This window comes from Bacteroides reticulotermitis JCM 10512 (assembly GCF_000517545.1).
Classification (GTDB): Bacteria; Bacteroidota; Bacteroidia; order Bacteroidales; family Bacteroidaceae; genus Bacteroides; species Bacteroides reticulotermitis.
In genome coordinates this window covers 1-115,343 of the sequence record NZ_BAIV01000007.1, presented here as the reverse complement: position 1 = coordinate 115,343, position 115,343 = coordinate 1, and the positions used below count along the sequence as shown (strand labels likewise).

At 44.9% G+C, this 115,343-nt stretch carries 64 protein-coding genes and 20 pseudogenes (1 of these 84 running past the window's edge); 49 read left to right on the top strand and 35 right to left on the bottom strand.

The window, feature by feature from the left end; all coding sequences use genetic code 11:
* Positions 1 to 694: the start of a two-component regulator propeller domain-containing protein gene (locus tag JCM10512_RS05890; RefSeq protein WP_244436953.1), read on the bottom strand. It extends 3,392 nt beyond the left edge of the window; only the first 694 of its 4,086 coding nucleotides appear in the window; its start codon is at positions 692 to 694; its stop codon lies off the left edge, out of view.
* 271 nt (positions 695 to 965) lie between these two features.
* Here JCM10512_RS05890 and JCM10512_RS05885 point away from each other — a divergent pair, with 271 nt between their 5' ends.
* The 5 genes and pseudogenes from JCM10512_RS05885 to JCM10512_RS05865 all read left to right on the top strand — a co-directional run bounded on the left by JCM10512_RS05885 (position 966) and on the right by JCM10512_RS05865 (position 8,311).
* On the top strand, positions 966 to 1,745 hold the full coding sequence (locus tag JCM10512_RS05885) for a M15 family metallopeptidase (RefSeq protein WP_044161408.1): 780 nt from the start codon (positions 966 to 968) through the stop codon (positions 1,743 to 1,745).
* A gap of 47 nt (positions 1,746 to 1,792) precedes the next feature.
* Entirely contained in the window at positions 1,793 to 2,974 is a 1,182-nt protein-coding gene (locus tag JCM10512_RS05880; RefSeq protein ID WP_044161342.1) for a THUMP-like domain-containing protein, read from the top strand.
* 110 nt (positions 2,975 to 3,084) lie between these two features.
* A pseudogene (locus JCM10512_RS05875) lies at positions 3,085 to 5,890 on the top strand (TonB-dependent receptor).
* Between the two features lie 35 nt (positions 5,891 to 5,925).
* Positions 5,926 to 6,861 (top strand): metallophosphoesterase, encoded by a 936-nt coding sequence (locus JCM10512_RS05870; protein WP_044161340.1) that lies wholly within the window; start codon positions 5,926 to 5,928, stop codon positions 6,859 to 6,861.
* A gap of 892 nt (positions 6,862 to 7,753) precedes the next feature.
* Positions 7,754 to 8,311 (top strand): hypothetical protein, encoded by a 558-nt coding sequence (locus JCM10512_RS05865; RefSeq protein WP_052517115.1) that lies wholly within the window; start codon positions 7,754 to 7,756, stop codon positions 8,309 to 8,311.
* Between the two features lie 301 nt (positions 8,312 to 8,612).
* Here the strand turns inward: JCM10512_RS05865 and JCM10512_RS05860 are convergent.
* Positions 8,613 to 10,483 (bottom strand): annotated as a pseudogene (locus JCM10512_RS05860) (mechanosensitive ion channel family protein).
* A gap of 280 nt (positions 10,484 to 10,763) precedes the next feature.
* Here JCM10512_RS05860 and JCM10512_RS05855 point away from each other — a divergent pair.
* From JCM10512_RS05855 to JCM10512_RS05830, 7 genes and pseudogenes are all read left to right on the top strand, one after another.
* On the top strand, positions 10,764 to 11,660 hold the full coding sequence (locus tag JCM10512_RS05855; protein WP_394354195.1) for an alkaline phosphatase family protein: 897 nt from the start codon (positions 10,764 to 10,766) through the stop codon (positions 11,658 to 11,660).
* A 153-nt stretch (positions 11,661 to 11,813) separates the two neighbouring features.
* The gene (locus tag JCM10512_RS05850) at positions 11,814 to 12,950 is read left to right on the top strand and encodes a GNAT family N-acetyltransferase (RefSeq protein WP_044161336.1); all 1,137 of its coding nucleotides are present in this window, start codon (positions 11,814 to 11,816) and stop codon (positions 12,948 to 12,950) included.
* Between the two features lie 8 nt (positions 12,951 to 12,958).
* Positions 12,959 to 14,832, top strand: a pseudogene (locus JCM10512_RS05845) (DNA topoisomerase IV subunit B).
* The gene (coaD, locus tag JCM10512_RS05840) at positions 14,829 to 15,287 is read left to right on the top strand and encodes a pantetheine-phosphate adenylyltransferase (protein ID WP_044161334.1); all 459 of its coding nucleotides are present in this window, start codon (positions 14,829 to 14,831) and stop codon (positions 15,285 to 15,287) included. Before JCM10512_RS05845 ends, coaD begins: the two are co-directional and overlap by 4 nt.
* Complete coding sequence (locus tag JCM10512_RS25220) at positions 15,280 to 15,525, top strand: hypothetical protein (protein WP_500778522.1); 246 nt, start codon at positions 15,280 to 15,282, stop codon at positions 15,523 to 15,525. The genes coaD and JCM10512_RS25220 overlap by 8 nt, the downstream gene beginning before the upstream one ends.
* Positions 15,526 to 15,530: 5 nt before the next feature.
* Positions 15,531 to 16,879, top strand: a pseudogene (locus tag JCM10512_RS05835) (S41 family peptidase).
* A gap of 782 nt (positions 16,880 to 17,661) precedes the next feature.
* Positions 17,662 to 18,286: pseudogene (locus JCM10512_RS05830) on the top strand (HU family DNA-binding protein).
* A gap of 164 nt (positions 18,287 to 18,450) precedes the next feature.
* Here JCM10512_RS05830 and JCM10512_RS05825 read toward each other — a convergent pair.
* The 6 genes and pseudogenes from JCM10512_RS05825 to JCM10512_RS05800 all read right to left on the bottom strand — a co-directional run bounded on the left by JCM10512_RS05825 (position 18,451) and on the right by JCM10512_RS05800 (position 30,711).
* Positions 18,451 to 20,401: pseudogene (locus JCM10512_RS05825) on the bottom strand (glycoside hydrolase family 97 protein).
* Positions 20,402 to 20,424: 23 nt separating this feature from the next.
* A pseudogene (locus JCM10512_RS05820) lies at positions 20,425 to 22,312 on the bottom strand (glycoside hydrolase family 43 protein).
* 62 nt (positions 22,313 to 22,374) lie between these two features.
* Positions 22,375 to 23,956, bottom strand: a pseudogene (locus tag JCM10512_RS05815) (glycoside hydrolase).
* 206 nt (positions 23,957 to 24,162) lie between these two features.
* Positions 24,163 to 25,428, bottom strand: a complete 1,266-nt coding sequence (locus JCM10512_RS05810) for a BT_3987 domain-containing protein (RefSeq protein WP_244436951.1) — start codon at positions 25,426 to 25,428, stop codon at positions 24,163 to 24,165.
* Positions 25,429 to 25,522: 94 nt separating this feature from the next.
* Positions 25,523 to 27,538 (bottom strand): RagB/SusD family nutrient uptake outer membrane protein, encoded by a 2,016-nt coding sequence (locus JCM10512_RS05805; protein ID WP_044161330.1) that lies wholly within the window; start codon positions 27,536 to 27,538, stop codon positions 25,523 to 25,525.
* A 33-nt stretch (positions 27,539 to 27,571) separates the two neighbouring features.
* A pseudogene (locus JCM10512_RS05800) lies at positions 27,572 to 30,711 on the bottom strand (SusC/RagA family TonB-linked outer membrane protein).
* Between the two features lie 209 nt (positions 30,712 to 30,920).
* Between JCM10512_RS05800 and JCM10512_RS05795 the strand changes: the two are divergent.
* From JCM10512_RS05795 to JCM10512_RS05775, 5 genes and pseudogenes are all read left to right on the top strand, one after another.
* Positions 30,921 to 35,032 (top strand): annotated as a pseudogene (locus tag JCM10512_RS05795) (hybrid sensor histidine kinase/response regulator transcription factor).
* A 387-nt stretch (positions 35,033 to 35,419) separates the two neighbouring features.
* Positions 35,420 to 36,292 carry a helix-turn-helix transcriptional regulator gene (locus JCM10512_RS05790; protein ID WP_044161328.1) on the top strand — a complete coding sequence of 291 codons (873 nt, stop codon included), beginning with the start codon at positions 35,420 to 35,422 and terminating at the stop codon, positions 36,290 to 36,292.
* Positions 36,293 to 36,411: 119 nt separating this feature from the next.
* Positions 36,412 to 37,119 (top strand): fumarate reductase, encoded by a 708-nt coding sequence (locus JCM10512_RS05785; protein WP_044161327.1) that lies wholly within the window; start codon positions 36,412 to 36,414, stop codon positions 37,117 to 37,119.
* Positions 37,120 to 37,156: 37 nt separating this feature from the next.
* Positions 37,157 to 39,136 carry a fumarate reductase/succinate dehydrogenase flavoprotein subunit gene (locus JCM10512_RS05780; RefSeq protein WP_044161325.1) on the top strand — a complete coding sequence of 660 codons (1,980 nt, stop codon included), beginning with the start codon at positions 37,157 to 37,159 and terminating at the stop codon, positions 39,134 to 39,136.
* Positions 39,137 to 39,178: 42 nt separating this feature from the next.
* On the top strand, positions 39,179 to 39,934 hold the full coding sequence (locus JCM10512_RS05775; RefSeq protein WP_044161323.1) for a succinate dehydrogenase/fumarate reductase iron-sulfur subunit: 756 nt from the start codon (positions 39,179 to 39,181) through the stop codon (positions 39,932 to 39,934).
* A 63-nt stretch (positions 39,935 to 39,997) separates the two neighbouring features.
* Here JCM10512_RS05775 and JCM10512_RS05770 read toward each other — a convergent pair whose 3' ends face one another.
* The 4 genes from JCM10512_RS05770 to JCM10512_RS05760 form a co-directional block, all read right to left on the bottom strand.
* Positions 39,998 to 41,221 (bottom strand): TlpA family protein disulfide reductase, encoded by a 1,224-nt coding sequence (locus JCM10512_RS05770; protein ID WP_081741235.1) that lies wholly within the window; start codon positions 41,219 to 41,221, stop codon positions 39,998 to 40,000.
* A 169-nt stretch (positions 41,222 to 41,390) separates the two neighbouring features.
* Positions 41,391 to 41,867 carry an HU family DNA-binding protein gene (locus JCM10512_RS05765; RefSeq protein WP_044161319.1) on the bottom strand — a complete coding sequence of 159 codons (477 nt, stop codon included), beginning with the start codon at positions 41,865 to 41,867 and terminating at the stop codon, positions 41,391 to 41,393.
* A gap of 602 nt (positions 41,868 to 42,469) precedes the next feature.
* Complete coding sequence (locus JCM10512_RS21915) at positions 42,470 to 42,691, bottom strand: DUF4248 domain-containing protein (protein ID WP_081741234.1); 222 nt, start codon at positions 42,689 to 42,691, stop codon at positions 42,470 to 42,472.
* A 77-nt stretch (positions 42,692 to 42,768) separates the two neighbouring features.
* Positions 42,769 to 45,375, bottom strand: coding sequence for a Kelch repeat-containing protein (locus JCM10512_RS05760; protein WP_148298285.1), 2,607 nt, complete (start codon positions 45,373 to 45,375; stop codon positions 42,769 to 42,771).
* Positions 45,376 to 45,560: 185 nt separating this feature from the next.
* On the opposite strand from JCM10512_RS05760, the pseudogene JCM10512_RS24795 reads away from it, so the two are divergent.
* The 14 genes and pseudogenes from JCM10512_RS24795 (at position 45,561) to JCM10512_RS24545 (ending at position 64,703) form a co-directional block, all read left to right on the top strand.
* A pseudogene (locus tag JCM10512_RS24795) lies at positions 45,561 to 47,707 on the top strand (GH92 family glycosyl hydrolase).
* Positions 47,708 to 47,809: 102 nt separating this feature from the next.
* Positions 47,810 to 49,474, top strand: coding sequence for a GxGYxYP domain-containing protein (locus JCM10512_RS05750; RefSeq protein WP_081741233.1), 1,665 nt, complete (start codon positions 47,810 to 47,812; stop codon positions 49,472 to 49,474).
* A 365-nt stretch (positions 49,475 to 49,839) separates the two neighbouring features.
* A complete protein-coding gene (locus tag JCM10512_RS21230) occupies positions 49,840 to 50,391 on the top strand; it encodes an IPT/TIG domain-containing protein (RefSeq protein ID WP_052517113.1) in 552 nt (183 codons plus the stop codon).
* Positions 50,385 to 51,221, top strand: coding sequence for an NHL repeat-containing protein (locus tag JCM10512_RS21225; protein WP_052517112.1), 837 nt, complete (start codon positions 50,385 to 50,387; stop codon positions 51,219 to 51,221). The genes JCM10512_RS21230 and JCM10512_RS21225 overlap by 7 nt, the downstream gene beginning before the upstream one ends.
* Before the next feature lie 23 nt (positions 51,222 to 51,244).
* Positions 51,245 to 54,082, top strand: coding sequence for a SusC/RagA family TonB-linked outer membrane protein (locus JCM10512_RS05740; RefSeq protein ID WP_244436948.1), 2,838 nt, complete (start codon positions 51,245 to 51,247; stop codon positions 54,080 to 54,082).
* A 297-nt stretch (positions 54,083 to 54,379) separates the two neighbouring features.
* Positions 54,380 to 56,359, top strand: coding sequence for a RagB/SusD family nutrient uptake outer membrane protein (locus tag JCM10512_RS05735; protein WP_044161404.1), 1,980 nt, complete (start codon positions 54,380 to 54,382; stop codon positions 56,357 to 56,359).
* Between the two features lie 17 nt (positions 56,360 to 56,376).
* The gene (locus JCM10512_RS05730) at positions 56,377 to 57,330 is read left to right on the top strand and encodes a BT_3987 domain-containing protein (protein WP_044161401.1); all 954 of its coding nucleotides are present in this window, start codon (positions 56,377 to 56,379) and stop codon (positions 57,328 to 57,330) included.
* A 37-nt stretch (positions 57,331 to 57,367) separates the two neighbouring features.
* On the top strand, positions 57,368 to 59,737 hold the full coding sequence (locus tag JCM10512_RS05725) for a glycoside hydrolase family 3 N-terminal domain-containing protein (RefSeq protein WP_081741232.1): 2,370 nt from the start codon (positions 57,368 to 57,370) through the stop codon (positions 59,735 to 59,737).
* Positions 59,738 to 59,765: 28 nt separating this feature from the next.
* Positions 59,766 to 59,996, top strand: a complete 231-nt coding sequence (locus tag JCM10512_RS23470) for a hypothetical protein (RefSeq protein ID WP_244436946.1) — start codon at positions 59,766 to 59,768, stop codon at positions 59,994 to 59,996.
* Positions 59,915 to 61,333, top strand: a complete 1,419-nt coding sequence (locus tag JCM10512_RS23465; protein ID WP_500778523.1) for a glycoside hydrolase family 38 N-terminal domain-containing protein — start codon at positions 59,915 to 59,917, stop codon at positions 61,331 to 61,333. Before JCM10512_RS23470 ends, JCM10512_RS23465 begins: the two co-directional genes overlap by 82 nt.
* Positions 61,303 to 61,833 (top strand): glycoside hydrolase family 38 C-terminal domain-containing protein, encoded by a 531-nt coding sequence (locus JCM10512_RS23460; RefSeq protein WP_244436979.1) that lies wholly within the window; start codon positions 61,303 to 61,305, stop codon positions 61,831 to 61,833. Before JCM10512_RS23465 ends, JCM10512_RS23460 begins: the two co-directional genes overlap by 31 nt.
* Entirely contained in the window at positions 61,734 to 62,930 is a 1,197-nt protein-coding gene (locus JCM10512_RS23455) for a beta-sandwich domain-containing protein (RefSeq protein ID WP_244436942.1), read from the top strand. Before JCM10512_RS23460 ends, JCM10512_RS23455 begins: the two co-directional genes overlap by 100 nt.
* Before the next feature lie 76 nt (positions 62,931 to 63,006).
* Positions 63,007 to 64,047, top strand: coding sequence for a GxGYxYP domain-containing protein (locus tag JCM10512_RS24550; protein ID WP_081741231.1), 1,041 nt, complete (start codon positions 63,007 to 63,009; stop codon positions 64,045 to 64,047).
* Between the two features lie 29 nt (positions 64,048 to 64,076).
* Positions 64,077 to 64,703: a hypothetical protein gene (locus JCM10512_RS24545; RefSeq protein WP_052517109.1), complete on the top strand. Its 627-nt coding sequence runs from the start codon at positions 64,077 to 64,079 to the stop codon at positions 64,701 to 64,703.
* Positions 64,704 to 65,232: 529 nt separating this feature from the next.
* On the opposite strand, the pseudogene JCM10512_RS05710 reads toward JCM10512_RS24545, so the two are convergent.
* The 12 genes and pseudogenes from JCM10512_RS05710 to JCM10512_RS05655 all read right to left on the bottom strand — a co-directional run bounded on the left by JCM10512_RS05710 (position 65,233) and on the right by JCM10512_RS05655 (position 81,243).
* Positions 65,233 to 67,457: pseudogene (locus tag JCM10512_RS05710) on the bottom strand (glycoside hydrolase family 3 N-terminal domain-containing protein).
* Positions 67,458 to 67,769: 312 nt separating this feature from the next.
* The gene (locus tag JCM10512_RS05705; RefSeq protein WP_044161315.1) at positions 67,770 to 68,978 is read right to left on the bottom strand and encodes a DUF1735 and LamG domain-containing protein; all 1,209 of its coding nucleotides are present in this window, start codon (positions 68,976 to 68,978) and stop codon (positions 67,770 to 67,772) included.
* Positions 68,979 to 68,990: 12 nt separating this feature from the next.
* Positions 68,991 to 69,992, bottom strand: a complete 1,002-nt coding sequence (locus JCM10512_RS05700; protein WP_044161313.1) for a BT_3987 domain-containing protein — start codon at positions 69,990 to 69,992, stop codon at positions 68,991 to 68,993.
* A gap of 27 nt (positions 69,993 to 70,019) precedes the next feature.
* Positions 70,020 to 71,015: a glycoside hydrolase family 18 gene (locus JCM10512_RS05695; protein ID WP_044161310.1), complete on the bottom strand. Its 996-nt coding sequence runs from the start codon at positions 71,013 to 71,015 to the stop codon at positions 70,020 to 70,022.
* A 31-nt stretch (positions 71,016 to 71,046) separates the two neighbouring features.
* Positions 71,047 to 72,533: pseudogene (locus JCM10512_RS05690) on the bottom strand (SusD/RagB family nutrient-binding outer membrane lipoprotein).
* 141 nt (positions 72,534 to 72,674) lie between these two features.
* Positions 72,675 to 76,016: pseudogene (locus JCM10512_RS05685) on the bottom strand (SusC/RagA family TonB-linked outer membrane protein).
* A 163-nt stretch (positions 76,017 to 76,179) separates the two neighbouring features.
* On the bottom strand, positions 76,180 to 77,082 hold the full coding sequence (locus JCM10512_RS05680; protein WP_044161308.1) for a FecR family protein: 903 nt from the start codon (positions 77,080 to 77,082) through the stop codon (positions 76,180 to 76,182).
* 78 nt (positions 77,083 to 77,160) lie between these two features.
* Entirely contained in the window at positions 77,161 to 77,733 is a 573-nt protein-coding gene (locus tag JCM10512_RS05675) for an RNA polymerase sigma-70 factor (RefSeq protein ID WP_244436938.1), read from the bottom strand.
* A 198-nt stretch (positions 77,734 to 77,931) separates the two neighbouring features.
* Positions 77,932 to 79,053, bottom strand: coding sequence for a DNA-processing protein DprA (dprA, locus tag JCM10512_RS05670; protein ID WP_081741230.1), 1,122 nt, complete (start codon positions 79,051 to 79,053; stop codon positions 77,932 to 77,934).
* A complete protein-coding gene (locus JCM10512_RS05665) occupies positions 79,050 to 79,454 on the bottom strand; it encodes an acyl-CoA thioesterase (protein WP_044161305.1) in 405 nt (134 codons plus the stop codon). Before JCM10512_RS05665 ends, dprA begins: the two co-directional genes overlap by 4 nt.
* A gap of 5 nt (positions 79,455 to 79,459) precedes the next feature.
* A complete protein-coding gene (locus tag JCM10512_RS05660; RefSeq protein ID WP_044161303.1) occupies positions 79,460 to 80,749 on the bottom strand; it encodes a peptidase U32 family protein in 1,290 nt (429 codons plus the stop codon).
* Positions 80,750 to 80,781: 32 nt separating this feature from the next.
* Positions 80,782 to 81,243, bottom strand: coding sequence for a DUF2059 domain-containing protein (locus JCM10512_RS05655; RefSeq protein ID WP_044161301.1), 462 nt, complete (start codon positions 81,241 to 81,243; stop codon positions 80,782 to 80,784).
* Positions 81,244 to 81,356: 113 nt separating this feature from the next.
* On the opposite strand from JCM10512_RS05655, the pseudogene dusB reads away from it, so the two are divergent.
* Positions 81,357 to 82,333, top strand: a pseudogene (gene dusB, locus JCM10512_RS05650) (tRNA dihydrouridine synthase DusB).
* Positions 82,334 to 82,364: 31 nt separating this feature from the next.
* Here dusB and JCM10512_RS05645 read toward each other — a convergent pair.
* Both JCM10512_RS05645 and JCM10512_RS05640 read right to left on the bottom strand, forming a co-directional pair.
* Positions 82,365 to 83,330 carry a phosphatase PAP2 family protein gene (locus tag JCM10512_RS05645; RefSeq protein ID WP_044161298.1) on the bottom strand — a complete coding sequence of 322 codons (966 nt, stop codon included), beginning with the start codon at positions 83,328 to 83,330 and terminating at the stop codon, positions 82,365 to 82,367.
* Positions 83,321 to 84,328, bottom strand: coding sequence for an NAD-dependent epimerase/dehydratase family protein (locus tag JCM10512_RS05640; RefSeq protein WP_044161296.1), 1,008 nt, complete (start codon positions 84,326 to 84,328; stop codon positions 83,321 to 83,323). The genes JCM10512_RS05645 and JCM10512_RS05640 overlap by 10 nt, the downstream gene beginning before the upstream one ends.
* Positions 84,329 to 84,639: 311 nt before the next feature.
* Here JCM10512_RS05640 and rnr point away from each other — a divergent pair.
* Together rnr and JCM10512_RS05630 are read left to right on the top strand one after the other, a co-directional pair.
* A pseudogene (gene rnr, locus JCM10512_RS24540) lies at positions 84,640 to 86,750 on the top strand (ribonuclease R).
* A gap of 2 nt (positions 86,751 to 86,752) precedes the next feature.
* Positions 86,753 to 87,232, top strand: coding sequence for a pyridoxamine 5'-phosphate oxidase family protein (locus JCM10512_RS05630; protein ID WP_044161293.1), 480 nt, complete (start codon positions 86,753 to 86,755; stop codon positions 87,230 to 87,232).
* 123 nt (positions 87,233 to 87,355) lie between these two features.
* Here the strand turns inward: JCM10512_RS05630 and JCM10512_RS23430 are convergent, their stop codons facing one another.
* The 6 genes from JCM10512_RS23430 to JCM10512_RS05600 all read right to left on the bottom strand — a co-directional run bounded on the left by JCM10512_RS23430 (position 87,356) and on the right by JCM10512_RS05600 (position 93,379).
* The gene (locus tag JCM10512_RS23430) at positions 87,356 to 88,105 is read right to left on the bottom strand and encodes a VOC family protein (RefSeq protein WP_244436935.1); all 750 of its coding nucleotides are present in this window, start codon (positions 88,103 to 88,105) and stop codon (positions 87,356 to 87,358) included.
* 141 nt (positions 88,106 to 88,246) lie between these two features.
* Positions 88,247 to 89,002, bottom strand: coding sequence for a DUF6597 domain-containing transcriptional factor (locus JCM10512_RS05620; protein WP_044161291.1), 756 nt, complete (start codon positions 89,000 to 89,002; stop codon positions 88,247 to 88,249).
* Between the two features lie 231 nt (positions 89,003 to 89,233).
* Entirely contained in the window at positions 89,234 to 90,181 is a 948-nt protein-coding gene (cysK, locus tag JCM10512_RS05615; RefSeq protein WP_044161289.1) for a cysteine synthase A, read from the bottom strand.
* Positions 90,182 to 90,299: 118 nt separating this feature from the next.
* Positions 90,300 to 92,066, bottom strand: a complete 1,767-nt coding sequence (locus JCM10512_RS05610; RefSeq protein WP_044161287.1) for a CotH kinase family protein — start codon at positions 92,064 to 92,066, stop codon at positions 90,300 to 90,302.
* 36 nt (positions 92,067 to 92,102) lie between these two features.
* Positions 92,103 to 92,447, bottom strand: coding sequence for a cupin domain-containing protein (locus JCM10512_RS05605; RefSeq protein ID WP_044161285.1), 345 nt, complete (start codon positions 92,445 to 92,447; stop codon positions 92,103 to 92,105).
* Between the two features lie 71 nt (positions 92,448 to 92,518).
* Positions 92,519 to 93,379, bottom strand: coding sequence for an AraC family transcriptional regulator (locus tag JCM10512_RS05600; RefSeq protein WP_044161282.1), 861 nt, complete (start codon positions 93,377 to 93,379; stop codon positions 92,519 to 92,521).
* Between the two features lie 94 nt (positions 93,380 to 93,473).
* On the opposite strand from JCM10512_RS05600, the gene JCM10512_RS05595 reads away from it, so the two are divergent.
* Complete coding sequence (locus tag JCM10512_RS05595; protein ID WP_044161280.1) at positions 93,474 to 94,094, top strand: 4Fe-4S binding protein; 621 nt, start codon at positions 93,474 to 93,476, stop codon at positions 94,092 to 94,094.
* 32 nt (positions 94,095 to 94,126) lie between these two features.
* Here the strand turns inward: JCM10512_RS05595 and JCM10512_RS05590 are convergent, their stop codons facing one another.
* Positions 94,127 to 94,930 (bottom strand): alpha/beta hydrolase, encoded by an 804-nt coding sequence (locus JCM10512_RS05590; RefSeq protein WP_044161279.1) that lies wholly within the window; start codon positions 94,928 to 94,930, stop codon positions 94,127 to 94,129.
* Positions 94,931 to 95,196: 266 nt separating this feature from the next.
* On the opposite strand from JCM10512_RS05590, the pseudogene JCM10512_RS05585 reads away from it, so the two are divergent.
* From JCM10512_RS05585 to lgt, 14 genes and pseudogenes are all read left to right on the top strand, one after another.
* A pseudogene (locus JCM10512_RS05585) lies at positions 95,197 to 96,553 on the top strand (alpha/beta hydrolase family protein).
* 295 nt (positions 96,554 to 96,848) lie between these two features.
* On the top strand, positions 96,849 to 98,003 hold the full coding sequence (gene araJ, locus JCM10512_RS05580) for an MFS transporter AraJ (RefSeq protein ID WP_044161277.1): 1,155 nt from the start codon (positions 96,849 to 96,851) through the stop codon (positions 98,001 to 98,003).
* A 137-nt stretch (positions 98,004 to 98,140) separates the two neighbouring features.
* The gene (locus tag JCM10512_RS05575; RefSeq protein WP_044161390.1) at positions 98,141 to 98,842 is read left to right on the top strand and encodes a response regulator transcription factor; all 702 of its coding nucleotides are present in this window, start codon (positions 98,141 to 98,143) and stop codon (positions 98,840 to 98,842) included.
* Positions 98,826 to 100,244 carry a sensor histidine kinase gene (locus tag JCM10512_RS05570; RefSeq protein WP_052517108.1) on the top strand — a complete coding sequence of 473 codons (1,419 nt, stop codon included), beginning with the start codon at positions 98,826 to 98,828 and terminating at the stop codon, positions 100,242 to 100,244. Before JCM10512_RS05575 ends, JCM10512_RS05570 begins: the two co-directional genes overlap by 17 nt.
* A gap of 194 nt (positions 100,245 to 100,438) precedes the next feature.
* Complete coding sequence (locus JCM10512_RS05565) at positions 100,439 to 100,660, top strand: hypothetical protein (RefSeq protein ID WP_148298284.1); 222 nt, start codon at positions 100,439 to 100,441, stop codon at positions 100,658 to 100,660.
* Between the two features lie 1,139 nt (positions 100,661 to 101,799).
* Complete coding sequence (nifH, locus tag JCM10512_RS05560) at positions 101,800 to 102,675, top strand: nitrogenase iron protein (protein ID WP_044161274.1); 876 nt, start codon at positions 101,800 to 101,802, stop codon at positions 102,673 to 102,675.
* Positions 102,676 to 104,194: pseudogene (locus JCM10512_RS05555) on the top strand (nitrogenase component 1).
* 10 nt (positions 104,195 to 104,204) lie between these two features.
* Complete coding sequence (locus JCM10512_RS05550) at positions 104,205 to 105,563, top strand: nitrogenase component 1 (RefSeq protein WP_044161272.1); 1,359 nt, start codon at positions 104,205 to 104,207, stop codon at positions 105,561 to 105,563.
* Positions 105,564 to 105,592: 29 nt separating this feature from the next.
* Complete coding sequence (locus JCM10512_RS05545; RefSeq protein ID WP_081741229.1) at positions 105,593 to 106,867, top strand: radical SAM protein; 1,275 nt, start codon at positions 105,593 to 105,595, stop codon at positions 106,865 to 106,867.
* A gap of 36 nt (positions 106,868 to 106,903) precedes the next feature.
* The gene (locus tag JCM10512_RS05540; RefSeq protein WP_044161268.1) at positions 106,904 to 107,251 is read left to right on the top strand and encodes a NifB/NifX family molybdenum-iron cluster-binding protein; all 348 of its coding nucleotides are present in this window, start codon (positions 106,904 to 106,906) and stop codon (positions 107,249 to 107,251) included.
* A 189-nt stretch (positions 107,252 to 107,440) separates the two neighbouring features.
* Positions 107,441 to 107,653 (top strand): hypothetical protein, encoded by a 213-nt coding sequence (locus JCM10512_RS22385; protein ID WP_148298283.1) that lies wholly within the window; start codon positions 107,441 to 107,443, stop codon positions 107,651 to 107,653.
* Positions 107,654 to 107,937: 284 nt separating this feature from the next.
* Positions 107,938 to 109,040, top strand: a pseudogene (gene ychF / locus JCM10512_RS05535) (redox-regulated ATPase YchF).
* Positions 109,041 to 109,114: 74 nt separating this feature from the next.
* Positions 109,115 to 110,095, top strand: a complete 981-nt coding sequence (locus tag JCM10512_RS05530; RefSeq protein ID WP_081741228.1) for a ketopantoate reductase family protein — start codon at positions 109,115 to 109,117, stop codon at positions 110,093 to 110,095.
* Between the two features lie 16 nt (positions 110,096 to 110,111).
* Positions 110,112 to 110,958 (top strand): annotated as a pseudogene (gene lgt / locus JCM10512_RS05525) (prolipoprotein diacylglyceryl transferase).
* A gap of 125 nt (positions 110,959 to 111,083) precedes the next feature.
* Here lgt and mutS read toward each other — a convergent pair.
* Both mutS and JCM10512_RS05515 read right to left on the bottom strand, forming a co-directional pair.
* On the bottom strand, positions 111,084 to 113,699 hold the full coding sequence (mutS, locus tag JCM10512_RS05520; protein ID WP_044161386.1) for a DNA mismatch repair protein MutS: 2,616 nt from the start codon (positions 113,697 to 113,699) through the stop codon (positions 111,084 to 111,086).
* Between the two features lie 321 nt (positions 113,700 to 114,020).
* Positions 114,021 to 114,509, bottom strand: coding sequence for a hypothetical protein (locus JCM10512_RS05515; protein WP_148298282.1), 489 nt, complete (start codon positions 114,507 to 114,509; stop codon positions 114,021 to 114,023).
* Positions 114,510 to 115,343: the final 834 nt, after the last annotated feature.

The following is a 115,343-nucleotide window of genomic DNA, read 5'->3' as shown; positions in this document are numbered from 1 at the left end:
TTCGTCCGTTATCGGATGTAAAAAACAAGCCGGACTCTGTTTCGAGCATATCATAGAATCGATGTTTGCTACTCGCCTTAATCAAAAGCCCTTTATTCGACGTATAGTGGTAAATTCCGGTATCAGTCAAGATCCACTCATCTCCTTCGCGATCAAGTTTAACCGCATTTATTCTTTCGCTGGCGGGGATATTGAGTTCCTTCGATACATCCCGTAGATGCAGGCTCAAATCCTGAGCATTGGTTTGCGCAAGTAGTAAACCCTTATTTTCCGTAACGAGCCACACATGCCCATTGGCTTGAACAAAAAAATCATTGACAAGCAAATCTTCATTCGACACAACGGTTATCTGCTCAGTTAGCGGATTGAGGCGTGAGATGCGTTTATTGTAATCGAGCAACCAGATACAACCGTATTTATCTTCTTTGATCGTATTGATCCGGTTACCAATGAATAAAGGGAATTGATCGGCTTTGTGGTTTTTATAATTCCGAAAAGTCTGCCCATCAAACCGATAGAGCCCATCCCAGGTAGCAAGCCATAGAAAACCTTTACTGTCCTGCATGATTCGTCGAATCATTCGCTGTTCGAGCCCGTCCTCCGCTGTGTATTGTGTGAATACATGGGGAGGTTGCGCAAAAACCGCGATCGCATAGATATGAAGTAACACAAAAACGATTCCTTTGATTCTCATAGCTTATTTATCTACCTTTTTGCACGAGAAAAGAAAGCGGATTTCCTTTCCCGTGCCTTTAGAGAGCTCAAAGTTACAAAACTTACTTATCTACTGTATGTTATCCGACTAACAAAATTACAAAACTCTCCTGAGAACGATTCTTTCCCTCTTTCCTTCCTAAGCAGATAGTTACTTGGTAGGAAAGCAGGCAACCAAACCGATCGGAGAAGTGTTTTGTTGGAGCTAAAACGAAAAAGGAGTATCTTTGTACACGAATCCGAAAGATAGACTGATGATTTTCAAATCGATTATAACCGCTGTTTGTTTGCTCATTGCCTGCGCTTCTTGCACGGGACATAAGGGAAAAACCGAACAAGAGAGCGTTGATACGTTGTGCGCAGATAGTGCGGTGGCAAAGTACCACCTCCAAGCTCCTTGCGGTATGAAACCGCTGCCCACCAAAAGCCCGTTGGCTCTTTGCATGGACTCTCTGGGATTGGTAGATATAGCGGAGATAGATAGCAACATTCACATCCGGCTGATGTATGCGCAAGCGGATAACTTCACCGGCGAGGTGTTGTATGACGACCTGACCGAAGCCTACCTCCATCCCGATGCGGCACACGCACTTATCAAAGCGCAGCAAGCATTGAAAGCGTTGCACCCGGCGTACAGCCTCATCGTGTATGATGCCGCACGCCCGATGTCGGTACAGAAGAAGATGTGGGACGTGGTGAAAGGAACCTCTAAATCTAAATATGTGTCCAATCCCTCACGCGGAGGCGGACTCCACAACTACGGATTGGCGGTCGACATCAGTATTCTCGATTCGTTAGGAATCCCTTTACCGATGGGGACCAAGGTCGATCACCTCGGTGTAGAAGCACATATCACGCAGGAAGGCGAACTGGTACGTAGCGGAAAGCTAACCGAAGCAGAGCGCCGGAACCGGGTCTTACTCAGAAAGGTGATGAAGGAGGGCGGCTTCCGTACCTTACCCAGTGAATGGTGGCACTTCAACTATTGCAGCCGGGACGTAGCGCGACAGCGATACAAGGTAATTCCCTAGCCGAACGAACTCCTGAAACTGTCTATTTATCTCCAAACCCACTGCCTATGACACCGCTCTCTCCCGAAACATTGCAATTTATCCGTGAACACCGAACCGATGATGTGCGCAAGCTCGCCCTGCAAGCCGGAAAGTTTCCGCAAGTAGATATGCCGACTGCCATCACACAGCTAGCGGGACGACAGACCGCTACCGAAAAGATTCCGGCATGGGCAGCAATCGAAGCGATTCGTTACCCCAAACATTTGTCACTCGAGCAATGCTCTTCGGAGATTACCGCCCGTTACAAGGCCCGACTGCTGAAAGGCGAGTCGCTGGCCGACCTGACCGGTGGTTTCGGTATCGATTGCGCATTCCTCGCGGAGGGCTTTCAGGCAGTTGCCTATGTTGAACGTCAAGAGGAACTTTGCCGGATAGCGGCACACAACTTCCCCTTGCTCGGGCTCAACCAAATCCAGGTATACAACGAAGACGGGGTCGAATACCTCCGGAAGATGGCTCCGGTAGCTTGTCTTTTCCTCGATCCGGCACGTCGCAACGAGCAGGGCGGGAAAACAGTAGCCATATCCGACTGCGAACCGAATGTAGCCGAGTTGGAAGAACTCTTATTGAGCAAAGCCCGGCGCGTGATGATCAAACTATCACCCATGCTCGACCTGACGCTGGCACTCAAAGAACTACCCCACGCACAGGAGGTACACATCATTTCCGTACACAACGAATGCAAGGAGCTGTTGATACTGCTTGGTTCCACGCCGACGGCGGAGATCCCCGTGCATTGCGTCAACTTCACCACCCAAGGGGAACAAACATTTGTCTTTTCCCGCGAAGAGGAACGGGACTCCTCCTGCCCCTGCACCGATCGCATCGGTCAATACCTGTTCGAGCCGAATGCCTCTCTGCTGAAAGCAGGAGCCTATCGCCTGCTCACCTCCCGCTACCCCATACAGAAACTGCATCCCAACAGCCATCTGTACACTTCGGACAAACCGGTGGAAGCGTTTCCGGGAAGAACCTTTCGCGTCACCGGGCAAGGCACATTCAATAAGAAAGAGATGAAGGCGATCTTGGGCGGCCTCACGCAGGCCAATCTTTCCGTCCGTAACTTCCCGGCTTCCGTAGCCGAACTCCGCAAACGCATCAAGCTGGGCGAAGGCGGTTCCACATACCTGTTTGCCACCACCTTAAACAACGATCAAAAGATACTGATACGCTGCGAGAAGGCATAAAGCGTCATGCGAATGTAACCGATTTGTGACGCGTTATTCAATTAGCTGCAAAGGGAACGAAATGTGCTCCTCCTACTTTTGCGGCAGATTATTAACGCACACTAACATTTATGAAAAAAAGTTTCAGACTGGCTGCATTCGTTCTTCTATTCATGGGTACAGGCAACCATGCCTCTGCCGAGGAGAAAGTTAATGTAGCAAAGCAAGGCACGATCTGCGGACGCATCGTAGACACTTCCAAACAAACCCTACCCGGAGCAACGATCTACATCGAGAAGCTACACACCGGAGTAACCAGCGACATGAACGGCTATTATACATTCGCCAACCTGACACCGGGCACATACACGGTCAAGGTGAGTTATGTAGGCTATACACCGGTAGAGATGAGCATAACCATTCCTGCCGGAAAGACATTAGAGAAGAATGTAATCCTGAACGAAGGTTTGGAGTTGCAGGAGATTGTGGTGGGTGGAGCCTTCCAAGGACAACGCCGGGCAATCAGCGCACAGAAAAGCAGCATGGGGATTACCAATGTAGTTTCCGCCGATCAGGTAGGCAAGTTTCCCGATTCAAACATCGGCGACGCATTGAAGCGCATCAACGGTATCAACGTACAGTATGACCAGGGAGAAGCCCGCTTCGGACAAGTACGTGGTACATCGGCCGATCTCAGTTCGGTAACTATCAACGGCAACCGCCTCCCTTCTGCCGAAGGCGATACACGCAACGTACAGCTCGACCTGATTCCCGCCGACATGGTACAGACCATCGAAGTAAACAAGGTGGTGACTGCCGATATGGATGGAGACGCCATCGGTGGATCGATCAACCTGATAACCAAAAGTACCCCTTACAAACGACTGCTCAGTGCTACGGCAGGAAGCGGTTATAACTGGATCAGCCGGAAAGCGCAGCTAAACCTGGGATTCACATACGGCGACCGTTTCTTCAACGATAAACTCGGCATGATGGCGGCTGTCTCTTACCAGAACTCCCCGTCGGGTTCGGACAACGTAGAGTTCGAGTATGATACCGACAAGCAAGGGAACGTGGTACTGGTAGAGGCGCAGAAACGCCAATATTATGTTACCCGTGAACGCCAAAGCTACTCATTAGCGCTCGATTACGATATCAATCCCAACCACCGAATCACCCTGAAAGGTATCTACAACCGTCGTCACGACTGGGAGAACCGCTACCGGGTTACGTACAAGGACTTGGATAAAACCGGATTGGACAAAGACGGAGATATGCAGCAAGCAGCCCAGATAGAAACCAAAGGGGGCACACCCGACAACCGGAATGCTCGCTTGGAGTTGCAGCAGACGATGGACTTTAGCTTGGGTGGCGAACATCAGTTCGGTAGACTTTCTATGGACTGGGGCGCTTCTTATGCGCGTGCTACCGAAGACCGTCCGAATGAACGCTACTTCAGCCTGAAACAGGATTTCTTGGGATTCAACGTAGTAGATGCCGGAAATCGTTTCCCGTACATAGCGACCGATGTAAGCCTACACAACGGGGAAGCCGACGACCGGGGTAAGTGGAAAGTGAAGGAATTGTCCGAAAGCAATCAGAACATTTACGAGAACGACTGGAAGTTTAAAGTTGACTTCGAGTTGCCGCTGACCAACGGCTTCTATGGTAACAAACTGAAGTTCGGAGCTAAGTACGCATCGAAGACGAAAGACAAGGAAGTGACAGCGTATGATTACACCAAATCATACAGCAAAGTGTCCGGTACAGCTTATATGGATAACTTGGCGAGCCAGATCCGCGACGGATTCATGCCGGGCGAACCGTACAAAGCCACCGACTTTGTTTCCAAAGAGTACCTAGGGTCTCTCGATCTGAGCACATTGGAAGGCAAACAAGTACTCGAAGAGTCTTCGGGCAACTACCACGCCACCGAAAACATTGCATCCACCTTCTTCCGTTTCGATCAGAACCTGGGTAAGAAGATGAAGCTCATGGTGGGACTACGCATGGAAGCGACTCACATCAAATACAACGGTTGGAACTGGAACGTAGATGAGGCGGAAAATGAAACGCTTGATAACACCGGTGACAGCAAGCACAACTATGTCAACTGGCTACCAAGCGTGCTGTTTAAATACGATGTCAACGATGATTTCAAGGTGCGGGCATCTTTTACGGAGACCTTGAGCCGTCCCAAGTACTCAGCACTGATTCCTTGCGTGAACGTGAACCGCAAAGACAATGAGTTGGTGATGGGTAACGCGGATCTAACACCAACCATCTCGTACAACTTCGACCTGAGCGCCGATTATTACTTCAAGAGCATCGGATTGGTTAGCGCAGGTGTATTCTACAAGAAGATCAACGACTTCATCGTCGATCAGGTACTCGGTAATTATATGTACCAGAACTATGAATATAAGAAATTCACTCAACCCAAGAATGCCGGTGATGCCGACCTGTTGGGCGTAGAACTGGCTTATCAGCGTGACTTCGGCTTCATCGCCCCTGCCTGAAATGTCTGGGATTCTACGGAACGTACACCTACACACATACCCGGGTGAACGACTTCAACTTTGAAGGGCGCGAGAACGAGAAAGATCTTTCCTACCGGGATCGCCCAAGCACACGGCTAACGCTTCGCTCTACTTCGAGAAGAAAGGATTCAGCGCACGCCTGTCGTACAACTTCGCTTCGAGCTTCATCGACGAGATGGGCAAGGTTGCCGATCTGGACCGCTACTACGACGCTGTCAACTACATGGACTTGAACGCCAGCTATACTTTCGGCAAAAAGATAAAGACTACTTTCTACGCCGACGCCACCAACCTCCTGAACCAACCGTTGCGTTACTATCAGGGAACAAAGGACCGCACCATGCAGGCCGAGTACTATGGGGTGAAGGTAAACGCCGGAGTAAAAGTAAACTTCTAACAAACGAATAATCATTCCCTCAAACTCCATCCCATATGAAGATAAAAAACTTATTCCTCCTGCTCCTTCTCTCAGTCGCATCCACATTCGTTCAGGCACAACTGACCGACTATTCGGTATTCGACCGGAAATTCAACTTCTACATTGCCAACGATTTGGGACGTAACGGCTACTACGACCAGAAGCCGATTGCCGAACTGATGGGCACAATGGCGGAAGAGATCGGGCCGGAATTTGTACTTGCCGCCGGAGATATCCATCACTTCGAAGGTGTACGCAGCGTCAACGATCCGCTCTGGACAACCAATTATGAACTGATCTACTCGCACCCGGAATTGATGATCGACTGGTTCCCCATCTTGGGCAACCACGAATATCGTGGCAACACGCAAGCCGTACTCGATTACACGCAGGTAAGCCGCCGTTGGACCATGCCCGCCAGATACTATACCAAAACATTTAATGAGGCGGGGACTTCTGTTCGGGTGGTATGGATCGATACGGCTCCACTGATCGAGAAATACCGCAAGGAGCGTGACAAATATCCGGATGCCTGCCAACAGGATGCCGACAAACAATTGGCTTGGTTGGATTCGGTGCTGACAAGTACCCGCGAAGATTGGGTTATCGTAGCCGGACATCATCCGATTTACGCCTACACACCTAAAGACGAAAGCGAACGTCAGGACTTACAAAAGCGTTTGGACCCTATCCTACGCAAACATAAGGTGGACGTATATGTATGCGGACATATCCACAACTTCCAGCACATCCGCATACCCGGCAGTCGGATCGACTACGTAGTCAACTCAGCCGGTTCACTGGCACGCAAAGTAGAACCCATTGAGGGAACACAGTTTTGCAGCTCCGAGCCCGGTTTCTCGGTTTGCTCCATCGATAAAAAGGAACTAAACCTGCGCATGATAGACAAAAAGGGGAATGTACTCTACACAGTCACCCGCAAGAAATAAACTCTACTCTTATTGAAAAAGCACACTAACAAGGGGGGCTTCTCTTTCATCCTGAAGGAGGGGCCCTCGTCTTATCTATATAAATGGTATGCCATCGCTAACCCGTTCAACGATCACTTTTCGCTCGCTATTGTTTTTGAAGGTCTTCGCCCATGGAAGTGCAAGCCCGGTTTCTCAAAGCGATAATTCTCCCAGGCTATTCCGCTGATTCGACCGCTCGTTTGAAGTCAATAGAGTTCTTGTGTTGAGTAACCTAAGTACTTGCATAAGGCCAACCAAGTATCCGGTTGAGGTAACCTGAATACTGGATTAAGGTAACGCTACTACTTGATCCGGGTAACCGAAGTTCTTGATTCAAGTTAGTTGAGTTTCAAACTATTAATTCCTGACCGATAAAGTATTAACACTCCAAGCCCAAGCTATTAACAGCTGAGAACCTGCCTGCCATAAGCCGACAGCTAATGATATCAAACAAAGGAACTGATAAAAAAGAGCCTGATCTTTAGGGGGAAGAAGTTCAAATAGAGTCCGCCTTTTCCGTCATTTAAACCTTACTTCTCCCTCCCCCTACATACAAGAAAAAATATTTCATCTCTCATGCTCTCATCATTTCTCAATTAACAACCAGCAAATCAGCACATTAAAGAATGAGAGATACTTTTTAAAAGCGGTATCTCTCATCATTTTCTCGCATTTTTCCCTCTTTTTGAGCCTATCTCTCATCAATTTTGCGGGATCTCTCATTCTTTTTAGCTGTATTTCGTTGAGATAAGGCTACATCTTTCGGCATAAACGAATTGAATAATATGCTATATTTGCACAAATAACGATTCCGTCATTCTTTATGTAGCACATAGATAATTCTGTTTTTATAACTAATAAATAAACAGCTATGCATATCCTATTTATTCTATCGGCTTCTTTTCTTGTAATGACAAGCCAACAGTCTGAGTTGAAAAACACAGATTTACTTCAATCCTGGATCTTCCCTGAAGAGATAGGAAGTGTCAAAGAGACGGAAAAGACATTTCATGCTTTACAAAATGAGATACAACTATCAGAGGCTGAAAAACAAACCGTCCACAAAGAAGCGGCAGCTGTGAACCGGTCGATCAGAAAGAAATATGATGCTTTTTTAAATGACTGGACTGAAGTGATAACTAAAAACCCAAAAATGGTTCTTAGTTCCAATACGCAGGATTACACAAAGTTGCACGAGTTCGATAAATTGAAAGACATGGGCCCCAAAATCATTCCCCTAATTATGGAAGGACTCTTGGATGAACGTAAATTCTACTTATTGCAATTATATGATGCGATACAAGAAAACCCTCAATTGAAAGTTAAATATAACAGTGACAATGCCAGCTTTTTAGAAGGAGAACAGCATAGAGGACAAAGAACGATTCGTTTGTGGCTAACCAGCTTGCAGCAAAAACAGGATAGTTGATACTAATACTTCAGTAGCAAAGAGACCGATCCCGCAACCGATACTCGCTTTCCGTATTAAAGAACGAATGTGGAAAAGGCTTCTTCTAGCCTAACAGGATCGAGATGTTTAGTAGTCCTCATCTGTTTCCAAAATGAAAAAACATTGTCCGGGGATTAACTCTTCTGTTTGGGAATTGATCCAAGTAACGCCCGGAGCAAAACGTCACCGATCCGAGCGCAGATCAAAATTTGCCCTCGGATCGGTAAAGCTTCCCCGGGAGAGTAGCAACTCATTCCCTGAACATAGCCTAAAGCAGATATTACTTTTCGGAAGTAGGCCCGGCTTCTTTCGGTCGATCCTCTCGACCTAACTTCTCAGCCGGTTTCAAATTCCCTTCTTCCCCTCTTGGAGCAACCTTTTCGTTGCCATCCCGAACCGCCATATAGTGCGGAGAAAGAATTTCAATGCCCGCTTCATTCAAGATATCCTGTATGTTTTCGTATAACTCCGAATAGATACGAGCCATCTCGTCCGCATTCTTGATATACGCATTGATCTGATAAATCGGATACCAGTCGCTCAGCGAAGTTTCCAAAACAAACGGACGTGGTTCACTTTCCACCCCGCGGGTATTCAACGCCGCTTCGATCAGCATCTTATTCACCTGACGCCACGGGACATCATAACCGATCGAAATCTCAGTATGAATAATCAACCCGTATTCACGAGCCGAAGTCGTATAGTTCACTGTGTGAGAAGACATGATGAAAGAGTTAGGAACCGTAACCACCTCGTTTTTCGGTGTACGAATACGAGTTACAAGCGGTGTTTTCTCGATAATGTTTCCCACCGTATCATTGAGCTTGATCCGGTCACCCGGTTTGAACGGACGCATATAGGTGATAACTAACCCGGCGATAATGTTCCCAATCACTGTACTCGAACCGAGCGACACAATCAAACCCACAAAGACCGATATCCCCTGGAATACACCAGAACTCGAACCCGGTAGATACGGATAGATCATCGCAATCATAAACGCATACAACAGGAAGCGGATAATGTTGTATGTAGGCATCGCCCAATCCGGATAGAAACCATTGATTTTGAGTCGTCCCGATTCGATTTCACGCGAGAGATAAAGCACAAAACGTATCAGATAGCGCACTGAATACCAGATAACAATAATCGTAAACAGCTTAGGGATGTAATTAACCACACCCATACAAATCGTTCGGATCGGATTCCATATATATCCCAATATCTGATAAGCCAGCCCTTCTGTCTGTGGAAAGATGACAAAAATAAGTGGAATCGAGATCAGAAGTTGCAGCCCCATGAATAAATACCGCCCGATATTTGCCAGAAAAGTAAGCAGATTGACCTGCCGCTGCGTATCCAGCAATTCATATCCCTGAATCGAGAAAGCCTTTAGGCGCGTATCTTTCATGCGCGAGATACGAAGTTTCAACTTACGGTACAGCCAGTTGGTCAGGCGGAACAGCGCGAACTGGGCAACGAGCACCAATACAAAATAAAGAATACGTTTAGCCGTCCGCCAGAGACCATGCTCCGCTTTCATCTCTTTCAGCTTCGCGATAACGACCTGCTGCCTTACCTTCGCCAGCGAATCGCGCGACACACCCTCCACATGGCATCCTGATGGGTAACAGAGAGCAACACTTTATTGTCATACATCAAATCGGCAACCATTTCCGAATAGTCGATATACACGGAGTCGGGATTCAGGTTGAAACGCTTGCCAACCTCCTCGATTGCCGCACCGGTAGTCTTGGCCCGTTGCTGTGGCGTATGTCCGCCCCGCTTGGTATAAAACTGAAACAGCGTATCGCCTTCTACTATTACAGGCACTCCTTTGGTGATATGACGCAAGGAATCAATACGTTGCCGTTGCATTGCCAACTTCACAGAGTCCGCAGCAACCGTCTCGAGTTTCATCTGCTCCATCTCCATACGCATATTCGCCTCATTCAGCCGCGCCTCTTCCAACGTTCTTTGTAAAACAGCCAAACGAATAGAGTCCGAATCATGTTTCAAAGGTTTTTGAATAGCGATTGTGTCGCCCGCAAAAATATTCTTGATCGCTTGATCGAGTTGCGCTTGTACATTTACTGCAAATAATATTAAAACCAGCAGCAGAACCGGTCGTTTCGATTTTTTCATTTCCATATCCTTACTATTGCCAAATTATTAAAACATAGTCTGTCCGACACATCCCTTCCATAGAGCACCCTATACAGGCGTTAATGCTAAAAAAGAAGGTTCTTTTCTCTCTAGACCGGACAAAAAAAGGCCAATAAGTAGCATATTTTCATTCCGATTGAGAAAAACTTGTCCGCACAAATATAAAAAGTTATATTTGTGCAACATACAACTAGACCAAAATAATTTAAGAAAAACACATCTAAAACCTATTATTTACAAAAACATGAACAAACATTCTATTCTCATGCTGCTTGCAGCAATCTCATTTCTGTGTTACCCTTCCATCTCTTGCGACGCGAAAGGTAAGGTTAAAGCTAAGCACGTTATTCTCATCGGTTTGGACGGATGGGGATCGTACAGTTTTTCACAAGCGGACATGCCCAACGTGAAAAAGCTGATGAACGAAGGGGCTTATACTCTCAAAAAACGCTCCGTTCTTCCCTCTTCGAGTGCCGTCAACTGGGCTTCCATGTTTATGGGTGCCGGACCGGAAATTCACGGATATACCGAATGGGGATCTAAAACGCCCGAACTACCCTCCCGAGTGCTAAACCAGCATGGCATTTTCCCCACCATCTTCCAATTGCTGAGAGATGATCAGCCAAAAGCAGAGATCGGCTGTATCTACGAATGGGGAGGAATCAAATATGTGATAGACACCCTTTCGGTTAACTATCACGAACAAGCCCCCGACTACCAAAAGTTCCCGAAGGCGTTAACCGAAATGGCTACTACGTATATCAAGGAGAAGCAGCCCACGCTGTTCGCCATCTGTTACGACAACCCCGATCATGTGGGTCATGGAGCAGGGCACGACACACCTGAGTACTATACGAAGCTCAAGGAGTTGGACGTGTATATCGGGCAGATCATTCAAGCCGCAAAAGACGCCGGCATGGAGAAAGAGACCATCTTCATTGTAACAGCCGACCACGGAGGAATCAAGAAGGGACATGGCGGGAAAACAATGCAAGAGATGGAGACGCCTTTCATTATCTCCGGGAAAAATATCAAAAGCGGGATCTGTTTTGACGATATAAGCATGATGCAATACGATATTGCTTCGACGATTGCTACGATTTTCAGCCTCGATCAACCCCAAGCGTGGATTGGCAGATCGATGAAGTCAGTATTCAAATAAGCGAGGTATCCGATGCACATTAACTGTATCAAAAGGATGTCTTTAGTCCTCTAAACGACGTGATTTTGATACAGTTATTCTGTTTTTCCCTCCTGAATAACGAAGTTTGAAGATTATCAATTATCTTTGCCTACTCATTCATAAATACAATATATGGCTATTACAATTAAGAAAGTTTCGACGAAGAGAGAACTTAAAAGATTCATTCGCTTCAATTACAAACTTTACAAAGAAAATCCTTATTCAGTACCCGACTTATACGACGATATGCTCAATACATTCAATAAAAAGAAGAATGCAGCATTCGAATTTTGTGAAGCCGATTACTTCTTAGCATATAAAGATGATAAAATAGTAGGTAGGGCAGCAGCCATAATCAATCACAGAGCCAATGAAAAGTGGGATCAAAAGAACGTCCGCTTCGGCTGGATTGACTTTCTCGATGATCCGGAGATCTCATCTGCTCTCCTCCAGACGGTAGAGGATTGGGGGAAAGAGCGGGGAATGACACACATCACAGGCCCGTTGGGCTTTACAGACTTTGATGCGGAGGGAATGCTGGTCGAAGGCTTCGACCAACTCAGCACGATGGCTACCACCTACAACCATCCGTACTACCCCGAACATATGGAACAGCTCGGCTACCGCAAGGACGCCGATTGGTTGGAATTTAAGATCTTCATACCCGAAGCGATTCCCGATAAGCATAAACGTATTTCCGAACTGATCCAAAAGAAGTATAACCTCAAGATAAAGAAATATACCTCTGCCAAAAAGATAGCCAAAGACTATGGGCAAGCCATTTTTGAATTGATGAACGAAGCCTACAGTCCGCTTTACGGCTATTCACCCTTGACACAAAGGCAGATCAATCAGTACGTGCGGATGTATCTCCCCATTGTTGATTTGCGCATGGTAACCCTAATCACCGACGCGAACGATCAACTGGTTTCAGTGGGAATCTCCATGCCGTCACTATCCAGAGCCTTGCAGAAATCACACGGACGCCTGCTACCTCTCGGATGGTTCTATCTGTTGAAGGCGCTGTTCATGAAACATCGGTCTACCGTGCTCGATCTATTGCTGATTGCCGTTAAACCGGAGTACCAAAACAAAGGTGTTAACGCTTTGATATTTTCCGATTTAATTCCGGTTTATCAAAAATTAGGTTTTATATTTGCGGAAAGCAACCCCGAACTGGAAATGAACGGAAAGGTTCAGGCACAGTGGGATTACTTCAAAACTGAACAACATAAACGCCGCCGTGCGTTTATCAAAGAGATAAAATAAAAATAACTATGGATACGAACGAATTGATACTTACAGAAAACAACCCCGTAGAGTACACGGACGACAACATTCGCCACTTAAGTGACATGGAGCACGTGCGCACACGCCCCGGTATGTATATCGGTAGGCTAGGCGACGGAGCACATGCCGAAGACGGCATCTATGTCCTCCTCAAAGAAGTACTCGACAACAGTATCGACGAGTTCAAAATGCAAGCAGGCAAAAGGATCGAGATAACCGTTGAAGAGAATCTTCGCGTCAGCGTACGCGACTACGGACGCGGAATCCCACAAGGGAAACTGGTCGAAGCGGTCAGCGTCCTGAACACCGGAGGTAAATACGACAGTAAAGCGTTTAAGAAAAGCGTCGGTTTGAACGGAGTCGGTGTAAAAGCCGTCAACGCATTGAGCTCTCGATTTGAAGTACGTAGCTACCGTGACGGCAAAGTGCGAACAGCTACTTTCTCCAAAGGAGACTTACAGACTGACCAAACAAGCAAAAGTGAAGAAGAAAACGGAACCTTTATATTCTTCGAACCGGACGCAACCCTGTTCCAGAACTATACGTTCAATCCGGAATTCATCGAAACGATGCTGCGTAACTACACGTATCTCAATACGGGACTTACCATTATCTATAACGGACACCGCATTCTGTCGCGCAACGGGTTGGTAGACTTGCTGAACGACAATATGACGGCAACCTCTCTCTACCCCATCATTCACCTGAAAGGGGAAGATATTGAAATAGCCTTTACGCATACCGCACAGTATGGCGAGGAGTATTACTCCTTTGTCAATGGACAACATACAACTCAGGGTGGTACACACCAGAGCGCATTCAAGGAACATATAGCCCGCACCATCAAGGAGTTCTTCAACAAGAACATGGACTATACCGATATCCGCAACGGGTTGGTTGCTGCCATTGCCATCAATGTGGAAGAGCCGATCTTCGAAAGCCAGACCAAAACGAAGCTGGGTTCGACGAATATATCGCCGGGAGGAATCACCGTCAATAAGCACGTAGCGACTTTGCCAAGCTTGAGGTGGACAATTTCTTGCATAAGCATGCCGACATCGCCGAAGTGATGCAGCAAAAGATTCAGGAATCGGAAAAGGAACGTAAAGCCATTGCGGGCGTTACTAAACTGGCTCGCGAACGGGCTAAGAAAGCGAACCTGCACAACCGCAAGCTGCGCGATTGCCGCATCCACTTGAACGATCCGAAGGGAAAAGGATTGGAAGAGGACTCCTGCATCTTTATCACCGAGGGTGACTCGGCAAGTGGTTCGATTACCAAAAGCCGCGACGTGGCAACACAAGCGGTATTCAGTCTGCGTGGTAAACCGCTGAACACCTACGGGCTGACTAAAAAGGTGGTTTACGAAAACGAAGAATTCAATCTGCTCCAGGCCGCACTCAACATCGAGGACGGCTTAGAGGGACTGCGATACAATAAAGTGATTGTCGCTACCGATGCCGACGTGGACGGTATGCACATTCGCCTGCTTCTGATAACCTTCTTCCTCCAGTTCTTCCCCGAACTGATTAAGAAAGGACACGTATACATTTTGCAAACCCCGTTGTTCCGCGTACGTAACAAGAAGAAAACAATCTATTGCTACAGCGAGGAGGAACGAATCAATGCCATCGACGAATTGAGCCCGAACCCGGAAATCACCCGATTTAAAGGATTGGGAGAGATCTCACCGGACGAGTTCAAACACTTTATCGGCAAAGATATGCGCTTGGAACAAGTATCGCTGCGCAAAACAGACTCCGTAAAGGAGCTTCTGGAGTTCTACATGGGCAAGAATACCATGGAAAGACAGACCTTTATTATAGACAATCTGGTTATTGAAGAAGATTTAGCATCATGAGAAGAGCAATATTCCCGGGTACTTTCGATCCTTTCACTATCGGCCACTTTTCGGTCGTGAAGCGTTCATTGACCTTTATGGATGAGATTATTATCGGAATCGGTATCAACGAAAATAAGAATACCTATTTCCCTATCGAGAAAAGAGTAGAAATGATTCGGGACCTCTATCAGGACAACCCCTGCGTAAGGGTCATATCGTATGATTGCCTGACCATTGATTTTGCCCAACAGGTAGACGCCAAGTTCATCGTCCGCGGCATCCGTACCGTGAAAGACTTCGAGTACGAAGAGACAATTGCGGATATCAACCGCAAACTGGCAGGCATCGAGACCATTCTGCTCTTCACGGAACCCGAACAGACGTATATTAGTTCAACAACCGTACGCGAACTGTTGACCTACAACAAAGATATCAGTCAGTTCATTCCCAAGGGAATGAAAATCAATGAATAATTTAGTAATAAGAATATCAATGAAGAAATACCTTCTCGTTCTCTTTGTCTTGTGTGGCATGGCCGCCCAAGCGCAAAACCTGAATTCGCCGGCCTTGCGCAAGTTGCAAATGGCGGAATTCGCCATCTCTCATTTCTATGTCGATGAAGTAAACGAAGACAAGCTGGTGGAAGAAGCGATTATCAAAATGCTTGCACAGCTCGATCCTCACTCTACCTATCAAACGCTGAGGAAGTGAAGAAGATGAATGAACCGCTGCAAGGTAATTTTGAAGGAATTGGCGTGCAGTTTCAAATGATGGACGATACACTTCTGGTCGTGCAGCCTGTAAGCAACGGACCGTCGGAGAAAGCTGGTATTTTAGCGGGCGACCGTATCATTGCTGTCAATGACACAACGATTGCCGGTGTAAAAATGAGCACGGAAGATATTATGAAACGCCTGCGCGGACCGAAAGATTCGAAAGTCAACCTGACCATTCTGCGTCGTGGCGTGAAAGACCCTTTGGTATTTACGGTAAAGCGAGATAAAATACCTATTCTCAGCATCGACGCTTCTTACATCATCCAACCCAAGATCGGCTACATCCGCGTCAACCGGTTCGGAGCAACTACTGCCGAAGAGTTTCAGAAAGCAATGAAAGAGTTGCAAAAACAAGGCATGAATGACTTGATACTCGACCTGCAAGGCAACGGAGGAGGATATCTCAATGCAGCCATTGATATGGCAAACGAGTTTCTCGAACAGAAGGAACTGATTGTGTACACCGAAGGACGCACAACCAAACGCAGTGACTTCTACGCCAAAGGCAACGGAGACTTCCGCAAGGGACGTGTCATCGTGCTGGTGGACGAATACACAGCCTCAGCCAGCGAGATTGTTAGCGGTGCCATACAGGATTGGGACAGAGGAATCATCGTAGGCCGCCGTTCTTTCGGTAAAGGCTTGGTGCAACGCCCGATCGATCTGCCGGACGGTTCGATGATCCGCCTGACAATCGCCCGGTATTATACGCCGGCCGGCCGCTGCATCCAGAAACCTTACGAGGGTTCTACGGATTATAACAAAGACTTAATCGACCGCTTCAACCACGGAGAACTGATGAATGCCGACAGCATCCACTTCCCCGATTCCTTGAAAGTACAGACGAAGAAACTGCAACGCACTGTATATGGCGGAGGTGGCATCATGCCGGATTATTTCGTGCCGATCGATACGACTCTCTACACGGATTATCACCGCAACCTTGTAGGCAAAGGGGTAATCATTAAGTTCACAATGAATTTCATAGAGAAGCACCGGAAGGACTTAGCCAATAAGTACAAGAAGTTCGAAGCCTTTAGCGAGAAGTTTGTTGTTGACGACGAGATGTTGGCTAGCTGCGCGAGATGGGCGAGAAAGAGAAGGTGAAGTTCGATGAAAAGCAGTATCAGAAATCACTCCCACTTATCAAGATCCAACTCAAAGCACTTATCGCCCGTGACCTCTGGGATATGAACGAGTATTTCCGACTGATGAATACCACGAACGAAAGTATTCTGAAAGCTTTGGAGATCCTCAACTCGGACGAATATCAGAATAAACTGAAATAAAGAAAAACAAGCATCTCCTTCCCTGCCACTCGTGTCATTCAATGAATAAACGAGTGGCGGTGAAGGAGATGTTGTACGTACCCCTCAACTGAGATCAACCTCCAAGCTAGCGTGATAGGCTGCATCTATACACTCAGTAAGCCGCAGAACACTCATTTTAGGTGAGTGAACTAATGTAAGAAGACATATGATCATAGTCACTTTTTGCCGTAAACAACTGATTGATACGTTGATACAATGCGCCTACTTTTCTGAGACTAATCCATTCCATAGATACGACCCGATTTCCAAAAGCTGTGTACTATACCCAAATACTCCGGCAGTTAGTAGGAAACGACTCAAAGAAGACGCAAAACAAGGCCTCAGCGACCCGCATAAACTCACTACGCACCTTGACAAGCCAAATGTGCGGGCAACTACTGAAAAGGTATCCGAATATTTTGCTTATTTCCCTTTCAATATTTATCTTTGTTACTGACAAAGTTAATACGTCACATCCGTGACGAGTTCTCACCGCAGCCATGGCAAATTCTTACCACAACCGCGACGAATTCTAGCCACATCCGTGGCGAATTAATAATGCCGGCATCAAGTTCCAACAAGATAAGCAACGCAAACGAAGTAGAAAGACTGAAAAACGGATAAATGATCGCTTAACCGGAGCCGATTCACCGTTAGCATATCTACTTATCCGCTTCTCTCTGACAACCAATGACTCGTTTTGTGGGAACAGCATGCACTTACTTTATACAGTCATGAACATGCAACGATAAAGATACATTATGGCCATAAGATTTGAACTTTACAAGTCTCCCCGCCCCAAGGGCGAAGAAGACAAAGAACTGTACCACGCACGCGTAGTGAACTATCAGCACGTCGACACGAACCAGCTGGCAAAGGAAATACAAGAAGCCACGTCTCTAACCGAAGGAGATGTAAAGGCTGTATTGGAATCGCTCAGCCAATTCATGGGAACACGGCTTCGCGAAGGCGAACGAGTACACTTAGACGGGATCGGCTATTTCCAAGTGAAACTGAATAGCAAGAAGCCGATTACTTCGTCCAAGACCAAAGTGAATCAGATGGAACTGAAAACCAACATCTGTTTCGCGGCAGACAAGAAGCTGAAAAGCTCGGTAAGCGTTGTCAAACTGGAACGTAGCAAAGTAAAGACGCACTCGGCAACACGCTCTTACGAAGAAATAGACGCGCTATTAACCCAATATTTCAGCAAGCATTCGATATTAACCCGCACGGACTTTCAGGGTATCTGTAAGTTTACCGTCACCACCGCTACCCGCCAACTGAAAAGGCTGAAGGAGGAGAAGAAGATACTGAATATTAATACGACCTATCAGCCGATCTATGTACGCGCCGGGATATTACGGGAAACCGGAAATAGAATAGTGTAGAGGGTTACCAAAAAATGATGGGAGCCACTCCTTTGAACAGAGGTTTCTCCCATCATACATTCTCCTGATTGTCAATCTATAAAACCAAATACCTAGCGGTAATTTCTTTTCCCTCGTTTCGGGCGATTACCGCACGAGCTACGACATTCCTTGCCAGACTCAGTTAGTCTTTATTACAGCACCTCCCTGCGGCTGAATAGTCAGTTGGAACTTGCCGTCAGACTTCACATTACGTTGTTGCAATTGCGGTTCACGGTTTTTATCATCACTATAGAAAGAGACCGTTTTGCCGGCAAACATCGGTAAGTCGAGTTTCAACTTCAAAGGCTCTTTAGTCGCATTGACTGCCGCCACATACCAGCAATCACCGTGAAGACGGGCAAGCACTACATACTTGCCGGGATAGCCATCGATCAAACAGGTTTCGTCCCATTCGGTCGGCACCTGCTTCATAAAGTCGATGCAGACTTGCGGAGCATCGGTCAGGTTGTTAGGCGCCAAGGCAAAGTTCTGAATCGGATTCTGGAACAGAATAGTCGTTGCTAACTGGAACACATCGGTAGTCCGGCGTGTATTTCCTCCATCATTACCTTTATTCAAACGTCTGTTGAGGAAGCAACCTCCAAACTCCATCGATCCGACCGTATTACGTATAAACGGATGCAGCGTGGTGTTGAATGCCTCTTCATCACAGAAATGCTGATTGAAATAGATATTCTCGGAAGCCAGAACGGCTTCACTTCCCACATAGTTAGGATACATTCGCTCCCAACCCCGCGGCAGGGTGCAACCGTGGAAGATAACCATGAGTCCGTGATCATCGGCATCACTCAGAATCTCCTCGTACAGGCGCATCGTCTCTTGCTTATCACCCCCGAAGAAATCGACCTTGATACCTTTCACGCCCTGGCTCTGCAACCATTTCATTTCGCGTTTACGGGCAATCAAGTTATCCATCAGGTTCGTTGGCCCCTGTTCGATGTCGTTCCAATAGCCACTCGAGCTATACCACAAAAACACATCTATCTTTTTGCTATGCGCGTATTTGATGAGCTGCTCCATACGTTCGTGCCCAATATTGGTGTTCCACCAGTTATCGATCAACACATATTCATACCCCATCGCAGCGGCAAAATCAATGTAGCGCACTTGGTCGTCATAGTTTATGCTGCCATCCTGCCAAAGTATCCAACTCCACGTTCCACGTCCCATGCGGTAATTGTGTTCCGTTTTGTACAAGGGCTCAACGACATCCCACGCAACTGTGGTTGCGACAATCGGTTTCAAGGTTTCCCCTACGGTGATCGTTCGCCAAGGCGTAGAGCCGGGCAAAGCGAAAGCCGGAGATACGGTTCCGTTGCCGTTGTTCTCTTCGGGCATAGGGAAAGCGATTGTATAGAGATTCCCTTCGGTCACATCACTCAGGCGCGAACCGCAGTACCGACTGCCCACACCGGTTTCGCTCACAAGCACCCAACCGCTTCGCCAACCTTAAATAAACAGGGAAAGGTGTAGCCATGTCCGTATTGTGACCGTACATCCATCGGGCGTCGGCCTTATATTCTTCTTCGTAACTCGGTTTGGTACGCTTCCAACCAATCATCGCATCGCTTTGCGGAGTCAGAAAGGTTGTTGTTCCGGTAGGGAAACGGAAACCGGTTGCTTCGGCATCAACTACGACACCGGCAGTCTCCCCCTGACGAGGCAATGTATACCGGAAAGCCACATCGTGGTTGCTAACGCGAAACGTCACGTCCATCGGTTGTCCCTTGGCATTCGTGAAAGAACAAACCAGTTCGTTGGCTCGATAGTGTATACGGGAGGTTTTAATGCGCGATTGCACGTAGGTTGTATCAAGCGGCTCCTCGCGATGTTCCTTCAGCTTCATACCTTCGGTAAAGTTACCCACATTCGTTTCCAATCCCAACGGAGAAGCCGCGAGCATCTGCTTGCCGTTATACGAAACCGTATACGACGCTTTGCCTCCCTCCGGACACGAAACCAGAACCTGTAGTTTTCCATCAGGCCCGTTAACAACTACATTTTGCGCAGTCAGCGACGAAACGGCTGCCGCGAGTATAAAAGCGAATCCTTTGAATCTATTCTTCATGATATATGTATTTAACTTATTGACTATCGGGTAGGAACCACCGGCTTGATGCTTCCATCTTCATTGAATTCCAACCGATCGATACACACTTCTCGGTGAACACCGGGACCATTCTTTAAATAGTTCTTATTGATGCGATGGTAGACGATGTACCATTCATCGGTTCCGGGAACCTGCAAGATGGAGTTATGAGCAGGGCCGTATATTTCCTTCTCCGGGTTCTGAATCAAAATGACTGAGGGATCGGCTACTTCGATAGGGCCTAACGGTGATTTGGATGTGCCGTAAGCCACGTGATAATTGGGCGAACCGGTGTCGTCTACCGACCAGGTGAAATAATAAAGCCCATTCCGATAGAACACATAGGGTGCTTCGCGGAAAGCGTAGTCGCGTAGAGTTCCTCCCTGTGGAGTCATCACGGTCAGCGTCTTCTTCTTAATCGAAACCATATCTTTGTTCAGCTCCGCACCTGCCATATAGCCATTGCCCCAGTAGAGATACGACTTGCCGGAAACGGGATCGGTGAAAACATCAACATCGATCTGCTGCCCCTTTCCCGTAGGTGATTCTGTAATAATGGGATAGCCCAGATCTTTGAACGGTCCGGTAGGCGAATCACTCATAGCTACACCGATCTGTTTGCCGCCACCTGCTTCCGGATTTCCGCTGTAATAGAAGAAGTATTTATAGGCTCCTTTGATCAGCTTCTCTTCGATGCAAGGCGCCCAAGCATTGCCATTCGCCCAAGGTACTTGTTCGGACTTCAGATCCAACATGATTCCTTCGTCTTTCCACGTCCGCAAATCATCCGAAGAGAAGACGGTGAAGTACCAACCTCCCCAACCCGGTTGCCCGTCGGTTGTGGAGTAGATATAGTATTTCTTTGTTTTTTGTGCGTAGAGTACTTCCGGATCGGCATGAAAGCCGGGCAACACGGGATTGTTGGGCAGTTCGCCAAGTTCCTTCGGTTTACCCCATTTGTCGGTGACACGCAGCAGTTCGTCGCGAGTGATGGGAATCACCGTACCGTGACGAGGGTGGAAGTTCATCTTCACCTCTTTGTCTGTTACCTTGAAGTTGGTCAGGTCGGTAGTCTCCGTAAACTGATATTTACCTCTCATATACGTCGTACATCAGGATGTATGTATCTTGTCCGATCAATTTAAACACGCCGGCTCCCTCTACCGCGTCTTTGGTCTGTTGTTTATAATCGGGTTCTTCTGTCCATTGTCCGGAAGTCAGGGAAGAAGTAGTAGCTACTTTGATACCGTTGCCATTTCCTTCGGTCTTATAGAAAAGGTGAAAGATTCCGTCTTTGAGAACGATCTCTCCGTCAATGCAGGAGGTTCTGTTCTGCGGAAGAAACAGTACTTTCGGCACGTCTTCGAAATCGGTAAAGCTTTCATTGGCGTAAGCGTAGTAAATCACATCCGCTCCACCTGTGTACTGCATCGACCAATACACCATATACTTGCCTGCACCCGGATCGAAAACGGTTTGAGGTGCCCATACACGTCTTAGCTTTTCTTGTCCTTTATAACGTTTCTGCATATTCACCACCGAATGCGACCAGTTCACGAGATCTGTAGACTTCAACAGTACCAGCGCACGGTTAGAGTCCCATCCGTTGTCGGAAACCATATCTGTCACAACCATATAGAACGTCTTTCCGTCTTCACAGCGAAGGATATGCGGATCGCGTACGCCACCTGTGCTGCTGATAACGTTCGAGTCCATCACCGGCTCATTGTTGTTCAACGCCCAATAGGTGTATCCATCGGTACTTACCGCAAAACGAACAGCTTCCTCACTGATGTGATTGCCTGTGAAATAAGTGAATAAATAAGCGGCATAGTCTTTTTCCTCCACAGGCTTTTGCTGTGATAAGGCCGGTAATGCCGTTACCAGCATCAGACCACCCGCAACAATGAATTGTTTAATCATTCTTCTCATCATCTTCATTAATTTTTGTATCAAAGTTCATTGGAAACAAATGTAACAACCGAACGGGCAGGTACGGTGACAGGCTGGCCCTTCTTCAGTTTTTCTACCGGCAACAGGTTCTCGTCCGCCCGATCCGACGTACGGTAGCCCTGCCATGATTTCGCTTTAGCGTCGTCTACATCAAATGTAAATGTACGCTCCTTATCAGCATAGTTAATAACGACCATTACCCACTGCCTATTCGTGTTCTGATAGGCGGAACACATCAATCCTTTCTGCTCTGTATCTCCTTCTTCTACCTCCCGTCCATCTTTATCCTTCGTTCTGACCGACATACGGACGGCGCCCGGACGGATAAACCGACTGTAATTGCCGAGCACCCATAATAATTTAGAATCTTCGACCCTTCCGTCCCGCAAATCAGAATCGGTATATTCACGTATCAAGCCGTCTTTATAATCGCCACCGATGGCACGCCACCATTGCCAACTCCGGGCTTTCGCATACACAAGGTCGTGGTGAATGATACGTGCTACGTAAAGTGCCGTCTTCATGGTACGGTCGAACCCTCCGCCTCCGCCTATTTCCTGATCATTGCTCATGATGCAGGTTTCCGTTTGCCAGAAGTCCACCTTATATTTGTCTAACGTATCACGCAGCTGACGACGAAAGTCGCGCAAGCCTTTCAAGGGCGTATTCGTCCAATAGCTATGGCCAAGCATCAGTCTCGGCACATTCGGCGTATCGCCAGATACGTATGCACACTATCGGGATTGAAGAAAGATTGAATCTGATATCCTCGCTGCCAGTCCGTCTGGTGAGTGTGAAACATACAACGGTAGTCGGAGGACTCAGTAATCAAGATCTGTGTATTGAGGTTACGGTTTACGAACTCTTGGCTTATCAGTCGAACGGTACGGGCAATCTCCCGGTTCGTTGCCGGGTTACCTTCCTGTTTGGGGCCAACCCAGTTCCAATGTCCGTCCGGTTCATTGAAAGGAGAGATGTAATCGAAACGAATGCGTCATGCTTTTCTACTCCCTGCACGACATCTGCCAGAAAGCGGGCATAGGCGTCATAACAATCCTCTCTCAGGTTTGAAGTACCACCACGTCCGGTATTCGTAGCCAATCCGTTCTGCGTAAAGTAAACCGGAGGAGAGTTCAGAAATGCGAGAAACTTATTAACTCCACGTTCCTTGGCCAGCTTTAGGAAGTTACGTTGGCCTTGTTGTTTATCCCAGTCGTAAGTCCCGTCGGGTTGGAGAAAACATTCGGTACGCATCCACTTAGAACCTATCTGGCTGGCTTTCCCCTGCGCCGCACTACCTGCCCCGACATTAAACCGCCAGAGCGACAATCCGATCCCTTTCGGCTGACCGTTCGTACCGTTCTCTGTGCTAAACAACCAGTCAGCTATCCGGTTCTGCTTGTCCTGCGGCCAAAGTCCGATAATCTGCATGCTCCAGGCATCCGAAGCACTGAAATATTCCATCGTCTGCAAAGGAGCGGTCCGGTCTATCTGATAATGTACGGCCGGTTGCGAACATCCGTACTGTATGTTCAAACCAATCAGCGCAAGCACGGCTATCAGTTCTTTATAGTTCTTCATGAAATAGATTCTCAATGTGTTTGTGCAAAAATACGTCATATTAATTGATGTTGAAGACGATAAAACAATCAAAAACGGCTACAAATATTGCAAATCCCCACTAAACGTTGCTTTAGCGCTACTTTAAATTATAAAATATGGCAGACGGGAATTTCCTGTCTGCCATATATCTAGCAGAAACCTAAAGCGACTAAGCGTATTGTTGCTTACAATCCATAGGCATATATTTCGGACAATGAAGTGTTGAGACCTCTGTTACTATCCGTTATTTCTACCTTGAAGTAGCGACCTTTCATAGGAGTTTCCAATGTAAAGTTCTGCGCAGCGAGAATCTTCTGCATCGTGAATACGCCTACTTTTGTCCAGGTCACTTTATCATCACTTACATAAAAGACACCGGCCCCCGCATCTGTATAGCTTTCATTTTGCCTTTGAACCAGGCCGATCTGAGTAAATGTATACGATTTATTGGTATCAATAATCAAGATATGAGGCAGTGCATGCGTGCCACTTTGCCAGGATGAATGCCAATAGGTTGACAGATTACCATCCAACGCGCATTTAGCTACACCATTGCCAGCACCTTCACCGTTGGATTCTTGTGTATTCGCTTCGATCGTCCAGTCTGTACGAACCAACTGTGGACCAAGGATACGAATGGCTAAAGGATATACAGCTTTATCGGCAGAAATACCAAACAGGGAAACTGATTTAATGTGAATAGGCAACATATAATCACCCGGTTCTAACTGGTCAGCCTTTATCGTAACCCCCAATTCGGTGGTGGTAGTTCCCGCAGAAAGAGTCATCTCTTCCGGGAAAGAGTACGTACCGGCGGGCAAAGTGCGGAATATGGTTTTATTCTTTGTATTGTATGCGATCCGATACGCATCGTCTACTTCAAACTTGCAATCGATATCCCAGCTATTTTCCGTGTCAAGGCCTAGCGAAACTTTGGCTGAAACACCTGTTCCATAACTGTACTCTTTGACCGAAACCGCCGAACTCACAAACCCAAAGGAAGGCGTGATAACTCCGGTTATCTGCAAGAACAACTCATCCTTTTCGCTATTGATGGAGTCGCTTTCACTCATAACCTGAAGAGGAAGCACCCACACTGCACTTGGATTAGCCGCAATGGCTGTTTTGATATTCTCAGGATTCAACAAGACGTTGACCGGTTTATAACGGTCGTTAGCCGAGAAATCGAGATGAGTTGCTTCGATCGAATAGCAATCCGTACCGATTAGCTTGTAGTTCACAGCTTCCGGCGTACTATACTTCGTATCAAGTTCTTCTTGAGTAAGCACATGAATATCGACGTTAGCTGTCAAACTTGGATCACTTCCTGATTTTAAAATCGAGAACGTATATTTATAATCTTCACCTGTATCGTACAAGGTCACTTGTTGTTTACCACTATTCTTCACGTACAATACCTTATGATATTGTTCCGGGACAAGATTGTCCAATTCATATTTCGATTCGTCACAGGCCCCCAATAAAAGTAGGTACCTGCCAACAAGAATGTATTTCTCATTTTCATAATGCGTCGTTTTTAGCTAATTAATACCGGGGTGCCTGCACCATCTGTGGATTGCTATAAAGTTCATCCATATCACTTCTCGACCATACGGGAAGCAGATATGATCTATCATCCCATTTGAAAGGCTGGTCGATCAAGGTCGGAGTATTGAACTCCTCAAAACTTGGGTTCAAGGTGAGTCCATTCAACCCATAGCGAATACCTGCTTTAAGCATTTGAGGAGCAATAGCCCAACGACGCAAGTCGTAATAACGAGTTCCCTCCTCATACAGTTCGACAAAACGCTCGTTGCGTACCCATTCCATCAGACTCATATCCGTCAGATCAGCAGTCTCCAAGTCTTTGACTCCGGCACGTTCGCGAATCACGTTCAAGTTATCCAATGCGTTCGGAGCATCCTCCAAAGCCGCATAACATTCGGCCAAGTTCAAATAAAGTTCTGCCATACGGATAAACGGACGTCTTGATGGCGTATGGCTACGAGTACCACTTGCACTGAAGCGAATATTGGGATCAATGAACTTCTTCGACAAATAACCGGTACCGGCTATGTTACGTGAGTCGGAAGAACGCCATCCATTGGTATTGGTATTCTTAAAGTTTATCCAAAGCGGATTGCCATTATTAATCTTCTTGGCATATTCACTACCATCAAACGCAATCCATGCATAGAAACGGGCTTCGCGTTTGGCATTCAGTTTAATGATATCATTCTTCACATCGGCTCCATCCAATCCGCCGGTTGCAAGGCCGGGGCTGGAAGTTCCCTCATAAAAACGTGTATACCATGCTGTCTTTGCATAGAAGTCAGCATCTTTTTCCGGAAGTTTCCCATTCTCAGTATAGAAATGCTGCACAGCGTATAAAGTCGGTGCTAAACCTGCCCATCCACCTGTCCAACTTCCATCACTCTTCTTCACAACACGGTTTGGAAGTCTGGAGTCGGTAGCTTCTCCCCCATTGTTAACATCCGAATCAATCCGTTGTCCCCAAATAATTTCTTTATTATTGTCTCCTTCATTGGCAGTAACCAAATACTGGAACATACGAACACGTTCTTTAAATTCTTTGTTCTCCGGTGTATCTGCTTCTCTACCTGGAATAAAAGGCAACTCTATGCCATCACGTTCTGCCTTCTTATTGGCAGTTTCGATATCAAACAAGTCATATCCGGCTGTCTTAGCCGCAGCCAAAGCTTCCTGACAAGCAGTCAGGGCACGAGTCCACTTTTCCCGGCTATAGGTATCGCTCACCAATGCTTTACCATACCCCGGTGTTTCGTAATTCGTATTCTGCCAATTCGGCTCAGGAAAAGAACCATTCCACAGCGGAGAAGCGGCATACAACAATACGCGAGCTTTCAGAGATAAGCAAATAGTGGAAGTAGCACGTCCCAGATCTTCCGTTGCTCTTGTCGCAGGAAGTACAGATGCTGCGTCATTCAATTTACCGACTATGTAATCTACACAATAATCGAAGTGCGAGCGTCCCGGGATCTGATCGTTCGTGATATTCGGATCTACTTTCTCCGTGATAAGCGGGCAGGGTCCGAAAGCCTGTAATACACGGAAATGATAGTAGGCTTCCAAGAAATAGCACTCAGCCTTATACTGTGCTTTATCATCGTCTGTCACTCCGGTAGGATGCAACTTATCGATCAGACTCAAGAAGTGATGCACGTAACCCAACCAGTTGTAACTGGGTGTCCATATGTTTATATCATCACCACCCCAACTGTTGTAATAGGAAGGAGATATCGTTCCCCAGGCCATTTGTTGTTGATAATCATCCCACATCTTGGGCGACACAAGTTCGTCGGCCGATTGTTCGAATGCTTTGAATTCAAAAGGATGTACACGAGGTATATAACCATAGCAGGTAAATAAGAAGCTCAACGTAGCAGCTTCATCTTTCATGGTATCATCAAAGTCTGCTTGTGCCGGAGGAATGACATCCAGATAGTTACAAGAAGTCAGCAGGCAGCAAGGAATCAACAAGGTCCGTGTTATTCGGATTATTTTATCTATTAGTTTCATACTCTTATTTATTATTAAGTTTCGCTCATTCTGTTAAAATGTAAATTGAACACCTAAGTTAAAGGTACGTTGCAACGGATAAGCATTCCAAGAAAGCTCCGGGTCCCATAACTTGAATGGACTGAACACAGCCAGATTGTCTCCACTAAAGTAAACGCGGCAAAGCGGGAAGCGATAACCCAGTTCCAGACTCTTGAAGCGTAAGAAATTACCATTGCGCAGCCAGTAAGAGCTAGGCTGAGTATTGTTGGATGTATCGGCGCTAGTTAACCCTAAACGCGGATAAGCCGCATCCGGATTATCTACCGACCAGTGGTCGTCAGCAATCCATTGCATCAGGTTGCGTTCCAAACTTTCGGTAGTCATACCGTCACCACCACCGGAAAGGAATGGAGCATATCCGCTATTAACCATAATCTTACGTTTTGCCGAACCGTTGAAGAATACACCCAAATCAAACTTCTTATAGGTTAGATTCAGACCAAAACCGTACTGAATGCGAGGTACTTTATTATAAGCAGATAGCATCACTTGGTCCTCTGTTGTAATTGCTCCATCGCCATTGATATCCCGATACTTGATATCTCCCGGCATAATATTGGCACCCAACTGTGATTGATCCGGCCAATTAGCTATTTCTTCTTCACTGGTAAACAAGCCATCGGCTATATACCCGGTCAAAGTATTCAGCGGTTTTCCGGTCTTTGTCTGCCAAGTATATGGATAATCCGGTTCGTCTACATATTTATATTCATTCTGGTTGTAAGTGAAGTTCCCACGGAAATCAACGATCCAGTCTTTACCAAAGCGCTTATTCCAATTCACACTCAACTCTACACCCCGGTTTATTACTTCGCCGATGTTACTCCAAGGCAAAGAGCCCCAATATCCTAACATATTCGGCCATGAAGAACGTGCCATCAAAATACGATCGCGATGGTCATGGAAATAGTCAAAAGTAATATTCAACTGATTGAACAGCGACATATCAAAACCAATATCAAACTTCTTCACATGTTCCCAGCCGGCATTCTGAACAGCCAGTACGTAGAAACCGGGACCTTTTCTATTAATTTCATTCGAAGGAAGACCTGTCCAGAAACTATGAGCTGAGCCAATGCTAATATTGTTCTGGTATAAGAAGTGCGGAGCACCACCATTGAACTCATCACTACCAACCAAACCGTAAGAAGCTCTGAACTTCAAGTGATCAACGTATTTTCTTACCGGCTCCCAGAAGTTCTCAGAGCTTACTACCCAACCAACAGAAGCGGCAGGGAAGAACTCAAAACGTTCGCCGGATGCTAAACGCTCAGAACCGTTGTAACCAAAGTTAAACTCAAGTAAATAACGGCTGGCATAATCGTAAGTCAAACGCCCGGAATACCCTTGGTTACGGTTCGGCAACACATCACTGCGATATTCACGCATCATATACATAAGCATCGCTGTCACGTTGTGGTCACCAAAGCTACGTTTCCAGTCGGCACGGAAATCAAAATAGAATGTTTGATCCGCACTCTTGTTAATACCTGACTGACTAACATAATCCGACCCGGTTTGCAACACCTGAAGATCGTACTGATTTGCCTCCGAATCATAAGATCCGTCTTTTACCTTGTAGTAATAAGGGGTAATGGAACGGTTGTAATTAGATTCCGACCAGTTCTTGAAATTCACCAAAGCTTTTACGCTCAAGCCCTTGGTGATGAAACTTAGGTCCTGCGTAATATTCAGCGAGGTATTCAGTGTATTATAATTGTTCTCTTTGAAAGAACTCATCATGTAGCATACGGATTCTGTCCGTAAACACCTGATTTTATCTCCGCATTACCGAAACGTATATGCTTATCGCCATCTTCGCTTGGGAAATACGCAGGGAATGCTACCGGATTGGCCTGCATAACGATCTTATACAAATCGGAAGTAGAGTAATTTGGGCCCTTCTTGTTACCGATCTGTGCCATCATGCGCAAGTCAACAGTCGTTGTATTGGTCAACTTATACGAGATGTTGTTCTGAAAGTTATATTCCCAATTGTCGATGTTGGGATTGTAGTAATAATTAGGAGCGTCAAGCAGTCCGGTATCGTGGTTAGCCTGCAAACTCATATAGTAAGTTACACGAGATCCACCTCCCTGAACATTTACATTAGCACGTTGATTGAAGTTGCCATCTCTGAAAATAAGATCATACCAGTCAACATCCGGATACGCATAAGCATTTGCTCCATTAGCCGTATTGGTAATCTGTTCTTCTGTATACTTGGGAGAAGTAATCTGCGTTGCACTTCTAGCTTGAGCAGCTTCATTATACGCCCGCATATAGGTTGCTCCGTCCGCAAACTTCACCCGGTTCATCGGTCGGAAGTAGGACGTTTCTAAAGATACATTAATGGTTGCTTTGCTGTTTTCAATACCACTTTTTGTGGTAACCAACATCACACCGTTTGCACCGCGGTTACCATAAATAGCTGTTGCCGAAGCGTCTTTCAGCAAAGAGAAGCTTTCAATAGATTCTGCCGGAATACGATTCAAGTCATTGGATGAGATTTCAACTCCATCTAATAAGATCAACGGAGTGGAACGTCCACCGAATGTATTGATGCCTCGAATATAGAAATCGGAAGTCGAACCGGGTTCACCACTGTTAGTTACAGCAACAATACCGGATAGTTTTCCGGCAAGTGAACTCGTAAGAGAAGAGGAAGGCAGTTTCAGTGCAGCCCCTTTGACGGTCGCGATAGAACCTGTAACAGAGACTTTCTTCTGCGTACCGGCTCCGATTACTACTACTTCATCCAACATCTCATTGTCGGATTCCATCTTAATAGTCATCACACCCAAGTCGCCAACCAACACCGTCTGTGTTTTATATCCGATATAGGATATTTCTAATTGCGTCTGGCTAGTTACGCCGATCGAGAACTTACCATCCAAATCGGTTATGGTACCATCGCTCGTTCCTTTAATTCGCACATTGACTCCGATAAGTGCATCTCCGGTAGACGCCTCTATTACAGAACCAATCAAGCTACGCTTTTTGGCAGTTTTCTCTTTCGAAGCAGCATGTTCAACAGTATTTGCTTGTTGCGCGTTTCCCGACAAGCAGAATAGCAAGCACAGTGCCACTAACAGTTTTTGCTTAGAGTTACAACATAATCTTTTCATCATAGTATTATTTATTAAATAGATATTCCAGAAAACTAAGGCCTTGTGTGATCTTATAAATCACGGTGCAAATATAAACCAATAGTATAAACGGAGCAGGCAAAAATCATGCAGAGAAGCTATGTAAATCGTGCAATGCATGATTTACATAGCACAAATTATTTTTTTATTCCTATTTTTGGTCCTAAATATGAAGCCAATAAATGCAAACCATGAAACGATACACCATTCTGAGTCTTTTTTCCTTGCTATCTTCCTGCTGGTTGATGGGCCAACCTTATATAATCAAACGACTTGGCATCGAACAGGGACTCTCTAATAATTATGTAGTTAGCATCACACAAGATAAACAGGGCTTTTTATGGTTTGCCACAGAAGAGGGATTAAACAAGTTTGATGGAATCCGCTTCATTACCTACTACAAGAATGATCCGTCTAAAAATGCTCAAAGCATCACCGGCAATGAACTCAACCAAGTATATGCCGATCCGGAACGGCCCATTATCTGGATTGCCACACAGCGCAATGGTCTTAACGCTTATAACTATCAGACACAGACCTTCACCGCCTATCAGAATGACCCGCAAGATCCACATAGCCTGATTACAAATGACGTGACCGATATTGCTCCTTCATCCCAGCATGCGAATGGATTATGGATCAGCACCTATTATAGAGGTATAGATTATCTAGATATCAATACCGGAAAATTCACGCATTACAATAAGAAAACGCTTCCGGCCTTAAAAAGCGAACAGACCTGGACGGTATTAGATGGTGCCGATGGCAATCTGTATATCGGCCATGTCGATAGCGGCTTTAGCATTCTCTCTCTCAAAGACCGAAAAATAAAAAACTTCCAGCACGATACCAAAAGTCCTACCAGCCTGCCGGGGAACGAAGTGAGTTCTATTCTAAAAGATAGCTATGGCAACATCTGGCTGGGTACAGATGGAGGATTAGCCTTATACGATGCAAACAACCAAGGCTTCATTACTTTCCAACAGAACCAAAGCGATAAATATGGTACGCTTTCCAGTCGCATATTCTCTATCAAGCAACTAAAGAACAATAAACTCTGGATCGCTTCAGAGCTGAATGGCATCGCGATACTGGATTTAAAGCAAAGTCATTTTTTATCGCCCAAACAAATCACGTTCGAGTTTATTCGAGAGAGAGATGATAATCGCAGTCTGTCTAATGCCAGCATCCGATATGTTTTTCAGGATTCTTTCGATAATGTCTGGCTTGGCACATGGGGAGGTGGCATCAACTTTATCAGCAGTGAACCTCCTCTGTTTACTTCCATTGATTATTCCCCGATTCCCAACAATGACAGCAGCCTAAACAATAAGATAGCAAGCAGTATTTGTACCGATAATCAGGGCCTTCTATGGATAGGTACAGATGGGGGAGGAATAAATGTGTTTGAGAACGGCAAACGCATTGCTATCTATAAGAAAGAAACAGGCGAATTGCAATCCAACTCTGTTCAGGGATCGTTTCGGGATTCCAAAGGAAATTTATGGTTCGGAACTTTTCAAGGAAGCATAAGCCTTTATAATCCCCAGACAAAAACCTTCCGTTCAATCAATCCGATGGGCAAAGCTAATCTGGACGTTCGTACCTTCTACGAAGACAAACAACATCGTATCTGGATAGGATGCAGCGAAGGAATATTCGTATACGATCCTGATAAGATGGAGGTTATACAACATTATCATACCGGTAATAGCGAGCTGCACGGCAATCTTATCCGAAGTATTACGCAAGATGAAAAAGGGCGCTTCTGGATTGGTACATTCGGAGATGGCATCGGCATATATACTCCGAACTTCCATCTAACGCAGAAGTTTATCCAAAGAGAAGGTTTCTGCTCAAACACCATCAACCAAATAGTTCAAGACAGAAAGAAAAGGATGTGGGTTGCCACCGGTGACGGTTTGGTCTGCTTCCCTTCGTCGCAAGATCTGAAACACAATACGTATCAACGCAAGGATGGACTCGCTAACACGTATATCCAAGCGATCACTGAAGACCAACAAGGTAATATCTGGTTCAGCAGCAATAAAGGTATCGGATGCTATGCAACAAAAAAAGATTGCTTCTATCATTATGGGCACTCAGACAATATCCCTGCCGGAAACTTCATGCGGGGAAGTGTTACAGAAAGCACCGATGGCGCCATCTACTTCGGCTCTATCAATGGAATCTGCTGCTTTACTCCAAACATTGCAATGAGTGAAATCCAAATACCACCGGTAGTTATTGCGGAGATGAAAATCTTTGAACGGCTGGGTACGCAGGAAAACAGTGAAGCACTTGTCGCACTCACGGAGAAGAAAGAGATGGAATTAACCCATGATCAGAATACGTTCAGCCTAACGTTCAATGTGCAGAACTATTCTTTGGCGAATCAGATGGAATACACTTACATGCTGAAAGGGCTTGAGAACTCTTGGTACACTGTCAATGAGAACAACAGCGTCACCTTTCGAAATATCCTCCCGGGAAATATGAGTTCCTAATCAAAGCACGCCTGCATAATCAAGATTGGCCGGACGAAACAACATCTCTTATCATCCGGATCAATCCTCCCATCTGGCTCACCTGGTGGGCCAAACTCCTCTATTTCGTAGTTTGTGTAGCAATCGGCTATTTCATTCTTCGGGCATATAAGAAAAAGATAAACCTGGAAAGCCTTTACATGCTGGAGAAGAAAAACCATGAGCAAGAACAAGAGTTGAATCAAGAACGTATGCGCTTTTATACGAATATCACACATGAGCTACGCACCCCGTTAACGCTAATCCTCGGGCCATTGGAAGATATGCAGAAAGATACTTCCCTGCCAACGAAGCAGGCACAAAAGCTATCGGTAATCCATCAAAGCGCACTTCGGTTACTCAATCTGATTAATCAAATCTTGGAGTTCCGCAAAACGGAAACGCAAAACAAGAAACTATGTGTATCCAAAGGGAATCTAGCGGCACTGATTCGGGAGATCGGCCTGAAATACCAGGAACTGAATCGCAAACCCGATATTGACTTCCGAATTCAAATCGAAAAGGAAGACATGACCTTATTCTTTGACAAGGAGATAATGACCATCATTCTGGATAATCTCATCTCCAACGCAATCAAATATACAGCAAAAGGAAATATAGCGTTGCATCTGTATCGAACCACTCGCAATGAGGTTGCTTACACCGAGATCAAAATAAGTGATTCAGGCCATGGGATCTCGCCTGAAGCTTTGTCGCATATATTCGATCGGTATTATCAGGAGAGTGGTAAGCATCAGGCATCCGGTACAGGCATCGGACTAGCGCTGGTGAAGAATCTGATCGAACTGCATGAGGGAGAAATCCGTGTAGAAAGTGTGCAAAATGAAGGAAGTACGTTCTACATTAGCTTACTAACCGATAATATTTACCCGAACGCTCTGCATGCCGACTCTACCGAAGAAACGGAGCAAAAAGAGAATTTGGATATAACTTCCGAGGAGCTCCAAGGAAGTATCACAGAAAGCGGGAAACCTATTTTGCTGGTAGTAGAAGACAACGAGGAAATACAAAATTACATTGCTGACTCCTTCTCCGACTCTTTTGAAGTAATCACAGCTTCCAATGGCAAAGAAGGTGAGGTATTGGCCTTTAACAGTATACCGGATCTCATCGTAAGTGACATTATGATGCCCGTCATGGATGGCATAACTCTTTGCCACCACTTAAAGGAGGATGTACGCACCAGCCATATTCCTATTATTCTGCTAACGGCAAAAGACTCGCTGCAAGATAAAGAAGAGGGCTATGAAGTAGGAGCCGATTCGTATCTGACCAAACCTTTCAGTGCCTCTCTCTTACGAAGCCGTATTCATAACTTACTCGAATCGAGGAAGAAACTGGTTGCCCAATTCCAAACGAAGCATTCCCATCCAAGCCAGCCTCAGCTGGACGGCAAACGGTCGATTATCGAAGAGTCACTCAATAAGTTGGATCGCGAATTTATCGAAAAGATTATGCGCTTAATTGAGGAAAACCTATCTTCGGAGAAAATAGACATCACCTATCTTTCAGATCAAATGTGTATGAGTAGTTCTACGCTTTACCGGAAGATGAAAGCTCTCACCGGACTTTCCACCAATGAGTTTATCCGGAAGATCAAAATGCAGAATGCCGAAAAGCTGCTGCTTGAAGGAAAATATAATATTTCTGAAATTTCCTATAAAATAGGTATGAACAGTACCGGATATTTCCGTCAATGCTTTAAAGACGAATTTGGCTTATCACCTTCGGAATATCTAAAGCAGATTATGCAATGACAGTAGATAAGAGTCAGAATACAACACTTTCTTATACCCCAAACAGCCTCGTATTTATGCGGGTTTCCCCCCGATGGCAGTCTGCGTAAATACGAGGGAAGAGTTGTCCTCTTCGCCATATTGGCCTATCAACCGAGTTGAAATGAAAAAGAACATTACCATAAAAAAAGCACCTTACCCACCTATATTAATAAACAGTCAATCGAATTCCAATCTTAAAATTATCAGATTAGAATTCCAATCCAATCCATAAAGACAAGACAGCATTCCAACTTATAATTCCCCAAAAGACTATTAAAGTTTCAAAAAGATATTATTTCACACATCGAGACTTTTCACTAAAAAGAATTATCTTTGTCCCCATTGGAATACTCACGGGCACAACTTATGTCAAAAAAATATCTTATCGAACCACATACCGATTGCGCACACTGTAACAAAGAGATTGAAAAATCCTTTGTTCACCGCATTTTGCCCAAAGGACATCATATACCGAAAGATAAATGCACCCAAAACGGGATGCTCTTTATTATGAAAGGCGAGCTACTCATCAACAGCGAGGAATATCCCGGAACAACCTTACGCGAAAAACAATTTATTCTGCAAGCCATCGGATCAAAAATCGAACTACTCGCTCTCACCGAGGTAGAGTATGTGTTTTATTGGTTCAATGAGTTGCCACTTATTTGCGAAGAACGTTATCGGCATATCATCAACGAAACAGTCGCCCCCTTGACCTACTCGCCTATGCTGATGAATCAGCGCATAGCTAACCTCATCACAGACGTTGCTTCGTACCTCGAAGAAACCATCTCGTGTAGTAAATTTATTGATCTCAAATGTCAGGAGTTGGTCTACTTGATTATCCATTATTATCCCTTGCCCCAACTAAGTGCTTTTTTCTATCCCATCAGCACATACACCGAAAGCTTTCACTATTTTGTTATGCAGAACTATAGCAAAGTCAAGAATGTGGAAGAGTTCGCCCATTTAGGCGGATATAATACAGCTACTTTCCGGCGTCTCTTTAAAAACATGTACGGAGTACCTGTATACGAATGGATTTTAGAAAAGAAGCGTGAAGGTATTCTGGACGATCTACAGCGCACCAAACAACGGATCACTGAAATCTCTCAACGATACGGCTTCGATTCCTTGTCCCACTTTGCCCATTTCTGCAAAGACTCTTTTGGAGATACCCCGCGTACGCTCCGTAAGAAGGCTGCCAATGGTGAAAGAATTGGTAAGATTGCCGATTAAGGAATAATTTCTTTAATTCTTTGGACAATCAATCTATTTCCTGTATTTTTGCAGTCCGTAAGAGTTTAAAATCACGAAATTTTAGTTCTAACAATTAAATAATTTAAATTCAATCATTTATGTGGTTAAGTAATTCATCTGTAGGAAGGAAAGTGGTGATGAGCATTACCGGTATTGCCCTTGTCCTTTTTCTAACATTTCACATGGCGATGAACCTGGTTGCAATTATCTCGGCTGACGGATACAACCTGATTTGTGAGTTTCTGGGAGCAAACTGGTATGCTTTGGTAGCTACTGCCGGACTAGCTACCCTTTTCGTAATTCACATTGTTTACGCTTTCTGGTTGACTATGCAAAATCGCAATGCCCGAGGAAGCGAACGTTATGCAGTAGTTGAAAAACCTAAAACCGTAGAGTGGGCTTCACAGAACATGTTGGTACTGGGCCTGATCGTTATCGTAGGTCTCGGCCTTCACTTGGTTAACTTCTGGGCAAAAATGCAATTGCCGGAGTTGATGCATAACATGGGCATGAACGTTGATCCGCAAACGTTAAATTATGCAGCCGATGGGGTTTATCACATCCAACAAACCTTTGCTAACCCCGTTTACGTAGTGCTCTACCTGATTTGGTTAGGAGCTCTTTGGTTTCACCTCACACATGGTTTCTGGAGTTCTATGCAATCTCTGGGATGGAATAACCAAGTATGGCTTAACCGTTGGAAATGTATTTCCAACATCTACTCAACCGTTGTAGTACTGTGTTTTGCAGTGGTAGTAATCGCATTTTTCGTTAAGTCACTAATGTGCTGCGGTACAGCTTGCTAATTAGTTAATAGTAAATGATTAAATTGTAAACAAAATTATGGTTAAGATAGATTCAAGGATTCCTGAAGGCCTAGTGGCTGAAAAATGGACTAACTATAAAGCTCACCAGAAATTGGTGAACCCTGCGAATAAACGTCGTTTGGATGTTATTGTTGTCGGCACAGGATTAGCTGGAGCCTCTGCTGCCGCTTCACTTGGTGAAATGGGTTTCAGAGTATTCAACTTCTGTATTCAAGATTCTCCTCGCCGTGCGCACTCTATTGCTGCACAAGGAGGTATCAATGCTGCTAAAAACTATCAGAACGATGGTGACTCTGTATACCGTCTGTTCTATGACACTGTAAAAGGTGGCGACTACCGTGCACGTGAAGCGAACGTATATCGTTTGGCAGAAGTGTCCAATGCCATCATCGACCAATGTGTGGCACAAGGTGTTCCTTTTGCACGCGAATACGGTGGTACATTAGACAACCGCTCTTTCGGTGGTGCACAGGTATCTCGTACATTCTACGCAAAGGGACAAACCGGACAACAGCTGCTATTAGGTGCTTACTCAGCACTTAGCCGTCAGGTAGGTGTCGGTACAGTGAAATTATATACTCGCTATGAGATGCAGGACGTTGTCATCATCGACGGACGCGCTCGCGGTATCATCGCTAAGAACTTAATCACAGGTGAACTCGAACGCTTTGCTGCTCACGCCGTAGTTATCGCTACCGGTGGATATGGTAACGCATACTTCCTGTCGACTAACGCAATGAGCTGTAACTGTACAGCCGCCATTTCTTGCTACCGTAAAGGTGCTGTATTCGCTAATCCTGCTTACGTACAAATCCACCCGACTTGTATTCCGGTACACGGCGATGAGCAATCCAAGCTGACTTTGATGTCTGAGTCTCTGCGTAACGACGGACGTATCTGGGTTCCGAAAAAACTGGAAGACGCTAAGAAGCTTCAGGCAGGTACACTACAAGGTAAAGATATTCCTGAAGAAGAACGCGACTACTACCTGGAACGCCGTTATCCGGCATTCGGTAACCTCGTTCCACGTGACGTTGCCAGCCGTGCGGCTAAAGAACGTTGCGATAAAGGCTTTGGTGTGAACAACACCGGTTTGGCCGTATTCCTTGACTTCTCTGAAGCAATTAACCGCTTAGGTGTTGATGTTGTTCTTCAACGCTACGGTAACCTTTTCGATATGTATGAGGAAATCACCGACGTCAACCCAGGTGAACTGGCAAAGGATATCGACGGTGTGAAATATTATAATCCAATGATGATTTATCCGGCTATCCACTACACTATGGGTGGTATCTGGGTAGACTACGAACTGCAAACAACCGTTCAAGGCCTATACGCTATCGGCGAATGTAACTTCTCCGATCACGGTGCCAACCGTTTGGGTGCTTCCGCACTGATGCAAGGACTTGCCGATGGTTATTTCGTATTGCCATACACCATCCAAAACTACTTGGCCGATCAGATCACTGTTCCTCGCTTCTCTACCGATCTTCCTGAGTTCGTAGAAGCAGAAAAGGCGATCCAAGCCAAGATCGATAAGTTCATGGGTATTCAAGGAAAAGAATCGGTTGATTCTATTCACAAGAAACTCGGACGTATCATGTGGGATCACGTAGGTATGGGACGTACGGCAGAAGGCCTTAAAGAAGGTATTGCTAAATTGAAAGAGGTTCGTAAAGAATTTGAAACTAATCTGTTTATCCCTGGCGCTAAAGAAGGCATGAACGTTGAGCTTGACAAAGCCATCCGTCTGTACGACTTTATCACAATGGGAGAGCTTGTTGCATACGACGCGCTAAACCGTGAAGAAAGCTGTGGTGGACACTTCCGCGAAGAATTCCAAACAGAAGAAGGTGAAGCAAAACGTGATGACGCGAACTTCTTCTATGTAGCTTGTTGGGAATATCAAGGTGATGATGAAAAAGCACCTGTATTACATAAAGAACCGCTTGTTTACGAAGCAATCAAGGTTCAGACTCGTAATTACAAGAGCTAAGCGGTGAAGAGAAGTATTAAATATTAAAAGAATCAGAAAACAATGGATAAGAATATAAGTTTCACGCTTAAGGTATGGCGTCAGGCAGGTCCGAAAGCCAAAGGTGCCTTTGAAACATACCAAATGAAAAAAATCTCCGGCGATACTTCGTTCCTCGAAATGCTGGATATCCTGAACGAACAGCTCATTAACGAAAGAAAAGAACCTGTTGTATTTGATCACGACTGTCGCGAAGGAATTTGCGGTATGTGCTCTCTATACATCAACGGTCATCCGCACGGTCCGGCAACAGGAGCTACCACTTGCCAGATCTATATGCGCCGCTTCCAAGATGGCGACACTATTACTGTAGAACCTTGGCGTTCAGCAGGATTCCCGGTCATCAAAGACTTGATGGTAGACCGTACAGCATGTGATAAGATCATGCAGGCCGGTGGCTATGTAAGCGTTCGCACAGGTGCTCCGCAAGACGCTAATGCAATCCTTATTCCGAAGCAAATTGCCGACGAAGCCATGGATGCCGCTTCTTGCATCGGTTGTGGTGCTTGTGTGGCTGCTTGTAAGAATGGTTCCGCCATGCTGTTTGTTTCAGCTAAGGTTAGCCAGTTGAACTTGCTTCCTCAAGGTAAGCCGGAAGCTTTGCGTCGTGCTAAGGCCATGCTGTCTAAAATGGACGAGCTAGGTTTCGGTAACTGTACCAACACACGCGCTTGCGAAGCCGAATGCCCCAAGAATGTTTCTATCAGCAACATTGCCCGTCTGAATCGCGATTTCATCATTGCGAAACTGAAAGACTAAGCGAAAGCTTGATTTGATTAATAGCAAATCCCCCTGTCAGCATTGCCGGCAGGGGGATTTTATTTAGATTCGGTTTCCTTCATTCAACAGTTTATATAAGCGAGATCTATCCGATTGCTTTCTAATATCAATAGATTCAGTTGTACCATCAGGATGGACTAACAGAGAATAAGGGATTCCTCCAATAGAATAATACTGAAACAATCCCTTTCTATAATCTCTGGCAAAAAGACTTCGCCAAGGAATCTCCTCATTTTCAAGCATTCGGTTCCAATACTTCTCCTCTTTTTCTTGGTCAGTGGAGATATAAACCATATCAAGACGACTGCCAAAGTCATTATATACTTCTTTCAATAAAGGAATCTGCTTATGGCAGGGCGAACACCAAGAAGCAGAAAAGATAATCAACGTATATTTCGAGTGGGTCCTTATTACAGATTCCGGCAGATTACCTTCGGCACCCATGAGCTTTAATGTATCGACTGAAACTGGTTCGATTTCAACATTTATCAAATTAGAGATATCTTGTCCTTGCTGAGAATTCCGGATTTCATCGGAGAAAGAATTAAAAAGCACACGCAGCGTTTTTCTGTCGGATACGTTCAAAAAGGATGGCATTGCAGCTAACAGATAAGTAGAATAGGGATATTTCCGGATGACATCTAGCCGTTCAGAAAGAGTATACCGGGCAGTATCTTTAAAGTAAGGATAAGTGAGTGCGATTTCTAACTCTGATTTACACTTTTTGTTATCCAGCTTAAGATCGATCACATCACAGGTTATGGTTGGGTTCATGATAAAAGTATCAACAAGCAAGAAACCCATACCCGGGTGAGTATTTGAAATTTGATGTGTATAGCTCCCCCTTATTGAAGTGGTCTTATCTCTCAGCAGAATCATGTTAGATGTTCTATCTGAGACTTTACCGGCAGAGAATGTTAGCGTTTTCTCTTCATTCCTTTGATAATCAAATGGCTGCGTGCGAACATAATATCCTTCAACAACTTGATTAACAGAGTCAGGAACGAGGAATGTCCACTTGAACCCATCAGCTGATTTCCCGGGAATTTCCAGCCCATTATCATAGCCCAGAGAGTTCTTAACATGAGTGAATAAGGAGAGGTGATCGTATTTCTTATTCTCTATCTTTAATTCCAACACCGCATGGGATTCTCGAAAAAGATAGGTTGCTCGCGTACAAGAAACCAAGGATAGGATTCCACCCAATACCACTAACAAGAGTAATATTCTTTTCTTTTTTTTAATAGACAATAGATCTAGAGACATAATACCGAATTTTTATGCTAGTCGAAGCTATTTTACAAATAAACTTTCCGAAAGATAAGAATTATTACCTATATAACAAAAGAAATAAAAAATGCACAGAGCACCGATCTTGATCGATTCCCTGTGCATTACTTACTCTAAAACAGAGCCTTTACGCTAGTACGCCCGATTAGACTGTTGGATCGGGAGCTTCGCCTCCCCCTTCACCAGTTCCTGGTTTTTCATTACCCTGACTACTTCCATCCGTATAATCTGTATCCGGCTCGGTACGACGAGTTACGCTCATATCTCCCAAAGTGTTCTGGAAGATTTTCCCCGGATAAAACCGGATCTTTTTCTGAATAATCGACTTGGCAGACACTTCTTTTTCACTGTCTGCACTCTTAGCACGAATGGTAGGAGTGAAAATACCGAAATCACCTAGCTGAACGCTCTTTCCATCGTCAATGTCTTCCGCCATTTTATCGACTAAACCGGTGACTACCAGATCCACTATCTTGCGATGGACACCACACAGCTCACTCACCTTGCGACACATCTTCGCAAAATTCACTCTACCGGAACGAACCGATTTTGCTACATACTTCTCGTTTTTGTCTTTGTCAAAACCGAACACTCTCTTAGTTACTACATACTCTAAAGCCATAATTGTTAAAGTTTAAATGGTTAAAAAAATAAAGGTTATCTAGTTGCCATTCTCTTTGTTTGAATGACATTACAAAGATACGACAACGCGTATATCGTTCAGTCTCCTTTGGTCCCCCTTCTGTCCCCTTTTAAAGTGAGTTCAATTCAAAAACAGCTCATAAAGCGCTATATATAAGAAAAATACAAGATTGAGGCACATTCAAAAGCGTGCGTTAATCTTGCCCATTACGAGCATACATCTTCAAAAAACGCGAGGTTGTTGCGAGGATTCAGAAGCGATTTATGCGATTCAATCGTTGCAATATTTCACGAGATTTATCTTACAAAACAATTGTAAAGTATAATAACCAGAGAAACCTTTAAAATAGAATTAATCTGATTTCGCACAATTAGTAAAGAAGAAAAAAACGAACCGATTAGGCTAAAACGTGTTTTGCGTTTCTAATAAATATCATCATCGTTTATTAGAAACGGTTGTACAGTTTATAATAAACGTAACTTCAGCCTTTCATGAATATTTCTCTGAATTTAGCCAACAAAAAAGGCTACAAAACGTGATAGGTTTTGTAGCCTTAGCTTTGATGTTAACTCGATCAGAGCTTAATATTCATAAGGATCACCTAAGTGTTTTGTAATTATAGCATACTGCTTTGAAGTCAAATACCGATGATTATACGGCAGGTATCCCGTATGTATAAGCTCTTTTATCAGCGGATTACAGCCTTTAATCCATCGGCTTAGGCAGCGGACTGCATTTTTACTGGTCGCGCATCCGGGAAAGTACATCCGGGCAAGTTCGGAGAAAGAAAAAAATCGTCTCATTTGTTCAGGTTTTAGTTCGTTGTTTTATTGTTTACGACTACAAATATACAACATTTTAAAGCCTTTGTCAAGCCCCCCTAACGCATTAACGCAAGTTCTCTACCGGAGTAAATCATCCATAGTTTTCGCATAATCCTCTCCCATACTTTTACGATATTCGATGATGAAGCCGAATAGATTTTTGATAGGCTTTCAAAATCATTTAGCCTTTTATAAGAGCGCATACTGTACCCCAAAGCCAATTCATTGAGAGGATCTCTCTTCAAAATAATAAAGCAAATACGCAAAACATTGCGAAACTCATTCCGCTGATAATAATTCGCAAGGTCCTTAGGTAGTAAAGAGAGTACAGTGTCTTCTGAGTTTTGCTTATATTTATCAAATAGAGAATGATCTATATTCTCAAGCAATCGCCCTCTCTCCCAAATAGACAGAAAGAGTTCACAAGATTGAGGATGTTTGCGTAAATGGGCCGATAACCTATAATAATCACAAAAGCAGAGGTTCTCCTCAATCTCTATTTTAAAAGCACCTTTATCGTAAACCAATTTAATACCATCAAGTTCCGCAAGCACCTTACGAAGGTTACTGATTGTTACTCCTTTCAGATTTTTAGCTTTATCTTCACGCTTGTCAGGCCAGAAAATGTCATTCAACAAAGAAGAGCTTACCCCTTCTCCCTCTTCGGCGCTATTCAACAGTATATATAGAAAGATAAGCCTCAATTTATTACTAAACAAATACGTAACATCCCGCCCATCACGATTGTAGATGGTGAATATACCATATACATAAATCTGATTAATCTCCGTCCTTTTATGAGAAACAGGAACAGGAGTGCCTGAAGTAACTAGCTTATCCAATAAGTTCTCTTTGATCGGATTCCCTTCATAAACCATTACCGGAACTACCGGAGAAAGTTTACGCCTTTGCTTACGCCTGCTATACCAAAAGCCTCCGATGCCTCCTGAAATGAATAAAAGAGCGCCTATCCATAACACGACTTTCCATTCCTCTGTGGTTTTTGTTTTGAATAAATAAGACCCCATATCTGCTCTACCCACAGGCGAATCTGCCAATGTATAAACAGCAGCTTCAACTAGTTTTGCCTGCTCGTTAAACTCCTCTGTAACACAGTAGAATTCACTCAGCACCGAGTTGTGATATAAGGAAACAGTTGATGCAATTGAACCGGATGCAAAAGGAATGGAATCTCCCAACTGCTCTACCTCTCCATTTTCTATGGATATCTTATAAAGACGCAAACTTGCTGTTTTTTTATATTCAGCATACCGGATCACATAAAGAGATTTCTCATCTTTCGAAAGCAGCATTTGCCCGGAAGGTACACACTTCTCCTCCAGAGGATGACTCCAATTCCGTTTTATTTCCTGATGTTTTAAATCGACTCGATACAAATCATTATAGTAATTATGCCCGATACTCTGATCGCCCGACTCATTTCCTACCCCACCATAAATATATAGATAATCTCCTCCCCGCGAGGAGCCCATAGATGAAAAGAAGCGAGGTGTAATCGTGTCGCCCTTAAACTGTAACGTATCCCACTGATCAGTCGTTTCATTATACATCAGAAATTTATTGCTATACAGCCGATTGCCAAAACCACCAAACACGATGTATCGATTGTTTGCGCCATCCCAGAAGCCATTATGATGATGCAGTTGCACTTTAGTGTATGCCTTTCCAACAGGTCTCCACACCCGAGTATCCAGGTTTAAGGCTGCTATGGTAGTACTACCTACCGGTAGGTTGTTTATTTCGTAAGCATACACTTCACCATTCGCTTCATTAATAAAGCTTGTTCCCAAGAGCATGCTTACCGGCTGTTTGTTCGCATACGGTTTTTTCACCACCTGTCTCTTATCCGTCAGGTAAGTAAAAAGAGAATCCGGCGTTATAAACACCACCTCCTGCCTCTTTTCATAAAACTTAGATCCAATACATTGAGGTGTGGTAAAAGCTGCCACCTTTGTCCAATGATAAGAGTCATTAATCAGCCAATACGGATTATCCACCCGCCCTTGTACCCTGCCATTGCTATCATGCACATCATTCCCCGAGTTCTCTTTGAATTCAAACGAATAGAACTGTGTCTCACCCTTTACTTTCAAATGGCGAATGGCAAAAGCCGGTACATCGACCAAATGCTCCCTTCTACCGAAACTCATTAGAGGCTGTATTTGCTTGGGAAGATTTCCCACACCTACGCCCCGCTTCACTTTATCGGCAACAGACAACACACTTTCTTCCCCTAAGAAGTCGATTCGCAGCTTCACCGGCATCCATTGGGATATAATAGAATCGTTGGATAAACTGATGGAAATATGATTAACCTTTCCTTCCGTGTTAAAGTTAAAGGAACTGGAACTATCATTCACATAGCTGTACGTTAGACTGTATGCCTCGCCGTTTGCCGGATCGATGAGATGAAATAAATAGCCGAAAGTACTACTTTGAGAGATCCGCAGGTCAAATTCAATATCGATATGCCCCGTAAAAGCCGGACGTCGTTCTCCATCAAAGAGTCTATAAGAGGTGCGTTGCTCAATAGGAACCTTATTGCCATAAAATTGCAATCCCTGTGCATTCAATCGGGAGGCTACCAACACCATAATTATGAATACCAGCAAGTGGTACCTATATTTTGTGCTATCTATCATATTATTAGGGCTTACGTTTTTTTACGCTGGTAAAGATAGTGCTTAAAATCATATAGGGCACAATCGCCTGTCGGAAATAAATCAGAGGGTTAAAAAAAGGTGGCATGAATTAACCCCAATTTAATCCATTAATTAAGGGTACTTTGTTTTCTTTGTGGCTATTAATCTTAAAAGTATATCAGACAATGAAAACAAACCATTGTAACAAGGGAGTTTTATACATAGCACTACTCCTGCTTATTCACGCTAAAATTCCGGCACAAGAATCCCCCACAAACTATGCCCAACTTGTAGATACCCGTATTGGAAGCGAAGGCAACGGACTAAGCAGCGGATACACCTATATCGGTGCAAGTTATCCATTCGGAATGATACAGTTCACTCCCTCTTTCTTCTCTCCTCAGAAAGGAATCGTAGTCAATCAGATGTCCGGTTCAGGTTGCGCTCATATGGGCAACTTTCCTGTACTTCCCATCATCGGTTCTCTAACCGAATCTCCGAAGAACATGGATGACTATCCACGTTACATCTCTGTGAAGGAATCTTCGGCAGGCTGCTTATCTTTGCAAATGAAAGATGGTGTTATTTGTAATATCACAACCTCTCAACGTAGTGGAATTGCTCAATTCGTATTTCCTGCCAGCAGCCAAGAAGGTACCATACTGATCGGCTCCGGCGTAAGCTCGACCGAGCTCTCCAGCGCCTTTATCAAAATTACTTCACCATCTACCTGCGAAGGATATGCTGAAGGAGGTGATTTCTGTGGATACAAAACTGACTATCGTATATTCTTCGTCGCAGAATTCAACTGCCAAGCCAAAGAATACGGAACTTGGAAAGGAGGCAACCTAAAGAAAGGAAGAGAACAGATAGGAGGGGCTAAATCGGGAGGTTACTTCAGTTTTGATACGAAAAGCCGCCAAACAATAGAATACAAAATAGCTATTTCTTATGTTTCGATAGCCAACGCCAAAGAGAACCTTCGGCGTGATAACGACAATCGAAACTATCAACAGGTATTGGTAGATACCCGAAAAGAATGGAATAAGCAATTGAGTAAAATTGAAATTCACTCGGACCAGAAAGATAAACTGACCCAATTTTATACTCACTGGTATCACACACTAATTCACCCAAATCTGTTCAGCGACATAAACGGCGAATACATCGGAGCCGACTTCGCTGTTCATAAAACGCAGCCCGGAAAAGAGTGTTATACAACTTTCAGCGGATGGGACACATACCGTACTCAATGTCAACTGCTAGCCATGTTCTATCCCAAAGAAACATCTGACATGATGCAATCGGCTGTAGACTTTGCCGAACAAGCCGGAGGATACGCCGATGGATTGCCGCTAATATAGAAACTGGCGTGATGCACGGTGATCCCATGCCCATCATCATTGCCAATACCTATGCTTTCGGTGGACAGGACTTTGATATCCAGAAAGCTTATAAACATATGAAACAAGGAGCATGTGTACCGGGGACATTCGCACAAGATGTAGAGGTACGCCCAGGCTTATCCAATTACATAAAGAAAGGCATCGAAAATGCCTCTCTATGCCTGGAATACGCCTCAGCCGATTATGCCATCGGGCAATTCGCCCTGCAAGCATTACACGAGAGGCAAGAAGCGACTTCTTTTATCAACCGTTCCTACAACTGGAAAAATCTATATGATCCCTCTACCCGTTGGCTTCGCTCCCGCCATACGCATGACCTTAGTTGGAAGAATCCGGATCATGATTGGCGTGAAGCAACTAAAGAGAACTATTTCTGGATGGTGCCTCATGATCTAACAACATTGATCGATACCATCGGTGGCAAACAGGCAGCTTGCGCACGGCTGGATAGTCTATTCGTCCGTTTGGATGCCGGTTATGACGACCACTATTTCGCAGCCGGTAATGAACCGAACTTTCAGGTCCCCTGGATATACAATTGGACAAACCGTCCGTATAAAACCTCTGAAACAGTCCATCGGATATTGAACGAAATGTATACTTCTCAGCCTACCGGGTTACCGGGAAATGACGATTGCGGTTCAATGGGTTCTTGGTATGTCTTCGCTTCCATCGGTTTATACCCCATGATACCCGGAGTTGCGGGATTCAGCATCAGTGCGCCATATTTCGAGGACATCACTTTACATCTCCCGAAAGGAAAACTCCAAATCAGAGGAGGGGGTATCTCTAAACCGTATATTCAGAGTCTGGAGATCAATGGGAGCAGAGTCAAACTAACATGGATCGAATGGAAAGATATACAAAGCGGAGCTTCTATTAAATTTAAAACAGATCGGAGAATTAACCATAAATGGGGCTTATAAACAGAGATTCTCTTAATCCATATTTAGCAAGAACCACTTAAAGAAACATAGAACGAAACCTTTTTCAAATCTAGTATAATTATTAACCCAAAATCAAATGTTATGAAGAGACACTTATTTTATTTGATTCCGTTCTTGATATCTCTCGGTTGTGAAGATTCCAAGACGGGAGTGAGTGAGGAAAACTATTCGGTAGAACCCAAACCTGATTACTTTGAAGCAATAGATGCACCGGATGACTGCGGACAGTATTGGCTATTAAAGTCGCATATAGTTCCGAAAGGGTATTATGTATGCCTGATGCATAGTCTTGAGAATGACAACAATAATCCCGAGTTAAGAAAAGGATTACCTTATACGAATATGTGTCAATCCTTGGCCGGTATTGTAAACAGAGCGGTTGAGAACAAAGAGTCGGAGGAGGCCATTTGGCTCGAAGACCCCAACAATCGATATTCATACACCCTGTGCAAACAAGAATTAAAAAGACAAGGTGTTAGTGAAAGATCTCAAGAAGACGGCATTTCCCTTCTGAAATCAGGTCTTTTCTCTAACCTAATCAAGGGCTATGTACTGACAGACATAACCAACAATCCCGAAAGTTCGCCTGTTGCTGCTGTAGCGTCACATATACACAATGCCATCATCGTGGATATTCGGGACCAAACAGTGTATGATGAGATAGGGCTAAAGATGGTTTACGACGCAAGACAAAAGACCACGAAGGATGCCTGGGCAGAATTTAAAGACAAATGCAACAATAAATCATTGGTACTCATGGGCTCGTTAACTAACGACATGAAAGACTTTGCCATTGTGCATAACCTATTCGTCCTGAATATAAAAAACGACAAAGGACACAACTGGGAATTGCTCAATGAGGTACTGGATTGGCTGGAACCTTCTTCTCCAATATATGGCTGGGAAGATTTGGACGAGCACTCTTTTGTACAACGAATAAGCGAGAAAGGGCATTTAATGGTGCCATGCAATTACTATCTAAACATGTCGTTAACATCGCTCAACTATGCCCAAAGACAAAAAGATCTGCTCGTAAACATAATCAATCCGGGCAATAGGATCTATCCGGAGAATGATACAAACAAATACATAAGCTACTACTTGTCCGATGGAGACAACGTACAATGGATATTCCACATCTGGTATGACGGCTGGTTTAAACATGGGCAAACTAAGGATGTGAAATTGGCGTTTGGGATTCCTTCTACCAACCTAAGTATGATAGCTCCGCCGGTTTATAAAAACATAGTAGACCACCAAGGTGTTGAAAACACCCTCGTAGAAAACTGTGGAGGCGGATACATATACATCGATGATTTTGCCTCCCAAAAGGATACGCAAAAAGAGCTAACCACGTTAGCCAATAAAGTAACAGCACACATGCGTCAGCATCGTATCAAAGTGCTCGGTCTGTTCACCAACAATGCCCAATCGGTCAATGCGCAGAACGCCTATAAAACCTTCATCAAATCCAATAACCAACTTGAAGGGATTATTGTAGTGCAATACGCACCTTACAACGGAGGGCATGGACAAACTTATTGGTATGCCAACAACGAAGGCATAGAAATCCCAGTTATTACAGTCAGATACACACTTTGGAATTTTGGTAAGAATAATTCCAACGGACAAGGTACACCGGCATACGTTGCCAAACTGCTTAAAGACGAGCAACCCGATTTCAGCTTGATTGATATTCATGCTTGGAGTACATTCGCAGATATAGCAGTTCGGATGATGTGGTAGGAGAAGCAGCTAAAGGTAATGTTTCCGGTGCAGGCGCAGCTGCTATGTGCCAACGAAGAGTATCCGAAGATTTCAAGTGCGTCAGCTACAAGAGTTTATATGGAGGATGAGAATGAAGCACAATAAGGAGCAAACGATCAAAGCTATAGAAAAATACAAGTAGATAACAAGCAAGAAAATAAAGAGCTTTTTTCGGGTTAAGTAACCCCAAAATATAAGAATTAATAAGTTCCTCCGGTTAATTAACCCAATATTAATCATTCTTTTAAGGCTCTTGCATTTAATTCGCCAATAATAGGATACGGTCATATCACCACAATATAAACCCATAAAATTAATCTTATAATAATCACAATCTAAAAACCATGAAAAATTTAACAGTCAAAAGTCGTAAAGTAAAGCTAGCATTCTCGCTCTGCAGTGTGTTGCTCTCTTTTCTCGTTATTTGCTGTAATGACGAAATAAAGAGTAATACAGAATCTTCTTATCCGCCTAAATCGGATCTGGAATCAACCTTTGAAACCTTTTATCCGGATAGCGGTGGAATGGGTACTAAACTTATTTTGCGAGGAACCAACCTCGGTACAGACACAAACTATGTACGGGTAACAGTCAACGAGCTAAAGGCTAAAGTCGTAAGAGTCAACGACAATATCCTGTATGCAGTAGTACCGGCCCGCGCCGATACAGGATACGTCCGCCTATACATAAAGAAAGGAAAAGAAGAGGTAGAATATACTTCCGGAAAAGAGTTTAACTACTTATTTAAAAGCAATGTATCTACTTTGATTGGCAAGCCGAGAACCTTAGACTCAAATGAGGAAAGCACGACTCGTATTGATGGCCCTTATCAAGAGGCTCTTCCCCGTCGTCCGTGGCAGATCACGACCGATAAAGACGGAACGATCTATTGGTAGATGAAGGCAGAGACCGGAATAAGCGCGGAGCCCTTCGCAAAGCCTCCAGAGGTGAAGTGGAAACATTGGTATACAATAGTTCCGGGCCTTTTCAATCTTGCAATGGTGTAACGTTCAGCCTCACGCAAGATACTCTCTTTATGCCGAATCGATGGGTGAGTGGGGATGTACAGAATAATGTATGTGTGATGTACTCTACCCGAGATGCTAACTTCATTAATGTCAAATCGCTTATCGAGTTCTCGCAAGCCTCAACCAACTCGGTTGCCATACATCCTAAAACAGGCGAACTCTTCTTCGACCATAACGGGGAGGGAGCGGTATATAAATACAATAAAGAGGCCCCTAACCGATACGAGAAGATGTTCAATGTGCGAGGTAGTTATAACAACATGGAAATGCGGTTACTATTTAACCTCGAAGGAGATGTGCTCTATTTGGTACTACGCGCTAAACATTGCATCTATAAAGTATCTTACGACGCAACAACTCACACATTCGGCACTCCGGAACCTTTTGTAGGCGAATGGTTTACCTCCGGATATGATAATGGAGACGGACTGGCAGCACGATTCAATACCCCAAGTACTCCATGCTTAGACCCGGAAGGCAACTTACTTATCCCCGACAAAGGCAATCATTGTATACGCAAAGTAACCCCAAAAGGTGTAGTTACCCTGTACGCCGGCAAACCCGGTGAAGGTGGGCACAGTGACGGACTACCCGACAAAGCTAAATTTAAGAATCCGGAAGCCGTTACATTCTACAAAAACTCGTTGTATGTAGCCGATCGTGAAAATCACTGTATCAGACAGGTAGTCATCGAATAACATAAACTTTAAGTCTAAAAAGTATGAACAAGTATATAAAAACGGTATTTACATTGCTCGTTGTTTTCGCACTATGGAATATACCCATGCAACTATATGCACAGCAATCACAAAAAGAAAATTCCTCACTGGAAATACAGGGAATCATCAAAGACGAAACCGGTAATCCGGTAATAGGGGCTACGATCATTGCCAAAAATCAACCGGGACTAGGAGCCACTTCCAATATGGATGGACAATTTAAACTAAAAGTAACCGAGTATGATGTACTAGTAATATCTTACATTGGTTATGTAACCCAAGAACTACCTGTTATACGTATCCGAAATAAGAAAGGAGCAATTATCATTCTAAAAGAAGACAATCAAGTGATCGAAGAGGTGGTAATCACCGCAAGCGGTAGTCAGCAGAAAAAGACGCTGACCGGAGCATATACTACAATAGATATCGCTCAACTTAAGTCGCCGGGTGCGAATCTGACCAACTCGCTAGCAGGTGTTGTTCCCGGCATTATCGCAATACAAAGTAGCGGCGAACCAGGAGCTGATATGTCTGAATTCTGGATTCGCGGTATCAGTACGTTTGGTGCCAATCAGGGCGCATTGGTATTGGTCGATGGTGTAGAAAGAAGCTTCAACGAAATACCGGTAGAAGATATCGAGAGCTTTTCAGTGTTAAAAGACGCCTCGGCAACGGCCATCTACGGTCAGCGTGGGGCAAATGGTGTTGTACTAGTTACAACCAAACAAGGTGTACCCGGCAAGGTGAAGATCAGCGCAAAAGTACAGGCAGGCATTGATGCCAGAGGAAAAATGCCTGATTACGTTGACGCCATCACGTATGCCCAAATGGCCAATGAAGCATCCATCGGAAGATATGAATTGCCGCGCTATACACGCGAGGAATTAGACATTATAGCCAACAACATGGACCCTGACCTGTATCCCAATGTCAACTGGCGGGAGTTAATGTTGAAGAAGGTATCTCCGAAGTACATCGCCAACATCAATTTAACCGGCGGTGGTACCAATGTTACCTATTATGTTTCATTGGGTTATACGAGTCAGGACGGGATCTATAAGAGTAAAAGCTCAGAAAACAAGTACGATACAAATACGACTTATGAACGTTTCAACTATCGCGCCAATGTAAATATGAACATAACCAAATCAACACTTGTGAGAGTAGGGTTGGGTGGCTATTTAATTAACCGTACACAACCCGGAAGCACCGGCTCGGATATCTGGGGATCTTTCTCACAGCTGACAGCCCTCAGTATCCCGCGGCGTTACTCCACCGGGCATGAACCTTCGATAGGTGGTGTACAAACGCCGGAATATCACATGACAAAAACCGGATACAAAACCATTTGGCAAAATAAGATGGAGACGAACATCAGTCTGGAGCAAGATTTAGACTTCATCGCCAAAGGATTAAAATTTAAAGGAACATTCGCATTCGACACCTACAACAACAACGAAGTTAAACGAATCAAGACTCCGGAATTATGGGAAGCTGAAAAGGTGCGTGACGCCAATGGTAACTTGGTGCTTAGAAAAGTAAGAGACATCTCACTCATGGCACAAGAATCTAGCACTACAGGAACCAAACGCTATTACACGGAAGCATACCTTAATTATTCTCGCCTTTTCAATCAAAAGCACCGTTTCGGAGCGTTTGCAATGGTATATATGCAAGAAATGTCGGACACCAATCTCGGAACCGATATCATAGCTTCTATTCCTAAACGTAACCTGGCCTATTCCGGACGCTTTACTTATGCATTCAAAGACCGTTATTTAGTAGAGGCAAACTGGGGGTATACCGGATCGGAAAACTTTGAGAAAGGAAAACAGTTCGGATTCTTTCCGGCATTCTCGGCCGGATGGGTTATTTCAGAAGAACCTTTAGTCAAAAAGGTCGCTCCCTGGATAGAGACACTCAAAGTCCGTGCTTCCTACGGTGAAGTCGGCAATGACGTAATCGGCGGACGTCGTTTCCCATATATCGGCTTAGTAAATGAAAGTAGTCAATATGCATTCGGGGAATTCGGTACAAATACCATTAAGGGATATCGCAACGGGACCATCGGTACCCCCAACCTGACTTGGGAGGTTGCTAAGAAGTATAACTTAGGATTTGACATCAATCTCTTCGACGGGAAATTTACAGGCTCCATTGATTTTTATAAAGACAAGCGAGACGATATTTTCATGACACGTAATCACATGCCGGAAACTACAGGCTTGGCTGATAAAGTACCTATGGCCAATGTCGGAAAAATGGAGTCTAAAGGTTTTGACTGGAATGCAGCATATTCAGATAGAATCGGACAAGTTAGGTTCACAGTACGCGCCAACATGACTTACCAAAACACCGAAATCATCGACAAAGATGAAGCAGCCAATGAGTTATGGTATAAGATGGAAAGAGGGTTCAGAAGCGGACAAACACGCGGACTCATTGCTTTGGGCTTATTCAAAGATGAGGAAGATATACGTAGCAGCCCGGTACAAGAATTCGGTGGTAAGGAAGTATTACCCGGTGACATTAAATACAAAGATGTAAATGGTGACGGTAAAATTAACGATGATGACGAAGTACCTTTGGGGTATAAAATCCACCCCGGTGTTCAATACGGCGCAGGGCTCAGTGTAAACTGGAAAAATTTCGACCTAAGCGTATTGTTTCAAGGAAGCGGGAAGTGCGACTTCTTCATTGCAGGTAATGGTATTCACCCTTCAATGGTGGAGCCACGGGAAACGTATTGCAACTGGTTGCAGATGCCAACCGCTGGATACCCAAAGAAGTATCAGGAAATCCGGCAACAGAAAACCCCAATGCAACTTGGCCACGTTTGACTTATGGCAAGAATGATAATAACAACCGCAAATCCACATTCTGGCTACAAAACGGGCGCTACATCCGATTTAAAAATTTGGAATTAAGCTACAACGTACCCACTGCTCTCACACGTAAGTTCTTTATGAGCAATATGCGAATCGGCTTTGTCGGTGAAAACTTATTCACTTGGAGTCCCTTTAAATTGTGGGATCCGGAAACTGAAAGCGGAACAAGAGAACGCAACGGCTCTGCCTATCCGATTAATAGGACCTATACATGCTATGTTAAATTTGATTTTTAAAGAAATAAGTTTTATGAAAAAAATAATAAGATATATCGTCATTGCCGGTGCAGCATTATCATTTCAATCGTGTACCGATTTTCTAGATGTAGACAAGTACTTTTACGATATGTTATCGGTCGACTCTGCCTTCTCTAAAAGAGTGTATGTGGACGGATGGTTAGCTAACAACTATGATTATCTATGCAAAGCTGACTTAAGCGAATACTGTTCCAGATTCCAGTGGAGCAGTGATGACTTAATACATATCGATGCAAAGAGTTTGCAGCAATGTAATTACTCCGCAAGTAATTTCCCTCACGACGATTTCAACAATCACCTGCGAAGATGTTATGAGTGTGTCCGCAAAGCCTCTACTTTTATAGATAAAGTGGTGGAGTGCAAAGAGATGACGATGGAAGAAATTTCCGATATGCAAGGCCAGGCCCGCTTCTTACGTGCATTTGCTTACTGGAGTTTAGTTCGTACCTATGGACCGGTACCCTTAATTCCCGAGCACGGACTGGATGTGAGTCTCTCATATGAAGAACTCTCACTGCCTCGAGCCAGGTTCGATGAAATTATCGACTTTATTGATTATGATCTATCCATGGCAGCTCGTAACTTACCGATGACGCGTACGCAAAACAACTTCGGGCGGCCTACCAAGGGGGCTGCTTTGGCATTACGGGCAAGGGTTTTGTTGTTTGCCGCCAGCCCGATGTCAAATGGTAATGAAGACTTCTATAACGTCAAAAACTCTGATGGTACTGTACTATACAATATGCAATATGACGAATCAAAGTGGGCGCGCGCAGCTGCTGCTGCCGAAGATGTGATCAATCTGAACAAGTACGAACTGCATGTGATGGAACCCGATTCGAAGAATCCATATAGTGTTACACCCCCTTATCACGAGGAATACTCCAACTTAGACTTCCCAGATGGGTGGAAAGATATAGATCCCTACTCTTCATATAAATCTATTTTTGATGGTAGCATACGTGGGTCTAAAAACCCAGAATTGATCTTCACCAGAACAGGTTCCGACGGTGACTATAGCATACAAAACTTCTTCAACTACAAAAGTATGCCCAGAACTTCCGGAGGAGACAACAGACTGGCGGTTACTCAGAAAATGGTAGATACGTATTATATGGATAACGGAAAGTCCATAGAGGAAGCCGGCGATTACTACCTAAAAACGGGATTTACTGCTACCGCCAAAGAACCCGACATGGGAGTAGGGGCTCCTTTTATGGGTCCTAATGTTTCTAAGATGTACGGCAGAAGGGAATCCCGCTTCTATGCAAGCATTGCATTCAACGGAGCAATATGGGAATGTGAGAGTACCTCAAAGCCCACGGAAAAAAATTATCAATGCTGGTACTATCAAGACGAGTTCAACGGGAAGGAAGGTTATAAAACGCACCTACCACTCACCGGTATCGGTTTGAAGAAGTATACAAACAAAGAGGATTCCTGGTCTGAAGGCGGCTATCGTACATCAAAAACAGAGCCGACAATCCGTTATGCAGAGATTCTCCTTATCCATGCGGAAGCATTGAATGAGTTAATCAGTGGAGAGTCATACAGCATCAAAACATACAATGATCAAGAAGTACAGATTAGCCGGGATCCCACGAAAATCAGAACCTCCATGAAGCCTATCAGAATGCGTGCCGGCTTACCGGATTTCAATGACGCAACTTATAGCGACCCGAGTAATTTCCGAATCGCTTTGAAAAGAGAGCGTCATATTGAGTTGTTCACAGAAAACAGTTTCCGCTATTACGATCTTCGGAGATGGAAAGATGCAGATGTAGAAGAAGCAGAGCCTCTTGTTGGATGCGACATCGACACCCCAATGTCCGATGAAACCCGACAGGAATACTATATACCAACTCCTGTCACTTACATTCAGAAAGTCTTCTTACCGAAGATGTATTTATTCCCCTTTCCCAAAGCGGAATTGAAACGTAATATAAACTTAACCCAAAACCCGGAATGGTAATCTTAAAAGTAGAAGATATGAAAAAGTTAATAAATACAGCATTTCTTTTCCTTCTGATAATCGGAGGAAGTGCTTGCCAAGATGAGTTGGATAACGAATTGTTCCAAAAGTATTCTTATCTGAATAAAAATGGTTGGAAAGAGTGTGAAGTTAAAATCAAGGAAGATAATACAGGCATACTCCTACTGGACTTTGGCATCAATGGAAGTTCTGAAAACGGCAAGAATGTCGTGATTACAATCACCAATGATCCCGACACCCTGGAAGGATATAATTTCGACAGGTATAAGTTCCAGTATGATTCTTACTACCCCGAACTGCCGACCTCTTGCTATACGTTCGATCAGGAAGCGTATATAATTCCTGCCGGCCAACTTAAAACAACCGCGTCGATCCGCATCGACTTAAATCAAATTCAAGATATATATAACGACTATGTATTACCTATAAAGATTTCTTCTTCAATAGGAGAACCCATAGGACCTGATAAATACAGCAAATTACTGGCGAATATCAAGTTCACCAATAAATTCAGTGGAGTGTATTCTGGCAATGGCAAACTGACAATTGAGGAAACCGGTCAGAACACAGCTACCGGAAGCGCCAAACTGTATGCGATCTCTCAGAATGCCTGCTTTATGTATGCGGGAAATGCGACCTCAGAAACCGACCCTGCCAATTACAAGAAATATATACTGAATGTTTCTTTCAGCGACAACGAAAAAATCACGATCACAGACCCGGTAGGAAAATTAGACTTAGAGACAATGAAGGCCACCATCGCCAGAGAGTATAAATACCACAATACAGACACCCGCTATTATATAGAAACCAGTGTTCTGGATTTGAAGTACAAATACAGGAACCAGTCGGAAAGAGATCACCGGATGCTGATTTTTGAAGGTAAGCATACCCTGACGAGGAATGTGCTAAGAAGCGAATATCCCAATGTCATAGTAAAAGAAGAATAACCTAAATGATATCAATAATATTCACTAAAACAAAATCATGAAGGAGCAACTAAAACAAACATTGCTAAGCTGCCTACTGGCAATCCCGATTCTTACACAAGCAAGTCCAAAAGATGACATCTACCGTAAAGGGTGGATTGACTTCAACAAAAACGGTAAGATGGATGTGTACGAGAATCCGTCAGCCCCAATCGAAGAACGTATCAAGGATCTGCTGAGTCAAATGACTATTGACGAAAAGACCTGCCAAATGGCAACGTTATATGGTTCAGGACGGGTACTTGCAGACGCATTGCCTACAGACAAATGGAAATCAGAGATATGGAAAGACGGCATCGGAAACATTGATGAAGAACATAACGGACTAGGGACGTTCGGTTCGGAATATGCGTTTCCTTACGCCAAACATGTTAAAGCCAAACATGATATTCAACGATGGTTTGTAGAAGAAACTCGCTTGGGGATTCCGGTAGATTTCACCAATGAAGGTATTCGAGGGGTATGCCACGAAAAAGCCACCTTCTTCCCTGCCCAATGTGGGCAGGGAAGTACCTGGAATAAAGAGTTGATAGCTCGTATCGGTGAAGTGGAAGCAATAGAAGCAACTGCTTTGGGATATACCAATATTTATTCTCCCATCTTAGACATTGCTCAAGACCCTCGTTGGGGACGCGTTGTGGAATGCTACGGAGAAGATCCGTATCTGGTGGGACAATTGGGTAAGCAAATGATTCAAAGTTTGCAAAAGTATAAGGTGGTGGCTACTCCCAAGCACTTCGCCGTATACAGCATTCCGGTAGGAGGACGCGATGGAGGAACTCGTACCGATCCGCACGTAGCGCCTCGCGAAATGCGTACGCTCTATCTCGAACCTTTTCGGGTTGCCTTTCAGGAAGCCGGTGCATTGGGAGTGATGAGTTCGTACAACGATTATGACGGTGAACCCATCACGGGAAGTTACCAGTTCCTCACCCGGATATTACGCCAGGAATGGGGTTTCAAAGGTTATGTTGTATCCGATAGCGATGCTGTTGAATTTATTTCCGGTAAACATAAGACAGCAGAAAACTATGAAGACGCAGTTGCGCAGTCGGTGAATGCAGGTTTAAATATACGGACTAATTTCAGTCCTCCCTCCAGTTTCATCACACCATTGCGAAGTGCTATTGCTAAAGGGAAAATAGATCAAGCAATCATCGACAAACGCATCAGCGAAATCTTATATGTCAAGTTCTGGCTAGGTCTGTTCGATAATCCATACCGGGGCGACGGAAAGTTGGCGGAGAAAGTGGTACACAGCAAGGAACACCAGGCGGTCGCATTGGAAGCCGCACGTCAATCCATAGTGCTCTTAAAAAATCAGGATAACTTATTACCACTTCAAAAAACCTTAAAATCGGTAGCTGTTATCGGTCCGAACGCCAATGAACAAAAAGAACTAATATGCCGCTATGGCCCATCTAACGCTCCGATAAAAACAGTCTACACAGGGATAAAAGAAGCACTTCCCGAAGCAAAAGTTGTCTATAAGAAAGGATGTGAAATTGTGGACCCTCACTTTCCGGAAAGTGAAGTTCTCCCTTTCGAAATAACGCCCCAGGAGCAACAGCTAATGGACGATGCCATTGAAGCGGCTCAAGCATCCGAGGTTGTCATCATGGTATTGGGAGGTAGCGAAGTCACCGTACGAGAAGAGCGTTCTCGCACAAGCCTCGATCTGCCGGGTAGGCAGGAAGAACTACTAAAAGCCATTTGTCAGTTGGACAAGCCCATTGTATTGGTGATGATTGACGGTCGCGCATCCAGCATCAATTATGCGAAAAAGTATGTCCCTGCCATCCTGCACGCATGGTTTCCGGGAGAATTTTGTGGGCAAGCAGTAGCTGAAACCATTTTCGGCGACTATAATCCAGGGGGCAGACTAGCTGTCACCTTCCCAAAGTCAGTTGGGCAGATTCCTTTTGCTTTCCCATTCAAACCGGGGTCGGACAGTAGCTGCGGCACTTCAGTCAGCGGTGCTCTTTTCCCATTCGGATATGGGTTGAGTTACACAACATTCGAATATCGGAATTTAAAAATAACACCAGAGTTACAAGGGAAGGCAGGCGACATAACCGTACGTTGCAGCGTAAAGAACACTGGCAACCGAAGTGGAGATGAAGTCGTACAGCTTTATCTAAGTGATGAGGTCAGCAGTGTCACAACGTATGTAAAAGTTCTCCGTGGGTTCGAACGCATCACCTTGCAACCGGGCGAAGAAAAAGAAATCGTATTTACACTTCGTCCTCAAGATCTAGCCATTTGGGATAAGAATAGGACATTTCAGGTAGAACCGGGATTATTCAAAGTAATGATTGGAGCTTCCTCCAAAGACACGAAATTGGAAGGGAAATTCAGCATACAATAGGTTATTAATTAGTTAACAGATAGAACGCATGAGAAAAAAAACAATTTTAGCAATTCTGATTCTGGTAATTATCGGAATTCATTCAACACAGGCGCAGAAGAAGAGCAAAGCATACCTTGTTTCCAACGCTCACCTGGATACTCAATGGAACTGGGATATTCAAACAACCATCGATGAATACCTAAAACATACATTGATACGAAACTTCTACTTATTTCAACACTATCCAACTATGTATTCAACTTCGAAGGCGGAGTGAAATACCATTGGATCAAGGAGTACTATCCGCTGGAATACGAGTTAATGAAAAGCTACATTCAGGAAGGGCGCTGGCACATTGCCGGAAGCTCCTGGGATGCCAACGACACCAATATGCCTTCCCCGGAATCCTTTTTTCGTAACATCCTGCTAGGACAGCAATTCTACAAAAAGGAGTTCGGAATATCTTCGACCGATATCTTCCTGCCGGATTGTTTCGGATTCAGCTATACACTGCCAACCATTGCAGCTCATTGCGGGTTGATTGGTTTCTCCACACAAAAACTGCAATGGCGGCACGCCAATATGCATGGTAAGTCCAAAATGCCTTTCAACATCGGATTGTGGGAAGGCGTGGATGGTTCACGCATTATGGCAGCATTCAACGGTAAAAACTACGTTCATGAATGGAATGGAGGTGATTTGAGTAAAGATACCGATCTGAGAAACACAGCTAAAGACGGAGTAAACCATACAGCATATCGCTATTACGGTGCGGGTGACAGGGGTGGAGCACCCAACATTAACTCAGCCCTTTCCATTGAAAAAAGCGTGAAAGGGAATGGAGATGTCGAAATCATCAGTGCTACATCCGATCAGTTGTTCAAAGATTACCTTCCGTTTGATAAACACCCTGAATTGCCGGTCTACAAAGGTGAATTATTAATGGATATTCACGCCACGGGATGTTATTCCTCGCAAGCAGCCATGAAACTATACAATCGCCGCAATGAACAATTGGGAGATGCCGCCGAACGTATTTCCGTCATGGCAGACTATCTAGACGGAGCAACTTACCCGAAAAGTACGCTGACAGAAGCATGGCAACGCTTCATTTGGCATCAGTTTCACGATGATCTGACCGGAACCAGCATACCTAAGGCCTATACCTACTCTTGGAATGATGAACTGATCTCACAAACACAATTCAACGATATCATTCATACAGGCGTCGGATCACTCGCTTCCTGTTTAAACACGCAAGTGAAAGGAACCGCAGTTGTCGTTTACAACTCAATGGGCACACAGCGTAAAGAATTGGCGGAGGCTGTTGTCAGCGTCCCGCAAAAACCTACAGGCATACAGGTCTTCGATGCCAAAGGAAAAGAGGTACCCGCACAAGTGATAAACTGGACAAATGGAAAAGCAAAGCTTATCTTCAGTGCGTCTGTAGCCCCACTCAGTTGTTCAGTCTATGACGTCCGTTTCCAGAAGAACAATGTGCGTACGTCCCTGAAGGCAACCGCTAATACCTTGGAGAACAAGATTTATAAACTGACACTGAACAGCAACGGAGACATCGCTCCATCCTTGACAAACGGACAAACACAGAATTAGTAGCACAAGGAAAAGCTTTTCGTTTAGCGTTGCTTTTGGGTAATGAATCTAGCGAATGGCCTGCTTGGGAGATCTTAAAAAAGACTCTGGACAAGCCAGGTAAAGAGATTTCTGATCAGGTGAAAATCAGTATCGAACAAGAGGGACCTTGTATGGCTTCTCTGCGTATCGAACGTACATACCAGACTTCCAAGTTCGTACAGCACATACGCATGAGCGAAGGTGCTAACGATGAACGTATTGATATTATCAACGAGGTAGACTGGTCGACAAAGGATGCTGTCTTAAAGGCTGAGTTTCCCATGAGTATAAAAAACGAAGAAGCCGTCTATGACTTGGGCGTCGGAACTGTGAGACGTGGCAGCAATACCCAGACTGCCTATGAAGTATGCGCACAACAATGGCGGATATTACAGCTCCCGACAATAGCTATGGAATTTCAATTCTCAACGATTGCAAATACGGATGGGACAAACCGAATGATCATACGCTACGCCTGACCCTGCTTCACGCTCCTACAACCAAAGAGAGATATAAATATCAGGAAGAGCAAGATTTCGGACATCATACGTTTACCTATTCAATCGTAGGACATCAGAATGAAGCTTTGCAAGCAGGGATTAGCCATCTCGCCGAATCATTAAACAGTCAATTAGCTGTATTTACGACTCCTAAACACAAAGGTGCACTGGGAAAAGAGTACTCTTTTGTAAAAGTCAATACCCCTCAGGTAGCCGTTCGCTCACTGAAGAAGGCAGAAGATAGCGACCTGTATATCATTCGCTTTTATGAGATGCAAGGTAAAGCCGCTAAGCAGATCGAGGTCACCTTTCCGGCTAATATTGAATCGGCATACGAAGTCAACGGCATAGAGGAGAAGATCGGCAATGCTACTATACATAGCAACAAACTCAGCTTTGACATGACTGCCTACCAGCCCAAAACATTTGCTGTTCGTTTGCAAAAAAGCAATGTGAGAGCAGCTCCGATACAGTACACACCGCTTCAACTGGCATTTAATAACAAGGCTTTTACCCCTGACAACTTCGGCTACACAGTTTCATTTGATAAGAAAGGCAACAGCTTCGCAGCCGAACTGATAGGAAGTGAAATAACCAGCAGCAATATTCCTTTCAAGATAGGGCATTATGAAGAAAAGCACGTACTGAAATGCAAGGGAGATACGATTCGTCTACCTCAGGATGCAGGCGGAAAGAAACTGTACATACTGGCAACTTCGACCGATCAGGACCGCAAAGCAAGTATACTGATCAATGAGAAACCGTATGATTTCGAGATTCCTTACTATTCAGGATTCTATGGGCAGTGGGGGCATACGGGTGTCAGCGAAGGCTATATTCGCAACGCTTCGCTCGCCTATGTAGGTTCGCACCGTCACGCAGAGAAAGGCAACGACACTTATATCTATACCTATATGTACAAACTGTGTATAGAGCTTCCCAAAGACGCTCGTACCCTAATACTCCCTAAAGATGAAAATATTGCGATTTTTGCCATGACCTTATCCGATAACTATATAGATAAAGTCAATGCAGCCAATGAGCTACGCACACTTCCAAAGAGAACGATAAAATAATCAACCGACAGCCTTTCAACAACTGACAGCTATTTCTCTTTTATATAGAGAAATAGCTGTTACAAACCTCTAAAACATGAGAGTCAAACTAATATTTTCATTCACTTGCCTATTGCTTTCCATGCTAAGTTACGCTTATGACGGGCGGCACGGATGGTTCGTACAAAAAGCCCCTAAACAAGTTATTATATGCAGCAAAGAAGGGCTTAGCCTAGCCGAGAACATGTTATTGGAATCGCTCTCCGGCCTATGCGGACAAGCCGTAAACGAGGGGATTTTTAACGAAATGGTTTGGATTGACTTTCCCAATGCCTCCTATCAGGAGATTCGTCGAAACTCTTTAAATAGTTTGCAGGTCACACGCCCGGTACGAATGAACGTATGGGAACTCCTCGCCTACTTAAAGAAGAAAAAGATAATCAAAGGATACATACTTTACCGAGCTGATAATTCCATCGGGGAGAGCTATTCTCAACGACAATATATAGATTATTCCTCCAATATAGCCACAGTATATGCCGGATTACTAAAGGGAGTATTGGTGGAAGAAAGTATGGAACAACGAGCTAAAGATAACGGACTGAGAAAACTCAAAGATGCACGTAACGAAACACCTGAAACCTGCTTCAGACAATGTAAGGAAAGGCTTAATCGTTCCTCTGCCCTGAGCATTGATCCGAAAGTAAGCAATTGCCGTGATATTGCCATTGCCCAAAAACTGATGCTATATTATGGAACCGGAAAGTTTTCCGAACAGATTCTGGAATGGGTTACTCCACTCTCACCAATCTTAGGCTGGAATTGTGGAGAAGAGGATCAGTATACAGGAGCTATCACCCGATGGGGGCATTACAACACCGCCTCCAACTGGTGTCAGAATCTTCCCGTCATCATGGCAGCTTCTGATCAGATAACTCCCCTGTCCATACATGAAAAGGCGATTGATGAAATAAACTGGAAAGATTCTTCAGCTTTTCATTCATTTGTTATCAGCGATGGGGACAATATGCAATGGACCATGGGCGATTTTCTCGACAACCCTCTGTATTATGGGAATAGAGACAGAAATAACTCTCCTGTCTCGTGGACATTGTGTCCCATCAACTATCCATTGTGAGTACTTCAACCTGGAACCGCTTCGTATCGATGAAACCAGACAATTCCAGTGTGATCGAATACGGAGGCGGATACCAATACCCCGATGAATTTGCCAAGAATCGTACCAATCGGGAAGAACTTCTTACGGAATTCGCACGTCGCATGAACTGGCATTTCAAGAAACTGAACATCAAAATATTTGGCTTCATCTGCAAGAATGTATTCAGTCCGGAAGCCAGGCAAGCCTATGAGATTTATGCACGGGAAATAGATGGGTTGACCGGCATGATTGCTATTCAGTACAATCCATACAATATGGGAGGCGACATGATATGGGTGAAAAATAAAGAGAATATCGATATCCCGGTAGTAACCGCTAAGTTCTCTATCTGGTCGGGGTTATTCAATGATCCGTTGTGCGGTGGCCCGGATTATGTGGCAGGTCTGATAAACCGGGATGCTGCCCAAGCTGCCAAGCAAAAAGAGAAAAGTAATCCATTATCATGGACAATCATACACGCATGGTCGGATTTTAGCAAGACTGCCAATTCTACAGACTTACCGATCAAAGGGTATAACGCAGGCAAGGTTTCTGATCGCTTGCTGTCACCTCAGGTGAAGAATGTGTCCTTGAATGAACTCCTATGGCGTATACGCGAACGACATGCAAAATGAACATGTATGAAATAGTAATCACTACCAGATTTGATTAATAAACAAATACGCATACAGAATCGTAGCACTTACATTAATGCCGTATGCAGCTCTCTATTCATATATTGTTGAAGATAGAGCGATTAAAGGCATGACAACAATGCTTCCATAAATTCCGCATTCTGCTGTGAATAAAGGGGCTTCGTCCATTTAAGTGTAAGCCTGTTTCCTTAAAGAGTTTATATCTTAGAATATCTGGAGGAGTTGAACACTTGTTTTAAGTAATCCTGAATACTCGTTTCAAGCTACTTAAGTAGTTGTGTGAGGCAACTTATATACTTGATCCAAGTTACTTGAGACCCTGCCTATCAATACCTGACATATAAGCTATTAATACTTGAAAAATGAGCAATAACAGGCCAATACCAAGTGATTTTAAAAGCATTTCTTATCCTATAATCATCTCTTGCGAACGTAACAATAATTTCAGCCCTACGAATGGATAGCTAACCAATATAAATTGATAAATTTCGTTTCACCAATACATTGATCAGAAGAGGTATCGATCGGCAATTTCAATATTACCTGTCAGTTGAATGCTATCGGAAGCCTTCCCGATAGTGACTTCAAAGGTACCGGGTTCTATTTCGTTGCGCATTTCCCGGTTGACGATTTTAAAGTCTTCAGCCGTCAGTATGAAAGAAACGGTTTGCTTTTCACCCTGCTTCAGGAAGAGGCGTTGAAACTTCTTCAGTTGCTTTAAAGGCTGAGACACCGAGGCGTATTCGTCCCGCAAATAGAGCTGCACCACCTCTTCCCCGTCACGTTCCTGTGTTTTGTACACAAAAAGAGACGGTAAAAGTGTGAGCATTTTGCTTTTCGATGCGCAGTTCGGAGTAGGCAAACTCGGTATAACTCAGCCCGTAACCGAAGGCGTATAGCGGTGTAGCGGACATCTCCACGTAGTCATGACACGGAGGAGCTTTCTTATTATAATACACCGGAAGTTGCCCGACAGACCGGGGAACGGAGACGGGTAAACGTCCCGCAGGATTGTAGTCGCCGAATAAGACATCCGCAATGGCATTGCCTCCTTCCTGCCCGGGGTAATAAGCCGTTAGTAGCGCATCTGCCTGTTCAGCAGCCCAGTTCTTGTCCAACGGACGGCCTTCGACATAAACGACAACCAACGGCTTGCCGGTCGCCTTCACAGCTTCCAGCAAGGTTTGCTGCCCACCAAGCAGGGAAAGCGTAGCCCGGTCGAATCCTTCGCCACTTTCCATATCGCTTAGGATTCCCTTGTCGGCAATCGCAGCGCCTGTCTCTTTATATTGCGTCTTGAAGTCGCGCGCGCTACTTCCACCGACCACGGCAATAACCACATCCGAACGTCGGGCAGCAGCAACGGCCTTTTCGATTTCCATCGCTGTGGTATCGCGAATGGCACAACCCTTGACGTACTCCACCTGCGAAGCGGGAAGTTTGGATCGAACTCCATCCCATACGGTTTTCACATTTCCAGCGGCCTGTGGAGCGGTATAGTCGCCCAATAGATTATAGCAGTTATCCGCATTCGGACCGATGACCGCGATGCGTTGCGTAGGGCTTTTACTTAATGGCAAGAGGCCGCCTTCGTTCTTCAGAAGTGTGATGGATGCCTGCGCCAACCTGCGTGCCAAGGCGATATGTTCCCGGCTTCGCACCTCTTTGGCGGCTACTTCCGGAACGGTATAAGGATGCTCGAACAATCCCATTGCAAACTTCATCCGCAACACACGGCAGACGGCTGTGTCGACAACTGCTTCCTGCAACCGATCTTCCCGGATGGCACGGATCAGATGGGTATACGCATCGCCGCCTAAGTCTACATCTACCCCGGCGGTAACAGCTTGCAGGGAGGCGTCTTCAAGGGAAGAGGCGACCGCATGGTTTTCGTGTATACCTTCGATGCTATATAGATCGGAGACGGTAAAGCCCCGGAATTTCCATTCGTTGCGCAAGAGTTGGTCCAACAGATACGAATTGGCAGTACAGGGAATACCGTCGATGGAATTGTAGGAGGTCATAACGGAGAGAGCACCCGCTTCGATTGCTTTCCGGAAAGGAGGAAGGAAGTTTTCGTGCAACTCCCGCATTCCCACCATAGCCTGATTGCCATTCTGTCCGCCTTCGGGAACGGCATAAGCGAGAAAGTGTTTCAACGTAGCAACAGTGCTGTATGCCTGAGAGAGGTCGCCACCGCCCAATCCTTCCACCATGGCCGCTCCCAAGACGCCGGTTAGCACGGGATCTTCGCCAAAGGTTTCTTCCACCCGAGACCAACGGGGGTCACGAGCAAGGTCGAGTACGGGACCGTAACTAATATGTCCGCCTTGCAGACGCATCTCTTTGCCAATAGCTTCCCCCGCCTCTTTCAGCAGTTCCGGCGACCAACTAGCTGCCATACCAATGCCTGTCGGGAATACGGTTGTACCGATTGCCATATGCCCGTGAGGTGCTTCTTCGGCCAGAAAAATCGGAATGCCCAGCCGTGTATGTTCCAGCATATAGCGCTGCAAAGCGTTTCCTGCCTTGGCAGCCAAAGCGGGATTTAGCCCGTTGGCCAGTGTCTTTTTAGTCCAAGGGTCGGCACGGTAGGTTGCCCAAAGCATACCGATAGGTCGCTCCGCAATCAGTTGTTTGAACTTCGGTGAGGGAACGACTTCCTCTCCCTGCCGTTCGTACATCTCCCACCCCAACGCAGAGTAGCTGACCGACTTTTTCCTCGGTTGTCATCCGTGAAAGCAGGTCTTGCACGCGTTCTTCCACCGGAAGTGCGGGATTCTTATAAAGTGGGCGCACCGGTTTTTGGGCAAGAGCCACACAACTCGTCAGGCCCAGCAGCGATAAGCTTATCAGTTTTTTAGTATTGAGTTTCATCATTCGAATATTTGGTAATAGCAAACATTTCTTCTCGCCCCGCATGAGATTTCCCGAAGGGCGTCCTGAGAAGGTATACAATGAAAAAGGTCCGTCTTGGCCTCATCAGAACCGGATAACGGCAAGGATGGTAAACCACGACGGACCTTTTCAAATCAAATAATCACATTAGAACGGACACTTTTGGTGGTCTACATATTGTATGGTTCCGGAAGGTACGGCATTGTATCCGTGCCCCGTCATATCGAGTACTGTACCATCTTCCTGTGTTTCACCGTCGAAGCGCCAATACGAGATCAGCCCTTTGCTTGTTGGGTCAACGTAGCAGATACCGTCTTCAAGTTCGGCAGGGGTACGAGCCACATTCCACACCCTGCACTCACTGACGTAACCGTCGAAGAAACGTGCATGACCGGCGGAACGGCCAATCGAGAATGTGTCTTCCCACGTATGTCCATCGTAGGCCATGCTCAGGTTGATGCTTCCCCCATTTCTGGTTTCCACAAAGTGAATCTGTTCGCCATCTAAGTAAAGGCGAAGGTACTGACCGTCGTAAACGGCTGCAAAGTGCAACCAATGGCCGGTGTCGAACTCTTTATCAACCCAAGATTCGTAGTGGTCTTTTTTGTCGGGATGAGAAGCCGCACCGATAGAGCCTTTCACAAATTGCAGTTTGTTGGTCGGGTTGCCCGCACCGTCACCGAAACGGAAGAGGAAGTTCTCCTCGCAGCCACATAAAGAGCTAATACCGTTGGCACTACTCGGCGTATTCGGGAAGGAGACCGGAAGAACTTTCATCTCCAGCGTCATCTGGCCGAGCGCTTTTACGGGACTGTCTGCTCCGCCGAATGACGGGATATCAAAACACCCTCTACGAGCTAAGTAAGCGGCCTTTACGTTGATCACTTTCGTAAGCATCACATAAGCGGTGCGCGCACTTTCCAACACTTTCAGGTCGCCTCCTTCTACCGAAGTGATCGACACCGGTAGGCAGTAGGAAACACCTTCTTTCAACATATCGGAATTGGCACTCACCTTGATTTGTGTCGATTGAGATTTACCCGCATCAATCACTACCTCCGATCCATCGATGGTGTAGCTACCTTCGGGCGGCAGCTGACTCTTACGACCGGTAGACGCGTTGAACGCATCAAGCTGATCAGGAGCCGGTTTCAGACTAATCTTAACATCGGTATCGGCCTTGGTGGTCGATGTGACCGTAAGTCCGATGCTCGACGGGCCATCCACCAGAAAGCGAACACTGGGTGAAGTCAACGTGCCTGTCATATAGAGTGCATCGCCAAAATCCGGCCCTTCTTTGCAGCCTGTCGTACAAAGCAGCAAAGCAAACAAAGATAATAATGTATATTTTTTCATATTCTTCCCGATTTATTTTGCATAAACATTAAAGATACCACCATACAGAGTTACCCGGCTACTACTTCCTTTCGGCTTAACCAACCGGACGTATTGAGCGGTAAGAGGTGCATAGAACACGCAGAACTTGGAAACACTGCCGGTGATCTGACCAGCCGACTGCCACGTTGTACCATCGTTGCTGGTGAAGATAGTCATACCACTCGCCAGACAGCCATACTCGTAGCTTCCCCAGCTATAGGAATATCCATAATAAAGGGAGATGGCATCGAATGTGTAGGGCTTACCCATATTGATATCCAATTTGATATCTTCGGTGGCACTGATATAGCAATACGACGACATATCACCGTCGAACATAGTTGACAGCGGTTGATAAGAGGTCGACACTGTACCATTGGTTGTTGCCGACCAGCCGGTTTGACTTGCTACCAACGTACCGGTGATATCGCTTTCAACCGCTTCGTGATTGACGTTATCTTCCGTAACGGTAACAACCAGATACGTAGTGGAAACGTTCGTACTCGGCTGAGAGGACCCACCCGTTGACGTGGTAAGGCGCAGCGGAATGAGGTATCCATTGGAACTTCTGAGAGTCGAAACAATGCTTTCATCTTGAGACATAGTCAGTCGAAGCGTATCCATGGTAGCCATGCTACCCACGGGGATGGTCATCGTAGCGTTCTCGATCACAAGCGCTGCTGCCGGTATCTCTTCATACTTGGTTTTATGCTGTTCATTGTAGGCAGCAATCATTGAATTGTCAATCTCTACCGTAGCCTGAATGTTTGCCGAAGCCTTTTGTGTACACTTCAGAGAGGTCTCGAACTTCAGGTTACTGATGCTACTGATCGGTGTTTGGACAATTTTATAGGTAGCCGACTTATCCGGCATATACACACGGTTGTATGGGTCGCCGGGGAAATCGTATGTTTCTTCATCGCTACAGGCAGCAAGGCTTGCGGTGCAAAGAGCCAGCATACCTATATAAAACAGGTTCTTTATATTTTTCATATCTATTCGTTTCATTAAAATAATTAATTAATGAATTGCCGGATTCTGAATCTGAATACACTCGCGAAAGCGCTTGTACGGACTCGGGTTATTGTCGTGCACATTGTAGTCACGATGGATAAAGAATGCGCCAAAACCACCCTTCTTACCCGTGGTGGGCTTGTAGCGGGCTTGTGAATACATCGTACTCATATCGCCTTGCCAGTTATCGCCCATGTTACAACAGTAGACAACCTTTTCACTGGGCCAACTACTGCTCGTACCACCTCCGTAGGCTTGCTTGAAGTAGTAATTGCAAATGGCATACAATTCCGACGAGGGGTCGCCCGGTGCATCCACACAAAGCATCTTGTCGGTATCGGTCACATCTTTGCCATATCGTTCCTGAATGAGTTGCAATCGTTCTTCTTTAGTGATATCCGGATTCGGTCCCATATACTTGGCCAGATACTTCATGAAATAGTTGAAATAGCTACCGCTCAGGAAGTCGCCTTCGGGTTCATAATCGGCATCGAATCCATCGAGGTCATTCTCGAACACCTGATCCAGAAAGTATTCGGCATACATCTCGATCGATTTGTTGATAGCCGCATTCTTTTCTTCGCCTGCCGGCATTTGGCGTGCCTCGTTATACGCCTGTTTAAACGCATGATCGTCTGTTTCGGCATCGATACGGGTAATGGCTACGGCAAACATCTTCGTTCCTTTTACTTTCTGCACGAAGCGTATTTCTTCCCAAATGGCTGTGTTCTCCTTGGCGGGTATTCCACCCCACATGGAGCAGATATCCAGGCTATCGGGAAGTCCCAAGAAACGTACGCCCAACGAGTTCTGTTGTCCGTATTGAGCAAACCATCCGAAAGAGATCGGGTGATCGCTCGCCTTATAGTCGCGTAGGTTTTGATAATATAATTCACTGTATGTATAAGGGTTCTGGATCGACTCCGATTCCTTATCGGTATCGCACGATGCCATCAGTCCCCCTATCGTTGCAAGAGCCAATAGATATTTAATTGTTTTCATAATCAGCTTATTTACTTATTAGACTTGTTTGTTATCTCCGGGTATCCCACCAGAGCCTGGTTCCGGCAATGTCTCCATTCCCACCCAGTAGGGATACGGCAGCCTGCGTATTCTGAGAGTTGTCGGAGTACTCGGTTGTCGGAAACTTCAAGCGGCTGATCAGTGCATTGCTCGCAACTTCCGTAGCATACTGATAAGAGTTAATTCTCACAAAGCCGGGATAGCCCGTACGCCGCATCTCACTCCACGCCTCTTGTCCGTCGGGATAAAGGGCGATCCATTTCTGAATCATGATGCGTTCTAGTTTCTTCTCCTCCGATACAGCCTCATCCCAGGCAATGGTCAGCTGAGAAACGAAACTGCTCACGTTCGTTCCCCGATTGGTAGTTGGGTCGGTATACGTGGTAAGGGGCAAGCTCACGGCGTCAGCAAGGTAGTTATCTACACCGGCAGCACCTTTCGAGGTGAAAGAGGTCCGAACAGCTTTCTCGTAGTAGCTCTTGACCGTTTCTGTCCCCAGATTCAACCGTAGCTTCGCTTCAGCAAGCAGGAAGTAGGCTTCGGACGCATCCATCCATTGCATATTGCTGTTCGTTTCGAAGTTCAGGCCGGAAGCGGCTTCTTTATAAGCGTCTTTCGAGATATTCGTCATACCGTTTCTTACGCCGTAATAGGCACCGCTCTTGGTTGCCGGACGGAAATACTTGGAGGTACGCGGATCTTTATAACCGTTCAGGTAGCAATCCATGGTAGCACCCATACGCATATCCTGAAAGCTTTCGCTCACTTCCCATATCGGATTGATGAATGTAAACGAGGTTGTCTGATGCAGGATCGCGGACTCACTGACAGTGGTTATCAGGCCATAGCTATGATTAATGGCAGCAGCAGCTTCTGTCTCGGCTTTGGCCCGGTCGACAAAAGAGATGCGCATAGCCAGACGCAGACGGAGCGTATTGGCAAACTTAATCCAGTTCTTTACGTTACCGCTATAGATATAATCGTATTGCTCCATATAGTTAGCCGAGTTTTTATCACTGTAGGCTACCAACGCCTCAATGGCGGTATCCAGTTCTTCGAAGATCGATAGTACACATCCTTCTGGCTGTCGTAAGGTACTTGAATCGAAGTACCAAATCTCGTATAAGGAATCGGTCCGTACATATCGGTAATACGACTCATACCCAACACTTTCACAACGGTAGCCATGGCGCGGGCCGGAGAACTTTCTTCGGTCACGTCGACAATCGATTTCCAAGGCTGCATGACATTGGTAAACGCGTCATTGAAAGGAGCGTTATACCAATCGCGATAGAGCGCATAATGGTCGTTGTGGTAGGTGGTGTAGCTAAACGTATTGATGTTGGCCATGTAGCTGGCGAAGATGTCTCCGGTAAGCATCTCTGTAATCTGATACCTACCGCCCAGTCCGACACCGTCCGCACCTTTACCGACAATAAACACACCTTTCTCCATTTGAGTGAAGTAAGCACCTGTGTTCAAATTGTCTTGTTCCATTTGATCGGGTGTCACCTCATTCGGATTGATGTTCCATTTTTCAAACTGACTGGTGCAGGAAGTGAAAAGTAAGCTTCCTGTCAGAATCGCACCGTTGACAAACTTTGTATATTTCAATAGTTGTTTCATCTCACAAGTTCTTTAGAAGTTAAGTTTAACAGAGAAACCCAAATTGCGCAGACTCGGCATCATGAAGTAGTCCATACCCGTGAAGTGAGTACCTGTACTGGCAGTCAATTCCGATCGTAGGGAGCCTTGCAATAAAGCATAAAGAGGTTGCGTCCGGTAAACGCCACATTCATCCCCCGAATCCAGGAACAACCTTGGTGACAGGTACGTCATAGCCGAAGGAGAGTTCCGCCAAGCGAACGTTCGTAGCGCTGTACACATACATGGAGCCCGCGCCTGTACCGATCGTTTGGTAATACTTCTGCGCAGCGGGAACGAGGTAGCCGTTAATCATTACACCGCCGGCATCCCGAGCATCGGCAGTAGCTTTCGATGTACCGTAAGCGTCCATCATGCTTGCGTCATGGAGACCCCTACACCGCCTATACGGGCATTGATGAGGAAGCCAAGCGTCAGTCCGTTCCAACTGAAGGAGTTACGCCATCCTAGGGTGTACTTAGCCTGCGAGTTGCCGGCATAAATCCAACCGTCTTTCTTATCACCGGCTTTATCGTCAACAGCTACTGTATTGTTCACATAATCCACATCGATGTAACCATGCTCATCGGTACGCAGTGCAGTCACATAAAGATCACCGATGGAACCGCCTTTGATCAAACGGGTCTTCACGTTGCCAATACCCCCAAGGTCGAACATATCTTGCCCTTCCACCGCTAAGCCACCACTCAAGGTAGTAGGTTCCAAAAGCTGTTTGATCTTGTTGCGATTGATGGTGTAGGTAAGCGTTGAGTTCCATTCGACAGGGCCGAGTGGCTGATTGAGCGATAGGCTTGCTTCAAGACCTTTGTTGTCTACCCGGCCACCATTGATGTAAACCGAAGAATATCCCGAAGAGCTGGGAAGCGAAGGATTAAACAGCTGATTGTAGGTCGATGTTTTATAAAGAGATACATTCAACATCAATTTGTCGCCCCATAAATGAGACTGCAGGCCAACCTCCCACGCTTTGGTGCGCTCGGGTTTGATATTGGTATTCGGATACGTAGTCGTTGTAGTCGGTGTACCCGATTGATACGGATAGGTCTGGTAGGCGATGTAACGCGTAGGTGCATTACCTACTTCACTATAAGATCCACGCAGCTTCAAGAATGTCAATACATCGTTCTTGATCGGTAGCAGGTCGGTCAGAATAGCCGATAAGCCGACCGAAGGATAGGCCACCGAATTATGATCCGTCCATGCCAAGGCAGATGCCCAGTCGATACGTCCGGTTACGTCGAGGTAGAGTTTGCTTTGCCAACCCAGTTGGGCGGTAGCGAAGAGCGACTGCGTTTGATCGTGATAGCCATCCTGATCGAATTCCGCATTCGCCTGATTGAGATTCTTCAGGGTAAAGCTGTTTGCTACCGAGTTCAGGTCACCCCCTACACTGTAGTATTGATAGTTCACATCCTGAATGCTGGTACCAACGGTACCGGTCAAAGAGAAATCGCCGAAGTATTTGTCGATATTCAGCATCACGTCACCATAGAGTTGACGGGTAGACGCATCGGCTTTGAAGTAAGCACCGTTTTTCTGAGCGAAAATGGCATCTGTAGAGGCGGAATATTTCTTCTCATTGATAGCCGAGGTATAATCCATCTTGGCACGTGCACCGAGGGTAATGCCCTTAGCTATTTGATAGTTTAGGCCACCGCTAACCAGAAAGCGATTTTTATGATTGATGAAGTTATCGCGGTTGGTAATCCAGTAAGGATTTTGCATACCGATACCCATATTTCCCCACGGCCAGTATTGTGTTTTGAATCCACGGCTCTCATCGTACATTTCGAACAACTGATAGGTCTCAAGGCTATAGCTTGGTGACATCAGGTAGGTGGAAACAATGGGGTTGAAGTATTGTCCCTGAGAGATCATATTCTGTTCGCGCACATTCATGTAACTGGCACTGAGGTCGAGTTGCATCTTATCATTCAGCATACTGGTCGTGTTGCGAATGGTAAAGTTGTAACGATCGAGTGTATTGTTTTGTACGAGGCCTTCGGCATTGGTGGCAGCCATGGAGAGGAAGGTTTGGTTCTTTTCGGTACCGTTGCTAATGGTCAGCGAGTTTGTTTCGTTCCATCCGGTCTGGAAGAAATCCATCGGATCGTAGGTACTTGGCTGAGCCAGCTTCTGTCCCCAGCTCTGAAGCATACCGTTAGACGCTCCATAGGTGTTCTGGAATTCCGGGGTGACAAACGGACTATAGAATGAGGTACTGTTGGCGTAGTTGACGCGCAACTTATCTTTCGATCCTTTTTTGGTAGTAATCATGATTACCCCATTGGCAGCATCGCTACCGTAGAGGGCGGAAGCGGCGGCACCGCTAAGTATGGACATGTTTTCAATGTCTTCGGGGTTGACCATGGAAGCACCGTCACCGGACTGTCCCATACCGGTGTAGAAGTCGTTAGGTTGGGTGGTTTCCAACGAAGGCATGGGAATACCGTCGATCACATAGAGCGCGTTGTTGTTCCCGGAGATGGACTTGGCACCACGCATCACAACCTTGGCTCCACCCCCAATACCGGACGAGCTGGCATTGATTGCAACACCGGCTACTTTACCGGAGAGGCTGTTCACGAAGTTGGCATCTTTCACACCTATAATCTCACTGGCGGAGAGTGCCTGTACATTGTAGGAGAGGGCTTTCGCTTCTTTCCGAATACCGAGGGCGGTAACCACTACTTCATCAAGCACTTCGGTGTCTTCATGCAATGTAATATCCAATTTGGATTGGCCGTCAAACACAACATTCTGTGTCTGATAGCCCACGTAGGAGATGGTTAGTACTTCGCCTATGTGAATATTATCCAAACGGAAATCACCGTCTATAGCCGTAATGGTTCCCTGACCGTTTTTAGGAACAACGGATGCACCGATAACCGGGCCCGTTGCGTCACTAATAACTCCGGTAACAGCGTATGCCTTACCTTTACTTTCGGTGGCCTTCTTAACAAACAGCACAATTCGTTGCCCGGATATCTGGTAATCAATAGGCAGATTCTTCAAAAGCAAATTCACAACTTCGTTGATATTAGAAGAGGTTATTTGTATTGACACTTTCCGGTTCGAATTGATGTCGTTGTTATAAAAGAATTTAAATGTGCTTTGCTTCTCAATACTGGTAATCACCTTTGAGATAGGAGCATCTTTAAAATCAAGTTTAATGTTTTGCTTGCTGGTCTGTGCAATGGCAAAACTGGAAATCAAGAGTAACAATATTGTCGTATAAATGCTCTTTTGGAACTTGTATTCCAAAGGGAAACAATATTTCTGACAAAAATCTTGATACTTTCTTAAATTTGTCATACATTTATAAATTAGAAATTAAGGATGATGGCATTCGCGTGCCATTGTTTTCACAAAGTCTTGTAAGAAGCGGGAAAGTATTGGTCGTATTTTCTCGCTTTTTCATGTTTATTCGTAGTACTACACCATAGGCTATCCGTTTTAAATATTTTACAATAGTTTATTATCTCATTATTATGTTCTTTCCATTCCGCTCATACTTAAACGGCGTACTGATCTTCATGGTCTCCAAAATGGACTCTAACGACTCGTTTGTTTCGAACTCTCCGGTAAAAGATTTATGAATCAACGCATCGTTCATGATGATGAACTTGACATTGAACTGACGCTCCAAGCGTTGGCAGATATCCAACAAAGGCGTATCGGACAACACCCAAACGTTCTCGGTCCAACGGATTTCACGTTCGGCATCAGACAGGTCGGTCAACAACATTTCACCGTTTTCGGCATTATACGTAAGTTGCTGGTTGGGTTTCATCAGGAGGTGATCTTTCTCATTGCTTACGTCGATAGAACCTTCCAGCAAGGTGGCCGTAATTTGAGGAAACATCGAATTGGCGTTAACGGTGAACTTGGTTCCCAATACTTCTATCTTCAATGCTCCGGCACGTACAATGAAGGGATGCCGCTTATCGTGGGCTACATCAAAGTAGGCCTCTCCGTCAAGAAAGACTTCTCGCTGACTACCCGAAAAGTTATCGGGATAGATGAGCTTGGAACGGTTGTTTAGTTTGATAACAGTCCCGTCGGGAAGCGGTATATGCTGCACATTGCCGGTATTATTGCTTGCCACGATAAAAGAAGGCTCGGTCTCAGAGACCGTTGTATACAATAAACTCCCTATCGCCAGAAGCAGGGCAGCGGTAGCGGCTACCAACCCAATCCGGTACTGACGGATGCGACGAAGGAATATCTCTGCGGAATGGTCATTTGTTGTAAGTCGCCCCATGAGCCGGGAGAAGGAATTCTCTGCCGAATGGTGGTCATCAGGAGTGGGGGACTGAACTTTGATACGTTCAATCAGTGCATCTATTTGGCTGTTTTTTTCTTGTTCTTCAGTATTCATGTGGATCGTTTTCTATATACTTTATACTATATAGAAAACTCAAAGGGGCAAAGTACTAAAGGGAGAATGAACTTTTTTTTATTTTTTTTCGAGGAAAGGCTCAATTGCCTGTTTTATTTTGGCTTTGGCAAGTAGTGTTTGCCGTTGTACGGTACAAAGTTGTACGCCTAACGCATCCGCAATTTCTTGTTGGCTCATCTCATCTTCCCTCGACATTTTAAAGACCATACGACAACGTTCGGGTAAGGCATTGACTGCTTGTTGCACCGCATCGCTCAATTCTTTGTATGCTAGTTCGTCCAGGGGAGAATCGGGCGCAATCGTTACTTGCATCTCTATTTCCGGAAGGTCACTCCGTTTGGACACATAGCCGCTTTTCAATACATTGAGACAGCCGTAGCGCACGGCTTGGTAAATATAAGCTTGGAAATTGGGGATGCCGGTAAGTGTGGTTCTGTCTTTCCATATATTGAAGAAAACATCTGCCACAACATCTTCTGCGCCTGTTTCGGAACGTAAAAACAACATGGCAAACTGAAAAAGACGATCATAATAATGCATGTACAACGTACGAAAAGCCCGGGAATCTCCCTTAGCTACTTCTTTGAGTGTTTGCCACTCATTTTCTATACGTCGTTTACTATTCATCATTTTTATATTGAGAAGACAGGATGTTTTTCGGTCGCAAAGAAACAGACTTTATTTATTTTTTCCTAAGCTTTCTTAGTAATTTTTCGCTAGCCTACAACATCGCTTCTCCTCTTTTCAGGAAAAAGAGAAGGCACACAATCGGCTTCCCACCGAGTTTAAATGAGCTATTGGGAATGCCTGAAAAGAGGTGAGATTTGGTTAGGGCAACAGCTGATATACCCCACCTACCAATACACGGATAATTCCTTTCATCTCCAATTCAAAAAGAATGCCACTCATGCGTTGCACCGAGATATCGGCTTCTACAACCAGGCTATTGATTTGCAAGTCGCCTTGCTTCTCCAAGATGGAAACGACCTTTTGTTCTTCTTCGGACAGATCGGGGAAAAAGCCGCGCTGTACATGTGCAGCTTTCGACGGAGGGACGCTGTTCCATCCCATGGCAGATACAAATTCTTCCGCAGAAAGGAGAAGCGAAGCTTTATTATCGCGGAGCAATCGGTTACATCCCGCAGAGTACTCGTCATTGATCCGCCCGGGAAAAGCAAAGCAATCGCGATGATAACCTTCGGTAAGTTCGGCGGTAATAAGTGAACCGCCTTTTGCAGCAGATTCAACCACGATGGTGGCGTCACACATGCCGGCAACAATGCGATTACGGCTGACAAAGTTATAACGATCGGGGGCTGTTCCGGTCAGGAATTCGGTAAGCAAACCTCCATTCGTTAACATATCAACAGCCGTTTTCCGATGTACGGACGGATATATCCGGTCTAAACCGTGAGCCAGTACGGCAACGGTGGACAATCCGTTGGCCAATGCTCCGCGATGGGCATGGATATCGACCCCATACGCCAAACCGCTGACCACAAGCACATCGGGACAAAGTACTTTCAAATCGCGCAGAAAGGAGGCACAAGCCTGTTCACCATACCCCGTAATATGCCGGGTACCTACCAGATTGATAACACGCAATGCGTTTAAATCGGTATTTCCTTTGAAGAAAAGAACAATAGGTGCATCCTCGCACTCACGTAAACGGAAGGGATAATCTGCATCATTCAGGGTCAAGCAACGGATGCGATTCTTCTGAATGAAAAGAAGTTCTTGCTCGGCACGTGTAAGGGCTTGCGGATCGTCCAGCGCCTCTATGATTCGCGAACTGACTTCCGGCAAAGAGTCAGGCAATGATTTCCGGTGACGAAAGACGTCAACAGCACTTCCCATACCATCGACCAACCGTTTGGCACTAATATGCCCAACGCCATGAATCATCGTCAGGGCGATGCTATAGAGTTGTTCTTCTTCGTCGGCAATCATTCGAGGTACGGAGCAAATACGTTGTCAAACAATTCGCTGTTACTCAACCGTCCGTTTACCACACATACCGTCTCTACAGTGGCTTTTACGACTACTTTATCATCACTCTTACGGAAAATATCCTGATAGAAGACATACTTGATGCCTTCTTTTCTCAAATAGAGTTTGGACACAAATTCATCTCCACTTTTCAATGGAGTTTTGAAAGCCATATTGATACGCGCCACTACAGGATCCACCCCTTGTTCATGAAGACCGGCAAAGCTCAGCCCTGTCATTGTCAGGAACTCATGCCTTGTATGCTCCAGGTAATGCTGATAATTGGCATTGTTCACAATACCTTGCAGGTCGCACTCATAATCGCGCACTTTCATCTCTAATTCATAGACATATTGAGCCATGGGGTTTATCCTCTTTTTTGTTCGATATCCAGTCCTTTAAATCGCTTCAGTTCTTGCGTGGATACGAGCTTATACAGTTTATCATTCGGGCGTATCTTATCGAGTTTCATCGAGAAATGCTCTCCTTTCTTTACCGTCTGCACCGGCTTCAATTCAACCCGTGCTTCGTCGAGCGTAGCGAATATGGCTCCCGTGGTAGGGCCTGTTATCAGAAGCTTATCACCTACATTCAACTCAGCGGCTTCTACCAAGAATTCGGCTACTCCGATGTTGGAGTAATGTTTGATTCCCTTACCTACATAGATCTTACGTTCCGTAGCTGCCGAACCGTAATTCCGCGTCCACTCACCCAAGCGTTGCCCCAAGTAATAACCATTCCAGAACCCCCGGTTGAATACCGTTTGCAAACGTTCGTCCCAAGCCGCAATCTTTTCATCGGTAAAAGAATCGTCTAAATTAGCCTGAATGGCTTCTTTATAGCATTCTACGACCGTACGTACATACTCAGGACCACGGGCACGCCCTTCAATCTTAAATACACGTACACCTGCATCCATCATCTTATTCATAAAATGAATGGTTTTCAGGTCTTTAGGCGACATAATGTATTCGTTGTCGATCTCCAATTCCACATTCGTCTCTTTATCACGAACGGCATAGGAACGGCGACATACTTGCATACAAGCTCCCCGATTGGCCGAATGATTCATCTCATGCAGAGAAAGGTAACATTTACCGGACACAGCCATGCAAAGTGCTCCGTGGCAGAACATTTCGATGCGAATCAACGCTCCGCTCGGACCACAGATCTGCTCTTCACGTATCTGGCGATAGATTTCGGCAACCTGATCAAGGTTGAGTTCGCGAGCCAGCACCACCACATCGGCAAACTGAGCGTAGAACTTCAACGCCTCCGCATTGGAGATATTGAGCTGTGTAGATAAGTGTACCTCTTGTCCGATTCGACGGGCATAGTTCATAACCGCCACATCGGCCGCAATAATAGCAGAAATGCCGGCTTCCTTAGCGGCATCTACAATGGTATACATCAACGGAAGATCGTTATCATAAATGATGGTATTCACCGTCAAGTAGCTCTTCATACCATGCTCTTCGCAAGTACGCGCAATTTCATGCAAGTCGTCAACAGTAAATGTATTGGCCGACCGAGCACGCATATTTAAATTTTCGATTCCAAAGTAAATGGAATCGGCCCCAGCCTGAATAGCCGCAGCGAGCGACTCACGTGAGCCGACAGGAGCCATGATTTCAAAATCATTAATAGTAGAACTCATATAATTAGTATAAAAACATCTGCAAAATTAGCTTATTTACTCTGGGCGGCAATTTCTTCCTGAAGTGTCGTCATCATCTCCACACTCAACTGTTGTCCCACCTGCATACCTTCCGCTGCCATCGTTGGAGTTACTTCGCCCAGTTTCTTGCCGACCGGTGATTCATAAAACAAGACAATCTGTTTTAGTTCATCCAAAGTAAGGTATTTCTTATAAATAGGAGCATATATATCGACTAACTTTTCGCCATATAATGTACTCCACTTGGCAGACTGGGCGGTCCAGAATTCTTCCGACACAGCTGGATATTGTTGCTTAAGCATATTCATGATTCGGGGTACCATGTCCTCAACCGTAGCTAAAGCACCCGACAAGACCATCATCTTTTTCAATGATTCTCTATACGCTTTATCCGGCTCCTGCGCAGTGATTGTAGTCGTAGAAGCAAACAATAGAATCATACACAAAGCCGATAAAATCCAACTCTTTCTCATATAATCTTATTAGTTAAGTAAATGAATGCGTACAAAGGTAGGCTTTTTTCCGTATTTTTGCAGCGAAATTCAGAAGTTACTTCAGTAAGTAAACAGTAAATAACAAACCGTCTATGAAGATTAATCATATAGATTTGGGCCAAAATCCCATTTTACTCGCTCCCATGGAGGATGTAACCGATCCCGCTTTTCGCTTGATGTGCAAAAAGTTCGGAGCCAATATGGTATACACCGAATTCGTGTCGAGTGATGCCTGATACGCTATGTCAGCAAAACAGCTCAGAAACTAAGCATCAGCGATGAAGAACGTCCGGTAGCCATTCAGATTTATGGAAAAGATACCGAGACTATGGTGGAAGCCGCCAAAATCGTGGAACAAGCCCAGCCCGATATATTGGATATCAACTTTGGCTGCCCGGTGAAAAGGGTTGCCGGTAAGGGAGCAGGAGCAGGTATGCTGCAAAATATCCCGAAGATGCTGGAAATAACCCGTGCGGTTGTCGATGCGGTCAAGATACCGGTAACGGTGAAGACTCGCCTGGGATGGGATGCCGATAATAAGATTATTGTCGATCTGGCCGAACAGTTGCAGGACTGTGGCATTGCCGCGCTAACCATTCACGGTCGTACCCGTGCGCAAATGTACACCGGAGAAGCCGATTGGACACTGATCGGAGAGGTGAAAAACAATCCGCGCATGCACATTCCCATCATTGGCAACGGAGATGTCACCAGCGCCCAACGTTGCAAAGAATGCTTCGATCGCTACGGTGTAGACGCTGTTATGATCGGACGCGCCAGCTTCGGACGTCCATGGATTTTTAAAGAGATCAAACATTTTCTGGAAACCGGAGAAGAACTTCCTCCGCTCAGTTTCGACTGGTGTATGGATGTACTCCGTCAGGAAGTAGTGGACAGCGTCAACCTACTCGACGAACGCCGGGGAATCTTGCACGTACGCCGTCACCTGGCTGCCAGCCCGTTATTTAAAGGCATTCCGAACTTCAAAGAAACACGCATTGCCATGCTACGGGCCGAAACACAAGAGGAGCTATTCCGAATATTCGAAACAATTACCCCCAGAGTTTAACACCGGGGACAGAAGTAAATGTATCCGGAGCCTATTTAAACATTGGCTCCGCGAACCACTTCTTGAACATCCAAGTCACCACCACATACAGTACGATTGCAGAGAAGAATCCCACAATGGCATCAATCACATAATGCGCCTGAATGTATACGGTAGCACCGCAGAGTAACATATAGAAAGGAATTAGGCAAGCAAACAATTTCTTACTGCCCCGCCAAGCCATAATCATCAGAATGGTAGATATGCCTACGTGAGAACTAGGGAATGCCGCTGTAGGACGCTCGCCAACCTGTTGGGAACCTTCTACTAGGTTATAGAAGAAGCCATGCTGATATCCCGGGCCCGGCAGAAGTTCCTGATGATAATTGAAGTAATCGCCGATAGCAGGGAAAATCCCCTTGGATACATTATCAAAACCAATGGCAGGAAAGTAAAACTGCGGACCGGCCACCGGAACAAAGATATAAATAAGATAGTAGATAAAGAAAGAAGTCACCAGCACAAAAGACATCTTCTCAAACCATTCGAACCGATAGATAAAGTAGAATAAGGCTACGATCAACATCATCGGGTAGTAGAAGAAGTACCCCATATTAAAGGCTTCGCTCACAATCAAATGCGGGAAGGTATGACAAAACCAGATAGCGGGTTGCCCGTTGAATATGAACTGTTCAGCCGTGGCAAAAACATGGTCGAGGTTCGGAAAGAAACGATTGAACTCGAAGGTATCCGGATACCAGTATGAGAGCAAACTCATCTGGATAACGATACGCACGAATGCCGAAAACTTACAAGGAGCCAGCCGATATAAATACATCAGCAGAAAGGTCATTGCAGCAATCATGGCCCGATCCAGAAGCATATGCCATGGATGATCCATCTGTTGAAATAAAAATAGAATCAAAATCGTAGTCAACAGATTGTAAATCAGTGTGACCTTCTCCACTGCGAACAACCCTTTACGGGTTTCCACACGTTTAAATAAGTCTAAAGCCATCCTTCGTCTTTATACCAAGCAATGGTTTCACGGACCCCCTTCTCTAAATCGTATTGGGGTACATACCCCAACTCTTCGACTGTGGAGGTGATATCACACTGCCAGTTACGTTGTTTCATTATCTTATACTTATCAGAATTCAGCGTACTGCTTCTACCCAAGCGCGTTGCTACAAATTCAGCGAGCAAAGATATAACTTTTAGCACAATTAACGGACATTTCAGATGAATAACAAACGGATTACCCAGTTCTTTTTGTATCAAGTCCGAAAAAGCGCGGCTCTGATACACCTGGCCGTCTGTAAGGAAGTAAGATTTTCTACGCACATTCTTTTCGATACCCAGAAAAATCGCCTGCACAATGTCCTTCACATAAACAAAGGTTAGGTCTTGCCGGCGGTAACCGACAGAAAAATCCATATGTTGCCGGATAGACTTCGCCATCAGATAATAATCGGATTCACGAGGCCCGTAGACTCCCGTAGGACGATAAATGACATAGGGAAAATCGGGCATATCCTGCACATAACGCTCTGCCTTGAGTTTACTCAATCCGTAGGCAGTGTTGGGTAACGGTGCGTCTGCATCGCAGATGGGTGTATAAAACTTTTCGCGCACAGGCCCGAATACGCTCAATGTGCTGACAAAGATAAATTGCTTGGGAACCATCTCAAGGGAAATCAGGGTATCAACAAACGTTTTGGTCTGAAGATAGTTTACCTCTTCAAACTCCCTCTTATCGATACACTTGGTCACACCTGCACAATGAACAATATAATCAAACTTATGATATACTTTTTTATACTCGGAAAGCTGGGCGTGCAATACCTCCGGATGCGCAAAATCCAATTCCATAAATTGAATACCTTCTTCTTTCAGGTATCTCCGGCTGCTGGTTGAGCGAACGCCCGCCCATACCGCGTATTTCCGCCTCAACGCTTCCTCTACAATGAAACTTCCGATAAAGCCACTCGCTCCGGTGACCAGTATATTTCCCATCATGTGATAACTTCTACATAAATAATTCTCAAAACACATGTTTCAAAAAACACGCAATGCCTGCAATTTCTCACAACTTACCCAAAAACAGCTAGGCTACAAGCAACCATTTCTTCTTAAATCTGTTTCCTTATGAAGGGGTTCCCCCTTTTACTCTTTACTATATTATTGTTAAGAGTGAGGCAAATGTACACGAAAATCTTGAAATATTGATATTTAATCGTTTACTTTGTAGTAATAATAGCAAATTAAGACTAATTCAATTATGGCGAAAAAGAAAGAAAAAAAAAGAAAAAAAAGCCGGCAAGAGAATGAGTAAAAAACAGTTGGCCGCATTATTGATCGACTTTTTCCATGCCAAACCCAAGGAAACGCTTAGTATGAAATATATCTTTTCGGAACTGCGCCTTAATACGCACCCGCAAAAGATGCTATGCGTCGATATTCTTCATGAAATGTTGGATGATGATTATATCAGCGAGATTGAGAAAGGTAAATTCCGTGTCAATATGTACGGAACCGAGCTGGTAGGAACTTTCCAACGCAAAAGCAATGGTAAGAACTCGTTCGTTCCCGAAGAGGGAGGCGATCCTATTTTTATAGCCGAACGCAACTCCGCGCATGCTATGAACCGTGATAAGGTGAAAATCATGTTCTATGCCAAACGCAAGAACCGAGAAGCTGAAGGAGAGGTGATCGAGATATTGGAACGTGCCAACGATACTTTTGTAGGTACACTGGAAGTAGCCAAGTCATACGCATTTCTGGTTACCGAGAACCGCACCCTTGCCAATGACATCTTTATCCCAAGAGATAAGCTGAAAGGCGGAAAGACCGGTGATAAAGCCATTGTGAAAGTAACCGAATGGCCGGATAAAGCAAAAAATCCCATCGGACAAGTTATCGATATATTAGGTAAAGCCGGTGACAACACCACAGAGATGCATGCCATCCTGGCTGAGTTCGGACTACCGTACGTATATCCGCAGGCTGTAGAAAAGGCGGCGGATAAAATCCCGGCCGAAATCAGTGCAGAAGAGATAGCTCTCCGTGAAGATTTCCGACAAGTAACTACATTTACCATCGACCCGAAGGATGCCAAAGACTTCGACGATGCACTCTCCATTCGCCCGCTTAAAGATGGGTTGTGGGAGGTAGGGGTACACATTGCCGATGTGACTCACTATGTAAAAGAAGGTAGCATCATCGACAAAGAAGCCGAGAAGCGGGCAACATCAGTTTATCTGGTAGACCGTACAATCCCGATGCTTCCCGAACGGTTGTGTAACTTCATCTGCTCCTTACGTCCCCATGAAGAGAAGCTGGCCTATTCTGTCATCTTCGACATCACCGAAAAGGGAGAAGTAAGAAACTCACGCGTTGTTCATACCGTGATTAATTCCGATCGCCGTTTCACCTACGAAGAGGCACAACAAATCATCGAGACCAAGGAAGGGGACTTCAAAGAGGAAGTGCTCACACTCGACACCATTGCCAAAGCACTCCGTGAGAAACGCTTTACTGCAGGAGCTATCAACTTCGATCGCTACGAAGTGAAGTTCGAAATTGATGAGAAAGGTAAACCTATCAGCGTTTATTTCAAAGAATCTAAAGATGCCAATAAATTGGTTGAGGAGTTCATGCTTCTCGCCAACCGGACGGTAGCTGAAAAGATCGGTAAAGTACCCAAAAGCCAAAAGGCCAAAGTATTACCGTACCGTATCCACGATCTTCCTGATCCGGAGAAGTTGGACAACCTGGCACAATTTATCGCACGCTTCGGCTACAAAGTGCGGACCAGCGGAACCAAGACAGATATATCAAAGTCTATCAACACCTGTTGGACGACATTCAGGGGAAAAAAGAAGAAAATCTGATCGAAACGGTTTCCATCCGCGCCATGCAAAAAGCACGCTATTCCACACACAACATCGGGCATTACGGATTGGCCTTTGAGTATTATACACACTTCACCTCGCCTATCCGCCGCTTCCCTGATATGATGGTTCACCGCTTAACAACGAAGTATCTGGACGGAGGCCGCAGTGTTTCCGAAACGAAGTACGAAGCACTTTGTGATCACAGTTCGAATATGGAGCAAATTGCCGCCAATGCAGAACGGGCTTCCATCAAGTACAAACAGGTGGAATATATGAGCGAACGCCTCGGACAAGTGTACGACGGAGTGATTTCCGGTGTCACAGAATGGGGTTTATACGTTGAACTAAATGAGAACAAATGCGAAGGAATGGTCCCCATCCGCGATCTGGACGATGATTACTACGAATTTGACGAGAAGAACTACTGTTTACGTGGCCGACGCAAGAACCGGGTGTACAGCCTGGGCGATGCGATCACCATCCGTGTGGCACGTGCTAATCTGGAAAAGAAACAACTGGATTTCGCACTTATTGAGAAATAGAAATGAAAACTTATATTATTGAAGATAAACAACGTCTCGAATCAATCATTCTTCGCTGTGATACCTGCTTTGTAGGTATCACAGATTTAAAGGGAAATCCTTATGTCATTCCGATGAGTTTCGGTTATGCCGATGGAGTGCTCTATCTTCACTCCGGACCTGAAGGCAGTAAGCTGGAGATGCTAGAGCGAAATCCCAATGTATGCATCACGTTCAGTGCCGGACAAGAACTGGTTTACCAGCATGCGAAGGTAGCGTGCAGCTACAGCATGCGCTCTGAAAGTGTCATGTGTCGGGGGCAGGTGGAATTCATTGAAGAAATAGAAGACAAACGAAAGGCATTGGACATCACGATGCGCCATTATACGAACAATGAGTTCGGTTATTCCGAACCCGCCTTGCGAAATGTCAAAGTCTGGCAGGTTAAGGTTGAGCAAATGACCGGCAAAGTATTCGGACTACGGGCTCATGAAAACCCATAGGACCAAGAGCCGGAATCCATTCAGCGCCCCGTCACCCCCAAAGGGGCAACTTGTCATCCTCCATTCGAGATAAACCATTTCCGCCTGATACAATAAAACCCTATTGTATCAGGCGGAACTATTTTATTGTATATAATCGGTAAAGCCCAACGTATTTCCCGAAGGATCGGAGAATTCGACTGCCCACCCCGTACGTATCTTGAACGGTTCACTCAGAAACTCCACCCCTTTATTTTTCATCTCGCTGTATAGCATTCTAACATCAGCAACCTCCAGCCACAGGGTAGGTTGAGCTGTCGGAAATTTATTCTTATCTTTCAAAATAATGGCTGGTTCCTCATCGCCCACACTAAAAGCCACCATTCCCTGAGCCTCAAATTCAAATTTCAGAGTCAAACCGAGCACGTCCGAATAAAAGCGTTTACTCCCCTCATAATCATCTACCGGCAGGAAGAAGTTATCATAATTCCGTATCTGTTCATTACGATCCTCGTCTTCCGTTATTGTGAGAATAAAACCGTTGTTATCACAGATTGCAAACTCTTCTGCCCCGTACGGAGTCGTATGCATGGCTTTCACTAAAAAGGGCGCGTCTTTAACCCGCTCGTACAAAGCCTTTTTATCCTGCATCTTAATGTAGAAGGTCAAACCGGCCTGCCCATTCTTATTCTTCAAATCAGGGTATTCTTCCTGTAGGCTATCGAGTTGTTGAAACATCAGGTTAACATCTCCCGCACGAATAATGGCAAAGACAAGTTCTCCATGCTCCGGTACACAGGCTATTTGCTGAAAGCCCAATACTTCCGTGTAAAACTTCACTGTTTCATTTACACTCTTCACACCCAAATTGGGCACTAACGATTGATACTTCATTTTATTCTTTGTTTTGTAGAGTCTTCCATGGGAGAAGAATCTCCCAGAAAGGCGCATTGATTAATACACTTCTTTGATCCGATCTCTTCGGAATACAAAAATAAGGAGAGTAATTAGAAGAAGCGGTGTAAAAAAACGACTTTATAGTTTAAAGTAGGAAGGAGAATCACCCGATAGAGTTTTAAACTCTTTGATTAGATGAGCCTGGTCATAGTAACCACAATCGATAGCGGTATGAAACAGACTAGTATCCTTGTTTCGCTCCAGATAGGAAACCGTATGTTGAAACTTAACAATCTTGCTAAACGCTTTGGGCGAGGTGCCAACCGCCACTTTAAACTTACGTTCCAGATGCCGGAGAGACAGGCAACTCTTATAGGCTACTTCAGTTAAAGGAAGCAACCCTTTTGTCTGCCGAATTAAATCCACCGCGTAAACAATTTGTGGTTCAGGCTGAAAGTCACGTTTTAGTTTTTCGAGAAAGTACGCATCAAGATGCTGTATCCGCTCTCGGGTAGTCGGTTTCTGCGGTAATTCAACATAGAAACGCTCATCAAACAGTGTTTCTACCAAGACTAAGCTTACACGCAGATCGGTAAATTCAGAAATTGGTGTTCGTGTGAAAGCCGTAAATCCCGCAGGCTTGAAGCGCATGCCGAGCATATCTACTTTATTTACATACGCACTTTCCAGGTAGGTAGTCATTGTACCTATTATATTGGGAGAAGTGGGTTGCATCCCCAGCAGGGCATCTTCTTCAAAAGAAAAGATAATGTCTACACAGCCATCCGGAAGAACCCGATGAAGTTCTGCCTCCTGATTGTAACCACTTGCAGTCCAATAGGTCTCTATATACGGAGCAAGCAAGATATCCGGTTGAAATTCTCTGTATAGCATCCTCTTTTAAGATATCGGCAAAAATACATTTTTAAATTCAGACTTGATTGAAAGTCGGCCTATCTTTGCAAAAGGAGCTACCCCTTAAAAGTGTGCATGCTGAAAGTACTGATGTTAAATAGCCAAAGTTTCTTCAGAAAACAATGAACCGGGATGCAACTAAAAACGATAGGGAGCAACCGTATTCTACAGCTGCTCCCCATTCACCCTCTCACTCTTTATTCGTTTTTTTCATAGAGGATATTCCTCAAAAGCATATAAGATAGTAGACAAGTAACGCTCACCTGTATCGGGCAATAAAGCCACGATTGTTTTCCCCTCATTCTCAGGACGTTTAGCTAATTCAGTAGCCGCATATACAGCAGCCCCCGAAGAGATGCCCACCAATAATCCTTCTTGCTTCGCCAGCTCACGGCTGGTCCGGATAGCTTCATCATTTTGCACCTGAAGAATTTCATCCACAATAGAAGGATTATAGGTTTTAGGAACAAATCCGGCACCGATTCCCTGAATCTTATGCGGACCCGGCTTACCACCGGAAAGCACGGGAGAGTCTGCCGGTTCAACAGCTACGATCTTGATACTGGGATCACGCATCTTCAGCGCCTCACCTACTCCGCTCACTGTACCACCGGTACCTACTCCGGCAACAAAAATATCTACTTTGCCTTCTGTATCTCTCCATATCTCCAAACCGGTAGTGCGCAAATGCACGGAAGGATTGGCCGGATTTTCAAACTGTTGCAGAATAATGGCATCTGCTGTAGCAGCCTTTAGCTCTACGGCTTTAGCGATCGCCCCCTTCATTCCTTCCGAACCGGGAGTCAATACGAGCTCGGCTCCTAAGGCTTTCAGCAGATTTCTGCGTTCAACACTCATTGTATCGGGCATTGTTAGTACAAGTTTATATCCCTTGGCGGCAGCTACAAAAGCCAATCCGACTCCGGTATTTCCACTTGTGGGTTCGATAATGGTCGCCCCTGAGTGAAGGAGGCCCTTTGCCTCAGCATCTTCAATCATAGCCAATGCGATGCGATCTTTCACGCTTCCGGCAGGATTAAAGTATTCTAACTTCACAACCAATCTAGCCTTCAGCCCTTTGCTCTTATTATAGTTACTGATTTCTAATAAAGGAGTATTTCCTACCAAATCAGTCAGTTTTTTCGCAATCTTTTCCATATATCTTTGTTTTTAAATTCCTTGACTTTAAGATGTTACAAAGATAGGGGGATTTCACCCTCCGGAAATACCACATCTATGGTAAATTCATACCACAGATATCTGAAAAAACGATCGATTATAGCTGATTGACCTCTTGATCGATGTAATTGGCTCTATTTTTAAGCCATTTTTTAAGCTCTGCCACTTTCGTTTCAAAGGAGCGCGTGTTCTCCCACAACTCACTATTTTTAGTTACCGATGGTTTCAGAACAGTGGCATAACTGTCGACATAATGCAGGAGTGCTTCCAATTGATTGGCTTTAAAAGACTGCCAGTGTTGTTTATAAAGAGCTTTCACCCGGCTATCTCGCAGGAATCGTTGGAAGAATGCGGTTCCGGTTCCATTCATCGCATTAGAGAAAAGCGATCGGTTATAATTCCCAAAGTGTTTGTATGTCTTTTCATAATCGTACGCCCAGTCAAAGTCCCAGATAGGCCCCATCACATATTTCCCCTGACCTTCTTTATGCATAAAAATGCTTTTCGGATGATTAATCTCCATATTGTGAGTCAGATTAAAAACGATCAGGTACTTCACGACCGATTCAATATCAATCTTATCCACATAGGAATTACCCTCCAAAGGTTCTTTGGCAAACTGCGTAGCAAATTCATTAAAGTCGTTCTTCCAGTCATCAAACTGTGTCTGACTCTTCATATCCGGATCTTTCACCATGACCGGCAAATTAAAAGCGGTCGACTTGAACTGCCAGTCTTCATCAAAATAAGAGTCCAGTTCCCACATGATACTATTCGCTTCATCAAGATCCACACGGTTCTCTTTGACCTCCACCTGTTCGGTCAACAAATAAGATCCCTTATACTTCCCATTCAGAACGACATCAACAGGTATGGCATGATTCGTAAAAGGAAGATCTAAAAGCCGTCCGATTTTAAACGCTACGGAATTGAGCATCAATGTCGGATCGATATGATTGGCTAACAATACGAAGTTCTTCGCCTTCCCCAGTCCACAGATCTCCGATTTCTTATCAAGCTTCAGTCGATAAGGTTTCTTAGGATATCCCCAGGTAGAGTTACCCCGTCCGCGGATTTCAGTTTTACCAGTGTAGTCGGCATACACTCCTTTTCCGTCGACAGTCAAAGTAGCCGTAAGATAATTCTCCTTGTCAGGGATCTCAGTGATTGAAGGGTCTTCGAGCGTTATCGCAAATTGAGGAACAGCGTTGTACAGAAAGTCCAGCGCGACTATATATTCGTAGGATTCTCCGTTGCGCATGGTAAACCGATAGGTCTGCGGAGTACGAAAATCATTCTCCGTTACCCCACTTGTCTGCTTCACGCCATCTACGGTAACCTCAACCGCATGCGTTGTAAACTCCGGTATCAGCTTGGTGACCGGAAATGTGGCAGCAGATAATACTTTGTTCGCACTGATCACACAGGCGGCATCAGTAGATAATGCCGGATTGCGGTTCTTTGAAAAGCGGAAACCGGAAAATACGTCCGTATCTTTGAGTACCATTTTGATTGTGTAGGGTATTTCGCTCCCGTCTTCGGCTTCAACAACCAGACTAAGCGATTGTGAATAATTGTTGGACGTCACGCCCGATACTTGTTCTTTCCCACCCATAGTCACCCGCTTACCGTTAAACTGAAAGGTGGCAACCAACGCATTCAGGTTATCATATTTATCCAACGGCAATGAAATCACATGCTCCTGAATCACCCCTTCGACAGTCTCGCTAATCGCACCGGGATTAAGATCCGCACGAATCGAAAATTGCAGCAGTTGCTTGGTAGAGGAAAGAGAATCGTCCTTTTCGCAGGCAGATAATAGTACCAAAATGGCTCCCAGAGCCAGTAGTAGTTTGTGTTTCATAGCACTAGATTGAATGATTATCTGCCAAAGATAGTCTTAAATAGCTAAGAAATCTTCCCGAACCGGACTAAATGTGTCGATAAGCACGCCCGCCTCCAAGCAAAGGCAACCGTGCAACTCATTCGGTGCGACATAATAACCATCGCCCACTGACAGTATTTCTTTCTTCTCGCCAATTGTCAACTCAAATTTGCCGCTAGCCACATACGTTGCCTGGCTATGAGGATGCTCATGCATAGTCCCCACGGCGCCTTTTTCAAACTCAACTTTAACGACCATCAACTGCGCGTCATATCCCATAACCTGTCTGCGGATTCCCGGAGCAGGCTTTTCCCATTTCAACTCTTTATCGAACTGGAAACTTTCACTTCTAGCTTTCATATGTATATCGTATATTTAATAAGTAGGCAAAGATAACTTTTTGTTTCTTTAAAAGTAATTATCCGAATTGTTTATATCGTCTGATTCCGATATGCGAGGGCCGGGATTTTTAAATGCAACTTAAACTGATGGCTGAAATGCGAGAAACTATTATACCCTACCTGATAGGCTATTTGAGTTATACTTAAATCCGAATATCGGAGCAACCGACATGCCTGCTCGATCCGCAAGCGATTCATATATTGAAAAATAGTATAGCCATACTTCTTTTTAAAAGACCGGCATAAAGCCGAGGCATTCAGATTGGCATGCGCAGCTATTTCTTCCAGCGCGATTTTCTCATGATAATGCTGACCTATATATATTTGTGTACGCTCCAACGCAGTATTGCCGGCATAAGGAAGTATCGGAGAATTAATTGTATCCTTATTAATAAGGAGTTCTTTTTTATCTTCTTCGCACAACCGATGAAGGATTTGAAGCAAGAAGCTTATTCGCAAAAGATGTTCCGATTTCTCCAGCTTCTCTACAAGCGGCTGCAAATCCGCAATCAGATGCGTAGAAGTAAACACATACCCCGATTGACTACCTTTCAGAAAACAAAACAGTTTATGAAAGTCGGGGACATCTTGCATTTTCCACGGAAACAGGTCATGTGAGATATGTATAAAGCTTCCCGCCGTATCTTCCGAACAACGTACGACTCCATGTGCCAGGTTGCTTCCGAAGAACAAAGCGCTATTTTCCGATACAGTTATCAGCATATCGTTGATCATAATATCCGCTGAACCCTTTTTCACCAGACACAACTGATAACAATCATGATAATGATAAGTCGGCGTAGGTTCCCTCTTACCCAAAGCCAAAGAAACAATATCTACGGCAGTTGAATAAAGATAAGACTCTTGCTTTCGGATCGCTTTATTTCCCATGATGCAAATATAGTGAATATAGTAGCAAATATAGCGAACTTTCCACTTCTGGCAACAAGCTACTTTTGCACCGTAAAACCATACTCAAAAGAAAATGACCACACCTAAGGAAAAGAAAATGCTTTATTGCAATATACTATTGCTTCTATGCGCACTCCCGGCAATTATAAGCGGATTCATATTAGAATTTAAACAAGGGGACACCACAGGGATTAATTGGACTTGGATACATATCGCAACCTCACTCGGAGCATTGCTTCTCACCTGCATACATGTGCAGCTACATTGGGGAACCCTAAAAATGTGGAGAAAAGGCCTTGCTCAGTTACGAACTAAAAGTACTAAATTCATGACGTACCTCTATCTATTGACTCTGGCAACGGGTATACCGGCTACCATTTATATCATTGCGGGACACGGGCATACCCATCTGGGCGGTATTCACGGAAAGTTCGGGATAGTGGCGGCTATATTCATGTTCCTTCATATATGGAAAAGGCTAAAGTGGTTCAAGAACCGGACAAGCCAATCCGCTGCACCACTCAGGCTAAAAGTCGATGCGGACAAATGCAAGCGTTGCAACCTTTGTGTGAAGCGTTGCCCGGCACAAGTCTTTGAAAGACAAGAGAAGCAAGTTGTAGCCTTGCATACCGAGTACTGTTTTCAATGTAGAAAATGCGTTGCACATTGTCCGACTCATGCGATTTACGAATGAATAATCCCGCACCCGCTGGCAATCACAGATAGCTAACGGGTGTTTCTTTTCAGGTAATCGACGATGAGATAACAGGCAGGCCCCAACACCTGCCCATGATCGAACCCTTTCAGTTCATACAAAGAGACTTGTTTGTTGCCAATGCTTTTTAAGACAGCTTCCAGCAAAGCATTCTCCTCATACCGGGCAGCCATTTCCAGTTTCCGATCTCCGGTTATCAAAACAATAGGCGGTGTATCCTTGCGAGCTTTATTGGCTGGGGCGTATTCATCAATTATAGGAATCCCATCAGGCAAGCCACGCTCTTTGCGGATGGTATAATGGGTAAATGTTTGTCCGCTGACAGGTAAGTAAGCAGCTACCTTGTCCGCATCGGCACCATACGCCGCCATGTATTGTTTATCCATAGCCAACATCAAGGCAAGATATCCTCCCGCCGAATGTCCTGAAACAAAAATGCGATCCGTGCGACCACCATACTTCTCAATATGCTTGAAAGTCCAGGCTACCGCCGCAGCAGCATCGTCAATATAAGCCGGATTCTTTGCTCGGGGACTTAACCGGTAATTTACCGCTATTACCGCAAAGCCTTGTTGGGTCAACTCCTTAGGGATTTCTTTATTTCCTCCTTCCAATCCGCCTCCATGGAACCATACGATAGTTGAAAAGTCTTTCTGATCCACCGGATAATAGACATCCAGTTTACAACGTTCTTTGCGATAAGCATCAGTCTCAGAAGCTGAAACGTAGAGCACGTCTTTATCCGTGCGATACGTATTTTGTGCCTGAACGAAATAAGCACACAGCAAGAAGGATAGGAAAAGGTATTTCTTCATAGGAGCTATTTTATCAACAATATAATCTACATAGAGTACATTTTACTCACGTTACAAAAATAATGATAACTAACTAAATCACCCTAATCAAGTGAAATCTTTTTTATCCAGATTCTTTTATTTTAAAGAAAAAGGATACCTTTGTAATGAAAGAAAAATAATCAATGTAGAATAAATTGATTCGTAACCTTTCAGGATACAAAATCACATGAGTATAAACGTAATCAAAAACTCTAATGAAATTTAGTAACACTAGTTTCAGCAAGATGCTGCTGATCGGATTCTTATCTCTTTGGATATATCCTTCTATTCTTTCCGCACAAGATGTTTCGGGTACATGGAGCGGAGAGATAGTGCTCCCAACCGGGAACCTGCCCATTGTATTTCATATAACCTCCACTCCTTCCGGAGGGTACACCACTACAGTCGATAGTCCGAATCAAGGAGCTAACGGTATAGAAACGGAATCTACCACTCTTCAGGATTCTATATTGAACATTAAGATTCCCCTCATTCAAGCCCTTTATCAAGCAAGTTGAATGCCGACCAAACAATTACCGGTACGTTTGTGCAGGGCAGGCCAATCGTATTGGATCTAAAGAAAAGAAAACGTCCGCAAGAGCCTGTCGCTCCTTTCCCATATAAGAGTGAAGAAGTGACCGTGCGAAACGAAGCGGATGGTATTAATCTTGCCGGCACACTGACTCTTCCCGAAAAAGGGACTCAGTTTCCAGCTGTGGTGTTGGTAACAGGTAGCGGTGCACAAAACCGGGATGAAGAATTAATGGGGCACAAACCTTTTCTGGTCATTGCCGACTACCTGACTCGCCACGGCATTGCCGTACTACGCTGTGATGACCGGGGAACAGCCGCTTCACAAGGCGATCATGCCACGCTACAAACGAAGATTTTGCCAGAGATACGGAAGCCGCCCTGAATTACCTGCGCAGTAGAAAAGAAATAGATACGAAGAAGATAGGTATCATCGGACACAGCTCCGGCGGAACGATTGCTTTCCATGTAGCAGCCAGAGATCAACGTGTCGCATTTGTCGTCTCATTGGCAGGAGCCGCTGTGCAAGGCGACAGTCTCATGCTAAAGCAAGTAGAACTAATCTTCAAGTCTGAAGGTATGCCGGATGCTAATTGGCAAACCACCAAACCAATACTTCAGAATCGATATGCTATATTGCAGCAGGCCGATAAAACAACCGAAGAGTTGCAGAAAGAACTGTATGCCGATGTTACAAAAAACATGCCGCCCGAACAACTAAAAGACATGAATACTGTGCAGCAATTATTCAGTCAAATCAATTCGATGCTTACTCCGTGGTATCTCCACTTTATGAGATATGACCCGACACAAGACCTGAAACGGATCCAATGCCCCGTTCTTGCACTAAATGGTGAAAAAGACATTCAGGTAGATGCTACTATGAACCTCAAAGCCATTCAACAAAGAATCGGTGAAAACGGAAATAAGAATGTAACCATAAAGGCCTATCCGAAATTGAATCACTTATTTCAAGCTTGCGAAAGAGGCAAGCTGGAAGAATACGCCCAATTGGAGGAAACAATCAGTCCGGAAGTCTTGAAAGATATGATGGAGTGGATACTGAAGTAATCCCACTTCTCAGGAATTAACATCCGTCATTTCAAGTATCAATACCTGGCAGCATAACCATTAATAGCTCTCACATCAGGTATTAACATCCCGGATCCCGTGTTTGAATAACCTATTTTCAGACAATTGGAACCCGGAAAATCATCTAACAAGAACTGACTTATTATCTAGCCGAGCTTATACCGATTGATTTAGATCAAAATCGGTATAAGCTCGACCCACCCTGAAGGATTTTGTTTTACCTTTGCACTCCGGTAAAAAGAAGAAGGTAAAAAGGTAATAGGTAAAGTTTGATATGAAGAAGAGTCTGATTGCACTGGCATTCGGCACCTTAGGATTGGGTATAGCCGAATTTGTAATGATGGGAATCCTCCCCGATGTAGCCAAAGATTTAAATATTAGCATTCCGGCTGCCGGGCATTTCATTTCAGCCTACGCATTGGGCGTTTGTGCCGGTGCTCCCATCCTGACCCTTGCCCGCAAATATCCGCTGAAACATGTTCTACTCGTATTAGTTGCACTTATTATGTTTGGTAATATCTGTGCCGCCATGGCCCCTAATTATTGGGTATTGCTAGCAGCTCGTTTCATTTCCGGACTTCCACACGGAGCCTACTTTGGAGTGGGTTCCATTGTTGCCGAAAAATTAGCGGATAAAGGCAGAGGCTCCGAAGCGGTCTCCATCATGGTGGCAGGTATGACCATTGCCAACTTGTTCGGTGTTCCGCTAGGTACATCTTTAAGTGCGATGATTTCCTGGCGTGTCACCTTTTTGCTGGTCGGAATCTGGGGATTAGTCATTCTTTATTATATATGGCGATGGGTTCCCCATGTAGAAGGCTTGAAAGACACAGGATTCAAAGGACAATTCCGCTTTCTCAAGACTCCGGCTCCCTGGCTCATTCTAGGGGCAACTGCTTTGGGCAACGGTGGTGTATTCTGCTGGTATAGCTACATCAATCCATTGCTGACCAATGTATCGGGCTTTTCTGCCGCAAGCATTACCCCCTTAATGATTTTAGCCGGATTCGGTATGGTAATAGGCAACCTGGTTAGTGGACGTTTATCCGATCGATATACTCCCGGACGTGTGGGAACTGTTTCACAGGCATTAATCTGCGTAGTGTTGCTCCTCATATTCTTCCTCTCTCCATATAAATGGCTATCTGTTTTATTAATGTGCATCTGCACAGCCGGTTTATTTGCCGTTTCCAGCCCGGAGCAGATCTTGATCATTCGGGTAGCAAAAGGTGGAGAACTGTTGGGAGCCGCTTCCGTACAGATCGCTTTCAACTTTGGTAATGCGATCGGTGCCTATGTAGGCGGGCTGGCAATAAGCGAAGGCTATCGTTATCCGGCTCTGACAGGAGTTCCCCTTGCCTTTGGCGGATTCATTTTATTCTTCATCTTTTATAAAAAGTACCAGACAAAGTATCAATCGCACACATAACGCCTCTCGTGCATATGCCCTCCCAAAAGGATCTTGTAATTTTAAGCATAGATATTTTGTTCTTCAAAATTTAATGCATTATTTTGCAAGCCGTCCGTATCGGCAACGAAGGATTGATTCATAAAAACGATTGTAGCATGGAAAAGGTTACGATATTGGTTATTGAAGATGATGACCGCATGGCAGAACTAATCTGCCGGGGCCTGGAAGAAAACGGCTTTGACGTAACACTGCGCACAAATGGTTCGGAAGGACTTTCCGCGGCTTTTCGCCAACGCTTCAACTTGGTCATTACAGATATAATGCTTCCCGGACTGAATGGTCTGGAACTCTGCAAACAACTCAAACAGACCGATGACGCCTATCCGGTAATTATGCTCACCGCACTGGGAACTACAGACGATAAAGTCGATGGTTTTGATGCCGGGGCGGACGATTACATGGTCAAACCTTTCGAAATGCGCGAACTTACCGCACGCATTCATGCCTTGCTCAAACGAAGCAAAGCGGTACACGCCGGTAGTCATATTCTCCACTTTGCCGATCTCGAACTAAACGTGCAAACCAAGTCGGTGAAACGGGATGGAACGGAAATCAACCTAACCCCCAAAGAGTTCAACCTGCTGGCTTATATGATGGCTAACCCCGGAAGAGTACTTTCCAAAGCCGAAATAGCCGAAAAGGTATGGGATATGGATTTCGACTCCGGTACCAACTTTATCGAAGTCTACATCAGCTACCTCCGACGAAAAATAGATAAAGGCTTCAATCACAAACTGATCCATACCAAATCTGGGATGGGATTTATCCTGAAAGAAGAACATGAAAATCCAGAATAGGCTAACCCTCCTGTTTTCATTCCTATTCGGTATCATCCTATTTGGATTTATCGTAGGAGTCTACCAGTTTTACAGCAACCGGAGCCGGGAAGATTATTTTCAACGGTTACACCTGAAAGCCGCCCTGAAAGTAGATCTGATTGATGGAGAGACTATCGCCCCCGATGTTCTCCACGCATTTTACGAGAACATTCCTCCCAACTATGAACCGCAAGTTACCATTTACGGAGAAGACGGACGCTTGATCTACCGGGATAAGAAAAATGCCCTCCCTGAGAAGGAATACAGAGATTTACTCCCCCGCATTCATAAATCCGGGCCCTGCTGTGTCTGGCATGAAGACAAACAAATCTACGGTTTTGCCATCGAAGGATATAAAACCAACTACATAGTCTTTGCCACCGGCAAAGATGTGCGTGGAGAAGAACAGCTGCAAACTCTCAAAATGGTCTTTGCGGTAGCCTACCTCATTGTCATGCTCTTCATCGTCCTGACCGTACGCCTGCTTACCAAACAAGCTTTTCGCCCGGTAGCCCGGATGACTGCGCAGGTAAAAGACATCACCCATTCCAATCAGCTAAACATACGGCTGGACGAAGGAAACCGGAAAGACGAACTTGCCGGATTGGCCATTACGTTCAATCGCATGATCGCCCAATTGGAAAAAGCCTTCAATGCGCAAAAGCAATTTGTCTACAACATATCGCACGAACTACGAACGCCCCTATCCGCCATCATTACGGAGTTGGAGCTTTCACAAAATAAACCGAATAGCAAAAAGGAAGATTATGAAGCGGTAGTCGATTTGGTTCTCAAAGACGCCCGTCGCCTGGCCAAGTTATCTAACAACCTCTTGGATATGGCCAAAACCAACTATTCGCCTACCGAGATAGCCATGCACGAGATTCGGCTCGACGAATTGTTGATCGATGTATGCCACAAGATCAGGAAGTCTTCGCCCGGATACACCGTTCAACTGATCTTTGACAAAACAGATATCGAAGACGATCGCCTCATCTCCGTAAAAGGCAATGAGTACCTCTTAAGTGTGGCTCTCGGTAACCTGATCGACAACGGTTGTAAATTCTCGCCGGACCGGACTTGTGAAGTACATATATCCTACGAGAACCAAACCATCATTATCCGCGTGATCGATCAGGGTATTGGAATCAGTGAAAAAGACATGGAATCGATCTTCACCCCTTTCTTCCGCGGAGAGAATCAAAGCTTTGCCGAAGGAAATGGCATCGGACTATCCCTCACGCACAAAATAATTCAAATGCATCAGGCGAGATTCACGTCACATCACAGCCCGGCGAAACCCTGTTTACCGTCAAACTCAGCAACCTCCGCTAATATCCGGCCGAAGCCTTCTCTACGACCGGATATACAAACGATTTAGAGTCTCGGAGAGCAAATAATCTATCAGATGCAACCTTCAGCCTCATCTCTCAACCGACCACGTTTCTAATGATTTTCTAATTTTTTTATAAGGGATCTCTAACGACAACGAGCGGCTAATCTCCCTATCTTTGTCATGTCCGCAAGAGATGAAGGACATAACCAAAACGTATAACTCTTTAATGTTAAACAAGTATGAAAAAGTTAGTATTAAGCGCAGCTCTCGTTACTGCCATGTTTTTGGGTACCGCAAGTGTTTATGCACAAGTTCCTGTTAAAAAGGAAGTAAAGACAGAACAGACTGCAACAGCTAAGAAAGCAAAATCAGATAAGAAAGAGTGCAAAAAAGAATGTACTAAGAAAGCTGAAACTGCAACTCCTGCTGCTAAAGTAGAAAAGAAAGCTCCTAAAAAATAATCCGGATCTCGATAGCTTGAATACACATTCATGCAGTGAATAAATAGAACCTTATTTTTAGGACAATAGTGGGTGCGTCGAGCAATCGGTGCACTCATTATTTTTTTATTAGGATTTAATCGCCCCGCCCTTTTCGGGATCACTGGCAAAAGTATAGGGATTGATGCATCCTGATTTTTTCTGAGTACTACTCAAATTCCGACTCCTTTTGCAACTCGTACTATATCCCTGCATCCGATCTGCGTCTATATTTTCAGCTGCGAAGCTTGATTGAACACAATGATACATCGCTCTTATGACTTAATCACTTTTTTGCATATCATGCAGTATATCAGCCAATTGCAATGCGCCTTCTTTTTCACGGTCATATTATTCTGATGAGCGATAGCCATTGCTCGCTTCTCCCCAGAACAGAGTCTTCAATCCACCAAACAAGCCTATTCTTTAGCCGTATCGTGCGCAATGATTCGTGGATTTAAGCAGTCTTTTTCTATGTTTATCTTCTTCTATTTCGTGTTCCACATCTGTGCGACGGCTGTTCCACATTATGTGGGACACGTGTTTCACAATATATGAGTCGGCTGTTCCACATCTGTGGAACAGGAAATAAAACAGGCAAAAATGCTTTTTACGAGTTGTTTACTACTAGCTGCCAAGTGGATTTTGCCAAATACACAGCCTTTGAAAATCGGCATTATCTATTGAGTAGATCAGCCTGAGAAAAGTAGGCGCATTGTAGTAGGCTTTCAATCAGCGATTTACAGCAAAAAGTGATTATGACATGAAAGTGTTGTATCATTTTGCAACCCACTTAAATTGCATTTTTTATCGGTTAATTAGTTTATAGACGCAGACTATCGCCCTAGATTTAGGCTGGTTACAAAAATACCGTACATATGGTATTTCAGATCTTAATCTACCCCTGTATCTTTGCACTGTCATAATTACAGACAATGAAAACAGTATCAAACCTAATAAAACGAATGTGCTGCTAACAGCACCCTACATTCCATCAATCCACTTCTAACCTATTTAGGTCAATTGTGAACATTCATTTGTGAGACAGAATGAATGGCCAATAAGCTTCTATTGTTTTTGCGCGCAAAGATTTAAACACTTTATAAAAAAACGTATTAATTATGTCTAAAAAGATTAAGCAAATTGCTATTTACGGAAAAGGCGGTATCGGAAAGTCAACAACAACATCCAATATCAGTGCAGCATTAGTCGAAGCAGGATACAAGGTATTGCAATTCGGCTGTGACCCCAAGAGTGATTCAACCAATACGCTGAGAGATGGAAAGTACATCCCCACCGTGTTGGACCTGTTAAGAGAAAAACCCAAAGTAGATGCCCACGATGCCATCTTCGAAGGGTTTAAAGGAGTCTATTGCGTTGAAGCCGGAGGACCTGCACCGGGTGTGGGATGTGCCGGCAGAGGAATCATCACGGCAGTTGAACTGCTGAAACAACAAAACATCTTTGAAGAGTTAGACTTAGACTACGTCATATACGATGTGCTGGGTGACGTTGTTTGCGGAGGTTTTGCCGTGCCCATCCGGGAAGGAATCGCCGAACATGTCTTCACCGTATCATCTTCTGACTTCATGGCCGTATATGCTGCCAACAACCTGATGAAGGGAATAAAGAAATACTCCAATTCGGGAGGAGCGCTATTCGGTGGCATCATCGCCAATTCAATAAACAGCCCTTATCAACAAGGTATTATTGAGGACTTTGCCAAGCAAACGAGCACACAAATCGTAGAATATGTTCCCCGCTCCATTACGGTGACTCAGTCCGAACTTTCGGGACGCACCACAATTGAAGCACAACCCAATTCCAAACAAGCCGATGTTTACAGAAGCCTGGCTCGTAAGATACACGAACATACGGAATCCCGGGTTCCGACTCCTCTCGAAATAGACGATTTGAGAGCCTGGTCGGCCAGATGGGCAGATCAACTATTGGCCATCGAAGCGGGAGAAGTTCGGGGAGTTCAAGCTAATATTTAAATGTATATGGAAAAAATCAATTTAAATACAACCGTTGTCGAGAGTCGCGAACAGCGTCTGGGCACCATCATCGCATGGGATGGAAAAGCTTCCGAACTATCCGAAGCGTCTCAATATCAAAATGGATGCGGCTCGGGAAGAGGATGCGGACTTTGCGAAGTACGAGGCCCTTTCAGCCAAGGATCGGTCTGTAGCGAACAGATGGTGGAATGTCAGGCCGGACATATTCGGGACGCCGTGCTCATACAACATTCGCCCATTGGTTGCGGGCTGGGACAGGTTGACTATAACTCACTCTACCGCAACGGAGCGGCCATGCGTAATCTGCCGGTTGAGAATATTCGCGTCACTTGTACCAACCTGATCGAAAGCGATATGGTGTTCGGGGGAGCTGCTCGCCTGGCACAATCCATACAAGATGTATACGACCGCTATCACCCAAGCTATATTTGTCAGTACTTCATGCGCCACCGCTATTATTGGCGACGATATCGACGGAGTTTCTTCGGAATACGAAGAGAAGTTAGGAATACCCGTAATCCCGTTGCACTGCGAAGGATTCAAATCGAAGCATTGGAGCACCGGGTTCGACTCGACTCAACACGGCATCCTACGCCAGATTGTACGCAGGAATCCGAAGAAGCAGGAAGATTTGGTGAACGTGATCAACCTATGGGGATCGGATGTGTTTACCCCGATGCTTGCTAACTTAAACCTGCGCGTTAATTATGTAGTCGATCTGGCAACTGTGGAAGATCTGGCTCAAATGTCGGAAGCAGCTTGTACGGTCGGCTTCTGCTATACCCTGTCTTCCTATCTGGCCGCAGGCTTGGAGCAACACTTCGGAGTACCGGAAATCAAAGCTCCGCAACCTTATGGCTTTGCCGGTACAGACGCTTGGATTCGTGAGATAGGACGCGTAACCAATCGTGAAGAACTGGCAGAAGCATACATTGCGCGGGAGCATGCCCGTGTCAAGCCCAAACTGGAAGAGTTGAAGAAGAAACTAAAAGGGTTGAAAGGCTTTGTTGCCACCGGATCGGCCTACTCGCACGGACTGATTTCAGTACTTCGCGAATTGGAGATCGAAACAAACGCATCACTGGTATTCCACCACGATCCTATTTATGACAGTGGAGATCCTCGTCAAGACTCCTTGGGACACCTCATCGAGAATTATGGCGATGTACCATCCTTTAGCGTGAGCAACCGTCAACAGTATCAGTTCTACGCACTCTTGCAGCGAACTCATCCCGATTTTATCCTGATTCGTCACAACGGGTTGGCACCGCTGGCTTCCCGCTTGGGTATTCCGGCAGCACCATTAGGCGACGAACATATCGCGGTAGGTTATGACGGTATGCTCAATCTGGGCGAGACCATATTGGATATCGTGGCACATAAAAAGTTCCACGAAGACTTGTCCAGGCACGTAAAGCTGCCCTATAAGAAATGGTGGCTGGATCAGGAAGATCCCTATATTTTAGCAAAAGAACCGAGTTTAATTGAAGCAATCTAAAAAGTAAAGTATGTCAATCGAAAACAAAAATACGATAGAGAAAACCAACTCTATCAGTCAGGTGCGGTATGCCTGCTCAATCGCATCCTTATATACAGCATCCTCTATTCCGGGCGTTATCCCCATCACCCATTGCGGCCCGGGATGCGCCGATAAGCAATTCATGGGACTTGCTTTCTACAACGGTTTTCAGGGAGGCGGTTATGGTGGAGGTGCAGTCTCGCCGAGCGTAAACACCACCGAAAAGGAGGTGGTATTCGGAGGAGCCGACCGGCTACGCGAACTGATCAAAGCATCAGTCAAAATAATGGATGCTGATCTGTTTGTCGTCCTCACCGGCTGCATTCCCGATCTGGTTGGAGATGATGTTCCTTCCGTGGTATCCGAGTTTCAGGAGAAAGGGCTTCCCATCGTTTACGCTGAGACAGGAGGATTCAAAGGGAATAATTTCACCGGGCACGAGTTAGTTGTCAAATCCATCATCGACCAATACGTAGGTCCTTATGAAGGAGAAAGAGAACCGCATACAGTCAACATCTGGTCCTTACTACCCTACCAAAACACTTTCTGGCGAGGCGATTTGAGCGAAGTAAAACGAATACTAGAAGGTATCGGACTGAAAGTGAACATACTCTTCGGGCATCATTCCAAAGGGGTAGAGGAATGGAAAGAGATTCCGAAAGCCGGATTCAACCTCGTACTCTCTCCCTGGTTGGGATTGAAAACTGCTCAATATCTCGAGAAGAAATACAACCAACCCTTCTTGCATATACCCACCATCCCTATCGGTGCACAGGAAACATCACGCTTTCTGCGTGAAGTGACCGAATATGCCGGTTTAGATAAGGAGAAAGCAGAAGCATTTATCCGCGCTGAAGAGAAGGAGTATTATTACTACCTGGAGCATTTCGCCGATTTCTATTCCGAGTACTGGTGGGGACTGCCCGCTAAATTCGCCGTTGTCGGAGATAGTGCGTATAATTTGGCACTAACCAAGTTTCTCGTCAATCAACTGGGACTGATACCTGCCCGTCAGATTATTACAGAGAACCCACCGGAGGAATATAAGAAAGCCATAGCCGATCAATACAAGCACATTGCCGAAGATGTATCGCTCGACATTGATTTTATCGAAGACGGATATACAGTAGGCAAACTCCTTGAAGAAACCGATTTCGGGCATAAGCCTCCCATTATCTTTGCGACCACATGGGACCGGGATGTTGCCAAGAAGCTAAACGGACATATTGTAGAAATCGGTTTCCCCGCTTCCTATGAGGTCGTTATTGCCCGTTCTTACATCGGCTATAAAGGAGCATTAAACCTTTTGGAGAAAATATTCACCACCGTAATCGGCAAGAGCGCCTGAGCTCTCTTTGCCATCATCAAACTGTCGGTATGGAAAAAGAAACAACAGTTCAGAAAATGCAGACGATAGGTTCTTCCGACTTCAGCAAACACCCGTGTTTCAACGAAGAATCCAAGCATCGTTACGGCCGAATCCATCTGGCAGTTGCTCCGAAGTGCAATGTACAATGTAACTTTTGCAACCGCAAATTCGATTGTACCAACGAGAGTAGGCCCGGAGTGACTACCTGTGTGCTAAAGCCGGAAGAAGCATTGGTGCATTTGGCTAAGATCGAGGAGCTGACTGATAACCTGGCGGTTGTCGGCATTGCCGGACCCGGTGATCCTTTTGCCAATCCCGAGGAAACCATGGCAACACTCGAACGGGTGCACGCCCAATATCCGGAGAAACTGTTATGTGTTTCATCCAACGGGCTAAATATATTCGATTATATTCCCCGCCTGGCCAAGCTAAATGTCTCGCATGTTACGATAACCGTTAATGCCGTTGATCCCGAAATCGGAGCTTCTATTTATGAATGGATCGTCTTTCAGAAAAAGGCCTACAATGGAATAGAAGGAGCGCAATTATTGCTACAACGCCAGACGGAGGCTATCCGCGAGTTGAAGCGATATGGCATTGTTGTAAAAGTAAACACTGTGGTCATTCCCCGTGTGAACGAGCATCACGTACCCGCAATAGCCAAATATGTAGCTGCACTCGGAGCCGATATTCAAAACTGCATCGCACTGATTCCGGTCAAAGGTACTCCGTTCGAAGAGTTATACGAGCCTTCGGCATCCGATATGCGCATGGTTCGGGCAAAGACCTCTATTCACATCAAGCAGATGAAACATTGTGCGCGATGCAGAGCGGATGCAGCCGGACTGTTGGGAGAAGACATCAACAACCCGGATTCAAGGAGAGAGAATCCACAAGAGATTCAGTTTAAGCAAGGACGTTACATTGCTGTGAGTACTTCGAACGGCATATCGGTCGATACGCATTTGGGTAGAGCCTCGTACCTTGCCATCTATGCGTGGCAGGAAGAGAAACCTCGACTCATCGAGAAACGGGATATATCCGTGATACGCAACGCTCCCGACCGCTGGAACGAACTGGCGAATCTCCTATCCGATTGCTTTCTCCTGCTTACCAGCCGTGTAGGAGGTAAACCGTTGAGGTCGCTCACAGAGAATGGTTTTCTGGTAGAAGCCGTAGAAGGCAACGTCAGCGAAATCGTAAATTCAGTCTTTAAAAACAAAGTCATCCCCAGAGAAGCTTTGCGAATGGTTGGTTATTGCGATTCCGGTAACGGTTGCTGATGCCGGGTAAAAGCTGAAACTCCAAAAAATAAAAGTATGTATAGAATAGCAATTGCAAGCAGCAATGGCGAAAATGTAGATCTACATTTCGCGCAGGCGGCATCTTTCCTTATATATGAGATAACAAAAGATGGTGTTGATTTCATTGACGACCGTCCCGTTGTGCTTCCCGAAAAAGAGCATGTCCACAATGAAGAAAACATGGATGCAGTGATAGAGTTACTCAATGACTGCGTTGCTGTCTTCGTCCTCAAAATAGGTATGCGATCTTCCCGACAACTTTACGCACGTGGACTGAAGTCGTTTGAAGTAAGTTACCCGCTTCACCACATTTTCAGAACATTGGTGGACAACCTCCAGCGGGGAAAGATAAAGGTACTATAACCCGCAAGAACCAACCAGCGGCAACCCGGTTTATCGCCCACGTTGAACGTTTGATAATCTAATGATTTTCTAACTTTTTTATAAGGGAATTCTAACTCTAACGGGAATAGAACCGCCGTATCTTTGTCACGTCCGAAAGAGATAACGGATACAACCAAAACGTAATAATTCTATTAAATTTAAAACAGTATGAAAAAGTTAGTATTGAGCGCAGCTCTCGTTACTGCCATGTGTTTGGGTACCGCAAGTGTTTATGCACAAGTTCCTGTTAAGAAAGAAGTAAAGACAGAACAGACTGCAACAGCTAAGAAAGCTAAGAAAGAGTGCAAGAAAGAATCCGCTAAGAAGGCTGAAACTGCAACTCCAGTTGCTAAAGTAGAAAAGAAAGCTCCTAAAAAATAACCGGGATTTAAAAGATCGAGTAATATTCATGTGGTAATTTTTAGGTGAATGATGGGTGCATCGAGCAATCGGTGCACTCATTCTTTTTTATACAACATACAACAAGAGCACAGCATGGGTCAGCGGAACCCGAAAGAGGCTCTTCACGCCTACAAGAAGACAGCCCTCGAAAGGGAAAGAAACACGGCCTCCAATAGAAAGTGCCTGAACTTAACTTCATTCGTACAAAAAATGATTATCTTTGCCCACCTAAACAAGATAATTAGAAATATACTAATAAGATTATGGCATTGCAATGTGGTATTGTAGGACTGCCGAACGTAGGTAAGTCCACTCTTTTCAACTGTCTGTCGAACGCGAAAGCGCAAGCAGCAAACTTCCCCTTTTGTACTATTGAACCAAACGTCGGCGTGATTACCGTTCCCGATGAACGACTCAACGCATTAGCCGAATTGGTACACCCCCAACGCATACTTCCTACTACCGTAGAGATTGTAGATATTGCCGGTTGGTGAAAGGTGCCAGTAAAGGAGAGGGATTAGGGAACAAATTTCTTGCCAATATCCGTGAGACTGATGCCATCCTTCACGTACTTCGTTGCTTTGACGATGAGAACGTGACACACGTAGACGGAAACGTAAACCCCGTTCGTGATAAAGAGATTATCGATTACGAACTACAGTTGAAAGACTTGGAAACCATCGAAAGCCGGATTCAGAAAGTACAGAAGCAGGCACAGACCGGTGGTGACAAAACCGCTAAACTAACGTACGACATCCTCGTTCAATACAAAGCTGCTTTGGAACAAGGTAAGTCGGCACGTACCGTATCCTTCGACACGAAAGACGAACAAAAGATCGCTCATGAACTTTTCCTGCTGACCAGCAAACCGGTATTGTATGTTTGCAATGTGGACGAAGCCAGTGCGGTGAACGGAAATAAATACGTAGAAAGCGTGCGCGAAGCCGTAAAAGACGAAGATGCCGAGATCTTGATTGTTGCCGCCAAAACGGAAGCAGATATTGCCGAGTTGGAAACGTATGAAGATCGCCAGATGTTCCTTGCCGAAGTAGGTTTGGAAGAATCCGGAGTAGCACGTCTTATCAAATCAGCTTACAAACTGCTGAACCTCGAAACCTATTTCACAGCCGGCGTACAAGAGGTGCGTGCCTGGACATACGAAAAGGGATGGAAAGCTCCACAATGTGCCGGAGTAATCCACACAGACTTTGAGAAAGGATTTATTCGGGCGGAAGTTATCAAGTTCGCAGACTTTATCCATTACGGTTCGGAAGCGGCTGTCAAAGAAGCCGGCAAAATGGGCGTGGAAGGCAAAGAATACATCGTACAAGACGGTGACATTATGCACTTCCGTTTCAATGTCTAAACCTCTTTCTGCCGGCAGGTAGATACAACAGGGGTAGGCAGCCTCATAAACGAAAGAATAAATAGAATGGAGTTATGAAAGACGACCATACATTTACTCATATATCGGACAATCACGCGACTCCCCACACCGGGAGAAAGCACTACCTCATTATAGGAACAGGTGGCGTGGGCGGCTCTATCGCAAGCTTCTTGTCGCTAGCCGGCAAGAAGGTAACTTGCATCGCCCGCGGAGCGCACCTGCAAGCCATCCGGCAAAACGGTTTGAAGTTGAAGTCGGACTTAAAAGGTGAGCACGTACTTCCTATTCCGGCTACTACGGCCGAGGAGTTTGAAGGAAAGGCTGATGTTATCTTCGTCTGTGTAAAAGGTTACTCTGTCGGCTCTATCACTGAACTGATTCAAAGAGCGTCACACAAAGACACGGTAGTCATACCGATTTTAAATGTGTATGGAACAGGTCCGCGAATTCAGCGACTGGTTCCGGAAGTAACGGTACTCGACGGTTGCATCTACATCGTAGGCTTTGTATCCGGTATAGGAGAGATCAGCCAGATGGGAAAAATATTCCGAATCGTGTACGGAGCACACCAAGCCACAGTCGTTAAACCCGGCTTATTGGAAGCCATCCAACACGACTTACAGGAGTCGGGTATTAAAGCCGATTTATCTTCAGATATCAACCGCGACACCTTCATCAAATGGTCGTTCATCTCTGCCATGGCAGTAACCGGAGCTTACTATAACGTCCCCATGGGCGAGTTACAGAAACCTGGCGAAATACGCAATACATTTATCGGGCTCTCACAGGAAAGTGCGGCTCTAGGCAAGAAGCTAGGAGTCGAATTTCCGGAAGACCCCGTTACCTACAACTTAAAGATAATCGACAAACTCGCTCCCGAAAGTACAGCCTCCATGCAGAAAGACTTAGCAAACGGGCACGAATCGGAGATACAAGGTTTGCTTTTCGATCTAATTACCGCTGCCGAAGAGCAAGCTGTCGATGTTCCGACCTACCGAATGGTAGCGGAGAAATTTACCCAAACAGATCATTAACTTAATCCATTATAGAATGAATACGATGCTATTATCCATCCACTGGAATCCGGACCCCGAACTATTCAAATTCTTCGGCGTCTCTATCCGTTACTACGGCTTGCTGTGGGCAGTCGGTATCTTTCTGGCTTACCTTGTTGTACACTATCAGTACCGGGACAAGAAGATAGATGAAAAACTGTTCGATCCTCTGTTCTTCTACTGTTTCTTTGGTATTCTGATCGGTGCCCGGCTGGGACACTGCTTCTTCTACAACCCCGACTATTACCTGACAAGCGGCAAAGGATGGCTGAGATGATACTCCCCATCAAGTTCCTGGCTAACGGAGGATGGAAGTTCACCGGCTACGAAGGGCTTGCCAGTCATGGAGGAACATTGGGTTAATCATTGCGCTCTGGCTCTACTGCCGGAAGACGAAACTTCACTACATGAATGTGTTGGACATGATTGCCGTAGCTACTCCAATCACCGCCTGCTTCATTCGGCTGGCTAACCTGATGAACTCTGAGATTATCGGCAAACCAACCGATGCACCTTGGGCATTCGTTTTCGAACGGATCGATATGCTGCCACGCCATCCGGGACAACTCTACGAAGCAATCGCTTATCTTCTCCTATTCTTCATCATGCTCTATCTTTATAAGAATTATGGCAAGAAGTTGCACCGCGGATTCTTCTTCGGACTTTGCTTGAGCTATATCTTCACTTTCCGTTTCTTCATCGAATTTGTGAAAGAGAATCAGGAATCATTTGAAGACGGCATGATGTTCAACATGGGACAATGGCTGAGCGTTCCGTTTATCCTCATCGGATTCTACTTCATGTTTTTCTATGAACGAAAGAAGAGGATGGAGAAGAAATAAAAAGACAGAAAGAATCCTACGGCGAACAAGGAACTTGGAAGCCAACAGGAAACTCTTTCTATACACCCAAAATATAAAGCTCCCGATTGCATCGGGGCTACAAAATCGTAAGAGGGAGATAGAGGTTATTTCCCTCTTACGATTTTCTTTATGTCACTCAATTTATTCAACGCTTCGATTGGAGTGAGGTTGTTCACATCCAAATTCAGAATCTCATCCCGTATCTGGCAGAGTATCGGATCATCCAACTGGAAGAAACTGAGCTGCATACCACTTCGGTTTTCGCTCACCTCCGCCAATGGCTTACCGGAAATTCCCTGCTGCCGATTGTCAGTTTCCAACTGTTTGAGAATTGCGTTGGAACGCTTCACAATGCTCTTCGGCATACCTGCCATCTTCGCCACATGAATACCAAACGAGTGTTCGCTACCACCACGCTCCAACTTGCGGAGGAAGATGATTTTATTGTCTATCTCTTTCACCGAAACATTGTAATTCTTGATTCGCTTGAACGATTTCTCCATCTCATTCAGTTCATGGTAGTGAGTTGCGAATAAGGTGCGTGCCCGGGCCTTGGGATGTTCGTGAATATGCTCCACAATGGCCCATGCAATGGAAATACCATCGTATGTGGATGTACCGCGTCCCAATTCATCAAACAGCACCAAGCTGCGTGAGGAGATGTTATTCAGAATATCCGCCGCCTCATTCATCTCCACCATGAAAGTAGATTCGCCCACCGAGATATTATCGCTGGCACCTACACGCGTAAAGATCTTATCAACCAATCCGATGTGTGCGCTCTCAGCCGGAACAAACGACCCGATCTGAGCCAACAACGTAATCAACGCCGTCTGTCGCAAGAGAGCAGACTTACCCGCCATATTGGGACCGGTAATGATGATGATTTGTTGGGTGGTACTGTCAAGCATCACATCATTGGCTATATACTTCTCACCGATAGGAAGTTGTTTCTCAATCACCGGGTGACGACCCTGACGAATGTCGAGCACATCATTGTCTTCGATTATGGGACGGATGTAGTTGTTATCACGCGCCACATTGGCAAACGACAACAAACAGTCCAACCGGGCAATCTGGTTAGCGTTAATCTGTACTTGGGGAATAAATTCCGCCAATGCTTGCACCAACTCCGCATACAACCGAGTTTCCAATGCAATGATTTTATCTTCGGCACCTAGAATCTTTTCTTCGTAGACTTTCAATTCCTGGGTAATGTAACGTTCGGCATTGACCAATGTCTGCTTCCGGATCCATTCTTTCGGAACCTTTTCCTTATGTATATTGCGCACCTCGATATAGTAACCGAACACATTGTTATAGGCCACTTTCAGACTCGGGATATCAGTCTCTTCACTTTCACGTTGTTGTATCTGGAGCAAATAGTCCTTGCCGGAATATGATATCCGTCGCAACTCATCCAGATCGGCATCTACACCGTCCTTAATCACTCCACCCTTATTAATCAACAACGGAGGATCATTTTTAACCTCCTTATCAATCCGGTTGCGGATATCAAGACAAAGATTCAGCTGCTCGCCAATGTGGTTCAGACTGGCATTATCAGCATCCATACAAGCCGCCTTGATCGGTTCGATTGCTTGCAGAGCCACTTTCAGCTGAACGACTTCTCGTGGAGAAACACGTCCCACAGCTACCTTCGAAATGATACGTTCCAAATCACCGATCAGATGTAGTTGCTCCTCAATCAGCTCTTTGAAATCAGGGTGGCGGAAGAAATACTCCACCACATTCAGCCGGTCGTTGATCGGTTTCTCATCTTTCAAAGGAAACACCATCCAGCGTTTCAGTAAGCGGGCACCCATCGGACTGATCGTTCGGTCGATCACGTTCATCAGGCTGCTTCCCCCGTCGTTCATACTACCGATAAGTTCCAGGCTACGCACCGTAAACTTATCCAAGCGAACATATTTATCTTCTTCAATACGTGCCAGAGAGGTGATGTGTCCAATCTGCGTATGCTGTGTCATAATGAGGTACTGCAGTACAGCACCGGAAGCGATGACACCATTCTTCAGATGTTCCACACCAAATCCTTTCAGGTTCTTGGTCTCGAAATGCTTCAGCAGACGTTCGCGGGCAGTAGATTCGGTAAACACCCAGTCGTCCAGTTCAAAAGTAAAGAACTTACTTCCAAAATTCCCCTCGAACATCGGACGTTTCCCTCGTTCGAAAAGAATCTCTTTGGGCCCGAAGTTATTCAAGAGCTTATCTATATAATCGAAAGGACCTTCAGCGGTAAGAAACTCACCGGTCGATATGTCCAAGAAAGCCACTCCACAGGACCCTTTGCCGAAGTGTACGGCAGCCAGGAAGTTGTTTTCTTTATAATTGAGCACATTGTCGTTGATAGATACACCGGGGGTAACCAACTCCGTAATCCCTCGCTTCACCAGTTTCTTGGTTAGTTTTGGGTCTTCCAATTGGTCACATATAGCTACGCGCTTCCCGGCGCGAACAAGTTTCGGCAAATATGTATCAAGTGCGTGATGCGGAAAGCCGGCCATCTCCACCGTCTTCTCTTTCCCATTGGCACGTTTGGTCAGTGTAATACCTAAAATCTCCGATGCGATAATGGCATCCGTAGAATAGGTCTCGTAAAAGTCACCACAACGAAACAGCATCACGGCATCCGGGTGCTTGGCTTTCAAATCCAGAAACTGCTTCATCATGGGGGTAAGTACGATATCTTGGCTCACAGCTTTCTCCTTTTCTTTGTTAATGAGGTAAATAATGCGATTCTCGGAACAAAGATAATTGTTTTCCGGCAGAGAATCAATGAAACTCACCGATTCCATTTTCACAAATTATGTTTCCTAGTTTTAAAAAAGCAGGGTCTTTTTCTTAATTACAGGCCCATATTTATTAAAACGTGTTATTAAACATGCTTTTTTCTTTGGAATATTTGCAAGTTCCGCAAAAGTCCGTACATTTGCAATGTGTTTTTCATAGTATTAGATTTAAGGTTAACAAAGGTTGGAGCAAGGCGTTGCTCCTTTTTTTTTGCCCATACGTTTCCTTTATTCTACTATCTTTCCGGCATCCCGCAGATAATTTAGAAACTTAGTCCAATTCGCTTTTCTTTTCTCGAAGTTTTCATTCCTTACTTTCTCCGATTCAAGTTTATTCGCGCCCAGTGATTCCAACGAGGGATAACCATCGAGTAGATAGTATTTAGTATCAATGATCACTAATACCAAGTCATTATGTACCAAACTTGAATATTGCAGTTGCATAGGGATGGATTCAAAAACGGAGCTACCATCTAAATAGAATGTTGTGGTAGAAAACAACCCGATCTTACTCTGAAAGGATTCAATCGAAGAAAGGCTTTCAGAAACAATTTGCCCGGATCTTAGAACAAGCTCACCAGTCGCGATATTGAAGTGGCCAATATCATCTTTAACATTAACAGCATACTTGCTCGATTCAGCATCGACCGAGTCATTATTATCACTACAAGAAGCAACCGACCAGAACAACAGGAATAAAATGAATACGTGTTTCATGTATCTAGCTTATTTATTAATACTAAGCAGCGAAGGTAACTAATTCTCACTCCGCATGAAATACCTAAAACAGGCTATATTTTTCAATATTCGAGTAAGTACAACTAGCCACTTTTAATGAGATTGCCATCCGATTCATGTATTTATCGAGTTACATATCCTATGCTTCAAGTCAAACACTGAAAAATATGCCTCCCTAAAAGGAGCCGTTTTTCAGCAATCTGCCACAACCTTTTACACGGATTATGGTGTCGTAAAAGGAATATAACTTGACTCGTCGTCACAGTCACTTTTTCGTGTATCTACCAATGTGTCAGCGACTTATTTTGCGTCTTCTTTTTTAGGTTGCTTCATCACAATGAGTGATACGCATGGCTTGCACCTAAAAAGATAATTCATTCAGGAAATCAATCCCAAAAGAGATCCCGCATTGTATAAATCTAATTATCAGATAAATACGGCAAAAAGTGATTATGACATGATTAGTTTGCACTTACACGCTTAAAAGCATATTTTAGTTCAAACGAAGCTCGAATTTCTGTTTTGATAAGTAACCACAAGATTTCGCAGGTGATTCTGATTCAATCGCTCGTATTTACTAAACCTTGTACATGAATGAGGTAAACCTTGTACATGGTTGGGGCAACTCTAGTACTAGGTTGGGGTAACTCTAGTACTAGGTTTGAGTAACTTTAGTACTAGGTTCAGGTTACTTGAGTACTAGATTATTAATACCCAAGCGATAGGCTATTAATACATCAGCCCTAGTCTATTAATACTTCAAAGCTTAACTAAAACAAGCCAATCGACTGATTCTATAAGACCAAGGAAGCG

Excerpts from the sequence above, each read along its gene's own strand:
- JCM10512_RS05620 (WP_044161291.1), bottom strand. The coding sequence starts at position 89,002 with ATGCTATACAGAGAATTTCAACCGGATATCTTGCTTGCTCCGTATATA.
- JCM10512_RS05680 (WP_044161308.1), bottom strand. The coding sequence starts at position 77,082 with ATGAATACTGAAGAACAAGAAAAAAACAGCCAAATAGATGCACTGATT.
- JCM10512_RS05595 (WP_044161280.1), top strand. The coding sequence starts at position 93,474 with ATGACCACACCTAAGGAAAAGAAAATGCTTTATTGCAATATACTATTG.
- JCM10512_RS05765 (WP_044161319.1), bottom strand. The coding sequence starts at position 41,867 with ATGGCTTTAGAGTATGTAGTAACTAAGAGAGTGTTCGGTTTTGACAAA.
- JCM10512_RS05735 (WP_044161404.1), top strand. The coding sequence starts at position 54,380 with ATGAAAAAAATAATAAGATATATCGTCATTGCCGGTGCAGCATTATCA.
- JCM10512_RS05665 (WP_044161305.1), bottom strand. The coding sequence starts at position 79,454 with ATGGCTCAATATGTCTATGAATTAGAGATGAAAGTGCGCGATTATGAG.
- JCM10512_RS05515 (WP_148298282.1), bottom strand. The coding sequence starts at position 114,509 with ATGAAACACGTATTCATTTTATTCCTGTTGTTCTGGTCGGTTGCTTCT.
- JCM10512_RS05850 (WP_044161336.1), top strand. The coding sequence starts at position 11,814 with ATGGCTATTACAATTAAGAAAGTTTCGACGAAGAGAGAACTTAAAAGA.
- JCM10512_RS05880 (WP_044161342.1), top strand. The coding sequence starts at position 1,793 with ATGACACCGCTCTCTCCCGAAACATTGCAATTTATCCGTGAACACCGA.
- JCM10512_RS05640 (WP_044161296.1), bottom strand. The coding sequence starts at position 84,328 with ATGGGAAATATACTGGTCACCGGAGCGAGTGGCTTTATCGGAAGTTTC.
- JCM10512_RS23470 (WP_244436946.1), top strand. The coding sequence starts at position 59,766 with ATGAGAAAAAAAACAATTTTAGCAATTCTGATTCTGGTAATTATCGGA.
- JCM10512_RS24545 (WP_052517109.1), top strand. The coding sequence starts at position 64,077 with ATGAAACCAGACAATTCCAGTGTGATCGAATACGGAGGCGGATACCAA.
- JCM10512_RS05790 (WP_044161328.1), top strand. The coding sequence starts at position 35,420 with ATGTCAAAAAAATATCTTATCGAACCACATACCGATTGCGCACACTGT.
- JCM10512_RS05750 (WP_081741233.1), top strand. The coding sequence starts at position 47,810 with ATGAAGAGACACTTATTTTATTTGATTCCGTTCTTGATATCTCTCGGT.
- JCM10512_RS05605 (WP_044161285.1), bottom strand. The coding sequence starts at position 92,447 with ATGAAAGCTAGAAGTGAAAGTTTCCAGTTCGATAAAGAGTTGAAATGG.
- JCM10512_RS05865 (WP_052517115.1), top strand. The coding sequence starts at position 7,754 with ATGCATATCCTATTTATTCTATCGGCTTCTTTTCTTGTAATGACAAGC.
- JCM10512_RS05530 (WP_081741228.1), top strand. The coding sequence starts at position 109,115 with ATGAAAGACGACCATACATTTACTCATATATCGGACAATCACGCGACT.
- JCM10512_RS25220 (WP_500778522.1), top strand. The coding sequence starts at position 15,280 with ATGAATAATTTAGTAATAAGAATATCAATGAAGAAATACCTTCTCGTT.
- nifH (WP_044161274.1), top strand. The coding sequence starts at position 101,800 with ATGTCTAAAAAGATTAAGCAAATTGCTATTTACGGAAAAGGCGGTATC.
- JCM10512_RS05770 (WP_081741235.1), bottom strand. The coding sequence starts at position 41,221 with ATGTCTCTAGATCTATTGTCTATTAAAAAAAAGAAAAGAATATTACTC.
- JCM10512_RS05725 (WP_081741232.1), top strand. The coding sequence starts at position 57,368 with ATGAAGGAGCAACTAAAACAAACATTGCTAAGCTGCCTACTGGCAATC.
- JCM10512_RS05660 (WP_044161303.1), bottom strand. The coding sequence starts at position 80,749 with ATGAGTTCTACTATTAATGATTTTGAAATCATGGCTCCTGTCGGCTCA.
- JCM10512_RS05575 (WP_044161390.1), top strand. The coding sequence starts at position 98,141 with ATGGAAAAGGTTACGATATTGGTTATTGAAGATGATGACCGCATGGCA.
- JCM10512_RS05645 (WP_044161298.1), bottom strand. The coding sequence starts at position 83,330 with ATGGCTTTAGACTTATTTAAACGTGTGGAAACCCGTAAAGGGTTGTTC.
- JCM10512_RS05565 (WP_148298284.1), top strand. The coding sequence starts at position 100,439 with ATGAAAAAGTTAGTATTAAGCGCAGCTCTCGTTACTGCCATGTTTTTG.
- JCM10512_RS05695 (WP_044161310.1), bottom strand. The coding sequence starts at position 71,015 with ATGAAAACAATTAAATATCTATTGGCTCTTGCAACGATAGGGGGACTG.
- JCM10512_RS05780 (WP_044161325.1), top strand. The coding sequence starts at position 37,157 with ATGGTTAAGATAGATTCAAGGATTCCTGAAGGCCTAGTGGCTGAAAAA.
- JCM10512_RS05760 (WP_148298285.1), bottom strand. The coding sequence starts at position 45,375 with ATGATAGATAGCACAAAATATAGGTACCACTTGCTGGTATTCATAATT.
- JCM10512_RS05610 (WP_044161287.1), bottom strand. The coding sequence starts at position 92,066 with ATGAAACACAAACTACTACTGGCTCTGGGAGCCATTTTGGTACTATTA.
- JCM10512_RS24550 (WP_081741231.1), top strand. The coding sequence starts at position 63,007 with ATGAGAGTCAAACTAATATTTTCATTCACTTGCCTATTGCTTTCCATG.
- JCM10512_RS05545 (WP_081741229.1), top strand. The coding sequence starts at position 105,593 with ATGGAAAAAGAAACAACAGTTCAGAAAATGCAGACGATAGGTTCTTCC.
- JCM10512_RS05630 (WP_044161293.1), top strand. The coding sequence starts at position 86,753 with ATGAAAACTTATATTATTGAAGATAAACAACGTCTCGAATCAATCATT.
- araJ (WP_044161277.1), top strand. The coding sequence starts at position 96,849 with ATGAAGAAGAGTCTGATTGCACTGGCATTCGGCACCTTAGGATTGGGT.
- JCM10512_RS05590 (WP_044161279.1), bottom strand. The coding sequence starts at position 94,930 with ATGAAGAAATACCTTTTCCTATCCTTCTTGCTGTGTGCTTATTTCGTT.
- JCM10512_RS05785 (WP_044161327.1), top strand. The coding sequence starts at position 36,412 with ATGTGGTTAAGTAATTCATCTGTAGGAAGGAAAGTGGTGATGAGCATT.
- JCM10512_RS05600 (WP_044161282.1), bottom strand. The coding sequence starts at position 93,379 with ATGGGAAATAAAGCGATCCGAAAGCAAGAGTCTTATCTTTATTCAACT.
- JCM10512_RS05700 (WP_044161313.1), bottom strand. The coding sequence starts at position 69,992 with ATGAAAAATATAAAGAACCTGTTTTATATAGGTATGCTGGCTCTTTGC.
- JCM10512_RS05775 (WP_044161323.1), top strand. The coding sequence starts at position 39,179 with ATGGATAAGAATATAAGTTTCACGCTTAAGGTATGGCGTCAGGCAGGT.
- JCM10512_RS05740 (WP_244436948.1), top strand. The coding sequence starts at position 51,245 with ATGAACAAGTATATAAAAACGGTATTTACATTGCTCGTTGTTTTCGCA.
- cysK (WP_044161289.1), bottom strand. The coding sequence starts at position 90,181 with ATGGAAAAGATTGCGAAAAAACTGACTGATTTGGTAGGAAATACTCCT.
- JCM10512_RS23455 (WP_244436942.1), top strand. The coding sequence starts at position 61,734 with ATGGCGGATATTACAGCTCCCGACAATAGCTATGGAATTTCAATTCTC.
- JCM10512_RS21915 (WP_081741234.1), bottom strand. The coding sequence starts at position 42,691 with ATGAGACGATTTTTTTCTTTCTCCGAACTTGCCCGGATGTACTTTCCC.
- JCM10512_RS05570 (WP_052517108.1), top strand. The coding sequence starts at position 98,826 with ATGAAAATCCAGAATAGGCTAACCCTCCTGTTTTCATTCCTATTCGGT.
- JCM10512_RS05870 (WP_044161340.1), top strand. The coding sequence starts at position 5,926 with ATGAAGATAAAAAACTTATTCCTCCTGCTCCTTCTCTCAGTCGCATCC.
- JCM10512_RS05655 (WP_044161301.1), bottom strand. The coding sequence starts at position 81,243 with ATGAGAAAGAGTTGGATTTTATCGGCTTTGTGTATGATTCTATTGTTT.
- JCM10512_RS05550 (WP_044161272.1), top strand. The coding sequence starts at position 104,205 with ATGTCAATCGAAAACAAAAATACGATAGAGAAAACCAACTCTATCAGT.
- JCM10512_RS05540 (WP_044161268.1), top strand. The coding sequence starts at position 106,904 with ATGTATAGAATAGCAATTGCAAGCAGCAATGGCGAAAATGTAGATCTA.
- JCM10512_RS21230 (WP_052517113.1), top strand. The coding sequence starts at position 49,840 with ATGAAAAATTTAACAGTCAAAAGTCGTAAAGTAAAGCTAGCATTCTCG.
- JCM10512_RS22385 (WP_148298283.1), top strand. The coding sequence starts at position 107,441 with ATGAAAAAGTTAGTATTGAGCGCAGCTCTCGTTACTGCCATGTGTTTG.
- JCM10512_RS05855 (WP_394354195.1), top strand. The coding sequence starts at position 10,764 with ATGCTGCTTGCAGCAATCTCATTTCTGTGTTACCCTTCCATCTCTTGC.
- JCM10512_RS05705 (WP_044161315.1), bottom strand. The coding sequence starts at position 68,978 with ATGAAAAAATATACATTATTATCTTTGTTTGCTTTGCTGCTTTGTACG.
- JCM10512_RS05805 (WP_044161330.1), bottom strand. The coding sequence starts at position 27,538 with ATGAAACTAATAGATAAAATAATCCGAATAACACGGACCTTGTTGATT.
- JCM10512_RS23430 (WP_244436935.1), bottom strand. The coding sequence starts at position 88,105 with ATGAAGTATCAATCGTTAGTGCCCAATTTGGGTGTGAAGAGTGTAAAT.
- coaD (WP_044161334.1), top strand. The coding sequence starts at position 14,829 with ATGAGAAGAGCAATATTCCCGGGTACTTTCGATCCTTTCACTATCGGC.
- JCM10512_RS05675 (WP_244436938.1), bottom strand. The coding sequence starts at position 77,733 with ATGATGAATAGTAAACGACGTATAGAAAATGAGTGGCAAACACTCAAA.
- dprA (WP_081741230.1), bottom strand. The coding sequence starts at position 79,053 with ATGATTGCCGACGAAGAAGAACAACTCTATAGCATCGCCCTGACGATG.
- JCM10512_RS05730 (WP_044161401.1), top strand. The coding sequence starts at position 56,377 with ATGAAAAAGTTAATAAATACAGCATTTCTTTTCCTTCTGATAATCGGA.